This is a genomic window from Streptomyces sp. NPDC059008 (assembly GCF_042749045.1).
Lineage (GTDB): Bacteria > Actinomycetota > Actinomycetes > Streptomycetales > Streptomycetaceae > Streptomyces.
This window is the reverse complement of sequence record NZ_JBHYJC010000004.1, coordinates 135,135-249,552: the sequence shown is the minus strand read 5'-3', so window position 1 is coordinate 249,552 and position 114,418 is coordinate 135,135. Positions and strand designations below refer to the sequence as shown.

The 114,418-nt window shown below is 72.2% G+C and carries 98 protein-coding genes, 3 tRNA genes and 1 pseudogene (1 of these 102 running past the window's edge); 62 read left to right on the top strand and 40 right to left on the bottom strand.

Features of this window, described 5'->3' with window-relative positions; all coding sequences use genetic code 11:
• Positions 1 to 535 carry the 5' portion of a pirin family protein gene (locus ACFWZH_RS08895; protein WP_384427197.1) on the bottom strand. Its footprint begins 137 nt before the window's first position, so the window shows 535 of its 672 coding nt (coding positions 1-535); its start codon is at positions 533 to 535; its stop codon lies off the left edge, out of view.
• A 58-nt stretch (positions 536 to 593) separates the two neighbouring features.
• Between ACFWZH_RS08895 and ACFWZH_RS08890 the strand changes: the two genes are divergently transcribed.
• The 5 genes from ACFWZH_RS08890 (at position 594) to ACFWZH_RS08870 (ending at position 5,611) form a co-directional block, all read left to right on the top strand.
• Complete coding sequence (locus ACFWZH_RS08890) at positions 594 to 1,778, top strand: PucR family transcriptional regulator (protein WP_384427195.1); 1,185 nt, start codon at positions 594 to 596, stop codon at positions 1,776 to 1,778.
• A gap of 89 nt (positions 1,779 to 1,867) precedes the next feature.
• On the top strand, positions 1,868 to 2,833 hold the full coding sequence (locus ACFWZH_RS08885; protein ID WP_384427194.1) for an ACP S-malonyltransferase: 966 nt from the start codon (positions 1,868 to 1,870) through the stop codon (positions 2,831 to 2,833).
• Between the two features lie 13 nt (positions 2,834 to 2,846).
• A complete protein-coding gene (locus ACFWZH_RS08880; protein WP_384427192.1) occupies positions 2,847 to 3,893 on the top strand; it encodes a ketoacyl-ACP synthase III in 1,047 nt (348 codons plus the stop codon).
• Between the two features lie 105 nt (positions 3,894 to 3,998).
• On the top strand, positions 3,999 to 4,247 hold the full coding sequence (locus ACFWZH_RS08875) for an acyl carrier protein (protein WP_016572342.1): 249 nt from the start codon (positions 3,999 to 4,001) through the stop codon (positions 4,245 to 4,247).
• Between the two features lie 77 nt (positions 4,248 to 4,324).
• Entirely contained in the window at positions 4,325 to 5,611 is a 1,287-nt protein-coding gene (locus tag ACFWZH_RS08870) for a beta-ketoacyl-[acyl-carrier-protein] synthase family protein (RefSeq protein WP_384427190.1), read from the top strand.
• Between the two features lie 72 nt (positions 5,612 to 5,683).
• Here the strand turns inward: ACFWZH_RS08870 and ACFWZH_RS08865 are convergent, their stop codons facing one another.
• The gene (locus ACFWZH_RS08865) at positions 5,684 to 6,610 is read right to left on the bottom strand and encodes an NAD(P)-dependent oxidoreductase (protein ID WP_384427189.1); all 927 of its coding nucleotides are present in this window, start codon (positions 6,608 to 6,610) and stop codon (positions 5,684 to 5,686) included.
• 270 nt (positions 6,611 to 6,880) lie between these two features.
• Positions 6,881 to 7,375: a DUF3145 domain-containing protein gene (locus ACFWZH_RS08860; RefSeq protein WP_384427187.1), complete on the bottom strand. Its 495-nt coding sequence runs from the start codon at positions 7,373 to 7,375 to the stop codon at positions 6,881 to 6,883.
• Positions 7,376 to 7,698: 323 nt separating this feature from the next.
• On the opposite strand from ACFWZH_RS08860, the gene ACFWZH_RS08855 reads away from it, so the two are divergent.
• From ACFWZH_RS08855 to ACFWZH_RS08845, 3 genes are all read left to right on the top strand, one after another.
• Entirely contained in the window at positions 7,699 to 8,610 is a 912-nt protein-coding gene (locus ACFWZH_RS08855) for an SGNH/GDSL hydrolase family protein (RefSeq protein WP_384427185.1), read from the top strand.
• A gap of 90 nt (positions 8,611 to 8,700) precedes the next feature.
• Positions 8,701 to 9,768, top strand: coding sequence for an aldose epimerase family protein (locus tag ACFWZH_RS08850; protein ID WP_384427183.1), 1,068 nt, complete (start codon positions 8,701 to 8,703; stop codon positions 9,766 to 9,768).
• A gap of 151 nt (positions 9,769 to 9,919) precedes the next feature.
• Positions 9,920 to 10,618, top strand: coding sequence for a DUF4097 family beta strand repeat-containing protein (locus ACFWZH_RS08845; RefSeq protein WP_384427181.1), 699 nt, complete (start codon positions 9,920 to 9,922; stop codon positions 10,616 to 10,618).
• A gap of 79 nt (positions 10,619 to 10,697) precedes the next feature.
• Here the strand turns inward: ACFWZH_RS08845 and ACFWZH_RS08840 are convergent, their stop codons facing one another.
• Positions 10,698 to 13,313 (bottom strand): beta-glucosidase, encoded by a 2,616-nt coding sequence (locus ACFWZH_RS08840; RefSeq protein ID WP_384427179.1) that lies wholly within the window; start codon positions 13,311 to 13,313, stop codon positions 10,698 to 10,700.
• Positions 13,314 to 13,452: 139 nt separating this feature from the next.
• Here ACFWZH_RS08840 and ACFWZH_RS08835 point away from each other — a divergent pair, with 139 nt between their 5' ends.
• Positions 13,453 to 14,166, top strand: a complete 714-nt coding sequence (locus tag ACFWZH_RS08835; protein ID WP_384427177.1) for a TetR/AcrR family transcriptional regulator — start codon at positions 13,453 to 13,455, stop codon at positions 14,164 to 14,166.
• Positions 14,167 to 14,201: 35 nt separating this feature from the next.
• Here the strand turns inward: ACFWZH_RS08835 and ACFWZH_RS08830 are convergent, their stop codons facing one another.
• Complete coding sequence (locus ACFWZH_RS08830; protein ID WP_384427176.1) at positions 14,202 to 14,984, bottom strand: hypothetical protein; 783 nt, start codon at positions 14,982 to 14,984, stop codon at positions 14,202 to 14,204.
• Positions 14,985 to 15,115: 131 nt separating this feature from the next.
• On the opposite strand from ACFWZH_RS08830, the gene ACFWZH_RS08825 reads away from it, so the two are divergent.
• Positions 15,116 to 16,429 carry a pyroglutamyl peptidase gene (locus ACFWZH_RS08825; protein ID WP_384427174.1) on the top strand — a complete coding sequence of 438 codons (1,314 nt, stop codon included), beginning with the start codon at positions 15,116 to 15,118 and terminating at the stop codon, positions 16,427 to 16,429.
• A 71-nt stretch (positions 16,430 to 16,500) separates the two neighbouring features.
• Complete coding sequence (locus ACFWZH_RS08820; RefSeq protein WP_384427172.1) at positions 16,501 to 17,904, top strand: nitrilase-related carbon-nitrogen hydrolase; 1,404 nt, start codon at positions 16,501 to 16,503, stop codon at positions 17,902 to 17,904.
• Positions 17,905 to 17,978: 74 nt separating this feature from the next.
• Here ACFWZH_RS08820 and ACFWZH_RS08815 read toward each other — a convergent pair whose 3' ends face one another.
• The 8 genes and pseudogenes from ACFWZH_RS08815 to ACFWZH_RS08780 form a co-directional block, all read right to left on the bottom strand.
• The gene (locus ACFWZH_RS08815) at positions 17,979 to 18,902 is read right to left on the bottom strand and encodes a ribokinase (RefSeq protein ID WP_384427171.1); all 924 of its coding nucleotides are present in this window, start codon (positions 18,900 to 18,902) and stop codon (positions 17,979 to 17,981) included.
• Between the two features lie 111 nt (positions 18,903 to 19,013).
• Positions 19,014 to 21,025, bottom strand: a pseudogene (locus ACFWZH_RS08810) (substrate-binding domain-containing protein).
• Positions 21,015 to 22,622, bottom strand: coding sequence for a sugar ABC transporter ATP-binding protein (locus tag ACFWZH_RS08805; protein WP_384427169.1), 1,608 nt, complete (start codon positions 22,620 to 22,622; stop codon positions 21,015 to 21,017). Before ACFWZH_RS08805 ends, ACFWZH_RS08810 begins: the two are co-directional and overlap by 11 nt.
• 69 nt (positions 22,623 to 22,691) lie before the next feature.
• Positions 22,692 to 23,690 carry a LacI family DNA-binding transcriptional regulator gene (locus ACFWZH_RS08800; protein WP_384427167.1) on the bottom strand — a complete coding sequence of 333 codons (999 nt, stop codon included), beginning with the start codon at positions 23,688 to 23,690 and terminating at the stop codon, positions 22,692 to 22,694.
• Positions 23,691 to 24,032: 342 nt separating this feature from the next.
• Positions 24,033 to 24,158: a hypothetical protein gene (locus ACFWZH_RS08795; RefSeq protein WP_384427165.1), complete on the bottom strand. Its 126-nt coding sequence runs from the start codon at positions 24,156 to 24,158 to the stop codon at positions 24,033 to 24,035.
• Positions 24,159 to 24,360: 202 nt separating this feature from the next.
• A complete protein-coding gene (locus tag ACFWZH_RS08790) occupies positions 24,361 to 24,789 on the bottom strand; it encodes an organic hydroperoxide resistance protein (protein WP_384427163.1) in 429 nt (142 codons plus the stop codon).
• 63 nt (positions 24,790 to 24,852) lie between these two features.
• Entirely contained in the window at positions 24,853 to 25,356 is a 504-nt protein-coding gene (locus ACFWZH_RS08785; protein ID WP_384427161.1) for a GNAT family N-acetyltransferase, read from the bottom strand.
• A 128-nt stretch (positions 25,357 to 25,484) separates the two neighbouring features.
• A complete protein-coding gene (locus ACFWZH_RS08780; protein ID WP_384427159.1) occupies positions 25,485 to 26,504 on the bottom strand; it encodes an NADP-dependent oxidoreductase in 1,020 nt (339 codons plus the stop codon).
• Positions 26,505 to 26,593: 89 nt separating this feature from the next.
• On the opposite strand from ACFWZH_RS08780, the gene ACFWZH_RS08775 reads away from it, so the two are divergent.
• Both ACFWZH_RS08775 and ACFWZH_RS08770 read left to right on the top strand, forming a co-directional pair.
• Entirely contained in the window at positions 26,594 to 27,025 is a 432-nt protein-coding gene (locus ACFWZH_RS08775) for a MarR family winged helix-turn-helix transcriptional regulator (protein WP_384427157.1), read from the top strand.
• A gap of 110 nt (positions 27,026 to 27,135) precedes the next feature.
• Positions 27,136 to 27,759 (top strand): disulfide bond formation protein DsbA, encoded by a 624-nt coding sequence (locus ACFWZH_RS08770; protein WP_384427155.1) that lies wholly within the window; start codon positions 27,136 to 27,138, stop codon positions 27,757 to 27,759.
• Here ACFWZH_RS08770 and ACFWZH_RS08765 read toward each other — a convergent pair.
• Positions 27,752 to 29,356 (bottom strand): MFS transporter, encoded by a 1,605-nt coding sequence (locus ACFWZH_RS08765; protein ID WP_384427153.1) that lies wholly within the window; start codon positions 29,354 to 29,356, stop codon positions 27,752 to 27,754. The two genes, ACFWZH_RS08770 and ACFWZH_RS08765, sit on opposite strands and share 8 nt — an antisense overlap.
• 182 nt (positions 29,357 to 29,538) lie before the next feature.
• On the opposite strand from ACFWZH_RS08765, the gene ACFWZH_RS08760 reads away from it, so the two are divergent.
• On the top strand, positions 29,539 to 30,480 hold the full coding sequence (locus tag ACFWZH_RS08760; RefSeq protein ID WP_384427337.1) for a TetR/AcrR family transcriptional regulator C-terminal domain-containing protein: 942 nt from the start codon (positions 29,539 to 29,541) through the stop codon (positions 30,478 to 30,480).
• 73 nt (positions 30,481 to 30,553) lie between these two features.
• Here ACFWZH_RS08760 and ACFWZH_RS08755 read toward each other — a convergent pair whose 3' ends face one another.
• The gene (locus ACFWZH_RS08755) at positions 30,554 to 31,798 is read right to left on the bottom strand and encodes a helix-turn-helix domain-containing protein (RefSeq protein WP_384427151.1); all 1,245 of its coding nucleotides are present in this window, start codon (positions 31,796 to 31,798) and stop codon (positions 30,554 to 30,556) included.
• Positions 31,799 to 31,826: 28 nt separating this feature from the next.
• Positions 31,827 to 31,973, bottom strand: a complete 147-nt coding sequence (locus tag ACFWZH_RS08750) for a hypothetical protein (RefSeq protein ID WP_384427149.1) — start codon at positions 31,971 to 31,973, stop codon at positions 31,827 to 31,829.
• 297 nt (positions 31,974 to 32,270) lie between these two features.
• On the opposite strand from ACFWZH_RS08750, the gene ACFWZH_RS08745 reads away from it, so the two are divergent.
• The 11 genes from ACFWZH_RS08745 (at position 32,271) to ACFWZH_RS08695 (ending at position 46,073) form a co-directional block, all read left to right on the top strand.
• Positions 32,271 to 33,278: a DUF3068 domain-containing protein gene (locus tag ACFWZH_RS08745; protein WP_384427148.1), complete on the top strand. Its 1,008-nt coding sequence runs from the start codon at positions 32,271 to 32,273 to the stop codon at positions 33,276 to 33,278.
• Between the two features lie 169 nt (positions 33,279 to 33,447).
• Positions 33,448 to 34,605: a glycosyltransferase family 4 protein gene (locus tag ACFWZH_RS08740; protein WP_384427146.1), complete on the top strand. Its 1,158-nt coding sequence runs from the start codon at positions 33,448 to 33,450 to the stop codon at positions 34,603 to 34,605.
• Positions 34,606 to 34,612: 7 nt separating this feature from the next.
• Entirely contained in the window at positions 34,613 to 35,338 is a 726-nt protein-coding gene (locus tag ACFWZH_RS08735) for a class I SAM-dependent methyltransferase (protein ID WP_384427145.1), read from the top strand.
• Positions 35,335 to 39,846 (top strand): alpha-(1->3)-arabinofuranosyltransferase family protein, encoded by a 4,512-nt coding sequence (locus ACFWZH_RS08730; RefSeq protein ID WP_384427143.1) that lies wholly within the window; start codon positions 35,335 to 35,337, stop codon positions 39,844 to 39,846. Before ACFWZH_RS08735 ends, ACFWZH_RS08730 begins: the two co-directional genes overlap by 4 nt.
• Positions 39,843 to 41,357 carry a condensation protein gene (locus tag ACFWZH_RS08725; protein WP_384427141.1) on the top strand — a complete coding sequence of 505 codons (1,515 nt, stop codon included), beginning with the start codon at positions 39,843 to 39,845 and terminating at the stop codon, positions 41,355 to 41,357. Before ACFWZH_RS08730 ends, ACFWZH_RS08725 begins: the two co-directional genes overlap by 4 nt.
• Positions 41,354 to 42,139 (top strand): class I SAM-dependent methyltransferase, encoded by a 786-nt coding sequence (locus ACFWZH_RS08720; protein ID WP_384427139.1) that lies wholly within the window; start codon positions 41,354 to 41,356, stop codon positions 42,137 to 42,139. The genes ACFWZH_RS08725 and ACFWZH_RS08720 overlap by 4 nt, the downstream gene beginning before the upstream one ends.
• A gap of 62 nt (positions 42,140 to 42,201) precedes the next feature.
• Complete coding sequence (locus ACFWZH_RS08715; protein ID WP_384427137.1) at positions 42,202 to 43,242, top strand: DMT family transporter; 1,041 nt, start codon at positions 42,202 to 42,204, stop codon at positions 43,240 to 43,242.
• On the top strand, positions 43,239 to 43,463 hold the full coding sequence (locus tag ACFWZH_RS08710; RefSeq protein ID WP_384427135.1) for a Trm112 family protein: 225 nt from the start codon (positions 43,239 to 43,241) through the stop codon (positions 43,461 to 43,463). The genes ACFWZH_RS08715 and ACFWZH_RS08710 overlap by 4 nt, the downstream gene beginning before the upstream one ends.
• Positions 43,460 to 44,269, top strand: coding sequence for an FkbM family methyltransferase (locus tag ACFWZH_RS08705; protein WP_384427133.1), 810 nt, complete (start codon positions 43,460 to 43,462; stop codon positions 44,267 to 44,269). The genes ACFWZH_RS08710 and ACFWZH_RS08705 overlap by 4 nt, the downstream gene beginning before the upstream one ends.
• Entirely contained in the window at positions 44,253 to 44,861 is a 609-nt protein-coding gene (locus ACFWZH_RS08700) for a hypothetical protein (RefSeq protein WP_384427131.1), read from the top strand. Before ACFWZH_RS08705 ends, ACFWZH_RS08700 begins: the two co-directional genes overlap by 17 nt.
• Before the next feature lie 180 nt (positions 44,862 to 45,041).
• On the top strand, positions 45,042 to 46,073 hold the full coding sequence (locus ACFWZH_RS08695) for a rod shape-determining protein (RefSeq protein ID WP_384427129.1): 1,032 nt from the start codon (positions 45,042 to 45,044) through the stop codon (positions 46,071 to 46,073).
• Positions 46,074 to 46,164: 91 nt separating this feature from the next.
• On the opposite strand, the gene ACFWZH_RS08690 is transcribed toward ACFWZH_RS08695, so the two are convergent.
• The 3 genes from ACFWZH_RS08690 to ACFWZH_RS08680 form a co-directional block, all read right to left on the bottom strand.
• The gene (locus ACFWZH_RS08690; protein WP_384427127.1) at positions 46,165 to 46,761 is read right to left on the bottom strand and encodes a histidine phosphatase family protein; all 597 of its coding nucleotides are present in this window, start codon (positions 46,759 to 46,761) and stop codon (positions 46,165 to 46,167) included.
• 11 nt (positions 46,762 to 46,772) lie between these two features.
• The gene (gene trxA, locus ACFWZH_RS08685) at positions 46,773 to 47,165 is read right to left on the bottom strand and encodes a thioredoxin (protein WP_384427125.1); all 393 of its coding nucleotides are present in this window, start codon (positions 47,163 to 47,165) and stop codon (positions 46,773 to 46,775) included.
• Between the two features lie 371 nt (positions 47,166 to 47,536).
• On the bottom strand, positions 47,537 to 47,899 hold the full coding sequence (locus tag ACFWZH_RS08680) for a cupin domain-containing protein (RefSeq protein ID WP_384427123.1): 363 nt from the start codon (positions 47,897 to 47,899) through the stop codon (positions 47,537 to 47,539).
• A 236-nt stretch (positions 47,900 to 48,135) separates the two neighbouring features.
• On the opposite strand from ACFWZH_RS08680, the gene ACFWZH_RS08675 reads away from it, so the two are divergent.
• The 6 genes from ACFWZH_RS08675 to ACFWZH_RS08650 all read left to right on the top strand — a co-directional run bounded on the left by ACFWZH_RS08675 (position 48,136) and on the right by ACFWZH_RS08650 (position 53,743).
• Positions 48,136 to 49,011 (top strand): glycosyltransferase family 2 protein, encoded by an 876-nt coding sequence (locus ACFWZH_RS08675; RefSeq protein ID WP_384427121.1) that lies wholly within the window; start codon positions 48,136 to 48,138, stop codon positions 49,009 to 49,011.
• Between the two features lie 16 nt (positions 49,012 to 49,027).
• On the top strand, positions 49,028 to 49,660 hold the full coding sequence (locus ACFWZH_RS08670; protein WP_384427119.1) for a GNAT family N-acetyltransferase: 633 nt from the start codon (positions 49,028 to 49,030) through the stop codon (positions 49,658 to 49,660).
• Between the two features lie 219 nt (positions 49,661 to 49,879).
• On the top strand, positions 49,880 to 50,563 hold the full coding sequence (locus ACFWZH_RS08665) for a hypothetical protein (RefSeq protein WP_384427117.1): 684 nt from the start codon (positions 49,880 to 49,882) through the stop codon (positions 50,561 to 50,563).
• A gap of 254 nt (positions 50,564 to 50,817) precedes the next feature.
• A complete protein-coding gene (locus ACFWZH_RS08660) occupies positions 50,818 to 51,588 on the top strand; it encodes a BTAD domain-containing putative transcriptional regulator (protein WP_384427115.1) in 771 nt (256 codons plus the stop codon).
• 206 nt (positions 51,589 to 51,794) lie between these two features.
• Positions 51,795 to 52,514 carry a DUF5819 family protein gene (locus ACFWZH_RS08655; RefSeq protein ID WP_384427113.1) on the top strand — a complete coding sequence of 240 codons (720 nt, stop codon included), beginning with the start codon at positions 51,795 to 51,797 and terminating at the stop codon, positions 52,512 to 52,514.
• Entirely contained in the window at positions 52,511 to 53,743 is a 1,233-nt protein-coding gene (locus ACFWZH_RS08650) for an HTTM domain-containing protein (RefSeq protein WP_384427111.1), read from the top strand. The genes ACFWZH_RS08655 and ACFWZH_RS08650 overlap by 4 nt, the downstream gene beginning before the upstream one ends.
• A gap of 243 nt (positions 53,744 to 53,986) precedes the next feature.
• Here the strand turns inward: ACFWZH_RS08650 and ACFWZH_RS08645 are convergent, their stop codons facing one another.
• Both ACFWZH_RS08645 and ACFWZH_RS08640 read right to left on the bottom strand, forming a co-directional pair.
• Positions 53,987 to 54,610: a hypothetical protein gene (locus ACFWZH_RS08645; RefSeq protein WP_384427109.1), complete on the bottom strand. Its 624-nt coding sequence runs from the start codon at positions 54,608 to 54,610 to the stop codon at positions 53,987 to 53,989.
• A gap of 228 nt (positions 54,611 to 54,838) precedes the next feature.
• Positions 54,839 to 55,765 (bottom strand): GNAT family N-acetyltransferase, encoded by a 927-nt coding sequence (locus tag ACFWZH_RS08640; RefSeq protein WP_384427108.1) that lies wholly within the window; start codon positions 55,763 to 55,765, stop codon positions 54,839 to 54,841.
• A gap of 313 nt (positions 55,766 to 56,078) precedes the next feature.
• Here ACFWZH_RS08640 and ACFWZH_RS08635 point away from each other — a divergent pair, with 313 nt between their 5' ends.
• Entirely contained in the window at positions 56,079 to 57,509 is a 1,431-nt protein-coding gene (locus ACFWZH_RS08635) for a PA14 domain-containing protein (RefSeq protein WP_384427106.1), read from the top strand.
• 228 nt (positions 57,510 to 57,737) lie between these two features.
• On the opposite strand, the gene ACFWZH_RS08630 is transcribed toward ACFWZH_RS08635, so the two are convergent.
• The 3 genes from ACFWZH_RS08630 to ACFWZH_RS08620 form a co-directional block, all read right to left on the bottom strand.
• Positions 57,738 to 57,814, bottom strand: a tRNA-Ile gene (locus tag ACFWZH_RS08630).
• A 179-nt stretch (positions 57,815 to 57,993) separates the two neighbouring features.
• Positions 57,994 to 58,066, bottom strand: a tRNA-Asn gene (locus tag ACFWZH_RS08625).
• A 5-nt stretch (positions 58,067 to 58,071) separates the two neighbouring features.
• A tRNA-Asn gene (locus ACFWZH_RS08620) sits at positions 58,072 to 58,144 on the bottom strand.
• A 219-nt stretch (positions 58,145 to 58,363) separates the two neighbouring features.
• Between ACFWZH_RS08620 and ACFWZH_RS08615 the strand changes: the two genes are divergently transcribed.
• Positions 58,364 to 58,663, top strand: coding sequence for a YtxH domain-containing protein (locus tag ACFWZH_RS08615; RefSeq protein ID WP_384427104.1), 300 nt, complete (start codon positions 58,364 to 58,366; stop codon positions 58,661 to 58,663).
• 175 nt (positions 58,664 to 58,838) lie between these two features.
• Positions 58,839 to 60,320, top strand: a complete 1,482-nt coding sequence (locus tag ACFWZH_RS08610; protein WP_384427102.1) for an FGGY family carbohydrate kinase — start codon at positions 58,839 to 58,841, stop codon at positions 60,318 to 60,320.
• Between the two features lie 103 nt (positions 60,321 to 60,423).
• Here the strand turns inward: ACFWZH_RS08610 and ACFWZH_RS08605 are convergent, their stop codons facing one another.
• From ACFWZH_RS08605 to ACFWZH_RS08570, 8 genes are all read right to left on the bottom strand, one after another.
• On the bottom strand, positions 60,424 to 61,770 hold the full coding sequence (locus ACFWZH_RS08605) for an RNA polymerase sigma factor (protein WP_384427100.1): 1,347 nt from the start codon (positions 61,768 to 61,770) through the stop codon (positions 60,424 to 60,426).
• Between the two features lie 161 nt (positions 61,771 to 61,931).
• On the bottom strand, positions 61,932 to 63,851 hold the full coding sequence (gene dnaG, locus ACFWZH_RS08600; protein WP_384427098.1) for a DNA primase: 1,920 nt from the start codon (positions 63,849 to 63,851) through the stop codon (positions 61,932 to 61,934).
• 112 nt (positions 63,852 to 63,963) lie between these two features.
• Positions 63,964 to 65,022 (bottom strand): threo-3-hydroxy-L-aspartate ammonia-lyase, encoded by a 1,059-nt coding sequence (locus tag ACFWZH_RS08595; protein ID WP_384427096.1) that lies wholly within the window; start codon positions 65,020 to 65,022, stop codon positions 63,964 to 63,966.
• A gap of 9 nt (positions 65,023 to 65,031) precedes the next feature.
• Positions 65,032 to 66,297, bottom strand: coding sequence for an NAD(P)/FAD-dependent oxidoreductase (locus ACFWZH_RS08590; protein WP_384427093.1), 1,266 nt, complete (start codon positions 66,295 to 66,297; stop codon positions 65,032 to 65,034).
• 242 nt (positions 66,298 to 66,539) lie between these two features.
• On the bottom strand, positions 66,540 to 67,877 hold the full coding sequence (locus ACFWZH_RS08585) for a deoxyguanosinetriphosphate triphosphohydrolase (protein WP_384427091.1): 1,338 nt from the start codon (positions 67,875 to 67,877) through the stop codon (positions 66,540 to 66,542).
• Complete coding sequence (locus tag ACFWZH_RS08580) at positions 67,874 to 68,764, bottom strand: sirohydrochlorin chelatase (RefSeq protein WP_384427089.1); 891 nt, start codon at positions 68,762 to 68,764, stop codon at positions 67,874 to 67,876. Before ACFWZH_RS08580 ends, ACFWZH_RS08585 begins: the two co-directional genes overlap by 4 nt.
• A 148-nt stretch (positions 68,765 to 68,912) precedes the next feature.
• Positions 68,913 to 69,956, bottom strand: coding sequence for an adenosine deaminase (locus tag ACFWZH_RS08575; protein WP_384427087.1), 1,044 nt, complete (start codon positions 69,954 to 69,956; stop codon positions 68,913 to 68,915).
• 226 nt (positions 69,957 to 70,182) lie between these two features.
• Positions 70,183 to 70,626 carry a gamma-glutamylcyclotransferase family protein gene (locus ACFWZH_RS08570; RefSeq protein WP_384427085.1) on the bottom strand — a complete coding sequence of 148 codons (444 nt, stop codon included), beginning with the start codon at positions 70,624 to 70,626 and terminating at the stop codon, positions 70,183 to 70,185.
• Positions 70,627 to 70,847: 221 nt separating this feature from the next.
• Here ACFWZH_RS08570 and ACFWZH_RS08565 point away from each other — a divergent pair, with 221 nt between their 5' ends.
• On the top strand, positions 70,848 to 71,591 hold the full coding sequence (locus ACFWZH_RS08565; RefSeq protein WP_384427083.1) for a vancomycin high temperature exclusion protein: 744 nt from the start codon (positions 70,848 to 70,850) through the stop codon (positions 71,589 to 71,591).
• Between the two features lie 177 nt (positions 71,592 to 71,768).
• Here ACFWZH_RS08565 and cpt read toward each other — a convergent pair whose 3' ends face one another.
• The 3 genes from cpt to cutA are packed head-to-tail and all read right to left on the bottom strand — an operon-like array spanning position 71,769 to position 74,188.
• Entirely contained in the window at positions 71,769 to 72,302 is a 534-nt protein-coding gene (gene cpt / locus ACFWZH_RS08560) for a chloramphenicol phosphotransferase CPT (protein ID WP_384427081.1), read from the bottom strand.
• Between the two features lie 49 nt (positions 72,303 to 72,351).
• The gene (locus tag ACFWZH_RS08555) at positions 72,352 to 73,812 is read right to left on the bottom strand and encodes a trypsin-like serine peptidase (protein WP_384427079.1); all 1,461 of its coding nucleotides are present in this window, start codon (positions 73,810 to 73,812) and stop codon (positions 72,352 to 72,354) included.
• 1 nt (position 73,813) lies between these two features.
• Positions 73,814 to 74,188, bottom strand: a complete 375-nt coding sequence (gene cutA / locus ACFWZH_RS08550) for a divalent-cation tolerance protein CutA (RefSeq protein WP_384427077.1) — start codon at positions 74,186 to 74,188, stop codon at positions 73,814 to 73,816.
• A 247-nt stretch (positions 74,189 to 74,435) separates the two neighbouring features.
• Here cutA and ACFWZH_RS08545 point away from each other — a divergent pair, with 247 nt between their 5' ends.
• The 4 genes from ACFWZH_RS08545 (at position 74,436) to ACFWZH_RS08530 (ending at position 77,565) form a co-directional block, all read left to right on the top strand.
• Entirely contained in the window at positions 74,436 to 74,825 is a 390-nt protein-coding gene (locus tag ACFWZH_RS08545) for a cupin (RefSeq protein WP_384427075.1), read from the top strand.
• Between the two features lie 115 nt (positions 74,826 to 74,940).
• A complete protein-coding gene (locus tag ACFWZH_RS08540; protein ID WP_384427073.1) occupies positions 74,941 to 75,783 on the top strand; it encodes a class I SAM-dependent methyltransferase in 843 nt (280 codons plus the stop codon).
• Positions 75,784 to 75,918: 135 nt separating this feature from the next.
• The gene (locus tag ACFWZH_RS08535) at positions 75,919 to 76,386 is read left to right on the top strand and encodes a MarR family transcriptional regulator (RefSeq protein ID WP_384427071.1); all 468 of its coding nucleotides are present in this window, start codon (positions 75,919 to 75,921) and stop codon (positions 76,384 to 76,386) included.
• Positions 76,387 to 76,434: 48 nt separating this feature from the next.
• Positions 76,435 to 77,565 carry a hypothetical protein gene (locus tag ACFWZH_RS08530; RefSeq protein WP_384427069.1) on the top strand — a complete coding sequence of 377 codons (1,131 nt, stop codon included), beginning with the start codon at positions 76,435 to 76,437 and terminating at the stop codon, positions 77,563 to 77,565.
• 70 nt (positions 77,566 to 77,635) lie between these two features.
• Here ACFWZH_RS08530 and ACFWZH_RS08525 read toward each other — a convergent pair whose 3' ends face one another.
• A complete protein-coding gene (locus tag ACFWZH_RS08525; RefSeq protein ID WP_384427067.1) occupies positions 77,636 to 78,424 on the bottom strand; it encodes a sulfite exporter TauE/SafE family protein in 789 nt (262 codons plus the stop codon).
• A 42-nt stretch (positions 78,425 to 78,466) separates the two neighbouring features.
• On the opposite strand from ACFWZH_RS08525, the gene ACFWZH_RS08520 reads away from it, so the two are divergent.
• On the top strand, positions 78,467 to 79,381 hold the full coding sequence (locus tag ACFWZH_RS08520) for an aldo/keto reductase (RefSeq protein WP_384427065.1): 915 nt from the start codon (positions 78,467 to 78,469) through the stop codon (positions 79,379 to 79,381).
• 17 nt (positions 79,382 to 79,398) lie between these two features.
• Here ACFWZH_RS08520 and ACFWZH_RS08515 read toward each other — a convergent pair whose 3' ends face one another.
• Positions 79,399 to 79,680, bottom strand: coding sequence for a hypothetical protein (locus ACFWZH_RS08515; RefSeq protein WP_384427063.1), 282 nt, complete (start codon positions 79,678 to 79,680; stop codon positions 79,399 to 79,401).
• A 161-nt stretch (positions 79,681 to 79,841) separates the two neighbouring features.
• On the opposite strand from ACFWZH_RS08515, the gene ACFWZH_RS08510 reads away from it, so the two are divergent.
• The 8 genes from ACFWZH_RS08510 to ACFWZH_RS08475 all read left to right on the top strand — a co-directional run bounded on the left by ACFWZH_RS08510 (position 79,842) and on the right by ACFWZH_RS08475 (position 88,328).
• Positions 79,842 to 80,669 (top strand): helix-turn-helix domain-containing protein, encoded by an 828-nt coding sequence (locus ACFWZH_RS08510; RefSeq protein ID WP_384427061.1) that lies wholly within the window; start codon positions 79,842 to 79,844, stop codon positions 80,667 to 80,669.
• A complete protein-coding gene (locus ACFWZH_RS08505; protein ID WP_384427059.1) occupies positions 80,663 to 80,956 on the top strand; it encodes a DUF397 domain-containing protein in 294 nt (97 codons plus the stop codon). The genes ACFWZH_RS08510 and ACFWZH_RS08505 overlap by 7 nt, the downstream gene beginning before the upstream one ends.
• A gap of 11 nt (positions 80,957 to 80,967) precedes the next feature.
• Positions 80,968 to 82,158, top strand: coding sequence for a M20 family metallopeptidase (locus tag ACFWZH_RS08500; protein ID WP_384427057.1), 1,191 nt, complete (start codon positions 80,968 to 80,970; stop codon positions 82,156 to 82,158).
• 454 nt (positions 82,159 to 82,612) lie between these two features.
• Positions 82,613 to 84,709 (top strand): bifunctional polysaccharide deacetylase/glycosyltransferase family 2 protein, encoded by a 2,097-nt coding sequence (locus ACFWZH_RS08495; protein ID WP_384427055.1) that lies wholly within the window; start codon positions 82,613 to 82,615, stop codon positions 84,707 to 84,709.
• A 175-nt stretch (positions 84,710 to 84,884) separates the two neighbouring features.
• Positions 84,885 to 86,177: an LCP family protein gene (locus ACFWZH_RS08490; RefSeq protein WP_384427053.1), complete on the top strand. Its 1,293-nt coding sequence runs from the start codon at positions 84,885 to 84,887 to the stop codon at positions 86,175 to 86,177.
• 28 nt (positions 86,178 to 86,205) lie between these two features.
• On the top strand, positions 86,206 to 86,337 hold the full coding sequence (locus ACFWZH_RS08485; RefSeq protein ID WP_384427051.1) for a hypothetical protein: 132 nt from the start codon (positions 86,206 to 86,208) through the stop codon (positions 86,335 to 86,337).
• A 333-nt stretch (positions 86,338 to 86,670) separates the two neighbouring features.
• Entirely contained in the window at positions 86,671 to 87,975 is a 1,305-nt protein-coding gene (locus tag ACFWZH_RS08480) for a ferric reductase-like transmembrane domain-containing protein (protein ID WP_384427335.1), read from the top strand.
• A 155-nt stretch (positions 87,976 to 88,130) separates the two neighbouring features.
• The gene (locus ACFWZH_RS08475; RefSeq protein ID WP_384427049.1) at positions 88,131 to 88,328 is read left to right on the top strand and encodes a hypothetical protein; all 198 of its coding nucleotides are present in this window, start codon (positions 88,131 to 88,133) and stop codon (positions 88,326 to 88,328) included.
• A 23-nt stretch (positions 88,329 to 88,351) separates the two neighbouring features.
• Here the strand turns inward: ACFWZH_RS08475 and ACFWZH_RS08470 are convergent, their stop codons facing one another.
• On the bottom strand, positions 88,352 to 89,197 hold the full coding sequence (locus ACFWZH_RS08470; protein ID WP_384427048.1) for an SDR family oxidoreductase: 846 nt from the start codon (positions 89,195 to 89,197) through the stop codon (positions 88,352 to 88,354).
• A 175-nt stretch (positions 89,198 to 89,372) separates the two neighbouring features.
• Here ACFWZH_RS08470 and ACFWZH_RS08465 point away from each other — a divergent pair, with 175 nt between their 5' ends.
• The 6 genes from ACFWZH_RS08465 to ACFWZH_RS08440 all read left to right on the top strand — a co-directional run bounded on the left by ACFWZH_RS08465 (position 89,373) and on the right by ACFWZH_RS08440 (position 96,734).
• A complete protein-coding gene (locus tag ACFWZH_RS08465; RefSeq protein WP_384427046.1) occupies positions 89,373 to 91,403 on the top strand; it encodes a glycoside hydrolase in 2,031 nt (676 codons plus the stop codon).
• A 130-nt stretch (positions 91,404 to 91,533) separates the two neighbouring features.
• On the top strand, positions 91,534 to 94,134 hold the full coding sequence (nirB, locus tag ACFWZH_RS08460; RefSeq protein ID WP_384427045.1) for a nitrite reductase large subunit NirB: 2,601 nt from the start codon (positions 91,534 to 91,536) through the stop codon (positions 94,132 to 94,134).
• Positions 94,134 to 94,559, top strand: coding sequence for a nitrite reductase small subunit NirD (gene nirD, locus ACFWZH_RS08455; protein WP_384427043.1), 426 nt, complete (start codon positions 94,134 to 94,136; stop codon positions 94,557 to 94,559). Before nirB ends, nirD begins: the two co-directional genes overlap by 1 nt.
• 157 nt (positions 94,560 to 94,716) lie before the next feature.
• On the top strand, positions 94,717 to 95,205 hold the full coding sequence (locus ACFWZH_RS08450) for an SRPBCC family protein (protein WP_384427041.1): 489 nt from the start codon (positions 94,717 to 94,719) through the stop codon (positions 95,203 to 95,205).
• Positions 95,206 to 95,300: 95 nt separating this feature from the next.
• Complete coding sequence (locus tag ACFWZH_RS08445) at positions 95,301 to 95,606, top strand: ArsR/SmtB family transcription factor (protein ID WP_384427333.1); 306 nt, start codon at positions 95,301 to 95,303, stop codon at positions 95,604 to 95,606.
• 210 nt (positions 95,607 to 95,816) lie between these two features.
• Positions 95,817 to 96,734, top strand: a complete 918-nt coding sequence (locus ACFWZH_RS08440) for a hypothetical protein (RefSeq protein WP_384427039.1) — start codon at positions 95,817 to 95,819, stop codon at positions 96,732 to 96,734.
• On the opposite strand, the gene ACFWZH_RS08435 is transcribed toward ACFWZH_RS08440, so the two are convergent.
• Positions 96,674 to 97,075 (bottom strand): hypothetical protein, encoded by a 402-nt coding sequence (locus ACFWZH_RS08435; RefSeq protein ID WP_384427038.1) that lies wholly within the window; start codon positions 97,073 to 97,075, stop codon positions 96,674 to 96,676. The two genes, ACFWZH_RS08440 and ACFWZH_RS08435, sit on opposite strands and share 61 nt — an antisense overlap.
• On the opposite strand from ACFWZH_RS08435, the gene ACFWZH_RS08430 reads away from it, so the two are divergent.
• Positions 97,058 to 97,507, top strand: coding sequence for an RDD family protein (locus ACFWZH_RS08430; RefSeq protein WP_384427036.1), 450 nt, complete (start codon positions 97,058 to 97,060; stop codon positions 97,505 to 97,507). The two genes, ACFWZH_RS08435 and ACFWZH_RS08430, sit on opposite strands and share 18 nt — an antisense overlap.
• A 35-nt stretch (positions 97,508 to 97,542) precedes the next feature.
• Here ACFWZH_RS08430 and ACFWZH_RS08425 read toward each other — a convergent pair whose 3' ends face one another.
• Complete coding sequence (locus ACFWZH_RS08425) at positions 97,543 to 98,052, bottom strand: hypothetical protein (protein ID WP_384427035.1); 510 nt, start codon at positions 98,050 to 98,052, stop codon at positions 97,543 to 97,545.
• A gap of 575 nt (positions 98,053 to 98,627) precedes the next feature.
• On the opposite strand from ACFWZH_RS08425, the gene ACFWZH_RS08420 reads away from it, so the two are divergent.
• From ACFWZH_RS08420 to ACFWZH_RS08390, 7 genes are all read left to right on the top strand, one after another.
• Complete coding sequence (locus ACFWZH_RS08420; RefSeq protein WP_384427034.1) at positions 98,628 to 100,556, top strand: APC family permease; 1,929 nt, start codon at positions 98,628 to 98,630, stop codon at positions 100,554 to 100,556.
• A gap of 62 nt (positions 100,557 to 100,618) precedes the next feature.
• Positions 100,619 to 101,443, top strand: coding sequence for a maleylpyruvate isomerase family mycothiol-dependent enzyme (locus ACFWZH_RS08415; protein ID WP_384427032.1), 825 nt, complete (start codon positions 100,619 to 100,621; stop codon positions 101,441 to 101,443).
• A 206-nt stretch (positions 101,444 to 101,649) separates the two neighbouring features.
• Positions 101,650 to 102,030, top strand: coding sequence for a hypothetical protein (locus ACFWZH_RS08410; protein WP_384427031.1), 381 nt, complete (start codon positions 101,650 to 101,652; stop codon positions 102,028 to 102,030).
• A gap of 106 nt (positions 102,031 to 102,136) precedes the next feature.
• Positions 102,137 to 102,637, top strand: coding sequence for a hypothetical protein (locus tag ACFWZH_RS08405; protein ID WP_384427030.1), 501 nt, complete (start codon positions 102,137 to 102,139; stop codon positions 102,635 to 102,637).
• Positions 102,638 to 102,850: 213 nt separating this feature from the next.
• Complete coding sequence (locus ACFWZH_RS08400) at positions 102,851 to 111,604, top strand: toxin glutamine deamidase domain-containing protein (protein ID WP_384427028.1); 8,754 nt, start codon at positions 102,851 to 102,853, stop codon at positions 111,602 to 111,604.
• Entirely contained in the window at positions 111,601 to 113,826 is a 2,226-nt protein-coding gene (locus ACFWZH_RS08395) for an SUKH-4 family immunity protein (RefSeq protein ID WP_384427026.1), read from the top strand. The genes ACFWZH_RS08400 and ACFWZH_RS08395 overlap by 4 nt, the downstream gene beginning before the upstream one ends.
• An 86-nt stretch (positions 113,827 to 113,912) precedes the next feature.
• A complete protein-coding gene (locus tag ACFWZH_RS08390) occupies positions 113,913 to 114,215 on the top strand; it encodes a hypothetical protein (protein ID WP_384427024.1) in 303 nt (100 codons plus the stop codon).
• Positions 114,216 to 114,418 lie beyond the last annotated feature (203 nt).

Below are 114,418 nucleotides of genomic sequence, written 5' to 3'. Positions count from 1 at the left end.
CACCCCGCACGACGTGCACATACGCCCGTGCGGCATCCGGGACCGCGGTGCGCTCACCGTCGGCCGGCCGACGCAGGTGCAGCAGGGCGCCGGCCCGCGGGACCGCGTACGGAGTGCCGTCGGCGATGCCGCGCACCACCTCGTACGACGGCTCCCCGCCGAATTCGGTCGGCGCCAGCCACATCTGGACGAAGCGCAGCGGCCGGCCGGACGTGTTGCGCTCCACATGCCGTACGCCGCCCGCCGAGCTGAGCCGCTGGAGATCGCCCGGGCGTACGGTGGTCTCGTGGCCGGCCGAGTCGCGGTGAGTCAGCTCACCCTCGATCACCCAGGTCACGATCTCGGTGTCGCTGTGCGGATGCTCGTCGAAGCCCGCGCCGGCCGCCAACCGCTCCTCGTTGCAGGCGATCAGCGCGCCGAAGCGCAGATTGTCCGGGTCGAAGTGGGGCCCGAACGAGAACGCGTGCAGCGACTCGATCCCGGCGTCCGGATCGCCGCCCCGATAGCGTTCCGCGCCCCTGCGCACCTCAATCATCGGCCCACCGTAGCCCCCGCCCCCTCACCTCCCCGCCCCGATAGTGCAGGCTTGTCCCGTGTCTGAACCCGCATCGCGCGACGCGCACCCGCACTCCGCGACCCTCCGGCGCCTGGAGAACTCGTCCGGCAAACTGGCCGCCGCGGCCATCGCACGCATGGACGCCACGCTGCCGTGGTACCGCGCGATGCCCCCGGAGAACCGCTCCTGGATCGGCCTGGTCGCCCAGGCCGGCATCGCCGCCTTCACCGAATGGTTCCGGCATCCGGAAACCCCGCAGGCGATCAGCACCGATGTCTTCGGTACCGCGCCGCGCGAGCTGACCCGGGCGATCACGCTGCGCCAGACCGTGGAGATGGTCCGCACGACCATCGAGGTCATGGAGGCGGCCATCGACGAGGTCGCGGCCCCGGGGGACGAGTCGGTGCTGCGTGAGGCGCTGCTGGTCTACGCCCGCGAGATCGCCTTCGCCACCGCCCAGGTGTACGCCCAGGCGGCCGAGGCGCGCGGCGCGTGGGACGCCCGCCTGGAGTCGCTGGTGGTCAACGCGGTGCTGTCGGGGGAGGCCGACGAGGGCGCGGTCTCGCGGGCGGCGGCGCTGGGCTGGAACTCCCCCGAGCATGTGTGCGTGGTGCTGGGCACCGCCCCGGACGGGGACAGCGAACTGACCGTGGAGGCGATCCGGCGGGCGGCCCGGCACGCCAAGCTCCAGGTCCTCACCGGCGTGCTGGGCTCCCGCCTGGTGGTGATCGCGGGCGGCTCGGACAACCCGCTCAAGGCGGCGAAGGCGCTGATCGGTCCGTATGCGGCCGGTCCGGTGGTGGCCGGTCCGGTGGTCTCGGACCTGCTGGCCGCGACCCGGTCCGCGCAGGCCGCGGCCGCCGGGCTGCGGGCCTGCGCCGCCTGGCCGGACGCCCCGCGCCCGGTCCTGGCGGACGACCTGCTGCCGGAGCGCGCGATGGCCTCGGACCCGGTGGCGCGGGACCAGCTGGTGGAGGAGATCTACAGACCGCTGGAGGAGGCGGGGTCCGCGCTCCTGGAGACGCTGAGCGTCTATCTGGAGCAGGCGAGCAGCCTGGAGGGCGCCGCCCGTATGCTCTTCGTCCACCCCAACACCGTGCGCTATCGGCTCCGACGTGTGACGGACGTCACCGGCTGGTCGCCCTCCGATGTGCGCTCGGCGTTCACGCTCCGTATCGCGCTGATTCTGGGGCGTCTGGCTGACGGTGAGGCGCAACCCTAGACTTTTGTCGGAGACCAACAATTACCCCGATGGTTCTTCGTCCTTGTCCCCACGGGCGGGCGGAACCACCCACAAGAGAGAGTGTGAGGGTGCTCGTACTCGTCGCTCCCGGCCAAGGCGCTCAGACGCCCGGCTTCCTGACTCCCTGGCTCGACCTCCCCGGTGTCGAAGACCGGCTCCGTGAGTGGTCGGCTGCCATCGACCTGGACCTGGTCCACTACGGAACGAAGGCCGGCGAGGAGGAGATCCGCGACACCGCGGTGGCCCAGCCGCTGCTGGTGGCCTCCGCCCTGATCTCCGCCCGCCAGCTGTTCGCGACGGCCGACGACTTCGCCGCACAGGTCGGCGCGGCGGCCGGCCACAGCGTCGGTGAGCTCGCCGCCGCCGCGCTGACCGGCACGGTCTCCGACGCGGCCGCGATGACGCTGGTGCGCCGGCGCGGCCAGGCGATGGCCGAGGCCGCCGCCGTCACCGAGACCGGCATGGCCGCCCTGCTGGGCGGCGACGAGGCCGTCGTCATCCCGCATCTGGAGCAGCTGGGCCTGACCCCGGCGAACGTGAACGGCGCCGGCCAGATCGTCGCCGCGGGCACCGCCGAGCAGATCGCCGCACTGGTCGAGAACAAGCCGGAGGGCACTCGCCGGGTCGTACCGCTGAAGGTCGCCGGCGCGTTCCATACTCACCACATGGCACCTGCCGTCTCGGCCCTGGAATCGGCGACCTCCCAGCTCTCGGTCGCCGATCCGCACACGCGTTACGTCTCCAACAAGGACGGGCAGCTGGTCTCCTCCGGTCAGGAGCTGGTGCAGCGCCTGGTCGGCCAGGTGGCCAACCCCGTGCGCTGGGACCTGTGCATGGAGACCTTCAAGGAGCTCGGCGTCACCGCGCTCATCGAGGCCGCCCCCGGCGGTACGCTCACCGGTCTGGCCAAGCGTGCGCTGCCCGGAGTGCGGACCCTCGCCCTCAAGACGCCCGACGACCTCGACGCGGCCCGCACACTGATCGCCGAAGCGGGATCGGTCGTCTCCGCAGCAGGCTCTGCACCGGCCGAATAGGAGTCCGAAGCGCATGACCTCGAAGATCAAGCCCTCCAAGGGCGTCCCGTACGCGCGCATCATGGGTGTCGGCGGCTACCGCCCGACCCGTGTCGTGCCGAACGAGGAGATCCTCAAGCACATCGACTCGTCCGACGAGTGGATCCGTTCACGGTCCGGCATCGCCACCCGCCACTGGGCGGGCCCCGACGAGACCGTCGCGACCATGTCGATCGAGGCGTCCGGCAAGGCGATCGCCGACGCGGGCATCACGCCCGAGCAGATCGGCGCCGTGATCGTCTCCACCGTCTCGCACTTCAAGCAGACCCCGGCCATCGCGACCGAGATCGCGCACCGCATCGGCGCCGGCAAGCCGGCCGCCTTCGACATCTCGGCGGGCTGCGCGGGCTTCGGTTACGCGCTGACCCTGGCCAAGGGTCTGGTGACCGAGGGCAGCGCGGAGCACGTCCTGGTCATCGGCGTCGAGCGGCTGTCGGACCTGACCGACCTGGAGGACCGCGCGACGGCCTTCCTCTTCGGCGACGGCGCCGGCGCGGTGATCGTCGGCCCGGCCAAGGAGCCGGCGATCGGCCCGACGGTCTGGGGTTCGGAGGGCGACAAGTCCGAGACCATCAAGCAGACCCTCGGCTGGGACGTCTACCGCTCCACCCCGCTCCCCGGGGGCGACGGGCCCGAAGCGCGCCCCGCCCTGGAGGAGATCCGGTACCCCGCCATCACCCAGGAGGGCCAAGCGGTCTTCCGGTGGGCGGTGTTCGAGATGGCGAAGGTCGCCCAGCAGGCGCTGGAGGCGGCCGGAGTCAGCCCGGACGACCTGGACGTCTTCATCCCGCACCAGGCCAACATGCGGATCATCGACTCGATGGTGAAGACTCTGAAGCTGCCGGAGAGCGTGACGGTCGCCCGCGACGTGGAGACCACCGGCAACACCTCGGCAGCCTCCATTCCGCTCGCCATGGAGCGGCTGTTGGCGACCGGGCAGGCCAAGAGCGGCGACACCGCGCTGGTCATCGGCTTCGGGGCGGGTCTCGTCTACGCCGCGACGGTCGTTACCCTCCCCTAGGCAAGATCTGCGCAGCACCGCACGTCCTCGGACGTGTCGGCCGCCGCACGGACCTTCACCACAAGTAACGCAGTTTCCCCTTAAAATGACCGAAGGAGCGCCATCATGGCCGCCACTCAGGAAGAGATCGTCAAGGGTCTCGCCGAGATCGTCAACGAGATCGCCGGCATCCCGACCGAGGACGTCCAGGTGGACAAGTCCTTCACCGACGACCTGGACGTCGACTCGCTGTCCATGGTCGAGGTGGTCGTCGCCGCCGAAGAGCGCTTCGACGTGAAGATCCCCGACGACGACGTCAAGAACCTCAAGACGGTCGGCGACGCGACCGACTACATCCTCAAGCACCAGAGCTGATCCAGCTCCCGCGCATGTCGCCACCTGGCGGTGGCGCCGTCGATTCAGACCCCTCTACCCGTGGAGTAAGAATTCCCGTGAACGCGACCAATCGCACCGTGGTCGTCACCGGTATCGGCGCAACCACACCGCTGGGTGGCGACAGCGCTTCGACGTGGGAGGCACTGCTCGCCGGACGCTCCGGTGTCAGCACCCTCGACCAGGACTGGGCCGCCGACATGCCCGTCCGCATCGCCGCGCAGGCGGCCGTCGACCCGTCGGAGGTCCTCCCCCGGGCGCAGGCCCGCAAGCTGGACCGCTCGGCGCAGTTCGCCCTGATCGCCGCCCGCGAGGCCTGGGCCGACGCCGGTTTCACCGCCAAGGCCGGTGAACCCGACCAGGCGGCCGGCGAGGCGGGCTCGGTCAACCCCGACCGGCTCGGCACCGTCATCGCCTCCGGCATCGGCGGTGTGACCACCCTGCTCGGCCAGTACGACGTGCTCAAGGAGAAGGGCGTACGCCGCGTCTCCCCGCACACGGTGCCGATGCTGATGCCCAACGGCCCGTCCGCCAACGTCGGCCTGGACGTGAACGCCCGCGCGGGTGTGCACACCCCGGTCAGCGCCTGTGCGTCCGGCTCCGAGGCGATCGGCTACGCCATCGAGATGATCCGTACGGGCCGCGCCGACATCGTCGTCGCGGGCGGTACGGAGGCGGCCATCCACCCGCTGCCGATCGCCGCGTTCGGCAACATGATGGCGATGTCGAAGTCGAACGACGACCCGCAGGGCGCCTCGCGTCCCTTCGACACCGCCCGCAACGGCTTCGTCATGGGTGAGGGCGCCGGCGTCATCGTCCTGGAGTCCGCCGAGCACGCCGCCAAGCGCGGCGCCAAGGTCTACGCCGAGGCGGTCGGCCAGGGCATCTCCGCCGACAGCCACGACATCGTGCAGCCCGAGCCGTCCGGCAACGGCATCGCGCACGCGCTGCAGAACCTCCTCGACAACACCGACCTCGACCCGGCGGAGATCATGCACGTCAACGCGCATGCCACCTCCACGCCGCAGGGCGACCTGGCCGAACTGAAGGCGCTGCGCAAGGTCTTCGGCGACGACACCGACCACATGGCGGTCTCCGCCACGAAGTCGATGACCGGTCACCTCCTGGGCGGTGCCGGCGGTATCGAGACGGTCGCCTCGATCCTGGCGCTGTACCACCGGACGGCTCCGCCGACGATCAACGTCGAGGAGCTCGACCCGGAGGCCGACGCGGACGTCGTCCGCGGCGAGGCCCGCAAGCTGCCCGCCGAGGGCCGGATCGCGGCCCTGAACGACTCGTTCGGCTTCGGCGGCCACAACGTCGTGCTCGCCTTCCGCACGGTCTGACGCGGACGACACCTCGCACCTGAGCCAAGGGCCCGCCCGGTGAACCACACCGGGCGGGCCCTTGGCGCGTCCTCAGGCCCGGTCCCCTCCCGGCCCCTGGGGCAGGTCCCGGCCTTCGAAGCTCGCGAAGTACGCGGCCGCGGCGTCCTCGTCGCCGTGGCCCTGCTCCTCGGCCCGGCGAAAGCGCTCGGCGGCCGCCGCCGCCAGGTCCATCCGTACGCCGGCGTCCCGGGCCGCCCCGGTGATGAGCCGGGCATCCTTGCGGGCCGCGGACACCGTGAAGCTCGCAGGGTAGTTCCCGGACAGGATCAGCTCGGATTTCAGCCGCAGATACGGCACATCGAGCGCCCCGCCGGCGACCACGGCGAGGAAGTCGCGCGGGTCGGCCCCGAGCCCCTCGGCGAGCGCGAGAGCCTCCCCCGTGCCGTTGACGAGGGTCAGCACCCAGCTGTTGACGACGAGCTTGAGGCGGCTGGCGGCCCCGCTCGCGGCGTCCTCGCCGACCCAGTGGGTGGCGCTCCCGACGATGTCGAAGACCTGCCCGGCGCGCTCGCGCAGGTCCTGCGGGCCGGCCGCCAGGATCGCCAACTCGCCTTTCTCCGCTGGCGCCTTGGTACCCAGGACCGGGCAGTCGACGAAGCGCAGCCGGTGCTCGCCGGCGAACCGGGCGAGCGGGGCGACCCCTTGGAGGCCCACCGTGCTCGTCTGGAGCCACACCGCACCGGCCCCGAGCGCCGGTGCCGCCTGCCGCAGCGCGTCGAGGACGGCGTCCCCGTCGCGCAGCATGGTCACGACCACCTCGGCGCCGTCCACGGCGTCGGCGGGGGTGTCCGCGATCCGGACCCCGTCGGCGGCCAGCGGCTCGGCCTTGGCGCGGGTGCGGTTCCAGGCGCGGACCTCCAGTCCGGCCCTGGCGAGGTTGCGGGCCATCGCCGTGCCCATGATTCCGGTGCCGAGCACCGCCACTGAGGGGGTGTCGGAAGAGTTGCTGTCGGTCATGGCGGCACGCTAGAGGCTGGAGCGGGCTCCAAGGCAAGGGCGGGCGCCATGCGGCCGCGCCGATGCCCACGGCCGCGGCGTGTCGGGGGAGTACCGAGCGGGCGTCAGACGACCGGGGGCAGGCAGCGCACCAGCGCCTCAGTCCTCAGACGACCCCGGGGCAGGCAACGCACCGGCGCCGCACTCCTCATACGACCCCCTGGGCAGGCAGCGCACCAGCGCTCACTCCTCAGACGACCCGGGGCAGGCAACGCACCGGCGCCGCACTCCTCATACGACCTGGTGCAGCCAGCGCACGGGGGCGCCCTCGCCCGCGTACCGGAACGGCTCCAGTTCGTCGTCCCAGGGCTTGCCGAGGAGTTTGGCCACCTCGGCGGCCAGTTCGGTCTCACCGCGCGCGGAGCGGGCGACCGCGGCGCGCAGCCGGTCCTCGGGGATCAGGATGTCGCCGTGGATGCCCGTGACGGCGTGGAAGATGCCCAGGTCGGGGGTGGAGCTGTAGCGCTCGCCCTCGGCGGTGGAGCAGGGTTCCGCGGTCACCTCGAAGCGCAGCAGATGCCAGCCGCGCAGCGCGGAGGCCAGTTTGGAGGCCGTACCGACCTCGCCCTGCCAGGAGAACTCGGCTCTCCACGTGCCCGGAGACGCCGGCTGGCGGATCCAGTCGAGGTTGACGCGCACACCGAGGACGCCCGCCACTGCCCATTCGACGTGCGGGCACAGCGCGCGCGGAGCGGAGTGGACGTACAGAACTCCACGTGTCGTCACCGGGACCTCCAGTGCGGTTCGAGGTTCGCCTTCCCCAGCGGCCTCGTGCCCGTTCCGGTTGCGGCCGGGACAGTTGCCATTCTGCCCCAGTGATCACTTCGGCACCAGCATGCGAGGTGACCTACAGTAAACACCATTGGACTGAATTTGCCGCAAAAGGGACAGGAAATGACGTGATGTAATTTGTCTGTGCCGACTGCACTTGCCACTTTGGGTCACCGCCCGGCAGGCACGGGGCAAAGCTACCGCGCAGTGCCAGGCGAAAGGGTGACGTACCGTCGGTACCCGAAGAGATATCACTCGCACGCCGGAGGGGACAGGGGATGACGCAGATCGATCGGCCCTTTCGCCCCCGGCGCAGCCGCCTGGGCCTGAGAATCTCACGCACCGTAGCCGCCGCTGGCACCCTGTTGATCACCCTGGCCGCCTGTAGTGCCGGCGGCGGCTCCGCCCCGCACTCCGGCGCATCGGGCAATCAGCGGGCCAAGCAGGCGCCCACCTGGCGGACCGACCCCGCCTCGCTGGCGGCGCTCGGCGACTCGATCACCGTCGGCTTCGACGCCTGCACGGTGCTCTCCGACTGCCCCGAGGTCTCCTGGGCCACCGGCACCGACCCCAAGGTCGACAGCCTGGCCCGGCGGCTGGGCGCCCACCCCACCACCCACAGCTGGAACTTCGCGAAGACCGGCGCGCTGATGAGCGATCTGCCCGACCAGGTCGCCGCGGCCGTCCGGCGCAAGCCCGAACTGGTCACGGTCCTGATCGGCGCGAACGACGCCTGCCGCCGCAGCGTGGGCGCGATGACCCCGGAGGCGGCCTTCCGGGCCGACTTCACGCGGTCCCTGGCGTCCCTGCGGCGCGCCCTGCCGCGCACCCAGGTGTACGTCGCGGCGGTGCCGGATCTGCTGCGACTGTGGTCCGAGGGCCGTAAGAACCCACTCGGCAAGGAAGTGTGGAAGCTGGGGATCTGCGGGTCGATGCTGCGCGACCCGGACGATCTGACGAAGTCGGCACAGGACCGGCGGGCGAAGGTCCGGGCGCGGGTGGTCGCGTACAACTCGGCGCTGGCGGAGGTGTGCGGCAAGGATCCGCTGTGCCGGTTCGACGGCTCGGTCTTCGACTACCGCTTCACCGACCGGGAGTTGAGCACCTGGGACTGGTTCCATCCGGGCGCCCGCGGGCAGCGGGAACTCGCGGAGCTGGCGTTCCGGGTGATCACCCGCAGGCAGTCGTAGCCCGGGACGGACACGCCCCGGACCCGCCACGGTAGCCGTCCGCGGTCCCCGGAGGGCGCCGGACGGCCCGCCGGGCATAGGCTCGCGGCCATGAACACGCAGGTCGGCAGGGAACCCTTCGGCACGCTGGGCGACGGCACCCGGGTCGACCGCTGGACCCTTCAGACCGGCTCCGGGGCGGACGCACTGCGGGTGGGGGTGCTGACGTACGGCGGGATCGTCCAGAGCGTCGAGGCCCCGGACCGGGACCGGACGACGGCGCAGCTGGCGCTCGGTTTCGCCGATCTCGATTCGTACGTCGCGCACGGCGGGTCGTACTTTGGGGCGCTGGTCGGGCGGTACGCCAACCGGATCGCCGGGGCGCGGTTCGCGCTCGACGGCAGGACGTACCCGCTGACGGCGAACGACGGGCGCAACAGCCTGCACGGCGGGCCGGGGAACTTCTCCCGGGTGGTGTGGGACGCCCGGGAGGTCGACGGCGGGGTGGAGCTGCACCGGGTCAGCCCGGACGGCGAGGAGGGTTTCCCCGGCACCCTGGACGTGCGCGTGACGTACACCCTCTCCCCGGGGCGGGACGGCTCGGCGCTGCGGATCGCCTACCGCGCGCGGACCGACGCTCCGACGGTCGTCAGCTTCACCAACCACACCTATCTCAATCTGGGCGGCGACGGCAGCGGCAGCGCCACCGGGCACGAGCTGCGGCTGGCGGCGTCGCGGTACACGCCCGTCGACGGCACCGGCATTCCGCTGCCGGGCGCGCCCGTCGAGGTCGCCGGCACCCGCTTCGACTTCCGTGCGGCACGGGCGGTGGACGGCGCCTACGACCACAACTTCGCGCTCGACGGCGGGGTGAGCGAGCAGCCGCGCAAGGTCGCCGAGCTGTACGACCCGCGCTCCGGCCGGGCACTGGAGCTGGCCACCACCGAGCCCGGCCTGCAGCTCTACACCGCCGGCCACCTCGACGGCACCCTGACCGGCACCTCAGGGGTCCCCTACGGCCCGGCGGCCGGTCTCGCCCTGGAGACCCAGCACTTCCCGGACTCCCCCAACCGCCCGGACTTCCCCAGCACGGTCCTGCGTCCCGGCGCGGGCTACCGCTCGGAGACCGTGTACGGGTTCTCGGTCCGGCCACGCCGGGCCGGCACGGGGGCCGCCTGAGGGCGGAGGTCCCCTAGGGGGGTGTCATACCGTGCGGTGACGGCAAGGTCATACCGTACGGCGACGACCGAGGGGTGGCGAAGGCCGAAGATGGGCTGTGATCGGTTCCGATCCGCTCCGACCGTCGCCTGACCCGGGAGAACTCGTCACCATGGCCCGCCTCCGCGTTCCTCATCTCGTCCTGTCCTGTGCGGCGTTGACCGCGCTGGTGACCGGCTGCTCGCTGTCGGGTTTCGGCCCGACGAAGGAGGCGGAGCGCACGTACTCGGTCGACGGCAAGGTCACCGCGCTGTCGGCGACCACGCACGGCGGGGACATCGAGGTGGTGCCGGTCGCCGCCGGAGGGTCGGTCAAGGTGCGCGAGAGATACCGCTACAACGACCGCAAGCCGACGCCCGAGCACAAGGTCAAGGACGGCCGGCTGACGCTGAAGGCCGAGGACTGCGGCATGGGGCGCAAGTGCGAGGTGGACTACCGCGTGCTGCTGCCGCGTGACGCCTCGATAGATCTGCACACCAGCGGCGGCGACATCACCATCCGGGGGGCCGCCGGCCGGATCACCGCGGAGACCAGCGGCGGTGACATCACCGTCACGGACTCCACCTCCCGTTCGACGGAGGTGAAGACCAGCGGCGGTGATGTGGACGTCGCGCTGGACGCGGCGCCCGACGAGGTCTCGGGGCGGACCAGCGGCGGCAATGTGACCATCCGTCTGCCGAAGGGCACCTACGCGGTGGACGCCACGACCAGCGGCGGCACCAGCAAGGTCTCCGTGCCGACGGACCCGAAGTCCGGGCACAAGGTGACGGCGCGGACGAGCGGCGGGAACGTGTCGGTGAGGACATCGTGACCGGGGCGATGAAGGCGGCGGTCTCATGACCGGGTGGCGGGGGCGCCCCTGGAGGGAAGCGCCCCCGGACGCGCCCGGGTCAGCCCACGGTGACCTCCGCGGTCAGCCTGCGGTCGGCGACGCTGTGCGCCGCCTCGACGGTGTAGACGCCCGTGATCCGGCGCCAGCCGCGGTCCTTCTCCTCCCAGACCGCGAAGGCGCGGTCCGGCAGCGGGATCTCGGCCTCGGCGCTCTCGCCGGGAGCGGCCTCGACGACGGCGAAACCCGCCAGCCAGCGGGCCGGGCGCTCCGGTGCATCCGGGGCGGTGTCCGCGGGCGGCGCCAGGTAGATCTGGACGACCTCGCGGCCGGGCCGGTCGCCCGCGTTACGGACCCGGACCCGCACCGAGTCCGGCGTGGTGTCCAGCGACTCGTACTCCCAGTCGGTGTAGCCCAGACCGTGGCCGAAGGGGTACGCGGGGGCCACCGCGGACCGCTGCCAGGCGCGGTAGCCGATGAAGACGCCCTCGGAGTAGTCGAGTCGGCCTTCGGTCGGGGTGACGGTGGTGACCGGGGCGTCGTCGAGCCGGGCCGGCCAGGTGGTGGGCAGCCGCCCGCCCGGCTCGTGCGCGCCGAGCAGGACGTCCGCCAGCGCGGCACCGGCCTCCTGGCCGGGGAACCAACTCAGCAGCACCGCGGGCACCTCCGCGCGCCACGGCAGCTCCACCGGCGAGCCGGAGTTGACGACCACGACGGTGTGCGGGTTGACGGCGGCGACCCGGGTGACCAGCTCGTCCTGGCGGCCGGGCAACCGCAGGTCGCCGCGGTCGAAGCCCTCGGACTCGACCTCCTCGGTGGTGGCGACGACCACGACCGCGACATCGGCGGCCGCCGCGACGCGGACCGCCTCCTCGATCTCCGCGCCGGGGTCGCGCTGCGGCTCGCTGTGACCGAGGGAGAAGTACAGCGCGTCGATGCCCTCGCCCGGGCCGAGCCGCAGCGGGACGAAACGCAGGGTGATCTCGACCCGCTCCCCCGCCGTCAGCTCCGCCGTCACCCGCCGCTCGACGGGGTGCATGAGCGTCTCGAAGGGGTCGCTGCCCTCCGGCGCGCAGCGGTCGTCGAAGAGGACCGAGCCGCCGACGGTCAGCCGCAGCTCGCCGCTGCCGGCGACGGCGAAGGTGTGGCTGCCGGTGAGCCGCGGGGTGAAGCTCCCGGTCAGTTCGACGGCGTCGAGGTTGTGCCGGGTGACACCCGCCGGGAAGCTGCCCGTGGCGCGCACCCGACCGTCGAACTGCGGAGTCTCGGCCAGCAGTCGGCCGTCCGCGGCGAGGTAGCGGGCGCGCAGGGTGAAGCCGTCGCGGGCGTGCGGGAGGCGGGTGCGCGGATCGGCACCGGTCGCGAAGGCGACCTCGACGTGGTCGGGCAGCGCGGCCCGCAGTCCCTCCAGCGGAGAGACCACGGTCTCGGGGAAGACCGTGGCCGAGCCGCCGCCGAGCACCCGCGCCTCGCGCGCGCCGGCGCCGACGACGGCGACGCTCCGGACCGCCGCGGGGTCGATCGGCAGCGCCCGCCGCGCGCCGCCGACGGGCTCGTTGCGCAGCAGGACCAAGCCCCGCCGGGCGACCTCACGGGCCACCGCCCGGCCGTCGATCCCCCGCGGGACACCGGCCGGGTCGACGGCGGCCGGCACCCCGTCGAGGCACCCCGTGCGCGCGGCGAGCAGCAGCACCCTGCGCACCGCGTCGTCGACTTCCGACTCCGCGACCTGCCCCGCGCGGACGGCCTCGGCGAGCGGGGCGCCGTAGACCGTACGGGGGCCCGGCATCGCCACGTCCAGCCCGCCGCGCAGTGCGCGCACGGTGTCGCGGGCCGCCGTCCAGTCGGAGACGTTGACGCCGTCGAAGCCCCATTCGCCGCGCAGCACCTCGTGGACGAGCGAGCGGTGCTCGGTCATCGTCGAGCCGTTGACCTGGTTGTAGGCGGTCATGATGCCCCAGGGGCGGGCCTCTTCGACGATGTGCTCGAAGGGCGCCAGATACAGCTCGCGCAGCGGCCGGGGAGCGATGCGGTTGTCGACGGTGAGCCGGTCGGTCTCGGCGTCGTTGCCGACGAAGTGCTTGACCGTCGTGCCGACGCCGCCCTCCTGCACACCGCGCACATATCCGGCGCCGATCGCGCCGGTGAGCAGCGGGTCCTCCGAATAGCACTCGAAGTGGCGGCCGCCCAGCGGTGAGCGGTGCAGGTTGACGGTCGGGGCCAGCAGGACGTGCACACCCTTGCGGCGGGCTTCCTGGGCGAGGAGGTGACCGGCCCGGCGGGCCAGGCCGGGGTCCCAGGTGGCGGCCAGCGCCGTGGGGCCGGGCAGCGCGATGGAGGGGTCCTCGGCGCTCCACTGCGAGCCCCGTACCCCGATCGGGCCGTCCGACATCACCAGCGAGCGGAGCCCGATCCCGGGCACGGCCGGCAGCGTCCACATGTCCTGGCCGGACAGCAGCCGGGTCTTGGTGTCGAGGTCGAGTGCGGCGAGGGCCCGCTCGACGGCCGCGGCGTGAGCGCCGGCGCGGTCGTCGCCCGGAGCCCGGTCGTCGTCCAGGGCCCGGTCGCGGTCCGGAGCCGGGTCGCGGTCCGGGGCCCGGTCGCGGATCGGATGCCGGTCGCGGATCGGATGCCGGTCGTCGTCGTGGGCGGGGTCGAGGGGCTGGTCGTCGGTCATGCGGCTCTCCCGTGCTCCCTGAATGGATCTACGGCCTCCCTGTCCGGATTCTTTCCCTCCCACCTGCCGAACGGTAAGCATCGTCACCTTTCCGTTACCTATCCGTACGGGACCTCCACTCCGGGGTTACGCTCGGCCGGTGAGTGCACGAGAGCAGCAGGCGCCCCGCGACGGCCGGCCGGCCGCGCGGCGGGCCGGCGGCGGGCGCGAGGCGCAGCGCGCGGAGCGGCGGGAGGCGATCCTGCAGGCCGCCATGGCGCTGATCGCCGAGCGCGGCTACCGCCGTACCTCGCTCGCCGCCGTCGCCGAGCGCGCCGGGCTGACCCAGCAGGGCCTGCTGCACCACTTCCCCACGAAGGAGCTGCTGCTGGTCGGCGTGCTGGAGGCGCGCGACCGCTGGGATCTGGCCTCGGCAGCCGCGGCGTCCGGGGCCCGGCGCACCGACACCCTCGCCCAGCTGGTCGACTACAACGCCACCCGCCCCGGCATCGTGCAGACCTACACCGTGCTGTCCGCCGACAGCATCACCGAGGGCCACCCCGCCCGCGACTTCTTCGAGTCCCGCTTCCGCTGCGTACGCGCCGCGATGGCCGAGGCGCTGCGGGCCGAGTACGGCGACAGGCTGCCCGGTGGCCTGACCCCGCAGCGGGCGGCGCCGCTGCTGGTCGCGGTGATGGACGGGCTGCAGCTGCAGTGGCTGCTGGATCCGGACGACGTGGACATGCCCGCGGCGTTCCGGGACTTCCTGGCGCTGCTCGGGAGCGGGGACGGGCACGAGCACGGGAGCGGGCACCGGGACGGGAGCGGGAACGACGGGCCGACCGAAGAGCCCGGCGAGGCCGACCCGGCCTGATCCCGAGGGCCGGCCCAGATCGGCGAGAGCCCCCCTCAGCGGACCGGCGCGAGGCAGGAGACGGTCATCTTGTCCGGGCTGTATTCGAGGTCCGCGAGCAGCTCGCCGTCCGCGCAGGTGTCCTTGGGGGCGTCGAGCCTGCGGGTCACCAGGTACTGGGCATCGGCCGATCCGCATGCCACGACTTCGAGGTCCTGGTCGTGCCAGTCGCCTTCGTTGCGGACGCAGTCCCCGACGGCGAGGGTCGGGGTCTTCCCGATACCCGCTCCCTCGACGAACGCGCCCAGTACGAACAGGGTGGGGATCGCCAGCACCACCAGCGCCATCGGCACCAGGAACAGCAGCGCCTCGGGGCGGCGCAGCAGCGACCTGCCCGGATCGAGGGAGGGCCCGAAGCCGCCTGCCGGGGCGGCCAGTTTGCGGAAGCGGGCCCGTGGGCCGAGGTTCACCAGCAGGGTGATCGGGGTGATGACCACCGACAGCGGGCTCCACCAGCCCTGCCACAGGGTCTTCGCGGACATCTCGCGGTAGGTGGCCAGCCCGCAGGAGCGGCAGAACACCGCGCTCCGGCTGAGGAACCGCATCAGGAAGAGGATGCCCTGATGCCCGCGCACGGTGGCCCGGACGGCGGGCTGGGCACCGCAGAACTCGCAGCCGGGGGCGGTGGCGTAGGGCGCGGGGTGCGGCTGCTGGGCGTAGGGCCCCGTGGGCTGCTGGGCGTAAGGCCCTGTGGGCTGCTGGACGTAGGGTCCCGTGGGCTGCTGGCCATACGGCTGCGCGTACGGGTGAGGGCCGTGCGGCGGTGGCGGTGTGGCCACGGAGATTCCCCCTGAATTCCTGGTACGTGCCGGACGCATGGGCGGACCGGACGAGAAACCCTAACCGCGGGCCGTATCAAGCCATCCCGCGCCCTCTACCGCCGCACCGCGCGCCCCGTTTTACTCGCCCCATGAGACGCATACGCACCAAGCCGGTCGCACTCGGCATCGCACTGCTCGCCACCGTCCCGCTGTCCCTGACGGCCCCGGCCCAAGCGGCCGGCGGGAGCGGCGCCGCCGCGGCCCGGACCGCGGTCGAGCGGGTCACGGTGGAGGAGGCCCGGCTGACGCAGGCCGCGCCGCAGGAGATCCTGCGGCGCAGCGCATTCGACGACCAGGCACGGGAGTTCGGGCGCGGGCTGGCCCGTCTGGAGGGCTACCCGCAGGCCAGGCGCTATGTCCAGGACGCGGGACGGGCACTGTGGCGGCGGGCGGTGGACCGGGCGCAGGGGCGCGGGCCCGAGGGCGGCGATCTGAGCCGGGACGACGACCGGCCGCTGTACTGGGCGCGGCTGGGGATGACCAAGGAACTGCGGCAGTGGCGGCCGGACTTCGCACTGTCCCCCGCCCGGCGTGCCGCGCTGCTCGGTTCGCTGGAGCGCGGCTCGCGCGGGCAGGACGGCATCGAACTGCCCGCCGGGAAGCAGGTGCTGCGGATCGTGGTGACCGGGTTCGACCCGTTCCAGCTGGACGCCGATCCGCGGCGGAGCAATCCGTCGGGGGCGGCGGCACTCGCGCTGGACGGGACGACGGTGCGTACCGCGTCGGGCCGAACGGCCCGGATCGAGGCCGCGGTCTTCCCCGTACGGTGGGCCGACTTCGCGGCCGGCACGGTGGAGCGCACCCTCCTTCCGCACTTCCGGCGCGGACCGCGGCAGGTGGACCTGTTCACGACGATCAGCCAGGGACGCCCGGGGAGGTTCGACGTCGAGCGGACCAACGGGGCCTGGCGGGGCGGCTATCCGGACAATGTGCGGGAGTCCCGTACGGAGACGGTGCCGATCCCGGCGGGCGTGCCGACCGTGACGCCGCAGCCGCAGTGGACGACCACCAGCCTGCCGTACGCGCGGATCACCGCGGCGGACACCGGGCCGTATCCGGTGGTCGACCACACGGCCGTCACCGAGATCCCGGCGGGCGGCACCGAGCCGGTCGAGCGGCCGGACGGCCCGACTCCGGGGTCCACGGCCCGCGCCGGTGGCGGCGGGGACTACCTGTCCAACGAGATCGCCTACCGGGCGACGCTGCTGCGGGACGCGGTGCGGCGGCCGGCGCTCCCGGGCGGCCATCTGCACACTCCGGTGCTCCAGTTCGGTCCCGGCAACACCGATCCGGCCGGCGGTCAGGTCACCGACCCGGTCTTCGTGCACAACCGGGTCGCGATCATCGGGCAGGTGCGGGCGGTCGTGGCGGTGGCGGCTGCGAAGGAGGCCGCCGGAGGGTAGCGCGGCGGCGGGACCGGCCGGGTTGTCCACAGGCCGTCACACGCGGTGAACCGCGGCGGCATCATGGAGCCATGATCCTTGCTGCCGCACAGTTCACCCCCGTACCACGCGACATCGACGGCAACGCCGCGCGGATGGCCGCGCTCATCACCGAGGCCGCCGGGCGCAACGCGGATCTGGTGGTCTTCGCCGAACTCGCGCTGTCACGCTACGACCTGGAGGCCATAGCGGCCGATCCGGAGAAGATGACGGTCGACCCCGACGACCCCCGGCTGGCGCCCGTCAGGGAGGCCTGCCGGGCGACCGGCACCGCCGCGGTCGTCAACGCCCCGGGGCGCGCGTCGCAGGACGGCCACCGCCCGTTCGTGAGCACCTTCGTCTACGGGCCGGACGGTGCGCTGCTCACCCGCTACGACAAGCGGCACCTGTCCGGGGCGGAGAACGACCTCTTCACGCCGGGCACGGCCGAGGGCCGCTTCACCCTGGGCGGGATCCGTTTCGCGCTCGCCACCTGCTACGACAACGAGTTTCCCGAGGTGCCCGAGCAGGCCGCGGCGGACGGCTGCCGGGTGTACCTCGCCAGTTCCTTCCACGACGACCCGGAGTGGATGGCGCGGTACGCGGCGATGGCGCGCAAGCACGGGCTGCACATCCTCCTCGCCAACGGCACCGGCACCGGGACCGGCGTCGACCGCCCCGACCGCCCGGCCTGCGGCCGCAGCGGCGCCTGGCTGCCCACGGGCGAGCAGGTGGCGACGGCCGGCGCCGGGACGGACCTGGCGCCGGGCGAGGGCTCCGAGCTGGTGCTGACCGATGTCCGCGACCTGATCACGCTGATGGCGGACCCTGCGGTGGCGGCGATCGGGGTCGAGGAGTGCGGTGAGCCGCTGGTGGACGTCCGCACCGCGGCGCCCGCGCTGCTGGCGGCCGCGGACCAGCTCGACGAGCGGGGCGCGTCCGCCCATCTGCGGCAGGGGGTGCTGCGGCGGTTGCTGGCGGCGCAGGAGTCGCTGCCGGACGGGCTACGGCTGCAGCTCGTCGAGGGCTACCGCCCGCCGGAGCTGCAGCGCCGCTACTTCGAGGGGTACGCCCAGAAGCTGCGCGCCGCCCAGCCCGGCTGGGATGCCGAGCGCATCCACCGGGCCGCCAGCCGCTATGTGTCGCCGCCCGACATCGCGCCGCACAGCGCGGGCGGCGCGGTGGACGTCACCCTGGTCACGGCGGACGGTCAAGGCGTCGACATGGGGACACCCATCGACGCCTCGCCGGAGGAGAGCGACGGCGCGTGCTACACCAGCGCCCCGGATCTGACGCCCGCGACCCGCGCCAACCGCCGGATACTGGCCTCCGCCCTGCGGGCGGCGGGTCTGGTCAACTACCCCACCGAGTGGTGGCACTGGTCCTACGGCGACCGCTACTGGGCGCTGGCGACCGGCGCGGAGCACGCGCTGTACGGCCCGGTGGAGGGGCTGTGACACCACCGGCGCGGTGACACCACCGGCCGGCTGACGGCCCGGCGCCCGTGCGGCGCCGGACCGGCCGACGGGCCTCAGCCCTGCGGAGCCTCCGGCGCCAGCAGCTCCAGCTCGGCCCGGGTCGGATAGGACGGCTGGGCGCCCGGCTTGGTGACGGCCGCGGCGCCGACGCGTACGGCGAAGCGGGCGGCCTCCGGGAGCGAGTCGCCGCGCGCCAGGCGGGTGGCGAGGGCGCCGGTGAAGGCGTCGCCGGCGCCGGTGGTGTCCACGGCCTTGACCCGGACGCCGGCGACCTCGCTGGCTCCGGCGGCGTCCAGGACCAGCGCGCCGTCCCCGCCGAGGGTGACCACGACCGAGCGGGCGCCCTGGTCGAGCAGCGCCTGCGCCCACTCGGCGGGGGTGCCGTCGGCGCGGCCGGAGAGCCGGCGGGCCTCGTGCTCGTTGACCACCAACGGGTCGGCCACCGCGAGGAGTTCGGTGGCGAGGGCCGCCTCGGGGGCCGGAGAGGGGTTGAGCACGACCCGGGTGCCGGCCTGCGCGGCGGCCTCGGCGGCGGCCCGTACCGACTCCATGGGGATCTCCAGCTGGAGGGAGACCACCGAGGAGGCGGCGATGACCTCCTTCGCCGCGGCCACGTCCTGCGGGCTGAGGGCGGCGTTGGCGCCGGGCGAGACCACGATGCTGTTGTCGCCGTCCGGGTCGACGATGATCATCGCGGTGCCGGTGCGGGCCGCCTCGTCCACGATGACCGGTGTGACGTCGGTGCCGGCCCCGCGCTGGGCGTGCAGCAGCAGTTCGCCGTACGCGTCGCCGCCGACCCGCGCCAGCAGTGCGGTGCGGCCGCCGATCCGGGCCGCGGCGGCCGCCTGGTTGGCGCCCTTGCCGCCGGCCGATTCGACCAGGTCCGTGCCGAGCACGGTCTCTCCCGCGCCGGGCCGCCGCTCGACCCGTACCGTCAGATCCGCGTTGGCCGAGCCGACCACCAGGACGTCATACATGCGCCGTTCTCCCATGTCTCAGCGGCGCGCTCCGATAGCCGTGCGCCGCTCTGCCGATTGTTGTCATCTGTCGTCTCGCCTGCCGTCCCACTCGCCGGCCCGCCCGCCGTCTCATCCGCCGTCGAACGTCGCGGCGTTCTTCGCCGTCACCAGCACCACCGGCACCTTGACCGACTCCGGCAGCCTCTCACCGCGGGCGGCCTTCAGCGCCCAGTCCACGGCCTGCCTGCCGAGGAGTTCGGGCTGTTGGGCGACGGTGGCGGTCAGGGCGCCGCCGCGGACGGCCTTGACTCCGTCCGGGGTGCCGTCGAACGCCACCACCTTCACGTCCCCGCCGGACCGCCCGCCCAGCGCCTTGGACGCGCCGAGCGCCATCTCGTCGTTGGCGGCGAACACCGCGGCGATGTCGCGGTGCGCCTGCAGCATGTTGGACATCACGTCCATGCCCTTGGTGCGGTCGAAGTCCGCGGGCTGGCGGGCGACGACCTGGATGCCGGGGTACTTCCTGATGCCCTCTTCGAAGCCCCGGCCGCGCTCGCGGGCGGCGGAGGTGCCGGGCCGGCCCTCCAGGAACGCCACCTTCCCCTTGCCGCCGAGCGATTCGGCCAGCGTCTTCGCGGCGAGCCGGCCGCCCGCGACGTTGTCGGAGGCGATGGTCGAGCCGACCGTGCCGCCGTTGACGCCGCGGTCGATGGAGATGACCGGCACCTTCGCCCGGTTGGCGACGCCGACGGCCGGGACGGCGGCGTCGGAGTCGACCGGGTTGATGATCGCCGCCTTGACGTTCTGGCTGGTGAACGTCTCCATCTGGTTGATCTGCTGGGTGGGGTCGTTCTGCGCGTCGGTGATGTTGATGTGCAGCCCGCGGGCGTCCGCCTCGGCCTGGGCGCCTTCCTTGATGCCGACGAAGAAGGGGTTGTTCATCGTGGACAGCGCGAGCCCCAGGTCGGTGTCGCCGCCGCGGTCGCAGCCGGCCAGCCCGAGGGCCACGGTCGCGGCCAGCCCGGCCGCCAGCGGCGCCCTGGCCCGGGCGAACGCCCCGCGCCCGGCGGCCTTCCTGAGGCGTACGGTCCGCGCCGTCCGGTCGGTCCCCGCCGCGCTCCGGCCCCGGCCGGTCATCGCGCGCTCCGGCGGCGCAGCGTGTCCAGCAGCACCGCCAGCGCGATGACCAGCCCGGTGGCCACCTGCTGCCAGAACGCCGAGACGCTCAGCAGATTGAGGCCGTTGCGCAGTACGGCGAGGATCAGCGCGCCGATGAGGGTGCCGGAGGCCTTGCCGGAGCCGCCGGAGAGACTGGCCCCGCCGATCACCACGGCGGCGATCGCGTCCAGCTCGTACCCGACGGCGGCCTGCGGCTGGGCGGAGGTGAGCCGGGCCGCGAGCACGATGCCGGCCACCGCCGCGAACAGCCCGGACAGCGCGTAGATGACGAGCTTGCGGCGCTTGACGTCGATGCCGCAGAGCCGGGCCGCCTCCTCGTTGCCGCCGATCGCGAACATCGCGCGTCCGGTGTACGTACGGGCCAGGACCAGGGCGGCGACCAGCCCCATCACGATCATGACCAGGACGGGTACCGGCAGCCAGCCGCCGAGGGTGTCGCCGAGCCGGCCGACCGGGCCGGGGAAGGCGATCGGCGAGCCGCCGGAGATGACCAGCGCCAGACCGCGGCCGACCGAGAGCATCGCCAGCGTGGCGATGAAGGCGGGCAGCCTGCCGTAGGCGACCAGCGCGCCGGAGACCAGTCCGGCCGCCGCGCCGACCGCGAGGCCGAGCAGCACCGAAGCCCACACCGGCAGGCCCCCGCCGGTGGCCGCCCAGGCGACGACGGTGGCGGAGAGCGCCGCGACCGAGCCGACCGACAGGTCGATACCGGCCGAGACGATCACGAAGGTGACACCGAAGGCGAGGATCGCGGTGACCGACGCCTGGACGCCGACGTTGAGGAGGTTCTGCCCGTTGAGGAAGTCCCCGGACAGCGCGGCCATCACGACGACCAGGGCGATCAGACCGCCGAGCGGGCCGTTTTTGAGGACCGCCCGGGAGAACCACGGCCCGGGGCCGCCCCGGGCCGGTGCCCGTCCCACCGCCTGGGCGGCGGCTGCCGTCTTCACCTCAGCGGACATCGGAGCCCTCCATCGCGCTCTGGTCGGTGCGGTTGCCGTCGGGGGTGCCGTGCGGGGGCCGCAGCGCCAGCTCCATCACGGCGTCCTGGGTGGCTGCTGCGGCCGGCAGCTCGCCGGCCAGCCGGCCCTGGGACATCACCAGCACCCGGTCGCTCATGCCGAGCACCTCGGGCAGATCGCTGGAGATCATCAGCACCGCCCGGCCGGCCGCCGTCAGTTCGTTGACGAGCTGGTAGATCTCGACCTTGGCGCCGACGTCGATGCCGCGCGTGGGTTCGTCGAGGATCAGCAGCCTGGTGTCCGCCAGCAGCCACTTGCCGATGACGATCTTCTGCTGGTTGCCGCCGGAGAGCGTACGGGCGGGCTGCGCCAGACCGCTCATCCGCACCCTCAACCGCTCGGCGACGGCGGCCGCTTCGCGCCGCTGGGCGCCGCGGTCCACCAGCCCGCCGCGGGTGTCGCGGTCGAGCCGGGCGAGGGTGAGGTTGTCCTGGAGGGACGCGTCCAGGACCAGGCCCTGTCCCTTGCGGTCCTCCGGTACGAGGCCGAGGCCGGCGCGCATCGCGGCGCGCACATCGCCGCCGGCCAGCGGCTCGCCGTCGACCTCGACCGTGCCGGCGTCGTAGCGGTCCACGCCGAAGACGGCCCGGACGACCTCGGTACGGCCCGCGCCGACCAGTCCGGCCAGGCCCACCACCTCTCCGGCCCGCACCTCGAAGTCGATGCCCTCGAAGACCGGCCCGGCCGTCGTCCCGTGACGGGTCAGACCGCGGACCCGCAGCAGGGGCGCACCCGGCTCGTCGGGGCGCACCCGCGGGTACTGCTCGGCGATGTCCCGGCCCACCATCAGGCGGATCAGCTCGTCCTGGTCGGTGGCGGCGGGCACCTGGGCGACCGAGCGGCCGTCGCGCAGGACGGTGACCCGGTCGCCGAGCGCGCCGATCTCCTCCAGGTGGTGGGTGATGAAGAGGATGCCGACGCCGGCGTCGCGCAGTGCGCGGACGATCGCGAAGAGGGTGTCGACCTCCTCGGAGGTGAGCACCGCGGTCGGCTCGTCCATGATCAGGACACCGGCGTCGAGGCTGAGCGCCTTGGCGATCTCGACCATCTGCCGCCGGGCGATGCCCAGTTCGGCGACCGGGGTGTCCGGGGAGACGTCCAGGCCCACGCGGGCGAGCAGCTCGGCGGCGCGGGCGCGCAGGGCCCTGCGGTCGATCAGACCGAGCGCGGTGCGCGGCTGGCGGCCCAGGAAGAGGTTCTCGGCGACGGTCAGCCCGGGGACGAGGTTGAACTCCTGGTGGATCGTGGCGATGCCGAGGCGTTCGGCGTCCCGCGCGGAGCGGATGCGCACCTCGCGCAGGCCGTGCGGCCCGTCGTCGAAGAGGATGCGTCCGGCGTCGGGGCGGTGGGCGCCGGAGAGCATCTTGATCAGGGTGCTCTTGCCCGCGCCGTTCTCGCCGAGCAGGACGTGCACCTCGCCGCCGCGCAGGCTCAGGTCCACCCCGTCCAGTGCGCGGACGCCCGGGAACGACTTGGTCACCCCCTCCACGCGCAGCAGCTCGCGGCCGCCCGGTACGTCGTCGTCGACGCCGGTCATGCGCTGCCCCTCTCTTCTTCGGGTCGCCTTGCGGTGGTGGATGGTCTGGGCGCGGCGCGCCGGACCCGCTCAGCCGGCCCGCTCGCCGCAGGAGCGCCGGACGACCAGCCGGGCCGGCAGCAGCACCGAGTCGGCGGGCCGGCCCTCGATCCGCTCCAGGAGGGTGGCGACGGCGGCCCGGCCCAGTTCGCGGGTGGGTTGGGCGATGGCGGTCAGCGGCGGGTCGATGTGGGCGAACCACGGCACGTCGTCGTAGACCACCAGCGCCATGTCGTCGGGCACCCGCATCCCGCGCGCGCGAAGTTCGTCCATCGCGCCCAGCGCCATCAGGTTGTCGGTGGCCAGCACCGCGTCCGGTGGCTCGGGCAGGTCGAGGAGGCCGCTCATCACCCGCCGGCCGCCGGTGGGCTGGAGGTCGGGGGTGGCGCCGACCCGCTCGTCGGGCAGGGCGAGGCCGTGGTCGGCCAGCGCCGTGCGGAACAGTTCGAGGCGCTCGTCGCCGGTGGGGGTGCCGGCCGGCGCGACGATGATCGCGGGGCGGCGGCGGCCGAGGGCGGCGAGATGGGCGGCGAGGTCGGTGAGCGCGGCGGCGCCGTCGGCGCGTACGCAGGGGGCGTCGACGCCGGGCACGGTGCGGTCCAGCAGGACCAGCGGGGTGCCGGCGGCGACGGCCTCGCCGAGCATCGCCGAGCCGGTGCCGGCCGAGCTGACCAGCAGGCCGTCGATCCGGCGGTCGAGCAGGGTGCGGATGTAGTCGTCCTGCTGCTCGGGGCGCTCGCCGGCGTTGCCGATGACCAGGCTGTAGCCGAGGCTCCGGGCGGCGTCCTCGACGGCGTCGGCCAGCTCGGTGAAGAAGGGGTTGGTGAGGTCGCTGATGATCAGGCCGAGCGTGCCGGTGCGGGCGGTGCGCAGCGCGCGGGCGACGTTGTTGGGGCGGTAGCCCAGCTCCCGTACGGCGGCCAGCACCCGTTCCCGGGTCTCGGCGACCGGGCTGTGGCCGTTGAGCACCCGGGAGACCGTGGCGACGGAGACCCCTGCCCGCTCTGCCACCTCTTTGATGTTCGCCATGGCGCCGTTGCCGCTTCCGTCCGGGCGACCGCGGACCGCCCGGGGGCCCTGCGCACGATCGCCGTGTAATCGATTTCAGGAGGTTTTCGTGGGGGCTACGAAATCGATTACACGGCCGTCGCGTCAAGACGCCGTGAATGTTGCCTGTGTCACATCGAGGGGTGGTCGGCTCCGGAGCCAGGTGCGTCGGGTCCCGCCCTGTACGCGCCGTGCGACCGGTTCGCGGAGGCGGTGCGGGAGCCGTGCGCCGCACGGAGGATCGGCCCGGGCACTCCCCCGTTGACCGTCCCGCCTCGATGGCGCGCACCGGCCGTGTCCGGACCTGTGGGCCCAACCCGCCGACTACCGGGCGAACTGCCCCACACACGCGACGACCGCCACCAGCAGGCTCAGCACGCCGAGTACGACCTGCCACCTGTCAGGCGGGGCCCATCGGTCGCTCTCCTGCTCCGTGTCCTGATCGTCCATCGCTCCTCCTCGCTCCTCCGGACAGGCCCCGGAAGTCAGGGCCTCCGCCGGCGGTGCGCCGACGAAGCTGTGGGGAGGAACGCGATGAAGCCCCTTGAGAATAGCGCGAGTTGAGCCCACGGGGCGGAATCCGGCGCACGCGACAGGGGCCGCACCCCTTCGCGGGATGCGGCCCCTGGTGGAGTCGCCGGTCAGCGGCGGATCAGGCGACGGTCAGCTTGACGTCGATGTTGCCGCGGGTGGCGTGCGAGTACGGGCAGACCTGGTGGGCCTTCTCCACGAGGTCCTGGGCGGTGGCCGCGTCGACCTGCGGAATCGACACCGAGAGCTCGACCGTGAGGCCGAAACCGCCGTCCGGGGTCTTGCCGATGCCGACCTTGGCGGTCACCCGGGAGCCGGAGACATCGGCGTTCTCCCGGCGGGCGACGACGCTGAGCGCGCCCTGGAAGCAGGCGCTGTAGCCGGCCGCGAAGAGCTGCTCGGGGTTGGTGCCGGCGCCGCTGCCGCCCTGCTCCTTGGGCGGGTTGACGACCACGTCGAGCTTGCCGTCGTCGCTGGCGACGCGGCCGTCACGGCCGTTCTCGGCGGTGGCGACGGCGGTGTAGACGACGTCGACGGTCTGGATGGACATACGAGATCCTCCTGTGATTCGCCGCGACTCGCGCCCACGGATCGCGACGGCCTGCCGACGAGCCTAACGGGCCGGCGCAAGGGGCCGGGGTGCAGGGCGGACCATGGCGAACTCCCGCTCGTGCGATCCGGCCCGCACGGGCTGCACCCGCCCCGTCCGCTGGAAGCCGTGGCGGGCGTAGAGACGCTCCGCGTGCGCGTTGCCCTCCGTCACCCAGAGCCGGACCCGGGGTCGGCCGTGGTCGCCCGCCCAGCGCAGCGCCTCGCGCACCAGGAGGTCGCCGGCCCCGCGTCCTCGCGCGGCTCGGTGCACCCACATGGACACCAGGTCGGCGGTACCGGGGCCGGCCGGGACGACGCCGACCAGCCCGCGGGCCTCGCCGCCGTCCTCGGCGACGAACTGGCTGCGGTGTGCGAGGCGCTCGCGCCAGTCGTCCTCCGTCAAGGCCTGCTCGCGGCCCAGGGTGGAGCCGAACGCCTCGGGGGCGTCGGTCAGGGCGGCCAGGCGGACGGCGCGGTAGAGGGCCCAGTCGTCGGGCTCCAGGGGGCGCACGGTGATCTCTGCCATGGGCCAGACCCTGGCCCGGGCCGGCGCCTGCGGCAAGGGGATTTCCGCGAGCCGGGCCCGTGCCCGCACCGCGGCCCGCGGACGCCGCGGCCGGGTGCGGACCGGGCCGCCGAGGGCCGTGACCCCGCTCAGTCGTCCAGGCTCACGATCATCTTGCCGGTGTTCTCGCCGCGCAGCAGGCCCAGGAAGGCCTCGACGCCGTTCTCGATGCCGGAGACCTTGGTCTCGCTGTACTTCAGCTCGCCGGAGCGGATCCAGGCGGAGGCCTCCTGGACGAACTGCGGCTGGAGCGCGTAGTGGTCGGTGACGATCAGGCCCTGCAGGCGCAGGCGCTTGCCGATGACCTGCGCGAGGTTGCGCGGCGCGGGGGTCGGCTCGGTGGCGTTGTACATCGAGATCATGCCGCAGATGGCGACCCGGCCGTGGACGTGCAGGGAGGAGATGGCCGCTTCGAGGTGGTCGCCGCCGACGTTGTCGAAGTAGACGTCGATGCCGTCGGGCGCGGCCTCCTTCAGCTGCTTGGCGACATCGCCGTTCTTGTAGTTGAAGGCGGCGTCGAAGCCGTACTCCTCGACCAGGAGCCTGACCTTCTCGTCGGAGCCGGCCGAGCCGATGACCCGGGAGGCGCCCTTGAGCCTGGCGATCTGGCCGACCTCGCTGCCCACCGCACCGGCCGCGCCGGACACGAAGACGGCGTCGCCCTCCTTGAAGGACGCGACCTCCAGCAGGCCCGCGTAGGCGGTCAGGCCCGGCATGCCGAGCACGCCGAGGTAGGCGGTGAGGGGCGCCAGCGACGGGTCGACCTTGGCGACGCGCTGGGCGTCCAGGACCGCGTACTCGCGCCAGCCGAGGCCGTGCAGGACGTGGTCGCCGACGGCGAGGGAATCGGCGCGCGAGGCGATGACCTCGCCCACCGCGCCGCCCTCCATCGGCTGGTCGAGCTGGAAGGGCGGGACGTAGGACTTCACGTCGTTCATCCGGCCGCGCATGTACGGGTCGACCGAGAAGTGCTGGGTGCGGACCAGGACCTGGCCCTCGCCGACCTCGGGCACCGCGGCCTCGCGCAGCGCGAAGTCGTCCGGGGTGGGCCAGCCGTGCGGGCGGGCGACGAGGTGCCATTCGCGGCCGGTCGTGGGCAGTGCGGACATGAGCGCGGTCCTTCCTAATGCTTCAGGTACTGAAACAATGATGCTCCTCGATATTTCACGTTGTCAAGTAATTGGGTATCCTGGTACCCATGACAGTGCGCCCGGACCCCTTGACCGTCGAGGTCGTCGATCTCATCGGCACCGTCGTCGCCCGTTACTACGAGGAGTACGAGCACGCCGCGGCCGAGCACTCCCTCACCGGCGCGCAGGCGCGGGTGCTCGGCCTGCTCTGCGTCGAGCCGCTGCCCATGCGCAAGGTCGCCCAGCGCCTGAAGTGCGAGCCGTCGAACATCACCGGCATCGTGGACCGCCTGGAGGCCCGCGGCCTGGTCGAGCGCCGCCCCGACCCGGCCGACCGCCGCGTCAAGCTCGCCGCCCCGACCGCCGAGGGCGCGCGCACGGCCGCGGCGCTGCGGGCCTCCCTCGGCTTCGCCCGCGAACCCCTCGGCAAACTGACGGTCGCCGAGCGCACCCTGCTCAAGGAGCTGCTGCAGCGGATGCTGGGCGTCGCGCCGGAGTGAGACCGGCGCACCGCACCGGGCCCGTCCGGGGGCGCGACGGGAAGTGGCCCAGGATCGTCGGGGGCAGGTGGACCGGGCGGGCGGACCGGCGGCGTTCTAACCTCGACCCCATGACCAACCCGAGCAGCACCCGTCACTCCGTCGACTTCTACTTCGACCCCATCTGCCCGTTCGCCTGGATCACCTCGCGCTGGATCCTGGAGGTCGAGCAGCACCGCGACCTGGATCTGCGGTTCCGGGTGATGAGCCTGTCCGTGCTCAACGAGGGCCGCGAGGACCTTCCCGAGAAGTACCGCGAGCTGCTGGACGCGGGCTGGGGCCCGGTGCGGGTGTGCATCGCGGCCGCCCAGGAGCACGGCGAGGAGGTGCTGCGCGACCTGTACACCGCGCTCGGCACCCGGATCCACAACAACGGCCGCCAGGACACCGCCACCGTCATCGACGAGGCGCTGGCCGAGGTCGGGCTGCCGGCCGAGCTGGCCCGCGCCGCCGGCAGCGAGGCGTACGACGACGCGCTGCGCAAGAGCCACCACGAAGGCATGGATCCCGTCGGCGAGGACGTCGGCACGCCCACGATCCACGTCGACGGGGTCGCGTTCTTCGGCCCGGTGCTGATGGCGATCCCGCGCGGCGAGGACGCGGTGCGGATCTTCGACGGCGTCCGCCTGCTCGCCGGTTACGACAAGTTCTTCGAACTGAAGCGGACCCGCACCGGCGAGTTCGACTTCAGCTGACGGCCTCGGGGGCGGAGGGCACGGGGGCGGCGGCCGGACCGGGTGCGTCCACCGCTCCCGGCTCCTCGCCCCCCGTGGTCCGCAGGCCGCGCAGCAGCGCCACCGCAAGCACCGCGGCGCACAGCATCACCCCCGCGGCGCCCAGCACCACCGTCTGCAGCCCGTCGGTGAAGGCCTCCCGCGCGGCGGCCAGCAGCGCCCGGCCCGCCCGGCCGGGCAGTTCGCCGGCCACCGCGGCCGCGCCCGCCAGGGTCTCGCGGGCCGCGTCGGCCGCCGGGGCGGGAAGCCCGCCCGGCAGTACGTCGTCCATGTGGCCGCGGTAGACCGCGCTGCCGATACTGCCCAGGATCGCCATGCCCAGCGCACCGCCGAGTTCGGTGCCGGCCTCCAGCAGGGCCGAGGCGGAGCCCGCCCGCTCCGGCGGGGCGGCGCCGATGGCCAGTTCGTTGCCGAGGGACATCACCATCACCAGGCCCGAGGCGTAGACCGACGAGGCGACCAGGACGTACCAGAGGGCGGAGCCCGGCTCCAGCCAGGACAGCCAGACGAAGCCGCCGGCCGCGACGGCGAAGCCCAGGGCGATGACGTACGCCCGGTCCATCCGCCGGGCGAGCCCGGTGGCCACCGCCGCCATCCCGCCCACCGCGAGCGTCGGCACCAGGTTCCACAGCGCCGCCTCCATGGGGCTCATGCCCTTGACGGTCTGCAGGTACTGGGTGAAGAACACCGCGCAGCCGACGACCGCGAACGTCGCCAGCAGGTTCATCAGCACCGAGACGCTGAAGCCGCGGTGCCGCAGCAGCTCCAGGTCGAGCATGGGGTGGCGGGCGGTGCGCTGGCGGTGGACGAAGGCCGCGGCGGCCAGCAGGCCGAACACCACGGCAGCGGCCGGCAGCGCCGCGAAGCCGTCGCGGGCGATCTCCTTGACGCCGTAGACGGCCGGCAGCATGGCGAGCAGGGACAGCAGCGAGCCGGGCAGGTCGAAGCGTCCGGCCGCCGGGTTCTTGAACTCCGGCAGCAGCAGCGGCCCGCAGACCAGCAGCAGCACCATCGCGGGTGCGTTGATCAGGAACACCGAGCCCCACCAGAAGTGCTCCAGCAGCGCCCCGCTGAGCACCGGCCCGATCGCGATCCCGCCCATCACCGCCGCCGACCAGGCCGCGACCGCGGTGCCGCGCTGCTTGGCGTCGTGGAAGAGGTTGCGGATCAGCGCGAGCGTGGACGGCATCAGGGTCGCACCGCCGACGCCGAGCAACGCCCGTGCGGCGATGAGCATTTCGGCGCTCGGGGCGTACGCGGCGAGCGCGGAGGCCAGGCCGAAGAGCAGGGCGCCGGACAGCAGGAGCCGGCGGCGGCCGATGCGGTCGCCCAGCGCCCCCATGGTGATCAGCAGGCCGGCCAGCACGAAGCCGTAGACGTCCAGGATCCACAGCTGCTGGACGCTGCTGGGATCCAGCTCCGCGGTCAGGAACGGCACCGCGAAGTAGAGCACCGAGACGTCCATCGAGACCAGGAGGCAGGGCAGCAGGAGGACGCCCAGGGCGATCCACTCCCGGCGGCCGGCCGACGGCTTGGATGTGTACGAAGTAAACGACATGGCTGACACGGTAAGCAGGTTGCGCTTACGGTGCAAACAGCAGGAACCATAAGGGAATTGGAGCTGCATCACACTAGTGCACCGACCTAGTGCGAGACGCTGGTGGCGCCCCCGCTGCTACCCTCACAGCGAAGGAAATTCCCCTGGTGCACTAGTACGGAGGTTGCCCCGTGGAGCATCCCATGGCGCCGCCCTACCGCCGGATCGTCGAGGAGATCCGGCGCCGCATCGACGCCGGCGAGCTGGCGGCGGGCGACCGGGTGCCGTCGACCCGGCGGATCACCCAGGAGTGGGGCGTGGCGATGGCGACCGCCACCAAGGTGCTCACGACGCTGCGCCAGGAGGGGCTCGTACGGGCCGTACCGGGCGTGGGCACGGTCGTGGTCGAACAGGAGCGGGCGCCCCGCGGCGAGGCCGCGCGCGAGCGGCGGCCGCGTGAGACGGACGGCGGGCTCAGCCGCGAACGCGTCGTACGGGCCGCGATCAAGGTCGCCGACGCCGAGGGGCTGCGCGGGCTGTCGATGCGCCGGGTGGCCGCCGAGTTCGGGGTGTCCTCGATGGCGCTCTACCGCCATGTCGCCAACAAGGACGAGCTGGGAGTGCTGATGGCGGAGGCCGCGTTCGCCGAGGTCGCGCTGCCCCGGCCGGCGCCGGAGGGCTGGCGGGAGCGGATGGAGGCGGGCGCGCGGCTGCAGTGGGAGCTCTACCAGCGACATCCGTGGCTGGCGCAGTATCTGTCGATCACCCGGCCGCGGCCGATGCCGCGGGCGATGGCGCTGATCGAGTGGACCATGGCGCGGGTCGAGGGGATGGACCCGCTCACCCTGATCCACATGGCCGTGACCCTGCTGAACTACGTACGGTCCACCGCCGCCGGCTTCGAGGACGACCTGGAGGCCGAGCAGGAGACGGGGATGGACCAGAACCAGTGGATGGCCTCCATGGACCCGGTGTTCGAGGGCATCCTGCAGTCCGGCTCGTACCCCATGTACGCGGGCATCGACGGGGTCGGGGAGGACGCGGTGACCCTGGAGACGCTCTTCGAGTTCGGGCTGGCGCGCCTCCTGGACGGCATGGAGGTGCTGGTCGGGCGCCGGGCGGCGGGAAGCGGCGGGGTCGGCTGAACCGGCGGCGGACCACTGCGGTCGCCCGGCCCTCAGCGCGACGCCGGGGAACCCGCCGGGCCCGCGCGGCCGGTCAGGTCAGCTCCCCGCGCAGCCGGCGGGCCCGTAACACCAGCTCCAGCTCGAAGCGGCGGTCCGGGTCGTCCATCTCCCCGCCCCATAACTCCCGTATCTGGCGCAGCCGGTAGCGCACGGTCTGCGGATGGACACCGAGCCTCGCTGCGATCTCCGGGGCCCCGCCGCGGGTCTCCAGCCAGGCGAGCAGGGTCTGGGCGAGCCGCCGCCCGTGGGTGGGACCGCAGCTTTCCAGGGGGGCGAGCCGGCGGCGGGTGAGGTCCTCGATCAGCTCCTCGGGCGGCAGCAGGATCAGCGCCTCGGTGTGCTCGGTGCACTGCAGCAGCCCACCGGCGGGCAGCAGTCCGCGCTCCGTCAGATCGACCGCCGCCCCGGCCCAGCGCAGCGACTTCGCGGCGTCCAGCAGCGGTACGGCGGGGCCGATCGCGCCGGACCAGCCGGCCGCCGCGCGCGCCAGCAGCTCGCGCCGCCCCGGGGCGTCCGGCTCCGGCACCACCATCCGCGGCCGTTCGCACTCCATGTCCAGCAGGACGTCCGAGGCGACGGCGGGCGCCACCGCCTCGCGGGCCGGGCGCAGCAGGACCGCGACGGCGACCTGCTCGGGCAGCGGCCAGCCGATCCGCGCGGCCCGCTCGGCGAGCGCCGGCAGCAGCGCGGCGGCCCCCGCCGACCCGGATCCCTTGCCGCGCCGCCTCCTTCCGGCGCCGGTGAACAGCAGCTCCATCAGGCCGCGTTGCAGCCGCAGCCGCTCACCGGCCTGCCGGGCGGCGGCCTCGGCATAGCCGCGTACGGACTCGGCGACCAGTCCGTCGAGGTACTCGAACCCGGACTCGGCCAGCTCGTACATCGCCGGCGCCGGGATGGCGACCTGCTGGCCGATCTCGGCGAGCCGCCGCCAGGCCAGCCGCACGCCCAGCCGGTAGATGGCCTGCAGGGCGTCCAGGCTGCGGCCCTGGATGCCCTCGCCGCGGCCGAACTCCTGGAAGACCCTCGGGTGGACATGCGGACGGTCCAGACCGGCCGTCATATGGGCGACGAAGTGCTCCAGCGACTGCCGGATGCCGACCAGTGCCCGCGGTTCGCCGAACTCATCGTGCACCAAGGGCAGTTGGGGGTACTCCCGGCGGATCTCGCGCAGGATGTCCTGGGCCAGGGCGGGCACCTCGTCCAGCGCCAGCGCGGCGAAGCGCCGTACCTGGTGGGGCGGGACCTCACGCCAGGCGGAACGGACGGCGGTCACCACCGGGACCTCCTTCGCACGCCGGCCCCGCCTACTCGCCGGTCCGGCCGAAGGTCACCAGCGGCACGTTCGGCTGCTCGGGGGTGGCGCCCAGCGCCGCGACGATGCCGAGCGCGACGCCGACGGCCAGTGCGGCGGCGGCCAGGGCGGTCAGTACGGCAGCGAGCGTTCGGTGCATGGCGCGGGCGGCCCTTCGTCGATGCCGGAGACCTCAGGTCTCCGTCGAGGCTGGTACGGCACACGCACGGCCCGGGGTGCGACGGATCGAGGCCGGCTCGGCGCCGCGTCCCACAGCGCGGCACCACTTCAGTCGTGGTGCCTGCCGAGTGTGGAAGGGCATTGACGCCCTGTCAAGAGTTCGCTTACGTTCCCGGCCCATGACGCCCGGGCCGCCGGGAGCGAACGCACCGGACCGGCCACGGCGCCCCGCACGTGCACCAGAGCGTGATCCCCCACCGCTTCCAGGAGTGCTCGTATGCCCGCATCCGGCAAGCCCGCCACCCCCTCCGCCACGCCCACCTCCGCCGCCGTCCGCACCGCGTCGCCGCTGTCCCTGGCCGTCCTCGGACTCGGCGTCTTCCTGCTGGTCCTGGCCCCCCTGCTGGCCTGGTACGTCGAGCCACGGGCCAAGGTCACCCCGATCGACATCGATGCCACCACCGTCTTCACCGGCACCGGCAGCTACTTCGACACCGCCGCGCTGCGCACCAGGAACCAGCAGAAGATCACCATCACCCGGCACGTCCTGGGCGATGTCGCGGCGAGCGAGCGCAGCGGGCGGGCCGTGTGGGACGTCTCCACCACGGTCGACACCCCCCGGACGCTGCCGCTGAAGGATCCGCGCAAGGCGTTCCAGTGGACCACCGAACGCTGGGTCACCGACCGGCACAGCAACGCGCCGGTGCACTGCTGCGCCGAGGCCCCGACCCGCTTCGACGGCGACGCGTACCTCAAATTCCCCTTCGACGTGCAGAAGAAGAGCTACCGCTGGTGGGACAACACCCTGGGCGCGGCCGTCCCGCTCCGCTACGCCGGCACCCGGCACGTCCAGGGCCATGAGGGCTACCGCTTCACCGGGACGGTGCCGCCGACCAGGACCGGCAGCAGGCAGGTCCCCGGGCGGCTGGTCGGGCGGGGCGGACAGGGCCAGATCCAGGCCGAGGAGTGGTACGCCAACTCCGGCATCGAGCTGGTCGTCGAGCAGCGCACCGGCCGGATCATGCATGCCGCGATCTCCCCGCTCAAGACCCTGCGGGCGCCCGGCTCCCGGCGCGACGCGGTGACGCTGCTGCGCGGCCGGCAGCTGCAGTTCACCCCGGCGACGCAGCGCGCGCAGGTACGGCTGGCGAAGGCGGACAGCGACCGGCTGGCGCTGGTCGGCCGGACACTGCCGGTGGGGGCCGCGGTGGCGGGCGGGGTGCTGGCGGCGGCCGGGGCGGGGTGGGTGGCGCGCGGCCGGCGGTCCGGCCCCGGAGCGAAGTGATGATGCGTCAGTCAGGTTCGGACCCGTTTTTGTCACCCCGGTGAGTAGCCGCGGCGCACCGGCCGGGCGAAAACTGTCCACCCCACGGCGCAGCACGGCCCCGCACGACTCAGTACGCAGTACGTCCCCCCACCGCCGGTACCGCACCCTGAGACGAGTTGGATCGCTCATGCCCCCGTACGTACGCCCCTCCCCGCCCCCGGTACCCTCCGCACCGCCGGCCGGCGGTCCCCCCGCCGCCGGCCGGCCCCCGCTCCCCCGCCGGATCGTCTTCCTCGCCCGCCGCGACCTGGGCAACCCCGCCGCCGGCGGCTCCGAACTCCTGGTGGACCGGATCGCCGCGGGACTGACCGCACACGGCCACGAGGTGACCCTGCTGTGCGGCGGGCCCGCGGCCGCACGGGACTACCGGGTGGTGTCCGCGGGCGGCGACGCCGGCCACTTCCTGCGCGCACCCCGCCAGTTGGCCCGCCGCGCCGGCGCCTGCGATCTGCTGGTCGAGGTCTGCAACGGCCTGCCCTACCTCGCGCCGCTGTGGCACCGCGGCCCGACCCTGTGCCTGGTCAACCACGTCCACACCGATCTGTGGCGGCTGCGCTACCCGGCGCCGGCCGCCCGGCTCGGCCGCCGACTGGAGCACTGGGCGCTGGCCGCCACCCACCACCGCAACCTGATGGTCGCGGTCTCCGGATCGACCGCGACCGCGCTGCGCGACCTGGGCGTGGACCCCGGCCGGATCCGACTCGTCCACAACGGCGTGGAGGAGCCCGGCGCGCTGGCGCCCAAGGCCCCGGAGCCGCTGTTCCTGGCCATGGGGCGGCTGGTGGAGTACAAGCGGATCGACCTGCTGCTGCGTCTGTGGGAGCGGGTCCGGCCGGTGACCGGCGGCCACCTGGTCATCGTCGGTGACGGACCGGAACGCGCACGGCTGACCGCGGCGGCCGGCCCCGGCGTCACCTTCACCGGCCACGTCTCCGAGCAGCGCAAACACGAACTGCTCTGCTCCGCCTGGCTGTTGCTGCACCCCTCACTCGTCGAGGGCTGGGGCCTGGTGGTCATGGAGGCCGCCGCCCGCCGCACCCCCACCGTCGGCTTCGACATCCCCGGCCTGCGGGACTCCGTCGAGGACGGGGCCACCGGCCTGCTGGCCCGCGGCGAGAGCTCCTTCGCCGCGCACTGGTGCACCCTCGCGCTCAGCGCCCGGCGCCGTCAGGCACTGGGCGACGCCGCACGACAACGCGCCGACCGCTTCCGATGGAGCCATACCGTCCGCAGCTTCCGCGCGGTCGCCGCCGAAGCCGTCCTCGACGCGCCCCCCAGGCGGTGAGGCCCCGGTGCGCGACCCCTCGCTGCGCAGGTCCTACGCCCTCTTCCGCGCCTTCCTCCAGGAGCAGACCGCACCCGAGCACTGCTACCGGCTGCTCGCCCGCGACGCCGCCGACCAGGTCGAACGCCATGCGCCGCTCAAGGGCGCGGTGGTCGCCGACGTCGGCGGCGGCGCCGGCCACTTCACCGAGGAGTTCCGACGCCGCGGCGCCCACGGCTACCTCTTCGAGCCCGACCCGGCGGAGCTGACCGCCGGCGGCCGCAGGCCCGAGGCAGCGGTGGTCGCCGACGGCTATCTGCTGCCGCTCGCCGACGGCGCCGCCGACATCTGCTTCTCCTCCAACGTCCTGGAGCACGTCGCCGACCCGCAGACCTTCCTCAGCGAAATGGTCCGGGTCACCCGCCCCGGCGGACTGATCTACGTGGCCTTCACCAACTGGTTCTCCCCCTGGGGCGGCCACGAGACCGCGCCCTGGCACTACCTGGGCGCCGAACGGGCCCGCCGGCGCTACCGGCGGCGCACCGGCCGGGACGCCAAGCACACCCTGGGCGTCAACCTCTTCGCCGTGCACGTCGGGCGCACCCTGCGGCAGGTACGGGCACGCGACGACGTCGCGATCATCACCGCGCGGTCCCGCTACGCGCCGTTCCTCGCCGAGGCCGTCCCCCGCCTCCCGGGCGTCCGGGAGGTCGCCACCTGGAACCTCCTCCTCATCCTCCGGCGGTTGCCATGACCCAGACCCTGCGGCCCTCCCCGTCCCCGGGAACGCCCGATGCCGGTGGCAGGACCGGCACCACGTGTGCCCCACCGCCCGGCAGGCCCCGCAGCAGACGCTGGTTACTGGCCTTCTGGGCGGCCGCCCTGGCCGGCTTCCTGACGCCGTCGCCGGGGAAGATGACGTTCGAGACCAAACTGGGCGTCACCACCGACCCCTGGAAGTTCCTCGGCGACCTCGGGCAGCTGTGGCACGACCGGGCGGGCTTCGGCGGCATCGCCGACCAGTACTTCGGCTACGCCTTCCCCACGCTCCCCTACTACGGCCTGACCGACCTCGCCCACGTCCCGGTCTGGCTGGCGGAGCGGCTGTGGATGTCGCTGATCGTCACGGCCGCGTTCTGGGGCGCGCTGCGGCTGGCCGAACGGCTGCGCTTCGGCAGCCCGCCGACGCGGCTGATCGCGGCGGCCTGCTACGCGCTGTGGCCCACCTTCACCCTCGTCATCGGCTCCACCTCCGCCGCCGCCCTCCCGGGCGCGCTGCTCCCCTGGGTCCTGCTGCCGCTGACCAACCCTCAAGTGAGCGCCCGTATCGCGGCGACCCGCTCGGCGCTGCTGATCCCCTTCATGGGCGGCGTCAACGCGGCCTCGACGCTGGCCGCGCTGCTGCCCGCGGGCCTGTATCTGCTCTCGCGTACGAGGCCGCGCCGGACCGGGCTGCTGGCCTGGTGGCTGCCCGGTGTCGTACTGGCCACCGCCTGGTGGGTGGTGCCGCTGCTGCTGCTCGGCATCCACGGCGAGAACTTCATGCCGTTCATCGAGCAGGCCGACACCACCACCGGCACCATGTCCGCCACCGAACTGCTGCGCGGCGCCGGCAACTGGGTCGGCTACCTCAACTTCGGCGAGCCCTGGCTGCCCGCCGGCTGGACCATGACGGCCAACGCCTACGCGGTACTCGGCTCGGCGCTGGCCGCGGCGCTGGGCCTGGCCGGCCTGGCCCGCCGCGACCTGCCCGAACGGCGCTGGCTCCTGCTGACCGTACTGGCCGTGACGCTGATCGCGCTGGCCGGATACGGCGGCGCGCTCGGTGGCCCCCTGCACGAGCTGTGGCAGGACTGGCTGAACGGCTGGCTGCGCCCGTTCCGCAACATCTACAAGTTCACCCCGGGCCTGGCCCTGGCGCTCACCCTCGGGCTGGCGCATCTGCTCGCCGTAGCCGCCGAGCGCCGCGGCACCCGCCGCGTCCCGGCCCGCCACCGCCTGCCGCACCTGACCGCGCTGCTGCTCCTGCCCGCCCTCGCGCTGCCCTTCCTGACCGGCACCGTCCTCCAGCCGGGCCCCTTCACCAAGCTGCCCGGCTACTGGGAGCAGACCGCCGGCTGGCTGCGGACCCACACCCCGCACAGCCGCGCCCTGGTCGTCCCCGCCACCGCGCACGGCATCTACACCTGGGGCTCCCCCATCGACGAGCCCCTCGACGTGCTCGCCACCTCCCCCTGGGCGCAGCGCGACTTCGTCCCGTTCGGCACCCCGGGCGCCCGCCGGGCCCTGGACGCCGTCGAACAGGCGCTGCTGACCGGTGCCCGGGTTCCGGGCCTGCGCGACTACCTGGGCCGCGCCGGACTGCACGACGTGGTGGTACGCAACGACCTCGACCCCGACCAGATCGGCTACGTCCCCCCGCAGACCGTCAAACGGACCCTGGAGGCCTCCGGCTACCGCAAGGTGACCGCCTTCGGCCCGCTGACCACCGGCGGCAGGATCCCCGCCGAGGCCCCGCTGCAGATCCAGGGCCTGTATCCGCGCCAGCGCGCCGTCGAGATCTACCAGCCCGAGAACACCCCCGAGCCCGGCCGCGTCGCCGCCCGGCCCGTCGCGGACACCGCCCGGCTCAGCGGCGGCCCCGAAGCGCTCCTGCAGCTCTCCGCCGACCCCGCCCTGCGCAACCGGGCCACCGTGCTGACCGGCGACCACCACCCCGGCCTCGGCACCCCGCCGCTCCAGCTGACCGCCGACGGACTGCGCCGCGCCGACACCCGCTTCGGGCTGGTCAACAGCAACACCTCCTACACCTACACGGCCGACGAGCGAAACCACCCCGACAGCGTGCAGGACCCCGGCCGGCCGCCCCGGCAGATCCTGCCGACCACCGGGATCGACCACCAGACCACCGCCCACCTCCGCGGCGCGTCCTCGGTCACCGCCTCCACCAGCGGCAACTGGCTCTTCCACCTGCCGCAGTACGACCCGGTCAACGCCTTCGACGGCAACCCGGACACCGCCTGGGCGGAGGGCAGCGCCGGCGACCCCGTCGGCCAGTGGGTCGAGATCGCCTTCACCCGTCCGACCGCCGTCCCCGCCGCGCTGACCCTCACCCCGCTGCCCGGCGACGGGCTGCGCGCCGCCCCGACGTCCGTACGGATCCAGACCGACCGCGGCCGCGCCGACTCCGCGCTGCGCCCCGACGGAACGCCCCAGCAGGTCAAGGCCCCGGCCGGGACGGCGAAGTGGCTGAAGGTGACGATCCTGGGCTCGCAGACCCCGCGCGCCGGCCTCTCCGGCGCCGGATTCGCCGAGATCGCCGTGCCCGGCGTCCAGGTCACCCGGCTGCTGCGACTCCCCACCGACGCCCAGGACTCCGACGCTCCCGCCGAAACCGTCTCGCTGCACCGCGGCAGCGACCCGGGCGGGTTGTCGCCGGTGTCCGCCGAGGTCGGGCTGCACCGCGAGTTCCGTACCGGGCACCGCGCCGCCTACGACGTCTCCGGCACGGCGCTGGCGGTCCCCGGCACCGAACTCGACCGGCTGCTGGACCGGGTCGCGCCGGAGCAGAAGGACCGGATCACCGCCACCGCCGACTCCACCAGCTTCGGCTTCGGGCAGTCGCTCAGCCCCCGCAACCTCGTCGACGGCGATCTGACCACCGCCTGGATCGCCGGCGACCGCCCGACGCTGCATCTGCGCTGGCCCGGCAAGAAGAAGATCGACCAGATCGTGCTGGCCGCGGCCGGCGGCATCTCCACCCGCCCGGAGCAGATCCTGATCAACTCACCGGACGGGGCGGCCACCGCGGGCGTCGACGAGAACGGCCAGGCCCGCTTCGACCCGATCACCACCGACCGGCTCGACATCACCATCAGCAAGGTCAAGGAGCTGACGATCCACAACCCGGTCGCCGGCCAGGCCCTGCAACTCCCGGTCGGCCTCAGCGAGGTCTACCTGCCGGCACTCGACGCCTACCGCACCCCGCGGCCCGCCGCCGGCACCCGCTTCACGGTCGGCTGCGGCCAGGGCCCGATGCTCGCCGTCGACGGCGTACTGCACGCCACCAAGGCCTCCGGCCGGGTCCGCGATCTGACCGAACGCCGCCCGATCGACGTGGAGTTGTGCGCCGGGCCGGCCAAGGACGGGCGACTCGAACTGCCGCCGGGCCGCCACCGGGTCGAGGCCGGCGACCAGGGTCCGCTGGCGCTGACGGATGTCACGCTGCGCCGGGGAGACACCGACGGCACGGAGCCGGCGACGGCCCCGGCCGGCCCGGCCCGCAACGCCACCGCCGAGGACTGGTCGGGGGACCGCCGCACCGTCGCCGTCGGCTCCGGTCAGGCCGTCTACCTCCAGATCTACGAGAACGCCAACGACGGCTGGCAGGCCACCCTCCACGGGCGGCGGCTCACCCCGCTGCGGGTGGACGGCTGGCAGCAGGCCTTCCTCGTACCGGCCGGGGCGGGCGGCACCATCGAGCTGTCCTACGGTCCGGCCACCGCCTACGACCTGGGGCTGATCGGCGGAGCGCTGGGCGTGGTGCTGCTCGTCCTGTCCGCCCTGATCCGCCGCACGCCCCGCACCCCCCGTCCCGACGTCCCGCCGCCGCCCGCCCCCTCGTGGGTGCTGGGAGTCGTCGCCCTCACCGCGGTGGTGGCCATGGCCTCCGGGCCGTACGCGGTGATCGTGCCGCTGCTGGCGCTCCTGGCCCGCTTCCGGCCGCGGTTGCTCGTCCCGCTCGCGCTGGCGGCGATGGCGGCCGCCGGGGTCGTCGCGGCACTCGGCGCGGGCGAGCCCGTCGCCGCGGACCAGGGCGCCTTCAGCGGCCTCGCACAGGGGCTGGCGCTGCTGGGGCTGGCGGCGGGGGTGGTGACCGTGCCGACGGCGACGGCGACGGCGGAGCCGGTGTCGACCCGGCCACGGGGCAGGGCACCGGGCGGGGCGGGGTCGGACGCACCGCCGGATTCGCCTCCGCCACCGCTGCCGCGGCGGCCGCGGGGCGGGGCGTACACCGCGCGCTCCGTGAACACCGGGCGCTCCGCGGACCCCGGGCACGTGGCGAACACGGGGAACGAGCCCGGTGCGGCGGCCATCGGTCGCCCCATCGTGGCCCGGGGACGGGCCCGGGGTGACGGTCCGCGCTGGGCCGAGCGGCGCCGGCCGGGCCGGCCGTCGACACCGCCGGCGCCGCCACCCGTGCCACCAGGTGACGACGGGACGGACAACCGGGGGGACAACGGGGAGGACACCGCACGATGACCGCGCTCCAGCCGGCCGCCGCGCCGCCACCCTCCTCGTCATCCGCCTCGTCGTCCTCCCCGTCGGTCCCCCGGTCCGGTCCGCGACCGGCCCGCCAACCCACCGTCGCCCGTGTCCCGTTCCCCCTCGTCGACGAGGTCTCCCGGCACTGCCTGGAGGACGACGAGCCGGAGACCGTGCACATCGAGGTGCACCTCCCCGGCCGGATCGAGCCCGCGCGGCTGCGCACCGCGTTCCATCAGGCGCTCGCCCGGCACCCGCGCATCCTCATGCGCCAGGAGCCGGTCCGCTGGTGGCGCCGCCGCTACCTGTGGGAGCTCACCGCCGCCCCGGACGTGGACCCGGTCGCCGTCGCACCACCGGGGCCCGACGCCCTCCGCCACGCCCGGGAACGCGCGCTCTCCCACTGCCCGCCCCTGGACGCCTCGCCGCCGGTACGGCTGGAGATCGTCGGGCGACAGAGAACCGGGACGGCCGACGGCACGGTCCTGCTGCTCACCATCAACCACACCGCCCTGGACGGCCCGGCCTGCCTCCGGGTACTGGCCACCGCGGCCGAGCTCTACGGCGGCGCCGACAACTCCCCGGCACCGCCGCCGGTACGGGCCGCCGGCCCCGGGACGGAGCATCCGGACGACGAGACCGCCCCGGGGAGCGTCGGGCGCCGCTTCTCCCGTCCGGCCCGGGTCGCCACCGACACCGACACCGACACCACGGACAAGAGCAACGGCATGCTCATCACCGAGCTGCCGGTGCCGGCCCGTCCGCCCCGGGTGGGCGGGCGGACCCCGTACACCGTGAACGACCAACTCCTGGTCGCCACCTGCCTGATGGTGTCCCGCTGGAACCGGCTGCACGCCGGCCGCACCGCTCCCGTCGTCGTCACCATGCCCGTCGACGACCGGCCTCGGGACATCGGGATGCCCATCGGCAACGGCACCCGGCTGGTCTCGGTCGGCTTCGGCCCCGAGGAGCGGCAGGACGCCGAGCTGCTGACCGCCGATCCCCCCGACCCGGACGCGGTGGCCCGGCTGCTGCGACGTACGGCGGCCCGCACCCGCGCCCTCAAGTCGGCGCCGCCCGGACCCCAACTCGGGCTCTCCGGGGCGGTGCTGACCGCGCCCGTACTGCCCGTCGGACTGCGCGGCGCCGCCACCCGCGCACTGCGCGCCGCCGCCGCGCCCTGGACCTCCACCACGCTCCTGTCCAACATCGGCCGTATCCCCTATCCGCTGGACTTCGGTGACGCCGGCCGCCCGACCGCGGTGTGGTTCTCCGCCCCCGCCCGGATGCCGCGCGGGCTCACCGTCACCACCGTCTCCGTCGGCGGCCGCATCCAGCTCGCGCTGCGCTGGTCGCACGCCCTGCTGGACGATCCGGCCGGTGCCCGGCTCGGCGCCCTCTTCCGCTCCTCGCTCGCCGCCACCGCCTGGCCTGATCCCGCCGCTCCCCCACCTCCTGAGCAGCCGCCCCCACCCCCCGCCGCCCCGACCGAAGGACGCGCCCGATGACCCGGCCCGCCGCCCCCCGCCCCAGCGGCGCCTTGGGAACCGGCCCGACCGCGCTCCCCACCGGGCTGCGGGACTTCTACGAGAACCCGGCCGTGCCGGTGGCGTCCGGCGCAGCCCGCAGCCGGCGGCAGGCGCGGCTGCTGGCCCGCGCCCTGGGCCCCGTACGCTCCGGCGCGCCACCGGCCACCGTCCTGGACCTCGGCTGCGGCGACGGCTTCGCCGCAGCCACCGCCGCCGAGGTCCTCGCGGGCCACCGGCTCATCGGCGTCGACTGGTCCCAGGACGCGCTGCGCCGCGCGAAGTCCCGCATCCCCTCCGTCGTACGCGGTGAACTGACCGACGGCGGCCTGCCGTTCGCGACCGGCTCCGCCGACGCCGTCCTCTTCAGCGAGGTCATCGAGCACCTCGTCGATCCCGATGCCGCCCTGGACGAGCTGCGCCGTGTGCTGCGCCCCGGCGGCCACCTCATGCTCTCCACCCCCAATCTCGCCGCCTGGTACAACCGCGGACTCCTGCTGGCCGGAGTCCAGCCGGTCTTCTCGGAGGTGAGCCTGCGTCATATCCACGGGCGTCCGGGCAGCCAGGTCGTCGGCCATCTGCGCCTGTACACCGCCCGTGCGCTGCGCGGCTTCCTGACGGCCTCCGGCTTCGAGGCCGTACGCATCACCGGCGCCCCGTACCACGACGTGCCGCGCCCCCTGCGCCCGCTGGACCGGGCCGCCTGCCATGTCCCGTCCCTGGCCTCCATCCTGCTCGCCCACGCCCGCCGTAGCGGCCCCTGATCCACCGGACCGCCCGACACCTCACGAAGACCCACGGGGCCCTCGACGAAGGAGGTAGCGCGATGCTGTGGTGGGGCGTGGCGTCCGCGCTGCTCGCCAATGTCCTGTACAGCACCGGCTTCGTGCTGGAGAAACGGGCGCTGGCCACGCTGCCGGCGCTGAGCACCCGCCGGCCCGCCCGGGTCGTCGGCCACCTCCTGTCCAGTCCGCTGTGGCTCGGCGGCTCACTCGCGCTGGCCGCCGGATTCGCCGCCCAGCTCGCCGTCTACCGGACCCTGCCCCTCGCCGCCGCCCAGGGCATCTTCGTGTCGGGTCTGGTCCTGCTGCTGCTCCTCTCCTCGGTCGTCCTGGGCGAGCGGACCAGCGGCCGGGAGCGGCAGAGCATCGTGGCGATCCTGATCGCGCTCGTCCTGGTCGTCGCCTCCCTCCAGGGCGAGGACGCCCGCGCCATCGCCCGCACCGCCCCGCCCGCGACGCTGCTCACCATCGCCGTGCCCTCGCTGGCCGCCGGACTGCTGCTCTACCGCTCGGCCGAACGCCGTGCCCTGCGCCGCCACCGGCTGCCGACCGCGGGCGTCCCCTACGGAGTGGCCGTCGGCCTGCTCTACGGCGTCAGCTCACTGGCCATCAAGGGCGTCTCCGGCCTGCTCACCACCGACGACATCGCGGGCGCCGCCGCCCAGCTCCTCCGCTCGCCCTACCCCTACCTCCTGCTCTTCACCGGAGCCACCGGTCTGGTCCTGTCCCAGACCGCGCTGCAACGCTGCCGCGCCTCCGTGATCGTCCCCGTCTGCACCACCGTCACCTGCGTCTTCACCGTCGCCTGCGGCACCGTGGCGTTCGGTGAACCGCTACCCGCCGATCCGCTGCGACTCGCCCTGCGGCTGGGCGGCACCGCCGTCGCCGTCACCGTCCTGCTCGCGCTGCCGCGCCATGACGCCCCCGCCGGGCCCCCTCACGACACCACCGCCACGCCCGGTCACGACACCCCCGACGGACCTGGTCAGTACGCCCCCGACGGACCTGGTCATGACGCTCCCGGCCCACCACCTCACGTCCGCACCAACCCATCCCGCCCACCGGCCAACGGAGTTGAGCCATGAAGCCCGACGACCCGCTGCTGCAGATCCTCGTCTGCCCCCTCGACAAGGGCCCGCTGTCCCTCGTCACCCCCGACGGCATCCTCTACAACCCCCGGCTGCGCCGCCGCTATCCGATCCTCGACGGCATTCCCCAGCTCCTCCCCTCCTCCGGCGAACAGGTCACCGACGCCGAACACGACCGTCTGCTGCGCCGCCTGGCCGAGCAGGGGGCGCCGTCGTGACGCTCGCCGCGCGGCTGGGGCCCCGGCTGCCCGCCCGGCTGGTGTCGGCACTGGCGGGCGGGCTCTATCCGCGCTTCGAGCCGGAGCTGCGGCGGCTGGCCGACTTCTGCCCACCGGGCGGCACGGCCGTCGATGTGGGCGGGTGGTACGGCCCCTGGACCCGGCGGCTGGCCCGGCGGGCCGACCGGGTCGTCACCATCGAGCCCGTCCCCCACCTGGCCCGCCTGATCGCTTCCGTCACACCGCCTCATGTCGACGTGGTCTCCGCGGCGGCCACCGACCACGCCGGCTGCGCCACCCTCTGGCTCCCCCCGGACGGCCGCGGCGACCGCGGGGTCTCCTCGCTCGTACGCCGCGAGGTGCACGCCGCCACCCTCGACGTCCCCTGCCTCCCCCTGGACGCGCTCCGGTTGGCGTCCGTCACCCTGATCAAGGTGGATGTGGACGGTGCGGAGCTGGCGGTGCTGCGCGGCGCGGCCGAGACCGTCGAGCGTGACCGGCCGGCGCTGTTCGTCGAGTTGGAGAGCCGCATCCAGCCGCTCGCGCCCGTACTCGACTGGACGGCGGCCCACGGCTATCGCGGCTGGGTCCTGCCGCACGACCGCTGGCTGCCACTGGACGACTTCGATCTGCCGGCCCATCAGTCCCGCACCTCCCACGTCGCCGAACACGGCCTGCTGCGCCGCTCCCTCGCACCGCACCGCCGCTATGTGAACTCCGTGCTCTTCCTCCCCGACGGCGACCGCCCCGGACCCCCCGAAACCCCCGCCGTCCACGACCATGTCCATCATGAGCCCCGCCACTGACAATGACCCGCCCACCGGCCCCGGCACCCCCTCCGACCTGCCAGGACCCGTCGCCTTCCAGCTTGTGCTGCTGCGCCGGATGGCCGACCACCACCCCGGCATGGTCGAGGACGCGCTGCGTGCGCTGCACGTCTCCCGCGCCGAGATGCGCGAGGTCAACCGCCGCTGGCAGGCGCGGATGCACGCCCCGCGGGCGGGCGGCGTCCAGCCCTACCGTGCGCTGCTGGGCGCCCCACAGACCGTCGGCACCCGCCGGATCGGCGATCTGACCTGCCAGGCCCTGACCTGGCCGGTCCCCCTCTGGCCCGACCTGCGGTTCGAGGTCCTCACCGCGGCCCGGGGCACCGTCTGGAACGCCTGGCTGGTCCGGGCGCCCGGGGCCCCGTCTCCCGAGTTGCGGACCACCGCGGACCTGGCCCCGTGGTCCTGCACCGTCGACGAGGTCGCACGCGCCTTCGCCCCGGCCCGCCCGATGGAGGGCAGCGCCCCCACCCGTTGGCGGCTGGCCTGCACGGCTCCGGGCCCCGACGGCACCCCGCGGAACATCGTCACGGAATTCACCTGGGGGCTCTACCAGCGCCGCGTCGACTGAGCCCCGACCATCGGCGCGCCACCGCCCCGGCTCCGCTCACCCGTTCGCCGTAGCCCGCCCCTCCCCGTACCCCGACCGGACCTTCCCAGCGGGCGGCCCCCCAGGGGCGATCAGAGGATGGCGCACGAGCGGTCCGTGCGAGCGCTCCGTCCATACCGGCCCACCGGGGAGGAATCACCCATGACCATCAGCCTCGCCCAATTGCGGCGCTGCTCGGCCGCCGTCGACCTCGGCGCGGCCCGGACCAGGGTGTACGTCAAGAACCAGGGGCTGGTCGTCGATGAACCGAGCGTCGCCGCCATCAACACCCGTACCGGGGCGTTGCTGGCCGTCGGCGAGCAAGCCGAGTTGATGGACGGCCGCACCCCCGACCACATCCGTGTGGTCCGCCCGGTCTCCGGCGGCACCGTCGTCGACATCGACATGGCCCAGCGACTGCTGCGCACCCTGGTCGGCAACGGGCTGCGCAAGACCTGGCGGCGGCGCCCCACGATGCGGGCCGCGGTCTGCCTCCCGTACGGCAGCGAGCCGCTGGCCCAGCGGGCGGCCGTGGAGACGCTGACCGGGCTCGGCGCGCGCCGGGTCGAGCTGGTCGACACCCTGGTCGCCGCCGCCGTCGGCTCCGGACTCCCGGTGGAGCAGCCGGAGGCGACCATGATCGTGATGTGCGGCGCGGGCACCACACAGGTCGCGGTGCTGTCGCTGGGCTCCATCGTGGCCGCGGAGAGCGTGCCGGTGGGCGGCAACGCCATCGACCACGCCGTCATCCAGCATCTGCGGCAGCACCATGAACTGATGCTGGCAAGCCAGGCCGTGCGCCCGCTGCATCTGATCCTGTCCGGTGGCGACGGGCTCACCCCCGGCTCCACCGAGGTGCACGGCCGGGACGTGGTCAGCGGAATGGCACGCTCCGTGCATGTCGACACCGAGCGGGTACGGGACGCCATCATCACCCCGCTGACCGCGATCCTCGACGGCATCGGCGCCGTACTGCGACGCTGCCCGCCGGATCTGGTGGCCGACCTCGGCGAGCGCGGCATCATGCTCGCCGGCGGCAGCGCCCTGATCCCCGGTCTGGAGCCGATGATCCATCAGGCCACCAGCATGCCGGTGCACACCGCGGACCGACCGGACACCTGCGCCGTCATGGGACTCGGCGCCATGATCGAGGGCAAGGTCCAGCCCCTGCACCTCGACCCGATGGCGCCGTAGCGGCGTTCACGGACACCCGACGTACACGGACACCCGACGTTCACGGATTCCCGGAGTTCACAGACACCTGGCGCTCACAGGCTTCTGGCGCTCACAGGCTCCTGGCGTTCCAGGCCACCACCGCGGGGCGGTCGTGCTCCGTGCCCAGAACGCCGACGGTCCCGGTCTCGAAGGTGAACAGTCCACCCGCCCCGGCCGGCAGTCCGAGCCTGCGCGCGGCCAGTACCCGCAGGAAGTGCGCATGCGCCACCAGCGCCACATCGCCCTTGCCGGCCCGCAGCTGCGGCACGATCCGGGCCAGCACCCGGTCGGCGCGCGCGCCGACCTGCTCGGGGGACTCCCCCGGGTGCTCGTCGGGGCCCGGGGCGACGCCGTCGGAGAACAGATACCAGCCGGGCCGCTCGCGATGGATCTCGGCGGTGGTGATGCCCTCATAGCCGCCGTAGTCCCATTCCCGCAGGTCGGGATCGATCCGCGGAAGGGCGAGGCCCGCCAGCTCCGCGGTGCGCAGCGCCCGCACCATCGGGCTGGCGTACACCTGAGCGATCTTCCGGCCCGACAGCAGCGGCCGCAGCGCACGGGCCTGCTCCTCGCCATGGGCGGTCAGCGGCAGATCGGTCCAGCCGGTATGCCGGCCGTTCCGGCTCCACTCGGTCTCGCCGTGCCGGACCAGAAGTAGCTCGCTCACGGGGCCCGAGCCTACTGGCCCGACCCGCCCTGCGCCTGCCCGCTCTCCTGGGCCTCGGCGACCGAGGTCCGGACCTCGTCCATGTCCAGCGCGCGGGCCTGGCCGATGACGTCCTCCAGGGCCTCCGCCGGCAGCGCGCCCGGCTGCGCGAACACCGCGATGTTCTGCCGCACGATCATGACCGTCGGGATGGACTGGATCTGGAAGGCCTGCGCCAGCTCCGGCTGGGCCTCCGTGTCGACCTTGGCGAAGACCAGGTCGTCGTGCTTCTCCGAGGACCGCTCGAAGATCGGGCCGAACTGCTTGCAGGGACCGCACCACTCGGCCCAGAAGTCGATCAGGACGAAATCGTTGCCGGAGACGATCTCGTCGAAGTTTTCCTTGGTGAGCTCAACCGTGCTCATGCGTACGTCCCTGCTTCCGGTCTGTCGACGATGTCCACTCGGTCTCCGGCAGCGGCAACAGGATCAACCCGTGCCGTATTCCCCTGCCGGACCGCCGGCTCCCCTGCCCACCGAACGCGTTCCTAGACATCCCGATCGACGTGGGGAAACACACGCCGCGCCGGTACGGGCGCCCCGCACACCCCACGAAGCGGCATCCGCACACCACAAGGCCCCGGGACCGGCTCCCGGGACCTTGTCGCGGGCACGTGGCCCCGCGGTCCTCCTCATCGCTCCGTCCCAGTCTCAGCAAGCCGTACCGCTACCGGCTACCGGCCACCGGCCACCGGCCACCGGCCACCGGCCACCGGCCACCGGCCACCGGCCACCGGCTAATCCTTGGCCCTGGCGTACTCCGTCGCCATCCCGCCCGCGAAGTCGTACACGATGACCTGTTCCTCGCCGACGACCCAGGCGTCATGGCCGGGCGGGCAGACGAAGACATCGCCGGGCCCCACTTCGGACTCCGCGCCGTCGTTCATCCTGATCCGCATACGCCCCTGGACCATGACACCGTTGTGGTGGACCTCGCAGCTGTCGGTCCCCGCGATCGGGCCGACCGACTCCGACCAGCGCCAGCCCGGTTCAAAGGTGGCCACGGCGAAGTCCAGCCCGGTCAGGTGCACGGCTTCGAGGTGACCCCTGGGAAAGTCACGCCGCTCGTCCGGCTTGTCGATCGTTTTGATCTCCAACATGAGGGCTACCTCCCGCCACCCCCACCGGTCGTTCCCCCTGTCCCTTCCATGGTGCGCCCACCGCGGGACCGGCGGCCACACGGACGTGCGTACGTGAGCGGGCACGTGCGTGCGTGCGTACTCACTGGTACTCGACGGGGATGTCGCCCTGCGGGTGCGGTGGCGCGCAGCCGCTTACCCCGAGGGCTAGCATCCGAAACAACCGGGCAAGCCCGCCAAGAACGGAGCATCCTTCTGTGCGTCATCTGCGCCTAGGCGTCGCCATCTTGACCATGGGAAACCGTCCCGCCGAGCTGACCGCGCTGCTGGACTCGGTCGCCAAACAGGACCTCCAGCCGGCCCACATCGTCGTCGTCGGGAACGGCTCGCCGCTGCCGCCGCTGCCGCACGGCGCGATGGGTGTGGAGCTGAGCGAGAACCTCGGCGTCTCCGGAGGCAGAAACGTCGCCCTGGACGAACTGCGCAAGCTCGGGGACCTGGACGTGGTGGTCGACCTGGACGACGACGGCCTGCTGATCAGCCCGGACGTCTTCAGTCGGCTCGCCGAACTCCACGGGGAGGACCCGCAGTTGGGCATCGTGAGCTTCCGCATCGCCGACGAGCTCGGCCGCACCCAGCGCCGCCACGTCCCGCGCCTGCGGGCCGGCGACCCACAGCGCGGCGGCCTGGTGACGACCTTCCTCGGCGGCGGGCACTCGCTGTCCGTACCGATGCTGGACCGCATCGGCGGCTGGCCCGACGACTTCTTCTACGCGCACGAGGAGACCGACCTGGCCTGGCGGGCCCTGGACGACGGCTGGCACATCCGCTACGCCCCGGAACTCGTGCTCCAGCACCCGTACACCTCACCCACCCGGCACGCGGTCTACCACCGCATGGTCGCCAGGAACCGCGTATGGCTGGCGAAGCGTCATCTGCCCGCGGTCCTGGTGCCGCTCTACCTGGGCGTATGGGCGGCGCTGACGGCCGTACGCAGCCGCTCGGTGGCAGGCCTGCGCGCCTGGGCCGCCGGCTTCGCCGAAGGGGTACGCACGCCCTGCGGACGGCGCCGGCCGATCCGCTGGCGCACGGTGTGGCGGATGACGCGGCTCGGCCGCCCGCCGGTCATCTGAGGGCGGGGACCAGCGGATGCAGCTCCTCGCCTTCCCCGAAGCCGCGACCCCGCCCGCGCTCCGCCGACAGGTGCGCGCGCTCCATGACGAGGCGTGGCCCCCGGACGGCGCGACGGCCGACGGCGACGGCGACGGCGACCAGTCCCACCACGACCCCGCGCTGCGCCCCGTCTCGATGCTGCTGGTGGACAACGGCACGGTGCTGGCGGCCCTGGACATCCTCTCCAAGCCGATCGTGCACGCCGGCCGCCGCTATCGGGCCGGCGGGCTGAGCACCGTGGTCACCCGCCGCGCCGTCCGCGGCCGGGGACACGGCCGCCGCCTGGTGGCCGCCGCCCGCGAAACCATGGCCGGCTCGCCCCCGATCCCGGACATGGACCTGGATCTAGACCTGGACCTGGACCTGGACCTGGGGATCTTCACCTGCGACCGCCCCTTGCAGAGCTTCTACGAAAGCGCGGGCTGGCACCCGTTGCCCGGAACGGTCCTCGTAGGAGGAACGCCGCAGGCCCCCTTCCCCAGCGACCGACCCGGCTTCGACAAGGTCACCATGGCGGACTTCTTCTCCCCCGAGGCCCGCCGGAGCCGCGCCGCGTTCCACCACACCCGCATCGCCCTGCACCCGGGCGACATCGACAAGCTCTGGTGACCCGCCACGGCTGATCGCCTGGGGCAGCGGCTTCGCATGCCAGTCGGGTGAACGTCGGCGCGGCGATGCGACATCCCGGCCACGGGTGGTACAGCACGCATTGTGAGCTCCCAACCGCCGACCGGCCCGCCCAGCGGCCCCCTGCACGGGGAGCCGGCACCCACTCCGCCGCCGCCCCCTGAGCAGCCCCGGCGGCGCGCCGCGCCCGTACTCATCGGTGTGGCCGTTGCCGTCGTGGTGGTGGTGGCGATCGCCTTCTTCGCGTTCAGCGGCGGCGATGACGGGGGTGAGCCTTCGGACGACTCCTCCAAGGTTCCGAGCGTCAGCTCGTCCGCGGCGGCTCGCAATCTCGCGAAGCGCGTGACGCTGACACCCAAGGACTGGGGAGCCTCATTTGTCCGAGACTCTCCATACGAGATTACCGACCGTTATTGGGCGGTCGTCGACCAGGACTGCAAAATCACGTCGGAATCACCGACTGCCGCACTCGACATCTTCATTCGCAACGCCAAAGAACCAGATTACGTGGCTTTTGCTCAATCCACAGTCACCACCTACAAGGGAGCAGATTCAGCCGAACGTGCCGTTGCCCGGCGGCGCGAGCCTTTGCAGCGATGCCCCACACAGAATGTGGCCGGGAGTAAGGCGCGAGTCGAAAACGTCCATGAGGTAGACGTTCCCGACGTGAAGGGTTTTGACGATCTGGTGGCCGAGGAGGGCCACGACACTGTCGATTCAGAAGGCCAAAAGGCAGACAGCTACTATACGCTCCTCACAGCCAGCAAAGGGCAGTTCGTATTGCAGGCGTACGTGACCCGCGGCGGGTCCGAGACGCAGGAGAAGACCCGTGACGAGGCGGTCAACGCCCTCTCGCTCATGCTGAGCCGCCTTGAGAGCAGTTGACCTGTCGGTGGTCAGGCGCACATCCGGCCACCATGCCGGTGCCGGTGGTGGCGCACAGGGTAAGCCTCATTCACCTCGCCGACACATCACCGGAGGGAAAATATCCCACCAATGTCGAACAATTCGACAACCCACCGCGGGCGGCGCAACATGAAATTGGTGGGAGGTGCACAGGTGATTGCGAACCTCAGGGAACGTCGGCGCGGCCGGTGGGGTGTACGCCGAACAGACGGGCCTCTCCGCGATCAACGGTCATGAGCCCGGACGCGCTCATACTCTCGGGACCGCACGCGAATCACTGGCCGGCCGCGCGGATCGCCCTTCTCGGTGGTTTCGATCTCCTGGTCGGCGATGTGCCGGTGCTGGTCTCCGTCGGTTCGAGGCGGCTCCTGGCGTTCATCGCGCTCAACGGCCGTACGGCTGCCGCTCGGTCTCTGGTCGCCGGGAGTCTCTGGCCGGAAGCAAGCGAGCAGAGCGCGTACGCGAACCTGCGGTCGGCGCTGTCGCGTCTGTGCAGCACCGGCAGGAGAGCCCTGGAGGTCAGCACCACCGACGTACGTCTCGCGCGGGACGTCAGCGTCGACCTGTACCTCGCGCGGTCACTGGCCCAGCGCATCCTCGACCCCGGCATCCCGGCCGAAGCGCTCCACCTCAATGCGGCGACCGTCGATCAGCTCTCCCGCGACCTGCTGCCCGGCTGGTACGACGACTGGGCATTGCAGGAGGCGGAGCGGTGGCAGCAGCTCCGCATCCACGCACTCGAGTCCCTGGCGGGAGCATTCATCGCCACGAAGCAGTTCGCCGGGGCGGTGGCGGCCGCCCACGCGGCCGTACAGGCCAATCCGCTGCGGGAGAGCAGCCAGGCGTCACTGATCCGCGCCCACCTTGCGGAAGGCAACCTGTCCGAGGCGCTGGACGACTTCGAACGCTACGAGCACCGCCTCCACGACGAGCTCGGACTCCGTCCCACACGGCGGCTGCGCCACCTGGTGGACGGGCTGCAGCGGCCGTACCCCGGTCGATGACGAATCCCTGGGGCAGCGCGGCGGCTCCGGGTCCGCCGTGCACAGCCCCCTCGCACCGGACCGCCCCCTCAGCCATTCGGCCCAACAGCAGGTATGCGTGGCAATGCGTGTATTTATTCTGATCTGGCGACGGTGATTCGCTGGATGACCAGGTGATCCGTCAGTGATCGTGCTGAATGTTCGGGACCCGTGATCGGGGGAGCATCGTGGAGCCACGCGGGGCCTCGGACGAGACAGGCGTGGACGGCGCCGACGAAGGCGAGGCGCCCGGACGGTCCCCCGCCGTCCGCGCACTGCCGCCCGCACCGAACGGGTCCTGGCCGCTGGTGTCGCGGATCGTGATCATGACGGCCATCGGGGGGCTGACGCTCGGTGTCACGCTCCACCTGCTCCTGGTGTTCCTGTACGTCGCCCCGTCGAACGCCATCACCAAGGAGTACGACAGGGTGATCAAGGGCTACGTCTATCCGGAGTTCGACCAGAACTGGCAGTTGTTCGCCCCGAACCCGCTCCAGTCCAACATCGCGGTGCACGCGCGCGCCGAGGTCGCGTTCCCCGACGGCTCCCGGCGTTGGACGGGCTGGCTGGCCATGACCGCCCAGGACCTCCGCGAGATCAGGCGCAATCCCGCGCCCAGTCACGCTCACCAGAACCTGCTGCGTCAGGCCTGGGACTTCTACAACAGGACGCACGACGTCAAGGGGCGGGCGCTGGGCCTGCGCGGCAAACTCGCCGAGGCCTTCGTGAACCGGATCGCGGCTCACCGGCTCGGGCCGCGGATCGACGGCGGTCAGGTGGTCAAGGTGCAGATCTATGCGTCGTACACCCCGATCATCCCGCCCAAGTGGACCAGCGACCGCGGGAGCACCAAGAAGACCTACCAGGTGCTTCCATGGTGGCCGGTCTCCGAGAAGGAGTTCCAGTGAGCGTCGAGAAGGACACCGCCCGGACGTCCTCCCCCTTCAAGGGCATGGGCACCAGGCTCGACGCGGCGATCGCCAAGGGCCTGAACAAGATCACGAGTACGGCGCTCGCGCCGTACCAGGCCGCGGTTGTCCGGATCGGTTTCTCCCTGACCTTCGCGCTCTACCTCCTCCGCGAATGGCCGTACCGGCTGGACCTGTACGGCACCACCAACCCGTGGGGATTCGACCTGGCCCAGCGCCTCATCGCCTCGAACGACGCGTTCACCGTCCTGCTGTGGTCGAACCACAGGCTGTGGTTCGAACTGGTCTACCACGGGCTGATCGTCGCGAGTCTGCTGCTGCTCGTGGGGTGGCACACCCGCACGATGACGACGCTGTTCATGGTCGGGGTGTTGTCACTGATGAACCGCAGCATCCTCCTGGGAGACGGCGGCGACACCCTCATCCACCTGATGGCGAGCTATTTGGTACTCACGCGGTGCGGGCAGGTGTGGTCGCTGGACGCCCGACGGCGGGAGCGCACGGCGACACCGCGCCCGGACGGCTGCGACCGGGTGAGCGTGGCGCTGTGGATCCTCGCCGGCGCGGGCCTCGCCCTCGCACAGGTGACGGGGTTCGCCAAACTCCCCATGGGCTGGGGCCTGGCCCTCTGGGGACTGTGGTTGACCCAGGCCCTGTGGTTCTGGGCAGGGCGGCGTCGTTCCCCGGAGATGCGGGCGTTGTTGGACGTCGTCGCCAACCTCGTCCACAACGCGGCGATGCTGGTGATCGCCGCCCAGGTGTGCCTGCTCTACGCCACGGCCGGCTGGTACAAGATCCAGGGCATCCGCTGGCAGGACGGAAGCGCCGTGCACTACCCGCTCAATCTGCACTACTTCAGCCCGTGGACCGCTCTGTCCCACGCGCTCGACAGCCACTCCATCATGGTCACGCTGATCACCTACGGCACCGTGATCGCGCAGGTCGCCTTCCCCTTCACCCTCCTCAACCGGCGGGTGAAGAATGCGCTGCTCGCGATCTTGATCACCGAACACGCGACCATCGCGGTGGTCTGCGGCCTGCCGTTCTTCTCGCTGGCGATGATCGCCTCTGACATGGTCTTCCTGCCGACGAACGCCCTGAAATGGGGTGGGTCGAGGATGGCGGCCGCGTGGGACCGCATCACGGCACGACTACCCCGGAGCAAGGGCCCCGGCAGCCGTGCTGCGGACCGGCGCGTGACCATCTGACACGCCGTACGCCGACGGAGCCGACAGAGCCGACGGACGCGGTCCTCCGGCGGAATCGGCCGGTGGTGGGCACGAACCGCCAGAGGGATCGCGGGGGGTCGGGATCCACCGTCCCGCGGACGGTGAACGGCGCTCCCGGGTAGGAGGATTGCGTCCGCCCGTCAGCATGAGCCGAGAGCTCTGCCGAGCGTGTGACCTGCCTCGGTCGTTGTTGGCCTGGCCGCCTCTGCTGACGTCCTTCGCTCAGCCGCCGGCACCCCCAGCACCTCCAGCGGGAGCAGCCGGAGCGGCCGGAGCAGCGGGCGCAGCGGGAGCAGCCGGAGCAGCCGGAGCAGCGGGCGCAGCCGGAGCGGCTCCACCTTGATCAGCGCCGGCCTTGGTGCCACCGGTGGTGGTCGTGGTGCCGCCGATTTCCTGGGACACGGTGGTGGTCTGGTTGCCGATGGTGCCGCCGATCTCCTGGGACACGGTGGTGCGCTCGCCGGTGGTCTGGGTGACGGTGGTGGACTGGGCACCGGTGACGGTCTGGGAGACGGTGGTGGACTGGGCGCCGGTGGTGGTCTGGGCGCCGGTCGTCGTGGTTGCGCCGGTGGTGGTGCTGGCGCCGGTCGTCGTGGTGGTGCTGGTGCCGCCGCCCCCGCCGCCGCCCCCGCCGCCTCCGCCGCCACCGCCGCCCTTGCCACGGACGCACAGCAGCCTGACCGAGCCCGGAGCGACATTGATGATCTTGCCGGTGACCTTGCTGACGCACAGGACATCAGGCGCTGTCGGCGCCTCCTGTGTCGACTGTGTCGGAGCTTTCGCAGTCGCTGTTTCAGCGCCCGTCGCCCCTATCGCTCCCATCGTTCCGGCGAGCGCAGCCGCCATGACTGACGCTCCGACCACGTGCGGAAGACGCTTGCGGATGCTTGTCATCACTGCGCCTCCTCTTCTCTTGAAGCCGTAGATACGTCCAGCGTGGAAGGGCGGCCATGACTGCGGCGTTGAAGTGGCGTGACCCTCGCGTGACGGCTCCGTTCTTCCTGGGTGGGCTCGCCTTCGCCCGGAGCGGCATGCCGGCGTGTCGCCGCCCGACCACCGGCTCCGGGCGGACTGTCAGCGGCCGTCCGCCGCGGACGGTCGGACGAAGTCGACGCGCTCCTCGCTGATCGGGTAACCCGCCGTCGCGAAATGCGCCGCCATCGGGAAGTTGCCCTGGTCGGTGGCGGCCGCGATGCGCGTCGCGCCCCGCGCCACCAGGTCCTGTGTGCACTCCACCAGCAGGTCATAGGCGTAGCCGTGGCCGCGCTGCTCGGGGACGACGCCGATGAATCCGATGCACGGGCCGGCCGTGTGGCGGACGGGGACATGGATGCCCGCCACGTCGCCGGCCGGGGTGTAGGCCAGGCGCCACCAGTCCCGTGGGGAAGGCATCCAGCTGAGGATGCCGAGGAGTTCCTCGGCGGCCCCGTCCCTGCCGTACTCGGCGATCTCGTGCCGGTCGTGGGCGTCCAAGGAGCCTTCCTGGATACGGCGCAGCACGCCCCGGACGACATCGTCGTCCGGCTCCGGCCGGTACTCCAGACGCCCGGTGCGCTCGGGGAGCGGGCAGGCGGAGGTCCAGGTGTAGCGGTAGCGCTCGACGAGTTTCCGGAGGCCGCCCGCCTCGGCCGCGGCCATCCGGGCCTCGGCCGCGGCCCGCACGTCCGGCCGCTCGCGCCAGCCGGACGGCAGCAGCAGGCTGTACTCGGCCTGAAGAGGCGCGGTGCGCAGCAGTTGGACGGCGGCCTCGGCGTCGGTGAAGTCGAACCAGTCGAGGGCGATGGGCTTTTCGTCCCCGGGCTTGCCCCACCAGGCCGCGCGGGCGACGACGACACCGTCGCGCAGCGCGACCCAGGTCCATTCGGGCCGGTACCGGCCACCGTCGGCGATCATGCCGTAGGTGTCGCCGAGGACGGCGGGGCCGACGATTCCCGGGTCGGGCAGGGAGGCGAAGAGGGGAGTCTCGCCCGCGGTGAGCGGACGGACGACCAGTTCAGTCATGGGTGAGGCGATCCTTCGGGAGAGTGACGCGCTCCCGGATCAGACCTGGGACGCCCGGTGGACAGGGCGGGAGCGCACGGCTGTTGTGGTGGACATCGCTCTCGCCTCCTTCTCTGTGATCACGGGCGTGCGCCCACCCTAGGCGCGGTCGCTCGCAGACGTCCAGGCATTTACCCGCGTACGACGCGCCGCGATCGCCTCCGAGCCCCGCACGTCCTGCGCGCACCACGCCCTCCGCGCACCGTGCAACCTTCTTCCCACCTCACGAGTCTCCGCGCTGTATGTCTTGACCCGCACAGCGCGAAAGGTCCCCGTGCACCAGAAGAGACTCGTCGTCGCCCGGACCGGTGGCGTCATGTCCGCCGTCGTCCTCGGCAGCCTGCTGGCCGCCGCCCCGCAGGCGGCAGCCGCCGACGTCACCTGCTCCACCAACGTCTACAAGCGGACGTTCTACAACAACACCTCGTTCTCCGGCTCCCCGGTGAAGACCGACTGCGACAGCGCCATCGACCAGAGCTGGTCCGGCGCCCCGGTCTCCGGCATGCCGTCGAACGACTTCGGTGTCCGCTGGTCGGTGACCCGCGACTTCGGCTCCGGCGGCCCCTTCACGTTCACCGCCTCCGCCACCGACGGCGTCCGCGTCTACCTGGACGGGGTCCGCAAGATCGACCTGTGGAAGGGCACCGGTGACACCGCCCGCTCCCAGAGCGTCAACCTCACCGTCCCCTCCGGCAAGCACACCCTCCGCGTCGACTACGTGAACTGGAGCGGCGCCGCGAAGGTCAAGTACACGTACGCGCCCCGGACTTCGGCCACGTACGACACGACGAAGCCACTCGCCCCCACCGGCGTGCAGACCGCCTACGACACCACGACCCGCAGGACGACCGTCTCCTGGTCCGCCAACAAGGAGATGGACCTCGCGAGTTACGCCCTCTACCGGCGGCCCGTGGGCTCCAGCACCTGGACGCAGGTCACCACGACCACCGCCCGCAGCCACACCGACCCCCTCGTGAACCCCGACGACCGCACGCCCTACTACTACGAGGTCCGCGCCAAGGACAAGGCGGGCAACACCTCGTCGGGCAGCACCGACACCATCGTGCGCCCGCTGCCCGTGGTGACCGAGCTGACGGGCACGTACGACAAGGCGACCGGCAAGGTCACGCTGAAGTGGCCCCTGAACACCGAGCCGCACTTCGACCACTACACGGTCCTGAGCAACGACAAGGTGGACGGCTACTGGGTCTGGGTCCCGCTCGGCACCACCAAGGGCAACACCTGGACCACCGAGCCGGTCGTCGCCGACGGCGAGTGGGGCCACTACCGCGTCCTCGTCACCAACGACGGCGGCACCACCACCTACAACCCGAACGGGCTCAGCGCCAACGCCACCAATGAGCTCTGGCTCGAGATACCCGACGGCATCGCCCCCGCCTACGCCCCCGAGCTGACCCTGGGCTCCTGCGCGACCGGCGTCCAGGCGACCGTCACCGACAGCACGCCGGCCCCGATCCGTGACTTCACCGGCCTGGAGATCGAGCGCCGCGAGGCGGGGACGGAGACCTGGTCGGCCGTCCTGCACAAGGGCTACGACCCGCGCCTCGACACCGCCACGGCCACCGTCTGCGACCCGCTGCCCGCCGACGGGCGCAGCTACGAATACCGCGCCCGCACCTATGACGCGGCCGGGAACTACTCGCCGTCCAGCGAGATCCGCACCGTGACCGTGCCGGTCGGCTGACAGTCACGGGAAGCACGCGCCAGTCGCCCGGAGGGGCGAGGGTCACGCCGCAAGATCAGGATTCGTCCCGGAGGGCGCACAGGGCCCCGCGACACGTTCGACGTCCTCCGGGCTCCCGGCGGGCCCCTGGATCTTGATCTGAACGGATGAACGGGAGCCACCACACTCTGGTGGTGGCTCCCGTTCTCACGTTGCACCAGGTAGAAAGGATCTTCGCCCTGGGAGCTGTGGTGGGGCGGGTGGGACTCGAACCCACGGCCGACGGATTATGAGTCCGCTGCTCTAACCGGCTGAGCTACCGCCCCCCACGGCGCGTCGCGCACATTTGTGCGCGCCGTCTGCCGCAGCATAGCCGCTCATACGATCTGCTGCCCGTGAGGGCTGCCGTCGCGCGACATCGGACGCCCAAGAGGACTTCGATCACCCGGGGTTCGGTTCCACGACACAAGAAAAAGGACCCCTTGCGGGGTCCTCGTTCTCTCTGCTCCCCCGACTGGACTCGAACCAGTAACCCTCCGGTTAACAGCCGAATGCTCTGCCAATTGAGCTACAGGGGACCGAGCTCCCCCGACTGGACTCGAACCAGTAACCTGCCGGTTAACAGCCGGCTGCTCTGCCAATTGAGCTACAGGGGATTGCTCTGTGTGCCTCGAATGCACCGCTGTCCGGGCCTCCGGACGGCGCGCGCTCGCTGCGACACATACATTAGCGCAAGCAGGGGGGTGCTCCGCCAATCGGTATCGCCTCAGGTCACCTCGGGTGATCTCCGGCCCCGGAGGGTAGGGGCGCGGCACAGCCCGGCGTACCGGTGCGTGGTGGCACCGGACGGGACCGACAGAGGGAAAGGTGGAGCGATGCGCTACCGGCTCACGTTCATCGCGGGACTGGCCACGGGGTACGTGCTCGGCGCACGAGCCGGCCGCGAGCGGTACGAGCAGCTCCGCAAGGCCGCCCAGCGGGTCGCGCAGAACCCGGCGGTCCGCAACAGTGCCGAGTCCGTCGCCCTGACCGGGCGCGACGCGGCGACCAAGGCGTTCGGAACGGTTTCCGCCAAGGTCGGGGACCGGCTGCCCGGTGCCGTCACCGACCGGGTCCGCTCCCTGCGGGAGCAGCGCGGCGCCGACGAGGACGACTGGGGAACCAGCAACACCTGAGCCGGACGGTTCGGAGGATGACCGGGGGAAGATCCCCGAGGAGCGGCTCAGGGGGATGACCTGAGGGAATGCCCGGGGAGCGGGTCGGGGGGATGCCGGAAGGGACCCGAGGCCGCCCCTCCCGGGCAAACCCTGACTCTCTCCTTATGCGTCTCATGAGGCATCATCTGGGGCCATGGGGATAGTCGCCGGATTGGACAGTTCGTCCGAGAGCACACGCATCGTCGTCTGCGATGCGGAAACGGGTGCCGTCATCAGACGGGGGTATGCCCCGCACCCCGTCGAGAAGGGGCCCGAGGTCGATCCGCAGGCGTGGCTGATGTCACTCGGCGAGGCGGCCGGCAACGGGCTGCTCGAAGGCGTACAGGCCATCGGCGTCTCGGCGCAGCAGCACGGGCTGCTGGCGCTGGACGCCGACGGCAACCTCGTACGACCGGCGCTGCTGGGCAACGACAAGCGGGCGCAGAGCGCGGCCGCGGACCTGGTCGACTCGCTGGGCGGGCGTGCCGCATGGGCGCAGGCCGTCGGGGCGGTGCCGCAGGCCGCGCACCTGGTGACCAAGCTGCGCTGGCTGGCGCGCACGGAGCCGGCGAACGCGGCCCGGATAGCGGAGGTCATGCAGCCGCACGACTGGCTGGCCTGGCAGCTGCTGGGGCGGCCCGCGCGACGCACCACGGACCGGGGCGGGGCCTCGGCGACCGGCTTCTGGTCGGCGGCGAGCGCGTCGTACCGGCCGGATCTCGTGGAGCTGGCGCTCGGGCACCAGGTACGGCTGCCGGAGGTGCTGGGCCCCTCCGGGACCGCCGGCTTCACCCCGGAAGGGCTGCTGATCTCCGCGGGCACGGGCGAGACGATGGCGGCGGCGTTCGGGCTCGGCGTCGGAGAGGGTGACGCCGTGGTGTCGCTGGGCGCCTCGGGGTCGGTGTTCGGGATCCACCATGAGGCGCTGGCCGACCCGAGCGGCACGATCACCTCGTTCGCCGACGCCACCGGACGGCATCTGCCGGTGGTGCACACCAGCAACGCGGTGCGGGTGCTGCGCGGCGCGGCGGAGATGCTGGGGACGGACCTGGAGGGCGTGTCCGATCTGGCGCTGAAGTCGTCGCCCGGTGCGTACGGCATGGTGCTGCTGCCCTATCTGGAGGGCGAGCGGACGCCTCATCTGCCGCACACCGCCGGGTCGTTGCACGGGATGCGGCGGGAGAGCATGAAGCCGGAGCATCTGGCGCGGGCGGCCGTGGAGGGCATGCTCTGCGGCCTCGCCGACGCGCTGGATGTGCTGCGCGGGCGGGGCGTGGCGGTGCGCCGGGTGTTCCTGCTGGGCGCGGCGGCGGAGCTGGGCGCGGTGCAGGCGGTCGCCCCGGGGCTGTTCGGGGTGCAGGTCGTGGTGCCGCAGCCGGCGGAGTACGCGGCGCTGGGCGCGGCGCGGCAGGCGGCCTGGGCGTGGGGGGTCGCGCACGGCACGCTCACGCCGGCCGCCGGAGCACCGGCCCATCCGGGCGGCGGGACGGCCTGGGTCGATCCACCGCAGTGGCCGGCCGCCGCGAGCCAGATCTTCGACCCGGGCGAGGAGCTGCCGGTCGGGCAGGCCGTGCGCCAGCAGTACGCGGCGGTGCGCGACGAGGCCCATCCGGGGGCGTTCCAGCGGGAGGCGTGACGGCGCACCTTAGGGGCGGGGCGAACGGATCCCGTAGGGGATGCGAGCGCCCCCTGCGGGGCCACAACGGGGTGGCGTCGGGTGGTATTCCCGGTGGCCGGCTCTAGTCGAGATAGCCGCGGAGCTGGTCGGCGAAGGCGTGGTCGCGGAGTTTGTTGAGGGTCTTGGACTCGATCTGCCGTATCCGTTCGCGGGTGACCCCGAAGATCCGGCCGATCTCCTCCAGCGTGCGGGGGCGGCCGTCGGCCAGGCCGTAGCGGAGCTGGACGACCTTGCGTTCGCGTTCTCCGAGGGTGGACAGGACCGCGTCGAGGTGCTCGCGCAGCAGCAGGAACGCGGCGGACTCGACGGGTGAGGCGGCGTCGCCGTCCTCGATGAGGTCGCCGAGGGCGACGTCCTCCTCCTCGCCGACGGGAGCGTGCAGCGAGACCGGCTCCTGCGCCAGGCGCAGCACCTCGCTGACGCGTTCCTCGGTCAGGTCGAGGTGGGCGGCGACCTCCTCGGGCGTCGGTTCGTAGCCGCGCTCCTGGAGCATCCGGCGCTGGACGCGCACCACGCGGTTGATCAGCTCGACGACATGGACCGGGACGCGGATGGTCCTGGCCTGGTCGGCGAGGGCGCGTGACATCGCCTGGCGGATCCACCACGTGGCGTAGGTGGAGAACTTGTAGCCGCGGGCGTAGTCGAACTTCTCGACGGCGCGGATCAGTCCGAGGTTTCCCTCTTGGACGAGGTCGAGCATGGTCAGTCCGCGGCCGACGTAGCGCTTGGCGACGGAGACCACCAGGCGGAGGTTGGCCTCGATCAGGCGGCGTTTGGCCATCCGGCCCAGGACCACCAACTTGTCGAGATCGTAGGCGAGTTGGGATGACAGGTCGGGGGTGCTGGTGAGCTTCTCCTCGGCGAAGAGGCCGGCCTCCACCCGGCGGGCGAGTTCGACCTCCTCGGCTGCGGTGAGCAGCGGTATCCGGCCGATCTCGCGGAGGTACTGGCGGAAGAGGTCGGATGACGGGCCGCTGCCGGCGTCGGGGCGGGGCGAGGGTGCCGGCTCCCGTTCCAGCGCCGGTCCCGGCTCCCGTTCCCGTTCCGGTTCTTGTTCCGCTTCCGGTTCCGGTTCCGTTCCCGGTTCAGGGGCGGTCTCCCCGAGGTACATCTCGGCAGCGGGAGGCTCGGCCTGCTGCGGCACGGTGACCGGTTCCAGGGCCGGCTCCCTCTGCGGCTCGGCGGCCGGGGCCGCGGCCGGCTCCGTGGCCGGCTCCGCGGCGGTCGGCGCATCGGCGAGGGTCTGGGTCTGCACGGGGGCGACCTCCAGGGTGATCGCAGCTGAGGCGGCAGAAAGGTCGGGCACGGTAGCGGCCGAGCCGCCTCCCGTCCCGTACGTCAAGAGCGGTTCCGCGGGGGATTCCGGTGGCGTACGACCGGACCCGCCGCGCTCCGAGGACTCAGGCACCGCTTCTCAGTGTGGAGTACGACACACTCCCGCCACGAGGGGCGTGCGACCACTTTTTGAGTCCGATCCGTGACCGGACGGCTACTGCGGGGTGTTGCCGCAGGGGTCGGGAGCGGGTCGGGTCGGGCCGGAAAGCGTACGGCGGCGCCGCGTGCGGAGACCTACAGCGCCGCGTAGCCGCGTTCGCGGAGGGACTGGCCGTACTGCTGGAGGACCCACAGTTCGTTCTGTACGGCGGCCAGGTGCTCGGGGTCGGCGCGGGGGCCGAGGCGCTGGAGGGTGCCGCGGATCTCCGTGACGCGCTGGTTGACGGCGGCCAGGCGGACGGCGACCAACTGGACGCCGGCGTAGGCCTCGTCGGGCTCGCGGCGGGTGTGCAGCGGTTCGACGGCGAGCTCGGTGATCATGGCGCGGACGGTGTCGTCGGGGGCGACCTCGCGCACCCGGGGGACGTACCCGCTGTCGGCGGCGCCGGCGGTCGCCCCGCCGGCGTCCTCGATGCACTGGCGGACCACGGCGTACGGCGGCGCGGTGAACTCGTCGGCCCCGTAGGCGTCGAAGGCCGGGGAGACCAGGTCGGGGCGCTGCAGGGCGAGCTTGAGCAGCTCCCGCTCGACGCGGTGGGCGGGGCTGCGGAGGTTGAGCGCCGGGCCGCGCGGGCCGGGTGCGGGGCCGGGCTGCTCGGGCCCGGGGGCCGGGCCGCGGCGCTGCTGGCGGCCCTGGTCGGGGCCGGCGCCGTCGCGACCGCGCTCGCGGGCCCAGCGGGCGAGCTGGCCGACCCGGCGGACGACGAACTGGGTGTCGAGGATGCCGAGCATGCCGGCGAGCTGGACGGCGGATTCGTGCTGGATGGAGCTGTTCTTGATGTGGGCGACGATCGGCGCGGCCTCGTCGAGGGCGGCGGCGCGGCCGACCGTGGTGTCGAGGTTGTGGCGCGAGACGACATGGCGCAGGGCGAACTCGAAGAGCGGGGTGCGGGACTCGACGAGGTCGGCGACGGCCTGGTCGCCCTTGGCGAGCCGCAGGTCGCAGGGGTCCATACCGCCGGGGGTGATGGCGATGGAGGTCTCCGCGGCGAACTTCTGGTCGTCTTCGAAGGCGCGCAGGGCGGCCTTCTGACCTGCGGCGTCGCCGTCGAAGGTGAAGACGACCTCGGAGCCGGAGTTGTCCATGAGCAGCCGGCGGAGGATCTTGATGTGGCCCTCGCCGAAGGACGTGCCGCAGGTGGCGATGGCGGTGGTGACGCCGGCCAGATGGCAGGCCATGACGTCGGTGTAGCCCTCGACGACCACCGCGCGGTTGGTCCTGGCGATCTCCTTCTTGGCGAGGTCGATGCCGTAGAGGACCTGGGACTTGCGGTAGAGGGGGGTCTCGGGGGTGTTGAGGTACTTGGGGCCGTTGTCGTCGTCGCGGAGCTTGCGGGCGCCGAACCCGACGACCTCGCCGGCGATGTCGCGGATCGGCCACATCAGGCGGCCGCGGAAGCGGTCGATGGGGCCGCGGCGGCCCTCCTGGGAGAGGCCGGAGAGGACGAGTTCCTGGTCGCTGAAGCGGCGGCCGCGCAGGAAGCGGGTGAGGTGGTCCCAGCCGGCCGGGCTGTAGCCGACGCCGAAGTGCTGGGCGGCGGCCTGGTCGAAGCCGCGCTCGGCGAGGAACTTCCGGGCGATCTCGGCCTCGGGGCCGTCCAGCTGCTCGACGTAGAACTGCGCGGCGGCCTTGTGGGCCTCCACCAGGCGGGTGCGCTCTCCCTGCTGGCGGCCGGGGGTGTAGCCGCCCTCCTCGTAGCGCAGGGTGATGCCGGCCTGGGAGGCGAGGCGCTCGATGGTCTCGGCGAAGGAGAGGTGGTCGATCTTCATGATGAAGTCGACGGTGTCGCCGCCCTCCTGGCAGCCGAAGCAGTGGTAGAGGCCCTTGGCGGGGCTGACGTGGAAGGACGGGGACTTCTCGTCGTGGAAGGGGCACAGCCCCTTGAGGTTGCCGCCGCCGGCGTTGCGGAGCTGGAGGTACTCGGACACGACGGCGTCGATCGGGACCGCGTCCCGTACCGCCTTCACATCGTCATCGTTGATCCTGCCTGCCACGCGTGAATTCTACGGCCGGGGTCGGACAGTCCCGGCCGCAGGCCGCCGCCGGGCGACCCCGGCGGCGCGGCGGCGCGGCGGCGGCCCGGCGGCGGCGCGTCCTCGGCCCCGCTCACCCCAACAGCTCCACGAAGCGTTCCAGGCCGATGTTGCCGCCAGAGACGATCACGCCGATGCGTGGGGGAAGGGGGGCGACGCGGCCGGCCAGCAGGGCGGCCAGGCCGCTGGCGCCGCTGGGCTCGGTGACGATCTTGAGGCGTTCGAAGGCGAACTTCATGGCACCGCGGATCTCGTCGTCGCCGACCAGCACGACCGAGTCCACGAGCCGGAGGTTGACGGCGAAGGTCAGGGCGCCGGGGCTCTCGACGGCCTGGCCGTCGGCGATGGTGCGCGGGACGGGGATGGTGACGGGGTGGCCGGCGGCCAGGGAGCGGCGGGTGTCGTCGCCGGCCTCCGGCTCGACGCCGATCATGCGGATGCCGGGCGCCAGAGCCGTGGCGGCGAGGGCCGAGCCGGCCATCAGCCCGCCGCCGCCGACCGGGACCAGCAGCGCGTCGAGCGGGCCGGTCTCCTCGATCAGCTCCAGCGCCGCGGTGCCCTGGCCGGCGATGACGTGCGGATGGTCGTACGGCGGGATGAGGGCCAGACCGCGCTCCTCGGCGAGCCGGCGGCCGAGGGCGGCGCGGTCACCCGTGTAGCGGTCGTAGCGGACGATCTCGGCGCCGTATCCGGCGGTGGCCTCGGCCTTGGACCGCGGGGCGTCCTCGGGCATCACGATGACGGCGTGGCTGCCGAGTTCCCGGGCGGCGAGCGCGACGGCCTGGGCGTGGTTGCCGGAGGAGTAGGCGACGACGCCGCGGGCCAGCTGCTCGGGTGCCAGCCGGGAGACGGCGTTGTAGGCGCCGCGGAACTTGAAGGCGCCGACGCGCTGGAAGTTCTCGCACTTGAGGTGGACCTCGGCGCCGACCAGGGCGTCGAGGGTGCGCGAGCGCAGCACCGGTGTGCGGTGTGCCACGCCCGCCAGCCGCCGGGCGGCGTCTCGGACGTCGTCGAAGGTGACGAGGTCCGAGGCGGCGCTTCCAGCGCGGCCGGCGTGGTCGGCGTGGTCGGCGTGGTCGGCGTGGTCGGCGGGATCCGTGTGACCGGCGGGACCAGTGGGGCTCTGCGTCATGGCCGCACGCTACGGGAGCAGCGACTCCAGCGGAACCTCCGGATCGGCCAGCGCGCCGGCCTCCAACGGGGCGCCGGAGCGGATCAGTTGCTGGACGGTCTCGGCGACGTCCCAGACGTTGACGTTCATCCCGGCGAGCAGCCGGCCGTCCGCGCCGAGCCAGAAGGCGATGAACTCCCGTTTGGCGACGTCGCCGCGGCAGACCACCTGGGTGTACGAGCCGGGCGGGGCGTAGCCGGAGTACTCCATGCCGAGGTCGTACTGGTCGGAGAAGAAGTACGGGATGCGGTCGAAGCTGGTGTCCTGGCCGAGCATGGCGCGGGCGGCGGCCGGGCCGCCGTTGAGGGCGTTGGCCCAGTGCTCGACGCGCAGGCGGGTGTCCAGCAGGGGGTGGTCGGCGGCGGCCACGTCGCCGGCGGCGTAGATGTACGGGTCGGAGGTGCGCAGCGCGGAGTCCACCGCGATGCCGCCGCCGGCGCCGCGGTCGACCAGGTCCAGACCGGCCTGTTCGGCGAGGGCGGTGCGCGGGGCGGCGCCGATCGCGGCGAGCACGTCGTGGGCGGGGTGCTCCTCGCCGTCGTCGGTGCGCACCGCGAGCACCATGCCGTCCTGGCCGACGATCTCGGTGAGGCGGGCGCCGAAGTGGAAGCGGACGCCGTGTTCGCGGTGCAGTTCGGTGAACATGCCGCCGAGTTCGGGGCCGAGGACGCCGTGCAGCGGGGTCGGGGCGGTCTCGATGACGGTGACCTCGGCGCCGTAGGTGCGCGCGGCGGCGGCGACCTCCAGGCCGATCCAGCCGGCGCCGGCGATGACGAGGTGTCCGTTCTCCCGGCCGAGGGAGGCCAGGACGCCGCGCAGCCGTTCGGCGTGCGCGAGGCGGCGCAGATGGTGCACGCCGGCCAGGCCGGTGCCGGGGATGTCCAGGCGGCGCGGCTCGGCGCCGGTGGCCAGCAGCAGCTTGTCGTAGGCGATCAGGGTGCCGTCCCCGAGGCGTACGGTCTTGGCCGCGGGGTCCAGGTGGACGGCGGGCTGGCCAAGGTGGAGCTCGATGTGCGCCTTGGCGTACCAGGCGGGCTCATGGACGAAGACGCTGTCGCGCTCGTCCTTGCCGAGCAGGTACCCCTTGGACAGCGGAGGCCGCTCGTAGGGGTGGTCGCGCTCGTCGCAGATGAGGATCACCCGGCCGGTGAAGCCTTCCGAGCGGAGCGTCTCCGCGGCCTTCGCTCCGGCCAGGCCACCCCCGACGATGACGAACGTCTGGTGTGCGTCGACCACTTGCTTCCTCCTCGTTGCGGTGCCGTACGTCCGCGTCCGCGTCCGTAAACGCCCCCGATGTACCCCCGGTCTGCTTCCCCCGTAGTTGCCGGTTGCTTCCCCCGTAGATGTGTGTGGTGTGGTCGGGGTTCCCGTTCGGTCCTGTCGGGGTTCCCCGTTCGAAAACGATCGACTTCGAGAACGGTCGGCTTCGAGCGTCCCGCACGGAGCGTGAGGGGGGAAGAGGGGCTTCCCCCCTAGGGTCACCCCCGGTTGTCCCCTACGTAACCAGGGCGTCGGGTGAGACGGGCGTGCAGCGAGCGGGCCGAGGTGTCCGTCAGGGACGCGATCTGGTCGACGACGGCGCGCATACGGGCGGTGTCGTCGGGGGCCGCGTCGAAGAGCGAACGGAACTGCGGATCAAGGCCGTCCGGGGCGCGGGCGAGCAACGCCTCGGCGAGTTCGGCGATCACGACGCGCTGGTCGGCCCGGAGCGCCTCCTGGTCGGGGCGCTGCATGACGTACCGGTCGGCGACCGCTTTCAAAACGGCGCATTCCAGCCGCGTTTCGGCCGGAACCACCAGCTCGGCCCCGTACCTGGTCAGCCGCCCGCTCCCCCACTGCGCCCGGGTCGCGCCCTCGGCCGCCAGGCAGAAGCGGCCGATCAGCTGACTGGTGGCGTCCTTGAGGCGGGCCTGGGCGAGCGCCGAGCCGTCGTAGCCGTGCGGCCACCACTCCTGCTCCAGGAGGCGGTCCAGTGCCGCGGCCAGCTCCTCGGGTCCGGCGCCGGGCGCATAGCGCTCACCGGCGACCGCGAAGATCTCGGCGCGCTCGGCGTCGGCGAGCAGGACGTTGGGGTCGAGGTGCCCGGCGTGCAGCCCGTCCTCCACGTCGTGCACCGAGTACGCCACATCGTCGGACCAGTCCATGACCTGCGCCTCGAAGCTCTGCGCCCCGTCGGGCGCGCCCTGCCGGAGCCACTCGAACACCGGCAGGTCGTCCGCGTAGACCCCGAACTTCACCGAGGCGGGGTCGGTGGGGTGCCCGCCGCGCGGCCAGGGGTACTTGGTGGCGGCGTCGAGGGCGGCGCGGGAGAGGTTCAGTCCGACGCTGAGCGCCCCGCCGCCCGGGGCGGGCACGAACCGCTTGGGCTCCAAACGGGCCAGCAGCCGCAGCGACTGGGCGTTGCCCTCGAAGCCGCCGCAGGGCGCGGCGACTTCGTTGAGGATCTGCTCACCGTTGTGCCCGAAGGGCGGGTGGCCGAGATCGTGCGCCAGACAGGCGGTCTCGACCAGATCCGCATCGCAGCCCAGGGCGGCGCCGAGTTCCCGGCCGACCTGGGCGCACTCCAGGGAGTGGGTCAGCCGGGTGCGCGGAGTGGCGTCCCAGGCGTGGGTGTGCGCGCCCGGGGTGACGACCTGGGTCTTGCCGGCGAGCCTGCGCAGCGCGGCGGAGTGGAGAACCCGGGCGCGGTCGCGCTGGAAGGCGGTGCGGCCCGGCCGTTTGTCGGGTTCGGGGACCCAGCGCTCGGTGTCGGCCGCGGTGTAGCCGGGGATGGTCGGTCGTGCGCCCGGTGGTGTCCCGGGTGGTGTGCCCGTCATACAGCGACGGTAGCCGCCCTGGGGCTCTCGGAGCCGGATCCGGTACGCGCGAGGAGCGCCTGGTCGTAGCGGTGCAGCACCAGACGGGCCAATGCGGGGTGGTCGGCCAGGGGCTCGGCGGCGACGCCCGGGGCGGCCGCCGCGCACTGGGTGGCGAAGCGGCCGGGCGCGGTGAAGCAGCCGGCGACGGCGATCCGGTCGTGGCCGCGGGCGGTCAGCTCCCGGACGGCCTCGGCAACGGTGGGGGCGGCGGCGGACGCGTAGGCGGGCAGGACGGGGAGGCCGCCGAGCCGCTCGGAGAGCAGCCGCGCGATGTGCTCGGTGTCCTGGGTGGAACGCGCCGCCCGGGAGCCGGCGGCGGCCAGGACCACGGCCGTGCTCCCCCGGCCGGCGGCGAATCCGGCCTCCAGCAGGCGTCCGTGCAGCGCCTCGGCGAGCAGCGGGTGCGGGCCCAGGGGCTCGGCGATCCGGCCCGTCAGATGAGGGGCGGCCGCCAGCGCGGCGGGCAGATCGTGGGTGACGTGGTAGCCATGGCCGAAAAGCAGCGGTACGAGGACGGCCTCGCCGTGCAGCTCCGCGAGCGTGTCGGCGAGCAGCGGCCGGTCGAGCTCGATGTTGCCGAGCCGCACGGGCAGGCCGGGGCGGAGCGCGCGGACCCGGTCGAGCAGGGCGTGGACGGCGGGCAGCGCACGGGGGTCGCGGCTGCCGTGGGCCACGGCGACGAGGGTCGGCGCGGCCGCCCCCGGGTGGCGGCGGCCGCGCAGCCGGACGCGGCACAGCCGGGTGCTGAGCTGGGCGGTGATCTCGGCGGCGAGATCGCCCGCGCCGAGCGGCCCGGCGGCAGTGGGAGACCGGTGGGAGGACGAATGCGGTATCGGCGCCGTCATGGCCCGAGCGTGGCACCCGGTCGTTGCGGTGCCGTTTCCCCGCGGGTAACTCCGTGTTCCGTAGGGCTGCCGCCGGGGCCGCCCCGAGTGTGCGTGCGGCGGCTGTGTGCCACCTGTGACCTGCGCCGTTTCGGTGTGCGCCGGCCCGTTACGCGCCCGTCGCGTGCGCGTCGACCTCCGCCAGATACCGCTCGCGCGTCGCCTCGTCGAGGAAGGACGCCCGGAAGGAGTTGCGGGCGAGGGTGCGCAGGGTCTCCGCGTCGAAGCCGAGGGCGTCGCGTACGGCGGTGAAGTTGTCGTCCGCGTAGCCGCCGAAGTAGGCCGGGTCATCGGAGTTGACGGTCACCAGCAGCCCGGCGTCCAGCATCGCAGGCAGCGGGTGGTCGGCGAGGTCGTCGATGACCCGCAGCCGCACGTTCGACAGCGGGCAGACCGTCAGCGGCACCTGCTCCGCCGCCAGACGGGCCACCAGCCGCTCGTCCTCCATGCAGCGCACGCCGTGGTCGATCCGGTCCACCCCGAGGACGTCCAGGGCCTCCCACACATACGCGGCGGGCCCCTCCTCCCCCGCGTGCGCCACACACCGGAGCCCGGCCTCGCGGGCCAGCGCGAAGACCTCCTTGAACTTGGCCGGCGGGTGCCCGACCTCGGCCGAGTCCAGGCCGACGGCGGTGATCCGGTGCAGGTACGGGCGGGCCGCCTCGAAGGTGGCCAGGGCCGATTCGGCGCTCTCGTCGCGCAGGAAGCACATGATCAGGCGGGTGCTGATGCCGTAGGTCTCCTGGGCGCGGTCCAGCGCGCGGGCCAGCCCGTCGATCACCGTGCCGACCGGGACGCCGCGGGAGGTGTGCGCCTGCGGGTCGAAGAAGATCTCGGCGTGGCGTACGCCCTGTTCCTTGGCGCGGGCGAGGTAGGCGTCCGCGAGGTCGGCGAAGTCGTCCTCGGTGCGCAGTACGGCCATCAGCGCGTAGTAGAGGTTCAGGAAGGACTGCAGGTCGGCGAAGGAGTAGGCGCGGCGCAGCTCGTCCTCGGTGGCGTACGGCAGGGTGACGCCGTTGCGCTCGGCGAGCGCGAAGGCCAGCTCGGGTTCCAGCGTGCCCTCGATGTGCAGATGCAGCTCCGCCTTGGGCCACGGACCGGGAGCGGTCGCGGCGGCGGGAGCGGACGGGGGGAGGGACGGGGAGGAAGCCACGCGGTCACACCTGTTCTGCGGTACGGAAAGCGGCCCGGTACGCGCGGGCCGTCGGCCCCGGAGGAACCGTCGGCCCGGAGCGACTGCCGGTCCGGGAGGAGTTGTTCGTCCAGGCTATCCGCGGTGCGGCCGGGGGCGTCGGGGCGGCACCCACCCCCGGTGGCGTCGGGGCGGCACCGTCCCCCGGCCACGGGGATTGCGCCGCGGCTACGGGGAATGCGCGCGGCTACCGGGAGTGCGCCGCCGTGCCGCGCAGCCAGTCACCGCCGTCGATGGGGGTGCCGGTGGCGCGCAGCCGGGCGGCGAGCGGCTCGGCGGCCAGGTAGACCCAGGCCCGTACGGTCCTGCCGTCCGGGCACTCGGCTTCGGTGACCACCCGCTCGTAGAGGTTGTGCGGGTCACCGGGGGCGTAGTCCTCCAGCCGGTCCAGCGTCGCGCACACCTCGTCGTAGTCGGCGTCGCGGGGCAGTACGAGAGCGCCGTACACCACCGCGTCCGGGGGCCCGGTGACGGCGTAGGGGTATCCGGGGCCGTCGTAGAGCAGCGCGCCACCGATCCGGGCCGGCTCCTCGCGCGCGGTGCGGCCGCGCAGGGTGCGGGCGTGATTGGCCTGGCCGGGACGCAGCGTTCCGTAGACGAAGAACGGCAGCCGCTCGGGCTCGGTGGTCATGGTGGCGCGTTCCTCTCCGGGCTCGGTGCTTCTCGTGCCACGATGCCAGGCCCCTGGCGACCCTCACCGGCCGGACCCGTGGCGACCCTCACCGGCCGGACCCGTGGCGTCCCTCACCGGTCGGGCCCCCGGTGCAACCATCATCGGCCGGTGGGCGTCGCAGCCTGCAGGATCGATCACGACCGGACGTGATCGGATGCGATCGGGGACGGGGGCGGCGGATGCGCGCGCTGATGCGGCGGATACGGGGCGGGGTGTGCCGTGTGCGGCTGCCGCGGACCCGGCGCGGATGGCGCCGCGCGTACCAGGTGTCGGTGGCCGCGACGGTGCTCGCCCTGGCGCCCGCGACGTGGATGAACGCCACCGGAGGTCCCCGGGTGCGCACCGTCGCCGACACGCCCGCCGCGCCGGTCGCCATCGTCTTCGGCGCGGGCCTGTGGAACGGCGAGCCGTCCCCGTACCTCGCCCACCGGCTGGACGCGGCGGCCGAGCTCTACGACCGTGGCACGGTCCGCGCGGTCCTGGTCACCGGCGACAACAGCCGGCACGACTACGACGAGCCGGACGCGATGCGCGCCTACCTGCTGCGCCACGGCGTCCCGGCCCGGAAGATCGTCAGCGACTACGCGGGCTTCGACACCTGGGACTCCTGCAGCCGCGCCCACCGGATCTTCGGTGTCGACCGGGCGGTACTGGTCAGCCAGGGCTTCCACATCCGACGTGCGCTGTCGCTGTGCGAGGCGGCCGGTATCGACTCGTACGGGGTCGGGGTGGCCGCCAAGCGCGATGTGACCTGGGCGTACGGCGGTGTCCGGGAGATCTTCGCGGCCGGGAAGGCCGCGGCGGACGCGCTGCTGCGACCCGATCCGCACTTCCTCGGGCCGCGCGAGACGGGGGTGGCGGAGGCGCTGCGGGCCGGGGCCGATCCGAAGGACGGGCCCGGCACCGCCGGGCAACGGGGATAGCAGCGTCGTCCGGGCAGGCGGGGTGTCCGTACAGACGCGTCGCCCGAACAGGTGCGTCGCCCGGATCAGGTCGGCGGATCACGTGGGCCACGTGGATCACTTGGATCACGTGGGCCACGTGGATCACTTGGATCACGTGGGCCACGTGGATCAGGTGGATCAGGTGGATCAGCTAGATCACTCGACATGTACGGCGATGGTCCGTGCGCACGCCATTGACTCGGCCTGCGCGGTGTCCACCTCCAGGTCGTAGACCACGCCCTGGTGGACCACATCCGCCTGGGACGCGGCCATCCCGATGGTCCGATCGCCTCGTGCGACCTCACGCCCTGCGGCGACCGCACCGTCGCACCGCACGCCGACCCAGAGCACCCGCAGTCCGCCCAGGGCCTTCTGCCACCGCTGCTGTGAGCCCGCCCCGCCGAGGAAGACCTCGTCGACGATGACCCGGGCTCCCGCACGGGCCATCGCGGCGACCCCCTCGATCCACGCCGCTTCCAGCGTCCGGAACTCCGGCCCGACGACCACCTCGCCGTCCGGAGCGAACTCGATGCCGGCGTCCGAGGCCTGCATGGACGCCGGCATCGCCTCGACCAGCGTGTCCGTCCCGAGGGCCAGCCACGGATCCGGCAGGACCGCCTGCAGACACCGGACGATCCCGGACTTCCCCGAGCTGGAACCACCGTTGAGCACGATCACCTGAGTCGTCACCGTGCCACGGTAGAGGCTTCGGGGCCCGTGGACTACGAGGAGCCGTCGATCACGCCTGTGACGCGCGGGTGTAGAGGGCCAGGATCTTGCCGCCGAAGTACGGGCTGTAGGAGATCCGGTCGTGGTCGGGGCCCTTGGGGCCGCCGCCGTTGAGGCCGCCGATCAGGCCGATGATCCGGCCGGTCCCGGTCTCCTCGTCGAGGTCGGTGAGCCAGGGGCCGCCCGAGGTTCCCGCGGCGAAGCCGCCGCACTCCACGCGGAGTTGACGGGTGCCGGCGAGCCGGGCGCTGCGGGTGTCGCAGCGTACGGCGCGGTCCTCCGGGTCGTTGCGGACCTTGGGGTAGCCGATGACGGTGACGTCGTTGGTGTAACCGGGCGTCGCCGTCAGGATGTTGCCGCCGGTGACCTCCTCCAGGGAGCGGCCGTCCTCGGCCGGGGCGACGGTGGCGAAGGCGAAGTCGAGGTCGGCCTTGTCGCCGGTGGTGCCGCGTTCGGGGTAGGCGAAGGACTTGTTGATCGCCCAGACGCCGTACGGCTGGGTCTGCGCGCCCGAACGGTACTGCGGGACGAAGGCGGCGCGGGCGCCCGGGTTGCAGTGCCCGGCGGTGAGGATCAGGTTGCGGTGCCGGCTGTGCACCACGCTGGCGGTGCAGTGGTGTGCGCGGGCGTCCTTGTCGACGGAGAACAGCACGCCCACGGACGGGATGCCGTCGAAGTGCCGGGCGGTGGCCGGGGATTGGGCCGCCGCGGCGTCGCTGGGCCGGTCCGGGCTGCCGGACGCGGGCGGGGTGGTGGGCGACGGGGTGGTGGGCGACGGCTCGGTGGGTGACTGGTCCGGCGTGTCCTTGCCGGGCGGGGCGGCGGGCGGCTGGCTCGGTGTGTCCCCTCCGGCCGGGGTGGTGGGCGACTGGCCCGGCGTCTCCGCTCCGGGCGGGGCGGCGGGCGGCTGGCTCGGCGCGTCCCCGCCGTCCGGAGTCGTCGGCGGCTGACTCGGCGTGCCCTCTTCCGGCGGGGCGGCGGGCGACGACTGGTCCGGGGTGTCGCCGTCGGCCGGGGGCGCCTCGTCGGCGGGGGCCGCGTCGTCGGCCGGGGCCGCGGCGGCCATCCGCTCGGGCGTCCAGTAGGCGGCGGCGTCCCGGCTGCCCAAGACGGGACCGGGGTGCGGCCGGCTGCTGTCCGAGGCCCCCGGGACTCCGTCGGAGGCGTGGCCGACCGGGGCGGTGACCAGACACATGGCCATGCCGAGCGCGGCGGTCGCCGCCCTGGTCCAGCGCCGCCGGGTGCGCCGCGCGGACCCCCCTCGTTCCGTGTCGGCCGGCGCCCCCTCGTTGCCGCCCGGGGCCACCCGGCCGCCACCCGGCGCCATGCCGAGGTCGCGCGGCGCCATACCGTCGTCACCCGCCGCCATCTCGCCGTGCCCCGGCGCCATTTGGTGGTGATCCGGAGCCACGTCGCCGTTACCTGCCGCCCTGTAGTTGTTGCCCGGAGTCATACCGTTCTCCCGTGCCACGTCAGCTCGTCTCCTTCGCGACCCACGACAGGTAGTCGGCGCCGCCGCGGGTGATCGGGGTGGCGATGATCTCGGGGGTGTCGTAGTCGTGCGCCTGGAGGAGATAGCGCTCCAGTTCCGCGTAGCGCGCTTGCGCCGTCTTGAAGAGGACCTGCCACTCCCGGCTGGTCTCGACCGCGCCGTCCCAGCGGAACACCGAGGTCACCGGCGCACTGATCTGCGCACAGGCGGCGAGCCTGGCCGCGATCGCCCCGCGCGCCAGCCGCTCGGCCTTCTCCTCGCTGTCGGTGGTCGTCATGACGGTCAGGAATCCTGTGCCCTGCCCGGCCGGTCCGGGCGGTCCGGACGGTTCGCTCAGGGCTGTGGGGTCGGCCACGGTGGCGCATCCTTCGCAGTGGGGGGACATTCGCGGTGGGGGCGGGGGACGCCGGGACGTGCCACGAGGACCGTCCCGGGCCGCATCGTACGGACCACGATGATCATCGCGTAAGTGACGGGCCGCCCTGCACCGGTATGCACCCGGACGCCCGGGGCCGATTCCCCGGTTGCGTCCACCCGCGCAACGGCAACGATGGAGAGGGAGCCCGCCGAGCCCGCCGCCACGGATGCGAAAGGGCAGCATCATGGACGACCTCGCCACACTCACCCGTTACCAACTCGACGACGCCCGCGCCTCCGCCCACGGGCGCAGCGCCCACCTGTTCCTGCACGACGGGCCCTTGCGGCAGACCGTGATCGCTCTGATCGCGGGCGTCGCGCTGGACGAGCACAACGCACCGCCGGCAGCGAGCCTGCAGGTGCTGCACGGGCGCGTCCGGCTGACCGGGCCCGGCGGCGGCCAGGTGCTGAAGGCGGGTCAAGTCGCCGCGATCCCGCACGAGCGGCACGGCCTGCAGGCCATCGAGGACTCGGCGGTACTGCTCACGGCCGTGACGGAGGTGCCGGCACGAGCCCACCGGGCGGTCCCGGCGGGGGCCGGAGCGGGGTCCCGGACGGGGGCGGCGCGGGGGTAGCCGCCTGATCACGCTCCAGCACTTCCGCCGTCGCTCCGTCACCCACCTCGTCCAGGCACAGCGAGCCGACTTTCGAGTATTCACATTTTTCTGAATGTTATGTAGTCTCTGTCGCATGACCAGTCCGAGTACCAGTCAGAGCCCCAGCCCGCGCCCCAAGGTCCAGCTGACCGGGGCACCGGAGACCCTCCTCGCCACGCTCTACGGCCGCGCCGCGGACAGCCGCTCGAAGCGGCCGATCCTCGGCGACACCATGGCCCTCGACACCGTCCGGCGGCTCGACTACGACTTCCGCAAGATGCGGCTGAACTCCGGCGACGCGGCCGCGGTCGCGCTGCGCGCCCGGCAGTTGGACGTCTGGACGTCCGACTTCCTCGCACGCCACGACGAGGCGACGGTGGTGCATCTGGGCTGCGGCCTCGACACCCGCGTGCACCGCATGAACCCCGGCCCGGGGGTGCGCTGGTTCGACATCGACTTCCCCCAGGTCATAGAGCTGCGCAAGCAGCTCTATCCCGAGCGCCCCGGATACACCATGATCCCGTCGTCGGTGACCGACCCGGCCTGGATGGCACGTATTCCGGCGGACCGGCCGACGATGATCGTGGCCGAGGGGCTGCTGATGTATCTGACCGAGGAGGACGGCACGGCGCTGCTGCGGCGGCTGATGGCCCACGCGCCGAGCGGTGAGCTGGCCTTCGACGCCTTCAGCCCGTTCGCCATCCGCGCGCAGTGGATCAACAGGACCGTCGTGAAGGCCGGCGCCCGCCTGCACTGGGGCACCGACGCCGCGGGGATCGCCGCGCTGAGCCCGCGGCTGGAGATCGTCGAGAACGTCAGCGCCCTGGAGGTCCCGGGCATCGAGAAGCTGCCGGCGGCCTACCGGTTCGGCGTCCGGGCCTGGGCGAAGCTGCCCAAGGTGCGGGACATGGCGCGGATGTACCACTGCAGGTTCTGAGGTCGGGGCCCGACCCGTACCGACCCCCTTGACCCGTACCGACCCCCTTGACCCGTACCGACCCCCTTGACCTCAAGTCAACTTCAGGTTCTACGGTGCCGCTCATACCAGTGACCGTTCAAGGGGGCACCCGACATGACGACCCATCACCTCTCCGACGCCGAGCTCGCCGCGCAGCCCGCCGCGTACTGGACCGGGGTGGCCTACGAGGCCCTCATCGCCTTCACCCGGGCCCGGCAGGTCGAACTCGGCTTCACCCAGCCCCAGTACTGGCTGCTGCGCAACCTGTCGAAGAACGACATCTCGCCCGACGGCCAGGGCATGACCCTCGCCGAACTCCGGCAGGCCATGAGTTCCTACCTTCGGCCCGAGGACGATCTGGCCGTCGAGTCGGAGCTCCTGCTGGAGCGCGGCTGGCTCACCCGCGACGCCGAGGAGCGGCTGTGGATCACCGAGGTGGGAGACCAGGCCCGAGCGGACCTCAAGCGGCAGACGCCGGCCATCCGCGACCGCATCCACCAGGGCATCAGCGACACCGACTACGTCACCGCCCTGAAGGTGCTCCGGCAGATGATCCAAAACACCGGGAACTCCCTGGTCTGACGAGCCGATCCCCACTTGGCGGCGACCGGAATGTGTGAGGGTGCTGTCATGAGCGACTCAACACCACTCACACTCAACGGATTTGCGCAGACCTTGGTCCGGCTGGGCATCGCGACCGAGGAGCAGGCAACGGCCGGCCTGGCGGAGGCAGCCGAGATCGGCATGGACCTCGACGAGGAATTCGAGGACACCGAAGAGCTGACCTTCCTCGTCGGCGAATGCGGCCTCGGCTTCCAGACGCCCGAAAAGGTGGATGGCGACCTGGAGGAGGGATATGCGGAGCTGCTGACGGAGGCGGCGGCGTGCTCGGGCGGTTCGGTGGTGGTCGATGACGTCGCGCTGGTGAGGGTCGAGCACGAGGACGGGGAGGCGGACGAGTACCTGCACTTCCGGCGCAACGGCCGGTCGATCTGGCACAGGACGGAGCACCTCTCCGACAGCACCCGCTACATGGACTGGAACACCGCCATGGAGGCCCTCGGCGACGTCGTGCCCGGAAACGACGATCCACGGGCCTTCTGGCAGCTGGACGAGGATTCCTATGACGCCTGGTGGCTGCTGCTGACACCCGAACAGGCCCAGGGCCTGGAGGAGTTCGGTCTGCCGATGGCGGTGGATCTGGGGAACCAGGTCCGTGACGGGATGCCCTCGGCGGAGCCCGAGACGCCGGAGTGGTACATGGAGGACGACCGTCTGCATGCGAGCGAGGAGTCCCGCCGGGGTCTCGACGCGTGGCTGGCCCCCATGGACGCCGCGCTGGACCGGTGGCGGAGCGCCCATCTGCCCGACGACTTCCCCTTCGATTACTCGCTGGACTCGCTCACGGCGCTGGAACGGCTCGTGCTGGACCGCTTCGACGGCCTCGCCGCGCTTGAGGCGGCGGGCCAGGACGAGTTCTTCGAGGGCGCGGTCAGGTACGTCGGTCAGACCGCACTGCGGCTCTGGCCGTGCCGCTGGACGTACCGGCACTCCGACGACGACTCCTCGCCCTTCACCAACGAGCCGCTGATCCGCTCCAACACCCCGGGCGGCTTCGGCGGCGGGTTCTCCCCCGACTTCGTCTTGCGGACCCTCGTGAAACGCCGCACGAACAGGGGCATGCGAGAGCGCATGGAAACGGTCGGGGAAGGGGTCGAGGACTACCGCAAGGCGCTGCGGGCCCGCACGCGCGGCCGGTAGGCCGTGTCCGCGAGGGCGGTGCGCGGCGCGCCGGGGCGGCCGGAACCCCCGCGGGCCGCGGGCCCTGCCCTCAGACCGCCAGCCACTGGTCGTACGCCAGCTTGCACAGCAGGGCGACGACCACGACCACCAGCACCCCGCGGACGAACCCGGCGCCGCGCTTGAGCGCCATCTTCGCGCCGACCAGCCCCCCGACGAGGTTGAACAGGGCGAGCAGGGCGCCGAGTTGCCACAGCACGGTGCCCTGGATCGCGAACATGGTCAGTGCGCCGACATTGGTGCAGACGTTGACGACCTTGGCGGTGGCGGACGAGCTGACCAGGTCCATGTGCAGTACGGCGGCGAGCGCGATGACGAGGAACGCGCCCGTTCCCGGCCCGATCAGGCCGTCGTAGAAGCCGATCCCCAGGCCGGCGACGAGGACGGCCGCCAGCACCCGCCGCCGGGTGACCGGCCCCGACGGCGCGGGGGCGGTCCCGAAGGCCGGGCGGAAGAGGATGAACGCGAGCACCGCCAGCAGCACCGCCATGATCAGCGGGCGTAGCACCTCGCTGTTGATGCCGGCCGCGAAGAACGCCCCGGCCAGCGAACCGGCGACCGCGGCGAGGCCGATGCGCAGCGCCGTACGGAGGTCGATGGGCGCCTTGCGGACGTAGGTGACCGCGGCGGCGGTGGTGCCCACGATGGCGGTGGACTTGTTGGTGCCCAGGACGTAGGCGGCGGGCGTGTGCGGCAGGCCGACCAGCAGAGCGGGAAGCAGCAGCAGTCCCCCACCGCCCACCACGGCGTCGATCCAGCCCGCCGCGAGCGCGGCCAGGCAGAGCAGGGTCAGGGCGAAGAGCGATATGTCAGGGGGCACCGGGCGATCTTACGAACCGCGCACCGCTCTAGGCTCAGGATGATGAACGCTGAGACTGCCGCCGCCTTCGACCGCGACGGCGACCGCGACCGCGACGTGCGTTTCTCCATCGGCGGGGAGCTTCCGGTCCGGCGCCTGGGGTTCGGGACCGGTGGCCTCGTCGGGCCCGGTTACTGGGGGCCGCGGCACGACGATCCGCAGCGCTCCGTCGCCCTGCTGCGGCAGGCCGTGGAGCGCGGGGTCACGCTGATCGACACCGCCGACAACTACGGCCCGGACGTGGCCGAGGAACTGGTGGCGCACGCCCTGCATCCGTACCCGGAGGGGCTGGTGATCGCGACGAAGGGCGGGGTGGTGCGGACCGGTCCCGACGTCTGGCACATCGACGGACGACCGGAGCGGCTGCGCGCCATGTGCGAGGCGAGCCTGCGCCGGCTGCGCACCGACACCATCGATCTCTACCAGTTGCACCGGCTGGACCCGGCGGTACCGATGGCCGACCAGCTGGGCGCGCTGCGGGAACTCCAGCGCGAGGGCAAGGTCCGGCACATCGGGCTGGACTCCGTCCGCGCGGCGGAGCTGCGGCGGGCGCAGGAGCTGACACCCATCGCTTCCGTCCAGAACCGCTACAACCTGATGGACCGCGCCTCGGAGGACGTACTGGAGCTGTGCGAGGAGCGCGGCACGGCCTTCCTGCCGTGGTTCCCGTTGGGCAATGGCGCGTTGACGGGCGGCGCGGGTGCGGCGCTGGGTGCGGCGCTCGACGCGGTCGCCGCCCGGCACGGGGCGAGTACCGGGCAGATCGCGCTGGCCTGGCTGCTGCACCGCTCCCCCGTACTGCTGCCCACCCCCGGCACGGGATCGCCCGCGCACCTCGACGAGAACCTGGCGGCGGCCGGGATCGCTCTGACGGAGGCGGATATGGCGCAGCTGGACGCGGTGGCCGACCACGCGTAGCCGTCGTAGCCGGAGGTTCAGGAACGGCGTGGGCCGCGGCACTTCGCGACGTGGTGCACCTGGGCGAGCGTGTCGGTCAACTCGACGGCCAGCAAGTGGATTTCGCCGGGCGTCCACCGGCGTGCACCGAGGATGCGGCGCGACTCGTCGATGAGCTCGGCGGCCAGCCCGAGCTGGGTCTCCTCAAGGTTGTCGGCCATCCGGGACACGTAGCCGGTCCCATCGCCCACGACCAGGCAGCGCTTGCCTTCGGGGGTCGGCGGCGGCAGGAGCCTTGCGTTGTCGGTTGCGTCTGTCATGTCGCCTGTCTCCCTAGGGGATTTTGCGGGGTAACCGGATGTAGTCATTCGGTCACACGGCAACGCAACGGGCAATAGAATTGGTGCTGTTGAACCGGCAGGGTTCAGGTCAAGACCTGTCGCGATGTCGACGTATGCCCACATGACGAGAGGTCACAGCGTTGGACGAGACGACACCTCCCGAGCATTTGAATCCGCTCCAGCGCTTCGGCCGCGACATCAGACAGGTACGACTGGCCCGCAAGCTCACACAGAAGCACCTGGCCAAAGCCACGGGCTACACCGACGGCTACGTCAGCAAGGTCGAGTCCGGGACGCTGCTTCCCAGGCCGAGCATGAAGTTCGCGAAGGGCTGCGACACCGCGTTCGGGACGGGCGAGTTATTCGCGGGGCTGCTGAAGAGGATCGACGAAGGGGATCACCCGAGTTGGTTCGTCCCATACCTCAACTTGGAGAAGAAGGCGTCGCGGATACTCGATTACTCGGCGAGCCTGGTGATGGGAATTCTTCAGACGGAGGCGTACGCGCGGGCGATCTTCCGAGCTTCCCATCCACGTGAGGACGCGAAGCTGATCGAAGGGCGGGTTGCCGCCCGGTTGCGCCGTAGCGAGCTCTTCGAGCAGGACAAGCCTCCGCTCCTGTGGGTCATCATGCACGAGGCGTGTCTGCGGACGGACGTAGGTGGCGCTGACGCCATGCCCGGGCAGCTGGAATATCTACTGACAGCCGTTGCCTCGCCTCACATCGAGCTCCAGGTCCTGCCCTACTCCGCGGGGGCCCCGGCGGTGCACATGCCGTTCACCCTGCTGACCTTCGAGGACTCTCCCTCCGTGCTCTACGCAGACGGCCCCCAGGGAGGAAAGCTGTATGACTCGGCTGAGACTGTTGCGTCACACACCGACAGCTACGATCGGTTGAGGGCGAACGCGTTGTCTCCCGAGAGATCGCTGACCCTCATCAAGTCCCTGTTGAAGGAGTACAGATGGTGAGCACCGACCTCGATCTTGCGAACGCTGAGTGGATCAAGTCGTCCTACAGCGGCGGCGACGGCGGACAGTGCGTCGAATTCACCCGCGACTTCGCCTGGGTCAAGTCCTCCTACAGCGAGGGCAACGGTGGGGCCTGCCTCGAGTTCTCCCGCACCCTCTCCGCCGCCCCCCACGGCCTCGTCCCCGTCCGGGACAGCAAGAACCCGGACGGTCCGGCGCTCATTTTTCCCGCCGGCGGGTGGAATGCATTCGTCACGGCCATCAAGCGCGGGGAGTTCCCCGCCTGAAGGGAGCACCCTTGAACCTCCGCGACGACGCCCGCAGCCTCTCCGACGACCTCGTACGGCTGCGCCGCTCGCTGCACCGGATCCCCGAGACGGGGCTCACACTCCCCCGTACGCAGGAGGCGGTGCTCGCCGAGTTGGACGGCCTGCCGCTGGAGGTCAGCACCGGCGAGCGGCTCAGCTCCGTCACCGCGGTGCTGCGCGGCGGGCGGCCCGGCCCGGTCGTACTGCTGCGGGGGGACATGGACGCGCTGCCGGTCGCCGAACGTACCGGCCTGGACTTCGCCGCCGACAACGACCGGATGCACGCCTGCGGCCATGACCTGCACACCGCGATGCTCGCCGGCGCGGCCAAGCTGCTCAGCGCGCACCGCGACCGGCTCGCGGGCGATGTGCTGTTCATGTTCCAGCCCGGCGAGGAGAGCCACGACGGCGCGCGGTACATGTTGGAGGAGGGGCTGCTGGACGCGGCGGGGCGACGGCCGACGGCGGCGTACGCGCTCCATGTGCTGTCCGCGGGCCTGCCCAGCGGCGTCTTCCGTACCCGGGGCGGCCCGGCGCTGGCGGCGTCCAATGTGCTGCGGGTGACCGTGCGCGGCGAGGGCGGGCACGGCTCGATGCCGTTCCGGGCCAAGGACCCGGTGCAGGCGGCGTGTGCCATGGTCACAGCGCTGCAGGCGTGGATCACCCGTACCTTCGACGTCTTCGACCCGGTGGTGCTGACGGTGGGCACGTTCCACGCGGGCACCCAGCAGAACGTCATCCCGGAGACCGCGGTCTTCGAGGCGACCGTCCGCAGCTTCTCGGACGCCGCCCAGGCGCGGGTCAAGGACGGCACGGTGGAGGTGTGCCGGGGCATCGCGGCGGCGTACGGGGTGGGTGTGGACGCGGACTTCGCGGAGGTGTATCCGGTGACCGTCAACGACCACGCGGAGGCGGACTTCGCGGCGGGCGCGGTCCGCGAGGTGCTGGGCGAGGAGCGTTTCGCGCCGATGACGCAGCCGCTGGCGGGCGCGGAGGACTTCTCCCGCGTCCTGGCCGAGGTGCCGGGCGCGATGATCCTGCTCGGCGCCCCGCCGGCCGGTGCCGACCACGAACGCAGCCCCAACAACCATTCGCCGCTCGCCGAGTTCGACGACGCGGTGCTGGCCGACGGCGCGACCCTGTACGCGGAGCTGGCGGCGCGGCGGCTGGGCGGGGAGTGAAGCCGGGAGGTGCGCGGGCGCCCGGCCCGGGGTCTGCATCGCGGGCGTGGCTCCTCCCCGTGTCGCGGTTCGTTCGGTAGTGCCTTACGGGTTGGTCTGCGCCGGGCGGTGCCGCGGTGTTACTGCGGCACCGCCGCGGTCTCCGGCCGAGGCACCGCAGCGCGAATTTCCTTATGCCGGACAAGTCCCCATCGGCCGCCGGTGTTGCGCACGGGGGGCGGGCTGAATTTTTCCGGCGGGAACAGCCGCTGTGAGCTTTGCCGTTCCCGTCGTCGAGGGCCGGCCGAGGAGGGCTGCGGGCCCGGAAGCACCGTCGGCCGTGGGTACACTCGCCGACCATGTGCGAGGCCAGCAAGCGTAGAAAACGCCAGGAAATACCCCATTCCCGACCCTGTGGAGAGGCTTGTTCCGGGCGTAGAGAGGATGCGCGGACCGGCCCCACCGCGGTCACCGCGTGAGGCGCCGCTCGAATCGGGGCCGGCACGCGCAGTCGCGTGATCCGCGCGGACACTGGCTGCTGTTGATCCTCGTCCTGCCCGTGATGTTCGGCGCCCTGCTCTTCGAGGGCTGGACCACCCACGAGGTCGACGCCGCGAAGATCCGCAGCGACTGCACCACCCCCGTGCCGCGGGAGGTGGCCAAGGGCGGTCCGGTGCTGCGGCTGGACGGCGGCAGGGCGGAATCCGCCAGGATGCCCGCCCGTACCGTGGCGCTCACCTACGACGGCGGGCCCGATCCGGTGTGGACCCCGCGCATCCTGGAACTGCTGCGCAGGCACCACGCGCATGCCACGTTCTTCCTGCACGGTGCGCAGGCGGCCCAGCACCCGGACCTGGTGCGGCGCATCCGGGCCGGGGGACACGAGATCGGCTCGAACACCTACACCGGTGCCGTCATGGGGGCGGCCTCGCCGCTCCGGGCCCGGCTGGAGCTGTCGCTGACGCAGAAGGCGCTGGCGGGCACCGCGGGCGTCCACACGAGCCTGCTCCGGCTGCCGCAGACCACCACGGCGGACACCATGTGCGGCGCCGAGTGGAAGGCGGCGCGGCAGGCCGCGGCCCAGGGCTACACGCTGGTCGCCGCCGACCAGTGGTTCCGTAACCCTTCGCAGGGCATGGTCCGGCAGCTGAGCCAGAACGACGACGCCTTTCAGGAGACCGAGAAGCTGCTCGGCGACCGGCGGGTCACCAGGTTCACCACCGTGTCGGCCGGGGCCGGCCTTCCCGCGTCCGACCGGCCGGTGTCCACCGTCGAGCACTGGTTGGGCACGGGGCTGATCTGGGCCAAGGCCCTGGGGCACGCCTTCGTCAGCGGGATGACCTGGGTGCTCTGGATCGCGGGCGGGCTGGGACTGCTGCGCCTGCTGATGCTCGTCCTGTTCGCCCGCACCCACGTCCGGCGGCTGACGCACTTCCGTCCGGGCGCGCCGCGGCTGCGGGAAGTGTCCGAGCCGGTGACGGTTTTGGTACCGGCCTACAACGAAGAGGCCGGCATCGAGTCCACGGTCCGGTCGCTGCTCGCCTCGACACACCGGTATCTGCAGGTCATCGTCATCGACGACGGATCGACCGACTCCACGGCCGACCTCGCGACGTGGATCGACGACCCGCGTGTGGAGGTGATCCGGCAGCCCAACGCGGGCAAGGCCGCCGCGCTCAACACCGGTCTGTCGTATGCCCGGCACGACATCGTGGTCATGGTCGACGCGGACACCGTCTTCGAGTCCGACGCCATCCACCGCCTGATCCAGCCCCTGGCCCACCCGGCCGTCGGCGCGGTCAGCGGCAACACCAAGGTGGGCAACCGCCGTCGGCTGCTGGGCCGATGGCAGCACCTGGAGTACGTCTTCGGGTTCAACCTCGACCGCCGGATGTTCGAGGTGCTGGAGTGCATGCCGACGGTCCCGGGCGCCATCGGTGCCTTCCGCAGGGATGCGCTGATGGGCATCGGCGGCGTCAGCGAGGACACCCTCGCCGAGGACACCGATCTCACGATGGCCCTGTGGCAGGCGGGCTGGCGGGTGGTCTACGAGGAGTCCGCGATCGCCTGGACGGAGGTCCCGACCTCGCTCGGCCAGTTGTGGCGGCAGCGCTACCGCTGGTGCTACGGCACGCTCCAGGCCATGTGGAAGCACCGCGGCGCGGCCCTGGAAGTGGGTCCCGCCGGGCGCTTCGGCCGCCGCGGGCTGAGCTACCTGACGATCTTCCAGGTCGCGCTGCCCCTGCTCGCGCCGATCGTGGACATCTTCGCCCTGTACGGGGCGCTCTTCCGCGGCCCGGTGCTCTCGGCGGGGGTGTGGCTGGGGTTCCTCGTGATCCAACTGGCCTGTGCGGGGTACGCGTTGAGGCTGGACGGGGAGCGACTCAGGGCCCTTTGGGCGCTGCCCTTCCAGCTCTTCGTCTACCGGCAGCTGATGTACCTGGTCGTCATCCAGTCCGTGGTGGCGTTCCTGCTCGGCACCCGCCTGAAGTGGCACCGGATGCACCGCTCGGGCACCGCCGCCCAGCACATCGGGCAGCCGGTCGCCTACCAGAGCCTGACCTCGCGATGAGCGCGGTCCACGTCTCCTCGGGCCCGTCACGGCACGGCCGGGCGGTGCCCGAGGAGGCGGTGCCGCAGCCGGGCGGACCGGCACATTCTGCCTTCCTCCGGAGCGAAACGGTGCACCTTTGTGCAGATCCTCAGAGCATTTGGTGAAGAGGACGTGAGCATGCAGACTGCCGCCCATGACTGATTGGCTGGAGAGGCCGACCGACGGGACTCCGCACGGCGAGGCAGCGCAGGTGACGTACCTCGGCACCGGCCGGATCAGCAGCGGCCAGGTGTGGAGCCCGGACGGCCGGCCGGTGGAGAGGTACCCCGCGCCCGTCGAGACGGCCGGCGGTGCCCCGCCCTTTCAGATGCCCGACGGCGCCCCGCCCGTCCCCCAGGCCGTGGTCACCCCGCCCGGGTACGACGGCCCCCCGGTCCGTCCGGGCGGCGTCGATGGCGGCGGCCCCTCCAGGGGCCGGGCCCCGGCCGTTCGCCCCACGCGGCGACGGCGACTCACCCGGGCGGCGTTGCTGCTGGTCGGTGTGCTGGTCACCGCCTCCGCCGGCACCTATGTATGGGCCGACACCAAGCTCCAGCGGGACGTCGATCTCGGCGGGCTCACGGACCGTCCGGCGCCGGGCGCGGGCACCAACTACCTCATCGTGGGCTCCGACAGCCGTGCCGGCCTGTCCGGACAGGAGCGCAAGGACCTGCACACGGGGGGTTCGGCCGAGGCCGGCCGCCGCACCGACTCGATGATCCTGCTGCACACCGGAGCGCACGGCACGACGATGGTGAGCCTGCCGCGTGACTCCTGGGTGACCGTTCCGGCGTACATCCGCCCCGAGACGGGCAGGCACTACCCCGCGTCGAAGAACAAGCTCAACGCCGCGTTCTCGCTCGGCGGCCCCGAGCTGCTCGTGCGCACCATCGAGCACAACACGGGGCTGCGCATCGGTCACTACACCGAGATCGGCTTCGCGGGTTTCGTCGGCATCGTGGACGCGGTCGGCGGGGTGCCGATGTGCCTGGACAAGGACGTCAAGGACGAGAAGTCGGGCGCGGACCTCAAGAAGGGCTGCCACACGCTCGACGGCCGCACCGCGCTCGCCTTCGTCCGCCAGCGCCACCAGGAGGCCCAGGGCGATCTGGGCCGCAGCAGGAACCAGCAGAAGTTCCTCGCGGCGCTCGCCCACAAGACCGCGGCCCCCGGCACCCTCCTCGATCCCTCCAAGGTCTATCCGACCGTGAGCGCGGGGCTCGACACGCTCGTCGTCGACGACACCACGGGCCTTCAGGAACTCACCTCGCTGTTCGAGGCGATGAAGGGCGTCGCGGCCGGCCACGGCAAACAGCTCAACGTCCCCGTCTCCTCCCTCGGTTTCGCCACCCCCAAGGGCAGCGCCGTGAAGTGGGACCCGGCGAAGGCGAAGCGGCTCTTCGACGAGCTGCGCGACGACCGGCCGGTGACCGCGGTCAAGGGCTGACCGCGGACGGCCCGCGCCCGGGGCGGGCATGCCGGCGACCCCGCTGGAGGTGACCGCGGCCGACGTCCTGGCCTGGGACGTCGAACGCGGCGAACCGCCGTTGCGGGACGGGTTCACGAACGAGGAGGAACGGGCGCGGCTGTCGCGGGCGGCCGGCTGAAGGGGGCGCGCTCGGCCTCCTTAGCCTCCTTGGTCTCCTTGGCCTCCTTGGCCTCCTTGGTCTCCTTGGTGTCTCCGTGGTTCTTAACCCCCGGTCAGGAGATCCTCAACGGCACCTTAAAGAACCGAAAGAGGGGCCTGACCTGGTGTTTCTCGGGGATTCCCGGGCTTAGGTTGTCGGCTCGTGACCACCCAGGCCGACACCCCGCACCCGGGCCTGCTCGCGCAGCCGCACCCGGACTCCGTACACCCCCTCTATGTGCGCGTCGTCCCGCAGACCGTGCCGCCCCGCCCCCTACAGGCGCCGCGCGTCCCTCCGGTGCCCGCGCCCCCGCTGCGTACGTCGCCGCGCGCCCTGCTGACGGGACTGGTCGCCGGTGCCGCGCTGGTCACCGTCCTCTGGCTGGTGCAGGCCGAGCCGTCGGTCCGCCTCGATGCGCTCTTCGCCACCCTCGCCCACCTCTCCGGGCTGCTCGCGGGCTACGGCGTCCTGGCGATGCTGCTGTTGATGGCGCGGGTGCCGGCCGTCGAACACGGCGTCGGCGCCGACCGGTTGGCTCGCTGGCACGCCTTCGGCGGCCGCTACGTCCTCACCCTCTGCTGCGCGCACGCGGCCCTCGCGCTGTTCGGGTACGCCGCCCACACCGGCCTGGACCTCCTCGGCGCCACCCGCGCGCTGCTCGGCTACCCCGGCCTGGCAGCGGCGACCGCGGGCACCGTGCTGCTGGCCGGAGTCGGCATCTCCTCGGCGCGCGCGGTGCGCCGCCGGGTGCGGCACGAGACGTGGCGCGGCGTCCATCTGCTGACGTACGCGGCCACCGCCCTCGCCTTCGCCCATCAGCTCTCCGGTCCCGATCTGGCCGGCGGCGCACTCGCCGCCTGGCTGTGGACACTGCTGCACACCACCGTGGGCACCCTGCTGGTCTGGTACCGCCTGGTCGTACCGGTGCGGGCGGCCCTGCGGCACAGCCTGCGGGTCGTCGAGGTCAAGGTCGAGGGGCCCGGTGTCGTCTCCGTCGTGATGCGGGGGCACGGGCTGGAGGCGTTGCGGGCCGAGGCGGGGCAGTTCTTTCGCTGGCGGTTCCTGTCCCGGCGGCTGTGGCGTACGGCCCTGCCGTTCTCGCTCTCCGCACCGGTACGCGACGACATGCTGCGGATCACGGTCAAGGCGTGCGGGGACCACACCCGGCGGATCCGCCGGATGCGGCCGGGCGTACGGGTGCTGGCCACCGGGCCGTTCGGGGCGATGACCGCGCACCGGCGCACCCGGAGCAAGGTGCTGCTGCTCGCCGGCGGGGTCGGCATCACCCCGATGCGGGCCCTGTTCGAGACCCTGCCGGGCGGGCCGGGCGACCTGACCCTGCTCTACCGGGCGGGTGACGCCGGCCAGTTGGTGCTACGACAGGAGCTGGAGGCGATCGCCGCTGCCCGAGGCGCGACCCTGCACTACCTTCTCGGTCCGTCCGACGACCCCTACGATCCGCTCGCGCCACGCGCCCTGCGCGATCTCGTCCCGGACCTGCCGGAACACGATGTGTATCTGTGCGGACCACCCGGTATGGCACGGGCCGCAGCCGCCGCGCTGCAGAAGGCCGGCGTCCCGGCGTCCCGTGTCCACTCCGAGCAGTTCACCTTCTGAGCTGCGCACTTCAGCGGCGCGTTTCGGCCGCGGACCTCAGCCGCGCACTTCATCGCGGACTTCGATCGCGGACTTCGATCGCGGACTTCGATCGCGGACTTCAGCAACGCACTTCGTTCGTACGGCCTTCCCGGCCGCCGAGAGGAACACCGTCCATGGCACGCCACCGCAAGCCGCCCCCCGTCCACGTCGCCACCCTGCGCGTCCGCCGTCAGCTGACCGCCTGCCTGGCGGGCGCCAGTGCGCTCGGCGCCACTCTGCTGACCCTGACGGTCGCCCCGGCCGCCCCGCCGGCGCCGGACCGCGCCCCCACCGGGCACACCCTGCCGGACCCGCAGGCCGCGGGCCGATAGGGCGCAGGCCGCAAGGACGACGGTCAACCGAAGACGTTGCGGTTCCGGCGCACGAAGTCGGCGAAGCCGAGGGCTTCACGGCCCGTGAGGTCGGCGACAGTTGACGTGACGGTCTCGGCGCCGCCGTCGCGGTAGGCGCGGGCGACCTCTATCAGCGCGTCGACGTGGAACTCCGGCATCCCGCGACTCAGCATCGCCGCGCGCGCTTCGTCGTCCGGCAGGCCGACGTAGCGCACCGGCTTGCCCAGGACGTCGGAGAACTCTTCGGCGGCTTCGGCGTAGGTCAGGGCCTTCGGCCCGGTGAGGTCGTAGATGCGGCCGTCGTGGCCCTCGGTGGTGAGGACCCGCGCTGCGACACGGGCGATGTCGCCGACGTCGACGAAGCTGATGGGTGCGGTGATCAATGGAAGGCTGAACTCCCCCGCCTCGCGGATGGACGGCTGGCGCAGGAAGTTCTGCAGAAAGAAGTTGGGGCGCAGGATCGTCCAGGGCAAGCCGGACGTCACCAGCGACTGCTCGACGGGCTGATGCAGCCGGGCGATCGCCGAGAGTCCCTCGTCGGCCCGCCAGACGGACAGCTTGACCACCCGAACACCCACCGCACGGGCGGCTTCCAGCATGGTGAGTTCATGCGTCGTTTGGGCGGGGCCCGTCGCGCCGAGGAGGAACACGGCCTCGATGCCGTCGAGCGCGGGACCGATCGTGTCCGGCACGGCCAGATCGAGCGTCACCGCCCGACCGCCCGACTTGATCACCTGAGCCGTGGTGTGCGGATCACGGTAGGCCGCGCGCGCGGCCACGCCGCCGGCGTGAAGGCGAGTGAGGAGAGCCGTTCCGACGTTCCCACTCGCGCCGGTCACCAGAATCATCGTCGCATCCCCTAGGCGAGAGCAGTGAGTACGCAAAGAGTCGGAACGTACCATCCTGGGACGGCCGCGGGCGGGCCAACAGCGGCCTTCAGGACGGGAGTTCAGTGGATGTCCACCCATCGGGACCTGGCCGGGTTCTTAGAAGCCTCTTAAGTCGCGCAACTATCCAGTCCCCATGACTTCCGACGATCCCCACTCGCCCAAGACGACCGGCCGTAGGCACCGCAACGCCGCCACCCGCGCGCTGGCCGCCTCCCTCGCGCTCACCGCGACCGCACTCGGCGTCGCCGGATGTGACAGCGCCGCCGCCGGCACCCTGAAGGGCAGCCGCCTCGAACTGCCCGTCGGCGGCGGTACCGCCGTCATCGACACCGACTCCCTCGCGGTGACCGCGCGCACCGGCGACGGGCGGCGGATGGTGCTGTCCGAGGCGGCCGACGGCGGGCTCGGCAAACCGGGGCCGGTGACGCGTACGGCCGACGGCGCGCGCTGGAGCTACCCGGCCAAGGGGCTGAGCGTGACGGCCGGTGCGGAGCGCGGGCGGCTGCGGATCAGACTGCGCGCGGACCGTGACGGGTCGGTCGGCTGGCCGGTGACCGGTACCGACCGGGCCGCCTCCGCGGTGCAGTTGCCGCGCGGCGAGGGGCTGGACATCCCCGTACGGGACGCGTGGTGGAACTCCGCCGCCGAGAAGGGCGGGCTGGCCGGCAGCACGGTCGACGTCGGCGGCGAACTGTCGCTTCCCCTGTGGGGCTACTCCATGGGCGGAGGGGCGGGCGGCTCCGGCGCCCGGCACGGCGTCAGCTACCTCACCCCCACCGACATCGGGACCTCGCTGCGCTTCGCCTCCACCGGGGGCCGGCTGCGCGCCACCGCCACGCACGCCTTCGACGCGGGTGAGGGCACCCGTGACTACGAAGTGACCTTCGCCCTCACCGACGGCAACCCGGTCGCCCCGGCCGCCGACTACCGCTCCTACCTCTCCCAGCACGGCCGGCTCGACAGCCTGCGCAGGAAGATCCGGCGGAATCCGGCCACCGCCAAGCTGCTCGGGGCGTTCCACGCCTATGTGTGGGGCGACGCCCGTACCGCGGCCGGGGTCGAGAAGCTGAAGGGGCTGGGCGTGGACCGGATGTGGCTGGGGTACGACTCCGGGCCGGGTCCGATGAACGCCGCGGCGGTGCGGGCCGCCAAGAAGGCCGGCTATCTCGTCGGGCCCTACGACACCTTCGCCAACGGGCAGGACCCCAAGAGCGCCGACAGCCCCACCTCGGTCTGGCCCGGCCGGGTCTACCCGGACTTCTGTGTGCGCAAGGCGGACGGCAGCGCTCAGACCGGGTTCGGGGGCCGGGGCTGCTACCTCAGCTCGCGGGCCTTCGAGAAGGCCGAGCCGGGCAGGCACTACCTCGCCGACCGTACCCGCTCGATGGTCGCCAACGGCGCGGACAGCTACTTCCTCGATGTCGACGCGACGGGTGAGCTCTTCCGCGATCACGGGGCGGGGCATGAGATGACCAAGGCGAAGGACCGGGAGATGCGCCTGGCCCGTATGCGGCGGCTGTCGAAGAACCTCGTCCTCGGCTCGGAGTCCGCCCAGGCCTGGGCGAACGAGGTGCTGGCCTTCGACCACGGCTCGGGCACCCCGGTCGCCGACGGGCTGTGGCAGCTGGAGCGGGACAGGGAGAGGTGGGGCGGCTACTTCCCGGAGAAGGCCCCGACGGCCTTCTTCAAGCCGGTGCGGCTGCCCGCGGAGCTGGCCAAGGCCATGTACGACCCGAAGTACCGCGTGCCGCTGTACGAGACCGCACTGCACGGCTCCCTGGTCAACGTCGAGCGCTGGGAGCTGTCGTACGAGAAGCTGCCGGACCAGCAGACCACCCGGGCGCTGCTCGCGATGCTCTACAACACCCCGCTCAACCATGTCCTGGACGGGCCGACGCTGACCCGCAACGGCCCGCGGCTGGCCGCGCTGCAGAAGTACTTCTCGCCGCTCCACCGCGCCGCCGGCACCGAACGCATGACGTCCTTCCGGTGGCTGACCGGCGACCGCACGGTGCAGCGCACGGTCTTCGGCGACGGCGCGCTCACCGTCACCGCGAACTTCGGCAGCCGGGCGCAGGCGGGCCTGCCGGGCGGCTGTGTCGACGCCCGGTTGCGTACGGACCGGGCGCCGCGCCGGCTGTGCCCGGCGAGCCTGGGCGGCTGACCCGAGGCGGGCCGGCGGGCCGGGGCGGGCGGTCCCTCACACGGCGGCCCGCCGCGTTCTGAGGGCAGCGTTCCGCCCGGGAAACAGAGCAGATGCGGGCGGGTAACAGCCGGACCGCACGCTGACGAGCATGACCACCACACACCCGCACTCCGACGCCGCACCAGGCACGATCCCCACCATCGCCCTCATAGGCCACGGCATGGTCGGCCAGCGCTTCCTGGAGGAGCTGGCCGACCGCGGCGTCACCGAGCGCGCACGGGTGGTCGTCCTGTGTGAGGAGCCCCGCCCGGCCTATGACCGGGTCCAGCTGACCTCGTACTTCGCCGGCCGGAGCCCGGAGGAGCTGAGCCTGACCGATCCGGACTTCATGGCCCGGCACGGTATCGAGCTGCACCTCGGCGACCCGGCCACCGCCATCGACCGCACCACCCGCACGGTCACCGCCCGCTCCGGGCTGACCGTCCGCTACGACACGCTGGTGCTGGCCACCGGCTCGTATCCGTTCGTGCCTCCGGTGCCCGGCAAGGACAGCGCGGGCTGCTTCGTCTACCGCACCATCGAGGACCTGCTGGCCATCGAGGAGTACGCCAAGAACTCCCGCACCGGTGTGGTCGTCGGCGGCGGCCTGCTCGGCCTAGAGGCGGCCGGTGCGCTCAAGGGGCTGGGGCTGCGCACCCACATCGTGGAGTTCGCGCCGCGGCTGATGGCGCTGCAGGTCGACGAGGGCGGCGGCCGTGCGCTGCGCCGCACCGTCGAGGAGATGGGCCTGCAGGTGCACACCGGCGTCGGCGGCAAGGAGATCGTCGCGGACGAGGCGGGCACGGTGACCGCCATGGGGCTGTCCGACGACTCCCGCATCGAGACCGACCTGGTGGTCTTCTCCGCCGGCGTCCGCCCCCGCGACCAGCTCGCCCGGGACTGCGGGCTGCCGGTCGGCCAGCGCGGCGGCATCATCATCGACGAGCAGTGCCGGACCGACGACCCCGCGGTGTACGCGATCGGCGAGTGCGCGCTGGCCGTCGACGGCCGGGTGTACGGCCTGGTCGCGCCGGGCTACGACATGGCCCGGGTGACGGCCGGCGCCATCGCGGAGCGGCTCGGCGACGGCTCCGGGCAACTCGCCGGGTTCACCGGCGCCGACCTGTCGACCAAGCTCAAGCTGCTCGGCGTGGACGTCGCCTCGTTCGGCGATGCGCACGGCGCCACCGACGGCTGTCTGGACGTGGTGTACTCCGACGCGCGCAGCGGCGTCTACAAGAAGCTGGTGATCGGCGCCGGCGGCGAGCTGCTGGGCGGGGTGCTGGTCGGCGACGCCGAGGCGTACGGCATGCTGCGCCCGCTGACCGGCACCGTGCCCCCACTGGCGCCCGAGCAGCTGGTGCTGCCCGCCGGCGCGGGCGCGCCCGCCGCGCTCGGCCCGGACGCGCTGCCCGGCGACGCGGTGATCTGCAGCTGCCACAACGTCACCAAGGACGCCATCCAGGCCTGCGAGACCCTCCCCGAGGTCAAGCAGTGCACCAAGGCCGGTACCGGGTGCGGCAGTTGCGTGAAGATGATCGGCAAGCTGCTGCCGGACAGCGGCGACCAGAGCCTGTGCGCGTGCTTCCCGCACACCCGCGCCGAGCTGTACGAGATCGTCCGCGTCCGCCGGGTCGCCTCCTACGCCCAACTGCTCGACGAGCACGGCCGACAGGAGGCGCGCGGCGGCGAGGGCTGCGAGATCTGCAAGCCGGCGATCGGCTCGGTCATCGCCTCCCTCGCGCCGGCGGTCGGCGCCGACGGCTATGTCCTCCAGGGCGAGCAGGCGGCCCTTCAGGACACCAACGACCACTTCCTCGCCAACCTCCAGAAGAACGGGTCGTATTCGATCGTCCCGCGCATCCCCGGTGGCGAGATCACCCCGGACAAGCTCATCGTCATCGGCGAGGTGGCGCGCGACTTCGGCCTCTACACCAAGATCACCGGAGGTCAGCGGATCGACCTGTTCGGCGCCCGGGTCGATCAACTGCCGGTCATCTGGGCACGGTTGGTGGATGCCGGGTTCGAGTCGGGGCACGCGTACGGCAAGGCGCTGCGCACCGTGAAGTCGTGCGTCGGCGAGACCTGGTGCCGCTACGGCGTGCAGGACTCGGTCCGTATGGCGATCGATCTGGAGCTGCGCTATCGGGGACTGCGCGCCCCGCACAAGCTGAAGTCCGCGGTCTCGGGGTGTGCGCGGGAGTGCGCGGAGGCCCAGTCCAAGGACTTCGGCGTGATCGCCACGGCGAACGGCTGGAACCTGTACGTGGGCGGCAACGGCGGGGCCACCCCGCGCCATGCGGACCTGCTCGCCCAGGACCTCGACGACGCCGAACTGATCCGGCTGATCGACCGCTTCCTGATGTTCTACATCCGCACCGCCGACCGCCTGGAGCGCACCTCCACGTGGCTGGAGCGGATCGAGGGCGGCCTCGACCACGTACGCGATGTCGTCGTCCACGACTCCCTGGGGCTGTGCGACGAACTGGAGGCCCTGATGGCCGCCCATGTCACCCACTACCGCGACGAGTGGGCCGAGACCCTCGCCGACCCCGAGCGGCTGGCCCGCTTCGTGTCCTTCGTCAACGCGCCCGACGCCCCGGACCCGTCCGTCCGCTTCGTACCGGAGCGCGACCAGGTCAAGCCGGACCTGACGCTGCTGGCCGGGCCGACCTTGGCAGTACGCACTCTGGAAGGGACCTCTGCCTGATGACCACCGCAACCGTTCCCACCGCAACCGTTCCCACCGCCACCGCGCCCGGTGCCGCCACCACGGCCGCCGGCACGGTCGAGGTCCACTGCCCGCAGGGCGACTGGCTCGCGGTCTGCACGCTGAACGCCCTCACCCCGGGGCGCGGCGTCGCCGCCCTCCTGCCCGACGGCACCCAGGCCGCGCTCTTCGTGGACCGCTCCGGCCAGATCTACGCGATCGGCAACCGCGACCCGTTCACCGGCGCCCAGGTCCTCTCCCGCGGGCTGACGGGCTCCGCCGGGGGCCGCCCGTTCGTGGCGTCGCCGCTGCTCAAGCAGCGCTTCGACCTGGCGACGGGGGAATGCCTGGACGATCCGGAGGTTTCGATTCCGGCTTACCGGGTGCGGGTGCGGACGCCGGGCGGCGAGCGCCAGGGCGACTGAGCGGGCGCCGGGCGCCAGGACGACTGAGCAGGCGCCAGGCGCCCGGTCCGGGGAATGCGCAACCATCTGGTTGCACCTCCTGGCTTGACGTGCAACCATTGGGTAGCACGTAAGAGCGAGTGCGCGAGCAGAAAGAGCGCGACAGGAGGACACCCCCATGAGCACGCAGAGCGCCCACGCCACCGGCGGTGAGGACCGCAACCGAATCGAGCGGGAGATCAGCATCGCCGCGCCCGTGGAACGGGTCTGGGCGGTCCTGACCGAGCCCGAGCACGTCGGCTCGTGGTTCGGCCAGGGCGAGCCCGCGCCGATCGACCTGCGGCCGGGCGGCATCATGCACCTCGACCACGGCGAGTACGGCCAGTTCCCGACCACCATCGTGAAGGTCGACCCGCCGCACTACTTCTCGTACCGCTGGGCCAGCGCCCACCCTGGAGAGGTGGCGGTCGAGGGCAACTCCACCCTCGTCGAGTTCACCCTCACGCCGGAGGGCGACGGCACCCGCCTGCGCGTCGTGGAGACCGGCTTCGAGGAGATCGTCATCCCCGAGGAGCGGATCCCGACCGCCGGATACGACAGCCACTCCGCAGGCTGGTCCGGCCAGGCGGAGAACATCAAGCAGTATGCGGAGCGGCTCGCGGCATGACCACGGACGAAGCAGCGGGTGCGGGCCGGGAGTCCGGGGCGGGTGCGGGCCGGGAGCCCGGGGCGGACGCGGGCCGGGAGTCCGGTGCGGACGCGGTGGCGGAGGTGTTCACCGCGCTCGCGGACCCGACCCGCCGCCGGATACTCGACGCCCTCGCCGCGCACGGCGAGGCGACCGCCACGGTCCTGGCGGCCGAACTGCCCGTCAGCCGGCAGGCCATCGTCAAACACCTGGGGATCCTGGACCGGGCCGGGCTGGTCGCCGGCCACCGCGAGGGCCGGGAGGCGCGCTACCGGGTCAGACCCGAGCAACTCGGGGCCACCGCCCGCTGGATGGACCGGGTGGCCGCCACCTGGGACACCCGCCTCGCGGCCATCAAGCGCCTGGCCGAGGAGGACTGAGCGGCGCCGGAGCCGCGTGGCCGCGAGGGCGGCGAGCACCCTCCGTGGCGCCGTTGTCAGTGGCGCCTGTTAACGTCCCGCTGCATCACTGAGGAGCTTCACGGCCGCCCCCTCCGGGTCCGGTTTGACCGGTACCTGACGATCGGTGACGCATGTGCGACCGCATCCCGGTCCAGCAGGACCGGGACCGCTCCTTGGAGGAGAAGCTTGATGAGAAGCAGCGCGCCGAGACGCACCCTGACCCGCGCGGCAACCGTCGTCACGACGGCGCTGGCCGTGGCGGTGACGGCGGCCCCGCTGACGGGCACGGCGCAGGCCCACGAGGCGGTATCGGGATCCCTCAGCTTCAGCGGCGAGCCCGGCGAGTTCGTCTCGGACGGGCAGTCCCATCAGTACACGGCCGGAGCCGTCGAGATGTTCGACGTCTCGGGTTCAACCGACGAGAACGCCGTGGGCGTCACGGTGGTCACGACCGAAGGCAAGCGCTGGTACCTCCACCTGGCCGCCCCGGACGGCCAGAAGCTGACCGACGGCGCCACCTACACCCAGGCCTCGCGCTGGCCCTACGCCCAACCGGAGGACCCTGAGCTGGACCTCAGCGAGACCGACCGGTCGTGCAGCACCGGCACGGGCTCCTTCACCGTCTCCCACATCGCCTACGGCCCCTACGGCTACGTACGCGAACTCGACGCCACCTTTGAGCAGTACTGCAACGGATCGACACAGCCCCTGCGCGGCGAGGTCCACGCCCGCACGGCCGAGCCGCCGGCGGAGCTGGCCGTCGGGCTGGACCTCGACACCACCGGCAAGATCAACACCCGCACCGGCGAGATCACCGTCGGTGGCACGGTGACCTGCAACAAGCCGGCCCAGATCACGCTCGCCGGCAACGCCGACCAGCCGCAGAAGCGGACGACGCCGGTCGGCTGGTACGAGGACAAGACCGTCAGCTGCACCCCGGGAGCCCCGGTGCCGTGGACCGTCTCCTTCGCCAGCATGGAGCCCGGCACCACCTTCCAGCCCGGCACCGTGACGGTGCGCGGCACGGGCAGGGCGAATGACCGCGACTACCCGGTGACGGTCGACACCGGCCAGCAGACGGCCGAGGTCGCGCTCACCAAGTCCTGACCCCACAGGCCGACCTGACGGCGGGTCCGGCGCACCGCCGGGCCCGCCCTCGGGCGCAGGTCACGGCCCCGGGGCGGGCCGACGCCGGCCTGCGCGACGTGGAAGGATCCGGATCCATGTACGAGCAGCAGCCAGCCCCACAGCAACAGCCCTATCCGCAGTACCAGCAGCAGCCATACCCACCCCAGCACCCGCAGCAGCCATACCCGCCCCAGCACCCGCAGCCGGGAGCGCAGCACCCGTACCAGCAGCCGGGACCACAGCAGGCCTTCCAGCAGCACCCGTACCAGCAGCAGCCCTCGCCGTACCAGCAGCACCCTCCGGTGGCCGCCACCCCGCATGTCCCCCGTGAGGCCAACGACATGCGGCGGCTCGGCGCCGTCCTCCTCGACGGGCTGCTCGCCCTGACCGCCGCGCTCATCGCGATGCGCGCCACCGAGCGCGCCGATCTGCCGGGCATGCAGGTCTTCTACGCCACCGCCGGCGCCTGCTTCGGACTCTCGTTCCTCAATCACGTCGTGCTGACGCGCATCGGCGGCGCGAGCATCGGCAAGTTCGCCGTCCGCACCCGCGTGGTCCGCGAAACGGACGCCAGCCGTCCGCGGCTGCCGCGACTGTTCCGCCGGTGGCTGGGCGGCTATCTCTTCGTGCTGGTCTGGATCATCGCCGCCTTCTTCGACATGGCGGAAGGCCCCGAGGACTTCTGCGGCATCCGCCTGGTCCGCTTCCGCGATCTGCGGGCGGCCGAAGCCGGTTCGACGCCCGGCCGCTGACGGGGGTCAACTGACGTGCTTCATTGGGGAGTTGGTCACGCCAGCCCGGACACCTCGAACACCGCCCGCGCACCGTCGTGATCGATCCGGTCCGCCAGCGCCTGCATCGGCACCGCGCCACAGCGCAGCAACCCCCGCTCTCGGGAGCGGCGTACGCCCTGCTCCAGGCGGTGCCACAGCAGCGGGTTCGCGGTGAGCACCTTGGGGTCCAGCTCCACCCGGCCGCCCACCGCGTCGCGCAGCACCAGGCGCGGGGCCACCCCGTCGCTGCGGCGGACGAGGACGAGCAGATCGGTGCGGACCGTGCGGGTGCGCACCGGTCCGCGGGAGGCCAGCCAGTGCTCGCCGGCGGTCACCCGTGGCGGGTAGAGGACCACGAACAGCACCAGCGCGACGGCCGTCCAGCAAAGCGCGCGCCATGGATCGAGGGTCCCGTTGGCGAGGTCGACCAGCAGCATGAGGGTGAACAGCCCGCCCGTGCACCAGATCGCCGCTCGCAACTCGGGCAGCCAGGTACGGTCCCGGGCCGGCTCGCCGCGGCGCACCGGCGGAGGAGGGACCGCCGGCCGGACGCTTCGTCGCCCCTCCCCCGCCGCCCGTCCGCCCGCGGCCCTTCCCAGCCCCGCCCGTCCCGTCGCATCCGTCTCACCCGTCCCTCCAACACCGGCCTTTTCAGCCCTGCCAGCCCTGTCGGCCCCGCCGTCCCCGTCCCCGTCCCCGCCCTCGCCGTCGTCCCCGTCGTCCTTCGTGAAATCGGGCCCCAGGCCACGTCGCCGTCCCATGCGTTGACGCTAGGGCGGCGCCCCGGGGCGGCCGGGGACGTTTGCACGGCGCTGACGCGGCCCCCACGAACCTTGACGCGGCGATGACGCGACGTTGACACGAACGCCGAAAAGCGGCCACCGCGTACGCGAGAACCGGCCGCACGCCCCGGCGGCGCGACCCGAGTACGCCCGCCTCCCCGTCAAGAACGCGTGAAGATCGCCCTTTCGCCCGCCAAGGGGCCGCCAAGGCCCGCGGACGGCGGCCGTCGCGGCCCGCACGCTGGTCTGGTCCAGCACAGCGTCACAGTCGCCGTACCGAGGTACGGCCACAGTGCCGTACGGAGGTACGACGAAAGATGTCCATGGTGTCCCAGCCCGACAGGCGGCCCGAAGAACCGCCGGATACCGCCACCGGCGCGGTCACCACCCGGCCCGGCGGCCCCCACGAGGCCGCCACCGGCCCCGGAAGCGCCCAGGGTCCCGAGCCCGACGCCCGCCACCGCCTCACCTCCCTGCAGGGACTCGCCGCCCTCTCGCTCGACGCCATGGCGTCGGTCGCCTACGGCCCCGAGTCGATCGTGCTGGTCCTGGCCGCGGCGGGCGGCTACGGCCTGGGCTTCACACTGCCGGTCACGCTCGCGATCGCCGCGCTGCTCGCCGTCCTGGTCGCGTCGTACCGCCAGGTGATCGCCGCCTACCCCAACGGCGGCGGCTCCTACGCGGTCGCCCAGGCCCACCTCGGCCGCCGTACGGCACTGGTCGCCGCGGCCTCCCTCATCCTCGACTACGTCCTCAACGTGGCGGTCTCGGTGACCGCCGGCGTCGCGGCGCTGACGTCCGCCTTCCCCGCGCTCTACGAGGACCGCGTCTGGATCTGCCTGGCGGTGCTCGTCCTGATCACCGGTATCAACCTGCGCGGGATCGTCGACTCGGCGAAGGCGTTCCTCGCGCCCACCGCGGTCTTCATCGGCGCCGTCCTCGCGATGGTCGTCGTCGGTCTCCTCCGCGACGCGCCCGCCTCCACCGTCACCGCCGACGGCCATGCCTCGGTCCTCGCGGGCAACGCCACCACGGTCGGTGCCCTGCTGCTGCTCAAGGCGTTCGCGTCCGGCTGCTCGGCGCTGACCGGGGTCGAAGCGGTCGCGAACGCGGTGCCGTCCTTCCGCGCCCCGGCCGCCAAGCGCGCCCAGCGCACCGAGGTCGCGCTCGGTGCGCTGCTCGGCGTGATGCTGATCGGTCTGTCCGTCCTCATCGGCCGCTTCCACCTCCAGCCGGTCGAGGGCGTCACGGTCCTCGCCCAGCTCGCGGACGCCTCGCTCGGCCACAACTGGGCGTTCTACGTCGTCCAGTTCGCCACCATGGTGCTGCTCGCGCTGGCCGCGAACACCTCCTTCGGCGGCCTGCCCGTCCTGATGGGCCTGCTCGCCCGCGACAACTTCCTGCCGCACGTCTTCGGTCTGAAGGCGGACCGCCAGGTCCACCGCCACGGTGTGCTGGCCCTCGCCGCCGTCGCCGCGGCCCTCCTGGTCTTCTCCGGCGGCGACGTCAACACCCTCGTCCCGCTCTTCGCCATCGGCGTCTTCGTCGGCTTCACCATCTGCCAGGTCGGCATGGTCCGGCACTGGCGCCTCGAACGCTCGCCGGGCTGGCGGGGCAAGGCCCTGCTGAACGGTTTCGGCGCGCTGCTCACCGGAGTCTCGGCCGTCGTCGTGACCGCGACGAAGTTCACCGAGGGCGCCTGGCTCATCGTCGTCGCGCTGCCGCTGCTGGTCCTCGCCTTCGAAGCGGTGCACCGCGCCTACGGCCGGATCGGCGAGCGTCTGGGCCTGGGCCGGGTCCCCGAGCCGCCGCGCCGTGCCCACTCCCTGGTCATCGTTCCCGTATCGCATCTGTCCCGGCTGACCTGTGAGGCGCTGAACGCGGCGGTGTCCCTGGGCGACGAGGTGGTCGCGGTCACCGTCACCTACAGCACCCCCGAGGACCGCCCCGCCACCGAGGCGCTGCGCCGCGACTGGGAGCTGTGGAACCCCGGCGTGGAGCTCCTCGAACTGCCCTCCGCCACCCGCTCCATAGGCCGCCCGATAGCCGGCTACGTCACCGACCTGGCGGCCCGGCGGCCCGGCACCCGCATCACCGTCCTGATACCGGAGGCCGAACCCGCCCACCTGTGGCAGCGCCTGCTGCAGAACCAGCGCGGAGCGGTCGTCGCCCACGCGATCCGCCGGGACACCGACGCGGTCATCTGCCGGCTGCGGTTCCGCCTGGAGGCGGCCGGGCGGGTGTAGGGGGTGACCGCGGCCGGATGTGGGAGCGACCGATTGTCGGTGGCGCGCCCTACCGTGAGGTCATGGAAGCCACCGATGCCGCCGACGCCGCCGATGCCCCCATGGATTACGAGGAGCACTGCGCCGAGATCGTCGCCGAGGCCGGACTGCTGAGCTCCTGTCTCGACGAGCGCACGGACCTGAGCGCGTCCGTGCCCTCCTGCCCCGACTGGAACCTCGCCCAGCTGCTCCGGCATCTGGGCGAGGCCCATCGCTGGGTCGAGGAGGTCGTCCGCACCCGGGCCGCGCAGCCGCCGCCCGACACCGCGCTGCGCGTCCTTCCGCGCGAGTCCGACCGGAGCCCGCAGGAGCTCGCCGACTGGCTCACCGAGGGCGCCGAACACCTCTCCCGCACCCTGCGTACCGCCGGGCCCGACGCCCGGATCTGGACCCCGCTCCCGTCCGGCAGCCCGGCCTTCTTCGCCCGCCGGATGGCCCACGAGACCGTCATCCACCGCGCCGACGCGACCCTGGCCCTCGGCACGGACTTCACCGTCGACCAGCGCATCGCCCTCGACGCCCTCGACGAGTGGATGGAACTGGGCTCGCTGCCCGAGATGTTCGACTACCACCCCGACCGGCGCGCCCTCCTGGGCCCCGGCCGCACGCTCCACTTCCACGCCACGGACACCCCGCCGGAGGCGGCCGCCCACTGGCTCGTCGACCTCACCGGCGACACCCTGGCCTGGCGGCGCGCGAAGGAGCCGGCCGCGGTCTCCGTCAGCGCACCACTGACGGACCTGCTGCTGCTCGTCTACGGCCGCCGCTCCGCCGACGAGCAGCCCTTCGAGGTGGTGGGCGATGCGGACCTGTTGGAGTTCTGGCTGTCGCTGGTCAACTTCGGATAACTGGCCACATCCGGATAAACAGTCACATTCGGAAAAGCACATTCCTCACCGTCACCCTCACTGCCCCCTCGCCGTCACCGCCGCCGCCCCGCTCACTGTCCCCCTCGCCCCACCCCCACCTCCACCCCCACGCGAACCAATCCGGCCGCCCACGCGTGAGTTAGGTTGACGGTCACCGACAGGATCAGCACCAAGGGAGACGCACCATGACCGATTCCGATCAGACGGGCAGCCAGCCTCCCGGTCTGCCGCCCACGCCTCCCCCGCTCCCCCCGGAGCCGACGGACGCCGGACCCCGTCCGGTGCCGACGAACGAGGCCGAGGCGCTGGAGATCGGTCGGCAGCACTTCCCCGAGGTCGGTTCGCCCGGTGGCCCCGCCGGCCTGTTCGTGCACGAATTCGATCTCGGCTACCTGGTGTTCGCCAGCTGGCCGCCGCCCGAGGACCCCACCGCCCTGCCGGCCGAGCCCGGGGGAAGCCAGGTCGCCATCAACAAGACCAACGGCGATGTGACATTCCTGCCCAATTTCCCCCCGGAGGCGGCAGTGGAGCTCTACCACCGCTTCTACCGCCCGAGCGAGGGCTGAGCGCGCCGACTGGGCCTCGGCCGGCGCCTGGTGAGCTGTCAGTGCCGCCGGTTAAGCTTTGGCTTCAATATCGCATTAGGTAACCATTACGAGCACGGGGGGCGTTGTGGCTGGCGCTGGTGGGTTCCAGACCAACGTGGAAGGCCTCAAGGCCGAGGGCACGAACTTCGTCAAGCTCGGCGAGGACTTCGACTCTTCGGTGGCGCGGCTCATGGACGGCCTGAGCGCGTTGGGCGCCGGGCCGCCGAGCAAGCCCCCTGAGGGACCGCCGCCGGAGAAGAAGTCGTTCGGTGAGCAGTTCATGAGCGGTCTGACGTCGTTCGCCAGCAAGGCCGACGCCCCTCCGTGGGGGGACGACGAGATCGGCGAGAAGTTCGGCGTCGTCTACGAGGGCGTCCGCGACGGCATGTACGAATCGATGGGTCACCTCGCCGCCAAGTTCCAGGAGATCGGCAAGGCGCTGACCTCGATGTCCAAGAACCACGCGGAGAACGAGGACTTCAACGACTCGCTGATGAAGCAGCACGTCGAGAACAAGCGGGCCTGGCAGGACCCGACGAAGGACCAGAGCGCGGTCCACGTCTCCTGGAGACCGGCCAGCAGCTGAGGCCGCCAGTCGGCCCCGGGGGCTCTGCCGTCAGGGGTCCGACTCCCAGGGTTTCGAGCCCAGGGGTCCTGACGTCCAGGTTCCGGCCCAGCGCTTCCGATCTCCAGGGCGTTTCTCCAGGGCGTCGGCCCAGCAACCAGCCCTTCCGCACGCCCTGCGCCCGCACCACGCCTGATTGCACTTTTTTCACGGGGGAGTTCCACCTTGTCTCTCATGCTGCCGGATCCTCTTGAGTGGGTCCTGGACATGCTCGGCTTCAACTGGCCGCATGCCGACGAGGACAAGCTGATGGAGTGTGCGCAGGTCTGGCGCACGTTCGCGGCGGAGGTCCAGGGGCATGCGGCGCAGGGCAACAGCTATGCGAGCAATGTCCTGAGCGAGAACTCCGGCGATGCCATCGAGGGGTTCAGCAAGACGTGGGAGAAGTTCTCCGGCGGTTCCGGTTACCTCAACGACGCCGCGCAGGCGGCCGAGGTCATCGCGTTCACGCTGGAGGCCGCGGCCGTCCTGGTCATCGGGATGAAGGTCGCGGTGATCGTGCAGTTGGCGATCCTGGCCGCCGAGATCATCGCCGCGCAGGCCGCCGCGCCGTTCACTTTGGGCTTGTCGGAGATAGGTGGCGCGGCCGCGACGCTGGCCACGCGGGAGATGGTCCGTCGGATCCTGAAGGAGGTGGCCAAGCAGCTCCTGGACGCGATCATGGAGGCCGCCAAGGAGCCGGTGATCTCCGCGTTGGAGGCGATGGCCTCCGACCTCATCGCGCAGACCGTCAACCAGAACTTCGGTGCGCAGAAGGGCTACGACCTGGGGCGGACGGCCAAGGCTGGGCGGAAGGCCGCCGAGGACGCCGTCGACAACATGGGCGAGTCCCTGGGCGAGGGGCTGCGTGACGGTGCCGGCGGCCGCGCGGGCCGGCGGGCCCGCCAGGGCCTGGACTCCGCCGCCGGGCACGGCAGCGACGGCGGCGATGGTGGAGATGGCGGGGGCTCCGGCGACGGCGGCTCCAGCGGGTCCGGAAGCGGGTCGGGGTCGAACAGCGGGTCGGACTCGGGCTCGGGCAGCGGCTCGGGTTCGGGGTCGGGCTCGGGGAGTGGCTCCGACGGTGGGGGCTCGGGCAGCGGCTCGGGCTCCGGGTCCGGATCGGGCTCCGGCTCCGATTCCGGCTCGGGTTCGGGCTCGGGCTCTGGTTCGGGCTCCGGTTCGGGCTCCGGTGGTACCTCCAACGACTCCGGTGGCAGCAGCAGCGGCAACGGCAACAGTGCGGGCGGCGGCAACCGCAGCGGCTCCGACGGGGGCGGCGGTTCCACCAGCCACACCCCCCGCGCCTCGGACAACACGGGCGCCACCGACGGCCCCGGCTCCAGCGGCCGCGACGGTGCCGACTCCGGTGGCACGGGCACCAACCCGTCCGCCTCCCCCACCCCCTCCAACGACTCCGGCTCCACCCCTCCCCGCAACGTCCCCGACGCCCAGCCCCTGCCACCCGCGGACCAGCGCTCCCCCTTCGACGAGGGCTACCGAGGCGGCAACGACAGCCCGTACTCGAACTCCCCCGACTCCGACTCCGGCTCCAGCCCGGACGCCGGTCCCACCCGCGACTCGGGCCCCACTCCGGACGCCTCCCGCCCGGACACGGACGGCGTCAGCACCCAGCCGACGCCCGACAACACCCCGGACTCGGCACGCCCGGACTCCGACCCGATCAGCACCCAGCCGACACCGGACCACACTCCGGACTCGGCGCGCCCGGACTCCGACCCGGTCCCCCAGCCAGCCCGGGACACCACCCCGGACTTCGCACGCCCGGATCGCCCGGATGCGGACCCGATCAGCACCCAGCCCGCACCGGACACCACTCCTGATGGCGCCCGCCCCACCCCCACCCCGGACCCCATCAGCACCCAGCCCGCACCGGACTCCACATCCCACGAGGGCGGTCCCTCGCGCCCTGACGCGCCTCAGCCCGCACCGACCCCCTCGCCGACGCCGGACCCCATAGCCGGCAACCCGCCCTCCTACGGCGACAACTCCCACGACGGCAGCAGCAACAGCAACAACGGGGACAACTCCAACAACAACAGCGGCAGTGGCGGCCGCGCCTCCATGCCGCATGTCGGCACACCGCCCCAGGGCGCCCCCGTCCAGCACACCCCCTCCTCCGGCCAGCCCGTCCAGCAGCGCGACCCGGCCCCCGGCGACCCCATGCCCACGATGGACGACCCGGACGACACCACCGTCTCCACCCAGTCCGCCGGCACCGCCACCCTCCCCCCACCCACCCAACACACCACCGACCCCACGGCACCCAACACCCCCTCCACCCCCACCCCCCAACAGGGCCAGCAGCCCAACACCCCCCAGACCCCCGGCCCGATGATGGGCGGCATCCCACCCCAGGGCGGCAGCACCACCCCGAACGGCGCCCCACCCCGCAGCGCCACGCCCGGCAACACCACCCCCTCCCCGGGCACCAACCGCCGTCCCGACGGCTCCCAGGCCATCCGCGACGTCACCCAGCAGCGTCAGCCCGAACGCCCCGCCTACAACCCCCGCCTGGACGGCCCCCGCCGCGACGCCCCCACCGCGCCTCCCGGCAACAACCGCCGCCCCGACGGCTCCCAGATCGTCCAGGACCACACCCAACAGCCCACCCCCGAGCGTCCCCCGCACAACCCCCGCCTCGACGGCCCGGCCCGCAACGACGAATCCGGGCGCCCCGACGGGAACCGTTCCGACGGCACCCGCCCGGACAGCACCCGGCCCGACGCGACGCGCCCCGACAACACCCGTCCGGACGGCAACCGCCCGGACACCCGGCAGGACGCATCCACCCCGCGCCCCGAGGGCACCCGGCCCGACGGCAACCGTCCGGACGGCCCCCGCCCCGACGGCACCCGGCCCGACTCGACGCGTCCCGACGGCACCCGCCCGGATGCGACTCGCCCCGACGGCGCCCAGCCCAACGCACCACGCCCCGACGGACCACGCCCGGACGCCTCACGCCCCGACGCGACACGTCCCGACAGTGCCCGCCCCGACGCCTCACGCCCCGATGCACCGCGCCCCGACTCGGCGCCGCCGTCCGCCGCCCCCACCCGTACGGACCGGCCGCAGACCGACGCCCCCGCCCAGGTGTCGTCGCAGCCCGGCGCCCAGGCACCCACACGCCCTGGTGCCCCGACCCCCAACACACCGAACCCGAACACGCCGAACCCCAACACGCCGAACCCGAACGTCCCGCACCAGAACCAGCAGCCGCAGCACCAGCAGCCCGCGCCGCAACAGCAGCAGCCGCAGCAGGCACCCCAGCAACAGACACCCCAGCAACAGACCCCGCAGCAGCAGCCCCAACAACAGCAGCCGGGTCCGTTCGTCCAACAGCCGGTTCCCCACCAGCAGCCCGCACCACACCAGCAAAACCAGAACCCTCAGCAGACCCAGCCCACCCCGCACCAACAGCAGCAAGCACAGCACCAGCCACCGGTCGCACAGCCCCAGAACCTCCGCAGCCACCACGACGTACGGCTCGGCCTCAACACCCAGCCGGGTGGCCTGTACTCGCCGTTCCCGCACGACCAGCAGGCACTGCTGAACAGCTTCCCGCGGAACCCGGACGGCACCCCGCGGGCGTTCAACGACCCGTTCCAGCCGTGGGCCCAGCTCCAGAACGACGGCGGCCCCACCGTCTACGGCCGCTCCAACAACTGCGCCGACTGCACCCGCTCCTTCATGGAGTCCTGGTACGGCAATCCGCAGGTGTCCGCTCCGCGCACCTTCGACCCGGACGGCAAGGGCGGCATCGACCGCGCGTCCGGCGAGAACAACGGCACCGCCAACATCGAGCAGTACACCGGCGCCAAGTTCCGCAACTCCGGCCAGAACGCCAAGGACGGCTACGCCCAGATCGCCGACGACCTGCGCAAGGCCGGCCCCGGCGCGGCGGCCGCGGTACTGGTCACCTGGCCCAACGGCGGCGCCCACGTCTTCAACGCGGTCAACCACAACGGCAAGGTCGTCTGGGTCGACAGCCAGACCGGCACGATCAGCGACCAGCCCATCAACACCCAGGCCAAGAACGTCTGGCACATCGTCACCGACGCCAACCGCCAGCCCTTCGACCCCGCCGCCGCCCCCCAAAACCAACAGCAGCAGCCCCAGACCCAGCCGAACCCCCAAAACCAGCAGGCCCAGAACCAACAGCAGCAGGCCCAAGCCCAGGCACAACAGCAAGCCCAGCAGCAGGCCCAGGCGCAGCAGGCTCAAGCCCACGCACAACAACAGGCGCAAGCCCAGGCCCAGCAACACGCTCAGGCACAGCAGGCACAGCAGGCACAGCAGGCACAGCAGGCACAGCAGCAAAACCCCTACCAGCAGCCCCACCAGCAGCAGCCGGGCCCATACACCCAGCAGCCCCACCAGCAGCCCACACCGCAGCACCAACAGCCCAACCCGTACGCCCAGCAACAGCAGCAGAACCCGTACGCCCAGCAACAGCAGCAGAACCCCTACCAGCAGCAGCCGCACACCCAGCAGCCCCAGCAACAGCAGCCTGGGCCGTACCAGCAGCAGCCGGGCCCGTACGCCCAGCCGCAGCACCAGCCAAACCCCTACGCCCAGCAGCAGCACCAGCAGCCAGGCCCGTACACACAACAGCCCCACCAGCAGCAGCAACAGCCAGGCCCGTACGCCCAGCCGCAGCCCGCGCCGCACCACCAGCAGCAGCCCGGACCGTACGCCCAGCCGCACCAGCAGCAGCCGGGCCCGTACCAGCAGCCCCACCAGCAACCGGCCCCGCAGCAGCAACAGCCCAACCCGTACACGCAGCAACAGCAGCAGAACCCGTACCAACAGCAGCCGCACACCCAGCAGCCCCAGCAACAGCAGCCTGGGCCGTACCAGCAGCAGCCGGGCCCGTACGCCCAGCCGCCGCACCAGCCAAACCCCTACGCCCAGCAGCAGCACCAGCAACAGAGTCCGTACACCCAGCAGCAGCACCAGCAGCCCGGGCCGTACCAACAGCAGCAGAATCCGTACGCCCAGCAGCCCCACCAGCAACAGCCTGGCCCGTACGCCCAGCCGCAACACCAGCAGCCCCCGAACAACAACCCGTACCAGCAGCAGGCCCCGCAGAACCCGCAGCACCCGGCAGCCGTACCCGGCACCGCCGGCAGCCCGGCGTCCCCGGACCGCCCCCCGCGGACCCCTGGCTCAGAGACCACCCGTCCCCAGCAGGAACGGCCGAACCAGCAGTCGCCACGGCAACCGCGGCCGGACCAGCAGACTCCGCAACCTCCACGTCCCGACCAGCACCAGACGGCACGGCCCGGTTCGCGAGACAGCCGGCCGCTCCATCAGCAGGACCAGCGGCCGAACGGACAGCCGCGCGACGGCTTCGGCATGCCGCACCCGGACGATCAGCAGCAACCGGATGCCGACGCACCGCAGCACGACCAGGATCCGTCGTCTCCGGAGGACAGCTCCCACGAGCAGCAGACACCGGACGCCCAGTACGAGCAGACGGCCCCCGAGAGCCTTCAAGCCATCCGCGACAGCCTGGACCATGCCCCCGGCGGCCTGCGCGAACCCGACCCCAGCGACCAGCAGGCGCTGGAGGAGGCTCACCCGCGCAACCCCGACGGCACTCCGCAGCGCTTCGCCGACCCCTTCGAAGACTGGAGCGACCTCCAGAACGACGGCGGTCACGAACAGCCGGGCCGTTCCAACAACTGTGCCGACTGCTCCCGTTCCTTCCTGGAAAGCTGGTACGGAAACCCGCAGGTCTCCGCGCCGCGCACGCTGGACGTCGACTCCGACGGAACACCCGACAACTGGTCGCCGGAGAACGACTCCGAGTGGAACATGGAGCGTTGGGCGGGAGGGCCGCTCATCGATTACGGTGATGATCTCCCTCACCCCTACGACCGGATTGCCTGGGAACTGGACCAGGCCGGACACGGTTCCGCAGCGGTGGTGGGTGTCTACTGGCCCGAAGGCGGCGGCCATGTGTTCAACGCCGTCAACCACCACGGCGACATCATCTGGGTGGACAGCCAGACCGGCGAGGTCAGCGAGACTCCGATCCACTTGGACGCCGCATCCGTCGTAGGCATCCCGCTGGACGCCGATCGCAATCCGATCTTCCCGTGGGGCTCGGAGTCGGACACGTCCGAGCAGCACCCTGACGACCAGGACTACAGCGACGACGAATCGAGCGACTCCCCGGTCTCCGAAGACTCGTCCGACCCGTCGGGGCTGGCAGGGACGCCCGACAACCAGCACACGGGGCAGCAGCGACCTACCACCGAGCCCTCAGCCGAGGCCGGGGCTGACACCGCACCTCCCGCGGACGCCGACGCAACCCGTGATCGGCAAGACAAGCCGGACGCCCCCACAGCTCCGGTTCCCGACCGCACGATTCCGGATGGGGACACGACTCCGGACTCCGACGCGCACCCGGACACGGACGGCGACGCGCACCCGCACCCGGACTCCGTCCAGGACCCGGACAACCATGCGGACCCGGGGCACGACTCCGACACCCGCCAGGACACGGACTCGGACGCGCCCGCGGACCATACCCCCGTCCAAGACGCCGACCCGGATCAGAACGCGGAGCCGAAGGACCCCACCTTCCCGGCCTCGGACACCCGTCCGTACGACCGGGACCCGGGTGGCCTGGTACATCCGGACGCGGCCGACCAGCAAGCCTTGGAGAACAACGTCCCCCGTGGTGAGGACGGAGCTCCGCAGCGTCACCCGGACCCCAACGAGGGCGCCTGGGTGAACGACGTCAACGGACAGGACCACGGCGCGCCCGGCCGTACCAACAACTGCCCTGACGCAGCGCTCTCCTTCGCCGACACCTACTCCGGTCACCCCACCGTCGCAGCGGCCCGTACCCCGGACCACGACGCCGACGGCGCCCCGTCCGACCGCGGCGAAAGCGACGGTCGTGACCGGATGGAGAGCACCCTCGGCGCTCGATTCACCGATCACGGCAACGGCCCCGAGGCCTTCCGCCGCCTGGAGACGACCCTTCTCGACAACGGCCACGGCTCCCAGGCCGTCATCGTCACCCAGGACTCCAACGGGCGAGCTCACGCCTGGAACGTGGTCAACCACAACGGCAAGATCACATACGTCGACCCGCAAACCGGCCGGCGGAGCGACAAGCCCCTCCACAGCGGCGACCACGGCGTGTTCGCCATTCCCCTCGACCCCAACCGCCGCCCCGTTCCCGGCAACCCCGGCGGGACCGACCGCAACACCGAGGGCGCCCGGCGCCCGGCCGCCCAACCGACCGGAAGCGGCGACGGAAAGAAGCACGGGCTGTCCCCCGATGACATGGACATCGACGGGGGAGACAAGAAAAAAGCCAAGCAGGACCCACCCGAGTCCGACGATTCCTCGGACGTCGACATGCCCGACACCGAGCACACGCCGGACGAGCGCGCCGACGCCACGCGCGAGGAACGCAACAAGTCGCTTTCCGACCCCGAGCCCAAGGACCAGGAACTCAACAGCATCCCTCCGGACGCGTCCCAGGAGGCAGTGCGCGACGCGGAGGGCGAGGGCCAGCCGGTCCATCGGATCCACCCCCTCAATCCCGTCTACGACCGGCTCCGGGAGTGGTGCGAACCGCCCACGGACGACAACGGCAATCCGGCCCAGGACAAGGACGGCAACAGCCTTGAGCCCCCGCTGGCACAGCTGCTGAGGCTGGCTGCCGAGCGACGGGCCGCATCCGAGGCGATCACCGAGCCCGCCAACCAGACCAGAAAGGTCCTGGACGGAGCCCGGCAGAAGCTGAATGCAGCCCAAAAGGCCCTCAACGACGCCGGCGACAAGGCGACCAAGGCCCAACAGGATGCCGTCAAGAATGCCCAGGCGGAATTCACCAAGGCCGACCAGGACCACAGGGCGGCCAGCGAAGACCTCAAGAACAAGAAAGACCAGATCCCGCCGACCGCCTTCACGGAGAGCGAACTCCGGCACATTCTTGGCGACAATTTCGCCGCCATGAACGATGGTGAACGTCATGTAGTGGTAGCAACCATTGCCCGAATGAGCATGGCCTTCCACGCAGACAACGCCGTCGGCAACAGCCCCACCCGCACCCCCGACGGCGAGAGCCCCTACAAGGGTTCCAAGACGTCCAGTGGCCAACCGGACCCGGCGGGAGACCACCACGATTCGGTAGGTTCCAGGCGGCGCGCGGAGGCACAACCGAAGTTCCCGGCCAAGTTCCGCCCCGCAGGCAGCGATTCGGCGACCGCGTTCAAGCGGGTTCAGGACGAGTCCCGTCAGAGCGGCGAAAAGGCAACCATCAAGGCGATACTCGAAAAGTCGTTCCCCAACATTCCAGACTTCACAGACAAAAACTATGCTGTCGTGGAATTGGTCGACAAGGAAGGAAACAGCAGCTACGTCGTCGATTCGTCCGTACCTCCGATGGGTACCGACGGCGTCAGCCCACGGCACTCCGAAAAGCACCTCCTGGACTGGGTGAAACGCCTCAACGAGGCGAGGGGCAAGGACGACCAGCTCACCGTCGCCGGCCTCTACACTGAGCGAGAGCCCTGCGGTCTCCGCACCACGAACCCAGGTAACGCCGACTGCTCGAAGACACTCCGGGACTCCCTCGGAAAGGGAATCCCCGTGTACTACAGCACCACCTATCGAGACGACTCCGTCCGCCTGAAGGAAGACCTCCATAAGCAACGCGACGCGTTGCTGTCCCAATTCAGCAACTTGGACCCCGACCAGCAACAGAACGAGCTGAAGAAGGCCAAGCTGACCGACAAGGACATCGACGCCCGGGTTCAGCAGCGCAAGGATCGGAACAAGGAAAAGAACGACGCGGAGCTTGGCCGTCATCTGACGGTGGTGGGCGAGCTGTGGGGCAAGACGAGGGCCCATATGATCAGGATCGAGCGGGAGAAGAAGCAGGCAGAGGGAACGGGATGACGGAGCGCGACCGGGCAGTAGTGAACACCCCAGACCACGAGACGGTTTCTCTGCTGTCGGAGTGGTGGCGCAGCTGGCGCGCGGGCGGCAACTGCGCCCATCTCGTCGATCCCTCCGGCAGCGCCGGCGCTGCCGTCCTGAAGCAACTGCACCAGCAGATCGAGGGCAGCGTCCTTGTCGATGCTGCTGGGCGTACGGCCGAGGAAGTACAGACCGAGATGCTGCGGCAGCTCGGGGTCGATGTGTCCCCAGCCGGACGCTGGGACTGGCACTCCAAGCTCGACCAGCTTGACGGGAACCGGCTCGTCCTCGTCCTCAACGCTCATCGGGCCGGCCGCACCCGAAGCTCGTCCGAAACGGATCATCTACTGACCCGGGCCATCGACCGCCTCATCGGAGGCCGGGTCGGCGTGCTCGTCCACATCACCCCTGACGAACTGCTCCCCCTCTCCGAGGTCGTCCTCAACCTCCCGGAGCGGAACACCGCCGAAGCGGACTGGCCGGCGCCACTGCGCGCGTTGGCGCTGGCTCAGCCACGCATCGTCCCCTTGCGCGTATGGGCCGAACTCACTGCGGCGCTCGGCCCGGAATCCGTCACCATAACCGGACTACGCGACCTGCTGGAGGAATTCTCCGACCACTTGGTGTCCGGCGATCAGGGGGTGTCATTCTCTGATGAGGGCCTGGCGGAGGAGTTGCGCCGAGGTGCCACGGACGAAGAGATCAACCGGGTCGACCGGCACATGGTCGAGTGGCTGAGGCGTATCTCGCCTGAGTTCCGCCATCCTGAGGGCTGGGCGAGATCAGGTCCTGAGGGGCTGTACGCCGCCACGGGGCTTGCCATGCACGCCGTACAGGCCGACTCCGCCTCATCGGTATCGGCCGAAGCCGGCGATCAAGGCACGCTCTTCGAGGATCTGCTCCAAGACGGCGGCGCGCTCGCCAATATCCCGCAGACGACTCTGCTGGACGCCGCGGACTGCGCCTTCGCCGGCGATATCCCGGGGAACACCGCCGCGGGTTCCGCGGTCCAGCTCTGGTCCTACGGCGTGATCCCGGAAAGCCAGCCGGAATGGGCTGCATGGCTGCATCTCATGGCCACCGCTCGTGGCGACCGGGACCTCGCAGACGCCGTCGCCGACTCCAGTGTGCATCTGCCCTGGAAGACGAATTGGGCACGCTGGCGTCCACCGGGCGGCTACCACTGGCGATTCCTCGACCCGGGCCCCGCCGAAGGGCTGACCGAAGTGCGCTGGCAGGGCCGCCCCGCCGTTGCCACCCTCTTCACATGGACTTCTCGCGTGGATGTCTGGGACGCCGCCAACGGTGAGCACCTAGGAGGCCCCTGGCGGGAAGAGATCCCGGAGGAGCATCACAGCGACCTTTCCTGGCCGCCCGAATCAGCGTCCGAAGAGGGTATGTCCGGTGAGGGCCTTCCCGGTCCGGAGACATACGAGGACCTTGAAGATGCCATGTCCGACGAGGAAAGCGCTCACGACCTTCTGCTCGGCAGTCCCGTGCTCCGCCTTGGGAGTCAGGTGATCCTTGCCGGATCGGGTGGGCTTTTCGCCATCGAGCCCACAGCGGGAGAACATTTTTCGGGCCTCAACTCCCCCAATGTCAAGCCCCTCTCGGGACGTTTCGCTCTCACCACCGCCATCACCCCTGTAGGCTCTCCGCCGCCCGGCCTGGCAGATCTGGTCGAGCTGTACGGAGCTGATCACATCCACGCCTTCCCGGCGCACACACTGCCCGACGGGCTGACGGACGAGGCGACGCGCAATACACTCATCGAATTCGGTCTGCCCGAATTCAGGGACGAAGACGGGATGGGTATCTATCCGCTCGGCGATCACCGCATGAGCGTTTTCGACGAAGTCAGCTGGCCGTCGGACATCGCCTCCGTCGAGGAAACCGGTCCGTTCTTCCAGATCGGCTTCTGGATGGGCGGCCAACTCGTCATCGACGGCCCTACGGGGCACGTACTGCGGGTCCCTGCGGAGCCGGATGAGGAGCACCTTGCGGGCCTGCCCGCCGCGCACAGCCTGGAGAACTTCCTCACCATGGTCGCGCTGTGGGTCACGGGCCACCTCACCAAGGGCCTCGTCGAGGGTGATGACGAGGCCGCCCTCCTGCCCGCTTTCGTGCGCGCCGCGCACCTACGCATCGACCCGGTGGGCGCAGAGGCCTCCGCCTGGGCGTACGCCTTCCACAGTCAGTAACCGTCGAACGGACAGCAGCCGTTCGCCGCAGTCCAAGCGCATGCTCCGCCCGCCCTCAACGAGCCCGAGCGAACAAGGAGAAAAACGTGCCGGAGATCGATCCACCGGAATCCGGGAACCGGGTGCCGTCAACCGTCGAAGAGGCGCTGGAAATCGCCAGCACCAACTTCAAGCCGCTCTGCCACGATGGCACCCCGGCATCCGTACACGTCGAAGAGTTCGACATCGGCTACCTCGTCTATGCCACTTTTCCGCCCACCGAGCCCCGGTCGTTCGGCGGCAGCCATCTCATCATCTCCAAGGTCGACGGAGCACTGACCTTCGTTCCGAACTTCCCCCCGAAGTCGGCGATTTCCCTCTACCGCAAGCGCCACCATCCCAACCCGTAGTGGGTGTGGTGGCCGGTGAGCCCTGAGGAGGCCGTGGAGATCGCACGGACGCAGTACGCGCCGGTTTGGCCCGATGGGACGCCGGCGCCGTTGCGAGTCCGGGAATTCGATATCGGGTACCTGGTGTACGCGAAGCTTCCACCGCTGCCGGAGCCCCCGGTGGAGAATGGGCGCCGACGTCCGCGGATGAGAAATCCCGGTGG

What these genes read in the sequence shown, in the direction of transcription:
- ACFWZH_RS08880 (WP_384427192.1), top strand. Translation starts at nt 2,847, where the DNA reads ATGACCTCGAAGATCAAGCCCTCCAAGGGCGTCCCGTACGCGCGCATC.
- ACFWZH_RS08875 (WP_016572342.1), top strand. Translation starts at nt 3,999, where the DNA reads ATGGCCGCCACTCAGGAAGAGATCGTCAAGGGTCTCGCCGAGATCGTC.
- ACFWZH_RS08865 (WP_384427189.1), bottom strand. Translation starts at nt 6,610, where the DNA reads ATGACCGACAGCAACTCTTCCGACACCCCCTCAGTGGCGGTGCTCGGC.
- ACFWZH_RS08855 (WP_384427185.1), top strand. Translation starts at nt 7,699, where the DNA reads ATGACGCAGATCGATCGGCCCTTTCGCCCCCGGCGCAGCCGCCTGGGC.
- ACFWZH_RS08850 (WP_384427183.1), top strand. Translation starts at nt 8,701, where the DNA reads ATGAACACGCAGGTCGGCAGGGAACCCTTCGGCACGCTGGGCGACGGC.
- ACFWZH_RS08845 (WP_384427181.1), top strand. Translation starts at nt 9,920, where the DNA reads ATGGCCCGCCTCCGCGTTCCTCATCTCGTCCTGTCCTGTGCGGCGTTG.
- ACFWZH_RS08840 (WP_384427179.1), bottom strand. Translation starts at nt 13,313, where the DNA reads ATGACCGACGACCAGCCCCTCGACCCCGCCCACGACGACGACCGGCAT.
- ACFWZH_RS08825 (WP_384427174.1), top strand. Translation starts at nt 15,116, where the DNA reads ATGAGACGCATACGCACCAAGCCGGTCGCACTCGGCATCGCACTGCTC.
- ACFWZH_RS08820 (WP_384427172.1), top strand. Translation starts at nt 16,501, where the DNA reads ATGATCCTTGCTGCCGCACAGTTCACCCCCGTACCACGCGACATCGAC.
- ACFWZH_RS08815 (WP_384427171.1), bottom strand. Translation starts at nt 18,902, where the DNA reads ATGTATGACGTCCTGGTGGTCGGCTCGGCCAACGCGGATCTGACGGTA.
- ACFWZH_RS08805 (WP_384427169.1), bottom strand. Translation starts at nt 22,622, where the DNA reads ATGACCGGCGTCGACGACGACGTACCGGGCGGCCGCGAGCTGCTGCGC.
- ACFWZH_RS08800 (WP_384427167.1), bottom strand. Translation starts at nt 23,690, where the DNA reads ATGGCGAACATCAAAGAGGTGGCAGAGCGGGCAGGGGTCTCCGTCGCC.
- ACFWZH_RS08795 (WP_384427165.1), bottom strand. Translation starts at nt 24,158, where the DNA reads ATGGACGATCAGGACACGGAGCAGGAGAGCGACCGATGGGCCCCGCCT.
- ACFWZH_RS08790 (WP_384427163.1), bottom strand. Translation starts at nt 24,789, where the DNA reads ATGTCCATCCAGACCGTCGACGTCGTCTACACCGCCGTCGCCACCGCC.
- ACFWZH_RS08785 (WP_384427161.1), bottom strand. Translation starts at nt 25,356, where the DNA reads ATGGCAGAGATCACCGTGCGCCCCCTGGAGCCCGACGACTGGGCCCTC.
- ACFWZH_RS08780 (WP_384427159.1), bottom strand. Translation starts at nt 26,504, where the DNA reads ATGTCCGCACTGCCCACGACCGGCCGCGAATGGCACCTCGTCGCCCGC.
- ACFWZH_RS08775 (WP_384427157.1), top strand. Translation starts at nt 26,594, where the DNA reads ATGACAGTGCGCCCGGACCCCTTGACCGTCGAGGTCGTCGATCTCATC.
- ACFWZH_RS08770 (WP_384427155.1), top strand. Translation starts at nt 27,136, where the DNA reads ATGACCAACCCGAGCAGCACCCGTCACTCCGTCGACTTCTACTTCGAC.
- ACFWZH_RS08765 (WP_384427153.1), bottom strand. Translation starts at nt 29,356, where the DNA reads ATGTCGTTTACTTCGTACACATCCAAGCCGTCGGCCGGCCGCCGGGAG.
- ACFWZH_RS08760 (WP_384427337.1), top strand. Translation starts at nt 29,539, where the DNA reads ATGGCGCCGCCCTACCGCCGGATCGTCGAGGAGATCCGGCGCCGCATC.
- ACFWZH_RS08750 (WP_384427149.1), bottom strand. Translation starts at nt 31,973, where the DNA reads ATGCACCGAACGCTCGCTGCCGTACTGACCGCCCTGGCCGCCGCCGCA.
- ACFWZH_RS08745 (WP_384427148.1), top strand. Translation starts at nt 32,271, where the DNA reads ATGCCCGCATCCGGCAAGCCCGCCACCCCCTCCGCCACGCCCACCTCC.
- ACFWZH_RS08740 (WP_384427146.1), top strand. Translation starts at nt 33,448, where the DNA reads ATGCCCCCGTACGTACGCCCCTCCCCGCCCCCGGTACCCTCCGCACCG.
- ACFWZH_RS08730 (WP_384427143.1), top strand. Translation starts at nt 35,335, where the DNA reads ATGACCCAGACCCTGCGGCCCTCCCCGTCCCCGGGAACGCCCGATGCC.
- ACFWZH_RS08725 (WP_384427141.1), top strand. Translation starts at nt 39,843, where the DNA reads ATGACCGCGCTCCAGCCGGCCGCCGCGCCGCCACCCTCCTCGTCATCC.
- ACFWZH_RS08720 (WP_384427139.1), top strand. Translation starts at nt 41,354, where the DNA reads ATGACCCGGCCCGCCGCCCCCCGCCCCAGCGGCGCCTTGGGAACCGGC.
- ACFWZH_RS08715 (WP_384427137.1), top strand. Translation starts at nt 42,202, where the DNA reads ATGCTGTGGTGGGGCGTGGCGTCCGCGCTGCTCGCCAATGTCCTGTAC.
- ACFWZH_RS08710 (WP_384427135.1), top strand. Translation starts at nt 43,239, where the DNA reads ATGAAGCCCGACGACCCGCTGCTGCAGATCCTCGTCTGCCCCCTCGAC.
- ACFWZH_RS08700 (WP_384427131.1), top strand. Translation starts at nt 44,253, where the DNA reads ATGAGCCCCGCCACTGACAATGACCCGCCCACCGGCCCCGGCACCCCC.
- ACFWZH_RS08695 (WP_384427129.1), top strand. Translation starts at nt 45,042, where the DNA reads ATGACCATCAGCCTCGCCCAATTGCGGCGCTGCTCGGCCGCCGTCGAC.
- trxA (WP_384427125.1), bottom strand. Translation starts at nt 47,165, where the DNA reads ATGAGCACGGTTGAGCTCACCAAGGAAAACTTCGACGAGATCGTCTCC.
- ACFWZH_RS08680 (WP_384427123.1), bottom strand. Translation starts at nt 47,899, where the DNA reads ATGTTGGAGATCAAAACGATCGACAAGCCGGACGAGCGGCGTGACTTT.
- ACFWZH_RS08670 (WP_384427119.1), top strand. Translation starts at nt 49,028, where the DNA reads ATGCAGCTCCTCGCCTTCCCCGAAGCCGCGACCCCGCCCGCGCTCCGC.
- ACFWZH_RS08660 (WP_384427115.1), top strand. Translation starts at nt 50,818, where the DNA reads ATGAGCCCGGACGCGCTCATACTCTCGGGACCGCACGCGAATCACTGG.
- ACFWZH_RS08645 (WP_384427109.1), bottom strand. Translation starts at nt 54,610, where the DNA reads ATGGCGGCTGCGCTCGCCGGAACGATGGGAGCGATAGGGGCGACGGGC.
- ACFWZH_RS08640 (WP_384427108.1), bottom strand. Translation starts at nt 55,765, where the DNA reads ATGACTGAACTGGTCGTCCGTCCGCTCACCGCGGGCGAGACTCCCCTC.
- ACFWZH_RS08615 (WP_384427104.1), top strand. Translation starts at nt 58,364, where the DNA reads ATGCGCTACCGGCTCACGTTCATCGCGGGACTGGCCACGGGGTACGTG.
- ACFWZH_RS08610 (WP_384427102.1), top strand. Translation starts at nt 58,839, where the DNA reads ATGGGGATAGTCGCCGGATTGGACAGTTCGTCCGAGAGCACACGCATC.
- ACFWZH_RS08595 (WP_384427096.1), bottom strand. Translation starts at nt 65,022, where the DNA reads ATGACGCAGAGCCCCACTGGTCCCGCCGGTCACACGGATCCCGCCGAC.
- ACFWZH_RS08585 (WP_384427091.1), bottom strand. Translation starts at nt 67,877, where the DNA reads ATGACGGGCACACCACCCGGGACACCACCGGGCGCACGACCGACCATC.
- ACFWZH_RS08580 (WP_384427089.1), bottom strand. Translation starts at nt 68,764, where the DNA reads ATGACGGCGCCGATACCGCATTCGTCCTCCCACCGGTCTCCCACTGCC.
- ACFWZH_RS08570 (WP_384427085.1), bottom strand. Translation starts at nt 70,626, where the DNA reads ATGACCACCGAGCCCGAGCGGCTGCCGTTCTTCGTCTACGGAACGCTG.
- ACFWZH_RS08565 (WP_384427083.1), top strand. Translation starts at nt 70,848, where the DNA reads ATGCGCGCGCTGATGCGGCGGATACGGGGCGGGGTGTGCCGTGTGCGG.
- ACFWZH_RS08545 (WP_384427075.1), top strand. Translation starts at nt 74,436, where the DNA reads ATGGACGACCTCGCCACACTCACCCGTTACCAACTCGACGACGCCCGC.
- ACFWZH_RS08540 (WP_384427073.1), top strand. Translation starts at nt 74,941, where the DNA reads ATGACCAGTCCGAGTACCAGTCAGAGCCCCAGCCCGCGCCCCAAGGTC.
- ACFWZH_RS08535 (WP_384427071.1), top strand. Translation starts at nt 75,919, where the DNA reads ATGACGACCCATCACCTCTCCGACGCCGAGCTCGCCGCGCAGCCCGCC.
- ACFWZH_RS08530 (WP_384427069.1), top strand. Translation starts at nt 76,435, where the DNA reads ATGAGCGACTCAACACCACTCACACTCAACGGATTTGCGCAGACCTTG.
- ACFWZH_RS08520 (WP_384427065.1), top strand. Translation starts at nt 78,467, where the DNA reads ATGAACGCTGAGACTGCCGCCGCCTTCGACCGCGACGGCGACCGCGAC.
- ACFWZH_RS08515 (WP_384427063.1), bottom strand. Translation starts at nt 79,680, where the DNA reads ATGACAGACGCAACCGACAACGCAAGGCTCCTGCCGCCGCCGACCCCC.
- ACFWZH_RS08505 (WP_384427059.1), top strand. Translation starts at nt 80,663, where the DNA reads ATGGTGAGCACCGACCTCGATCTTGCGAACGCTGAGTGGATCAAGTCG.
- ACFWZH_RS08490 (WP_384427053.1), top strand. Translation starts at nt 84,885, where the DNA reads ATGACTGATTGGCTGGAGAGGCCGACCGACGGGACTCCGCACGGCGAG.
- ACFWZH_RS08485 (WP_384427051.1), top strand. Translation starts at nt 86,206, where the DNA reads ATGCCGGCGACCCCGCTGGAGGTGACCGCGGCCGACGTCCTGGCCTGG.
- ACFWZH_RS08475 (WP_384427049.1), top strand. Translation starts at nt 88,131, where the DNA reads ATGGCACGCCACCGCAAGCCGCCCCCCGTCCACGTCGCCACCCTGCGC.
- ACFWZH_RS08470 (WP_384427048.1), bottom strand. Translation starts at nt 89,197, where the DNA reads ATGATTCTGGTGACCGGCGCGAGTGGGAACGTCGGAACGGCTCTCCTC.
- ACFWZH_RS08465 (WP_384427046.1), top strand. Translation starts at nt 89,373, where the DNA reads ATGACTTCCGACGATCCCCACTCGCCCAAGACGACCGGCCGTAGGCAC.
- nirB (WP_384427045.1), top strand. Translation starts at nt 91,534, where the DNA reads ATGACCACCACACACCCGCACTCCGACGCCGCACCAGGCACGATCCCC.
- nirD (WP_384427043.1), top strand. Translation starts at nt 94,134, where the DNA reads ATGACCACCGCAACCGTTCCCACCGCAACCGTTCCCACCGCCACCGCG.
- ACFWZH_RS08450 (WP_384427041.1), top strand. Translation starts at nt 94,717, where the DNA reads ATGAGCACGCAGAGCGCCCACGCCACCGGCGGTGAGGACCGCAACCGA.
- ACFWZH_RS08440 (WP_384427039.1), top strand. Translation starts at nt 95,817, where the DNA reads ATGAGAAGCAGCGCGCCGAGACGCACCCTGACCCGCGCGGCAACCGTC.
- ACFWZH_RS08435 (WP_384427038.1), bottom strand. Translation starts at nt 97,075, where the DNA reads ATGCGGGGTGGCGGCCACCGGAGGGTGCTGCTGGTACGGCGAGGGCTG.
- ACFWZH_RS08420 (WP_384427034.1), top strand. Translation starts at nt 98,628, where the DNA reads ATGTCCATGGTGTCCCAGCCCGACAGGCGGCCCGAAGAACCGCCGGAT.
- ACFWZH_RS08415 (WP_384427032.1), top strand. Translation starts at nt 100,619, where the DNA reads ATGGAAGCCACCGATGCCGCCGACGCCGCCGATGCCCCCATGGATTAC.
- ACFWZH_RS08410 (WP_384427031.1), top strand. Translation starts at nt 101,650, where the DNA reads ATGACCGATTCCGATCAGACGGGCAGCCAGCCTCCCGGTCTGCCGCCC.
- ACFWZH_RS08400 (WP_384427028.1), top strand. Translation starts at nt 102,851, where the DNA reads ATGCTGCCGGATCCTCTTGAGTGGGTCCTGGACATGCTCGGCTTCAAC.
- ACFWZH_RS08395 (WP_384427026.1), top strand. Translation starts at nt 111,601, where the DNA reads ATGACGGAGCGCGACCGGGCAGTAGTGAACACCCCAGACCACGAGACG.